General features: G+C 75.2%; 91 protein-coding genes (2 of these 91 running past the window's edge). 50 read left to right on the plus strand and 41 right to left on the minus strand.

Features of this window, described 5'->3' with window-relative positions; genetic code table 11:
- From AC2TEW_RS17130 to AC2TEW_RS17140, 3 genes are all read right to left on the minus strand, one after another.
- A protein-coding gene (locus AC2TEW_RS17130; protein ID WP_484624213.1) for an ABC transporter substrate-binding protein crosses the window boundary here: on the minus strand, positions 1-1,304 show its 5' portion. The gene continues 247 nt to the left of window position 1, outside the view; the window shows 1,304 of its 1,551 coding nt (coding positions 1-1,304); its start codon is at positions 1,302-1,304; its stop codon lies beyond the left edge, outside the window.
- Between the two features lie 506 nt (positions 1,305-1,810).
- Positions 1,811-2,710, minus strand: coding sequence for a DsbA family protein (locus AC2TEW_RS17135; RefSeq protein WP_484624214.1), 900 nt, complete (start codon positions 2,708-2,710; stop codon positions 1,811-1,813).
- The gene (locus AC2TEW_RS17140) at positions 2,707-3,138 is read right to left on the minus strand and encodes an RrF2 family transcriptional regulator (protein ID WP_484624215.1); all 432 of its coding nucleotides are present in this window, start codon (positions 3,136-3,138) and stop codon (positions 2,707-2,709) included. The genes AC2TEW_RS17135 and AC2TEW_RS17140 overlap by 4 nt, the downstream gene beginning before the upstream one ends.
- A 232-nt stretch (positions 3,139-3,370) precedes the next feature.
- Here AC2TEW_RS17140 and AC2TEW_RS17145 point away from each other — a divergent pair, with 232 nt between their 5' ends.
- A complete protein-coding gene (locus AC2TEW_RS17145; protein ID WP_484624216.1) occupies positions 3,371-3,934 on the plus strand; it encodes a cupin domain-containing protein in 564 nt (187 codons plus the stop codon).
- Between the two features lie 138 nt (positions 3,935-4,072).
- Here the strand turns inward: AC2TEW_RS17145 and AC2TEW_RS17150 are convergent, their stop codons facing one another.
- Positions 4,073-5,191, minus strand: coding sequence for a baeRF3 domain-containing protein (locus AC2TEW_RS17150; RefSeq protein ID WP_484624217.1), 1,119 nt, complete (start codon positions 5,189-5,191; stop codon positions 4,073-4,075).
- A gap of 289 nt (positions 5,192-5,480) precedes the next feature.
- Between AC2TEW_RS17150 and nhaA the strand changes: the two genes are divergently transcribed.
- From nhaA to AC2TEW_RS17185, 7 genes are all read left to right on the plus strand, one after another.
- Positions 5,481-7,337, plus strand: coding sequence for a Na+/H+ antiporter NhaA (gene nhaA, locus AC2TEW_RS17155; protein ID WP_484624298.1), 1,857 nt, complete (start codon positions 5,481-5,483; stop codon positions 7,335-7,337).
- Positions 7,338-7,469: 132 nt separating this feature from the next.
- Positions 7,470-9,101, plus strand: a complete 1,632-nt coding sequence (locus tag AC2TEW_RS17160) for an FAD-binding oxidoreductase (protein WP_484624218.1) — start codon at positions 7,470-7,472, stop codon at positions 9,099-9,101.
- A 110-nt stretch (positions 9,102-9,211) separates the two neighbouring features.
- Positions 9,212-10,990 (plus strand): hypothetical protein, encoded by a 1,779-nt coding sequence (locus AC2TEW_RS17165; RefSeq protein ID WP_484624219.1) that lies wholly within the window; start codon positions 9,212-9,214, stop codon positions 10,988-10,990.
- 47 nt (positions 10,991-11,037) lie between these two features.
- Positions 11,038-11,397: a hypothetical protein gene (locus AC2TEW_RS17170; RefSeq protein ID WP_484624220.1), complete on the plus strand. Its 360-nt coding sequence runs from the start codon at positions 11,038-11,040 to the stop codon at positions 11,395-11,397.
- Between the two features lie 28 nt (positions 11,398-11,425).
- Positions 11,426-11,848, plus strand: a complete 423-nt coding sequence (locus AC2TEW_RS17175) for a GNAT family N-acetyltransferase (RefSeq protein ID WP_484624221.1) — start codon at positions 11,426-11,428, stop codon at positions 11,846-11,848.
- Positions 11,849-12,029: 181 nt separating this feature from the next.
- The gene (locus tag AC2TEW_RS17180; protein WP_484624222.1) at positions 12,030-12,725 is read left to right on the plus strand and encodes an NADPH-dependent F420 reductase; all 696 of its coding nucleotides are present in this window, start codon (positions 12,030-12,032) and stop codon (positions 12,723-12,725) included.
- A gap of 180 nt (positions 12,726-12,905) precedes the next feature.
- On the plus strand, positions 12,906-13,187 hold the full coding sequence (locus AC2TEW_RS17185; protein WP_484624223.1) for a hypothetical protein: 282 nt from the start codon (positions 12,906-12,908) through the stop codon (positions 13,185-13,187).
- A gap of 893 nt (positions 13,188-14,080) precedes the next feature.
- Here the strand turns inward: AC2TEW_RS17185 and AC2TEW_RS17190 are convergent.
- Entirely contained in the window at positions 14,081-14,989 is a 909-nt protein-coding gene (locus tag AC2TEW_RS17190; RefSeq protein ID WP_484624224.1) for a LysR family transcriptional regulator, read from the minus strand.
- 80 nt (positions 14,990-15,069) lie between these two features.
- On the opposite strand from AC2TEW_RS17190, the gene AC2TEW_RS17195 reads away from it, so the two are divergent.
- Entirely contained in the window at positions 15,070-15,996 is a 927-nt protein-coding gene (locus tag AC2TEW_RS17195; protein ID WP_484624225.1) for a DMT family transporter, read from the plus strand.
- A gap of 494 nt (positions 15,997-16,490) precedes the next feature.
- On the opposite strand, the gene AC2TEW_RS17200 is transcribed toward AC2TEW_RS17195, so the two are convergent.
- On the minus strand, positions 16,491-17,378 hold the full coding sequence (locus tag AC2TEW_RS17200) for an alpha/beta hydrolase family protein (protein ID WP_484624226.1): 888 nt from the start codon (positions 17,376-17,378) through the stop codon (positions 16,491-16,493).
- A gap of 271 nt (positions 17,379-17,649) precedes the next feature.
- Here AC2TEW_RS17200 and AC2TEW_RS17205 point away from each other — a divergent pair, with 271 nt between their 5' ends.
- From AC2TEW_RS17205 to AC2TEW_RS17230, 6 genes are all read left to right on the plus strand, one after another.
- On the plus strand, positions 17,650-24,912 hold the full coding sequence (locus AC2TEW_RS17205; RefSeq protein WP_484624227.1) for an SDR family oxidoreductase: 7,263 nt from the start codon (positions 17,650-17,652) through the stop codon (positions 24,910-24,912).
- A gap of 92 nt (positions 24,913-25,004) precedes the next feature.
- Complete coding sequence (locus AC2TEW_RS17210) at positions 25,005-29,723, plus strand: type I polyketide synthase (protein ID WP_484624299.1); 4,719 nt, start codon at positions 25,005-25,007, stop codon at positions 29,721-29,723.
- Between the two features lie 80 nt (positions 29,724-29,803).
- The gene (locus tag AC2TEW_RS17215) at positions 29,804-30,079 is read left to right on the plus strand and encodes an acyl carrier protein (protein WP_484624300.1); all 276 of its coding nucleotides are present in this window, start codon (positions 29,804-29,806) and stop codon (positions 30,077-30,079) included.
- A gap of 2 nt (positions 30,080-30,081) precedes the next feature.
- On the plus strand, positions 30,082-30,963 hold the full coding sequence (locus AC2TEW_RS17220; RefSeq protein WP_484624228.1) for an alpha/beta fold hydrolase: 882 nt from the start codon (positions 30,082-30,084) through the stop codon (positions 30,961-30,963).
- Positions 30,960-32,147, plus strand: coding sequence for a glycosyltransferase (locus tag AC2TEW_RS17225; RefSeq protein WP_484624229.1), 1,188 nt, complete (start codon positions 30,960-30,962; stop codon positions 32,145-32,147). The genes AC2TEW_RS17220 and AC2TEW_RS17225 overlap by 4 nt, the downstream gene beginning before the upstream one ends.
- A complete protein-coding gene (locus AC2TEW_RS17230; RefSeq protein WP_484624230.1) occupies positions 32,144-33,247 on the plus strand; it encodes a class I SAM-dependent methyltransferase in 1,104 nt (367 codons plus the stop codon). The genes AC2TEW_RS17225 and AC2TEW_RS17230 overlap by 4 nt, the downstream gene beginning before the upstream one ends.
- A gap of 58 nt (positions 33,248-33,305) precedes the next feature.
- On the opposite strand, the gene melC2 is transcribed toward AC2TEW_RS17230, so the two are convergent.
- Positions 33,306-34,133 carry a tyrosinase MelC2 gene (melC2, locus tag AC2TEW_RS17235; protein ID WP_484624231.1) on the minus strand — a complete coding sequence of 276 codons (828 nt, stop codon included), beginning with the start codon at positions 34,131-34,133 and terminating at the stop codon, positions 33,306-33,308.
- A 39-nt stretch (positions 34,134-34,172) separates the two neighbouring features.
- Positions 34,173-34,583 carry an apotyrosinase chaperone MelC1 gene (gene melC1, locus AC2TEW_RS17240; protein ID WP_484624232.1) on the minus strand — a complete coding sequence of 137 codons (411 nt, stop codon included), beginning with the start codon at positions 34,581-34,583 and terminating at the stop codon, positions 34,173-34,175.
- 416 nt (positions 34,584-34,999) lie between these two features.
- Here melC1 and AC2TEW_RS17245 point away from each other — a divergent pair, with 416 nt between their 5' ends.
- From AC2TEW_RS17245 to AC2TEW_RS17255, 3 genes are all read left to right on the plus strand, one after another.
- Positions 35,000-36,664 carry a phospholipase D-like domain-containing protein gene (locus AC2TEW_RS17245; protein ID WP_484624233.1) on the plus strand — a complete coding sequence of 555 codons (1,665 nt, stop codon included), beginning with the start codon at positions 35,000-35,002 and terminating at the stop codon, positions 36,662-36,664.
- Positions 36,665-36,791: 127 nt separating this feature from the next.
- Positions 36,792-37,205, plus strand: coding sequence for a cupin domain-containing protein (locus AC2TEW_RS17250; RefSeq protein WP_484624234.1), 414 nt, complete (start codon positions 36,792-36,794; stop codon positions 37,203-37,205).
- Between the two features lie 119 nt (positions 37,206-37,324).
- Positions 37,325-37,513 carry a hypothetical protein gene (locus AC2TEW_RS17255; RefSeq protein WP_149038469.1) on the plus strand — a complete coding sequence of 63 codons (189 nt, stop codon included), beginning with the start codon at positions 37,325-37,327 and terminating at the stop codon, positions 37,511-37,513.
- A gap of 62 nt (positions 37,514-37,575) precedes the next feature.
- Here AC2TEW_RS17255 and AC2TEW_RS17260 read toward each other — a convergent pair whose 3' ends face one another.
- On the minus strand, positions 37,576-38,205 hold the full coding sequence (locus tag AC2TEW_RS17260; protein ID WP_484624235.1) for a MarC family protein: 630 nt from the start codon (positions 38,203-38,205) through the stop codon (positions 37,576-37,578).
- A gap of 77 nt (positions 38,206-38,282) precedes the next feature.
- Between AC2TEW_RS17260 and AC2TEW_RS17265 the strand changes: the two genes are divergently transcribed.
- Together AC2TEW_RS17265 and AC2TEW_RS17270 are read left to right on the plus strand one after the other, a co-directional pair.
- Complete coding sequence (locus AC2TEW_RS17265) at positions 38,283-38,924, plus strand: LysE family translocator (RefSeq protein WP_484624236.1); 642 nt, start codon at positions 38,283-38,285, stop codon at positions 38,922-38,924.
- A gap of 46 nt (positions 38,925-38,970) precedes the next feature.
- Positions 38,971-39,423 (plus strand): YchJ family protein, encoded by a 453-nt coding sequence (locus tag AC2TEW_RS17270; RefSeq protein WP_484624237.1) that lies wholly within the window; start codon positions 38,971-38,973, stop codon positions 39,421-39,423.
- Between the two features lie 19 nt (positions 39,424-39,442).
- On the opposite strand, the gene AC2TEW_RS17275 is transcribed toward AC2TEW_RS17270, so the two are convergent.
- Positions 39,443-42,280, minus strand: a complete 2,838-nt coding sequence (locus tag AC2TEW_RS17275; RefSeq protein WP_484624238.1) for an AfsR/SARP family transcriptional regulator — start codon at positions 42,278-42,280, stop codon at positions 39,443-39,445.
- Between the two features lie 236 nt (positions 42,281-42,516).
- Here AC2TEW_RS17275 and AC2TEW_RS17280 point away from each other — a divergent pair, with 236 nt between their 5' ends.
- Positions 42,517-42,741 carry a hypothetical protein gene (locus AC2TEW_RS17280; RefSeq protein WP_484624239.1) on the plus strand — a complete coding sequence of 75 codons (225 nt, stop codon included), beginning with the start codon at positions 42,517-42,519 and terminating at the stop codon, positions 42,739-42,741.
- Between the two features lie 770 nt (positions 42,742-43,511).
- Here AC2TEW_RS17280 and AC2TEW_RS17285 read toward each other — a convergent pair.
- Positions 43,512-44,246 carry an SDR family NAD(P)-dependent oxidoreductase gene (locus AC2TEW_RS17285; RefSeq protein WP_484624240.1) on the minus strand — a complete coding sequence of 245 codons (735 nt, stop codon included), beginning with the start codon at positions 44,244-44,246 and terminating at the stop codon, positions 43,512-43,514.
- Positions 44,247-44,319: 73 nt separating this feature from the next.
- Between AC2TEW_RS17285 and AC2TEW_RS17290 the strand changes: the two genes are divergently transcribed.
- Positions 44,320-45,282, plus strand: coding sequence for a helix-turn-helix transcriptional regulator (locus AC2TEW_RS17290; RefSeq protein ID WP_484624241.1), 963 nt, complete (start codon positions 44,320-44,322; stop codon positions 45,280-45,282).
- Between the two features lie 79 nt (positions 45,283-45,361).
- Here AC2TEW_RS17290 and AC2TEW_RS17295 read toward each other — a convergent pair whose 3' ends face one another.
- Entirely contained in the window at positions 45,362-46,276 is a 915-nt protein-coding gene (locus AC2TEW_RS17295) for an ABC transporter substrate-binding protein (RefSeq protein WP_484624242.1), read from the minus strand.
- A 571-nt stretch (positions 46,277-46,847) separates the two neighbouring features.
- On the opposite strand from AC2TEW_RS17295, the gene AC2TEW_RS17300 reads away from it, so the two are divergent.
- On the plus strand, positions 46,848-47,168 hold the full coding sequence (locus tag AC2TEW_RS17300; protein ID WP_484624243.1) for a GYD domain-containing protein: 321 nt from the start codon (positions 46,848-46,850) through the stop codon (positions 47,166-47,168).
- A gap of 126 nt (positions 47,169-47,294) precedes the next feature.
- Here the strand turns inward: AC2TEW_RS17300 and AC2TEW_RS17305 are convergent, their stop codons facing one another.
- Entirely contained in the window at positions 47,295-47,933 is a 639-nt protein-coding gene (locus AC2TEW_RS17305; protein ID WP_484624244.1) for a hypothetical protein, read from the minus strand.
- Positions 47,934-47,937: 4 nt separating this feature from the next.
- Positions 47,938-48,123, minus strand: a complete 186-nt coding sequence (locus AC2TEW_RS17310; RefSeq protein WP_484624245.1) for a hypothetical protein — start codon at positions 48,121-48,123, stop codon at positions 47,938-47,940.
- 242 nt (positions 48,124-48,365) lie between these two features.
- On the opposite strand from AC2TEW_RS17310, the gene AC2TEW_RS17315 reads away from it, so the two are divergent.
- Complete coding sequence (locus AC2TEW_RS17315; RefSeq protein WP_484624246.1) at positions 48,366-50,003, plus strand: M4 family metallopeptidase; 1,638 nt, start codon at positions 48,366-48,368, stop codon at positions 50,001-50,003.
- Positions 50,004-50,169: 166 nt separating this feature from the next.
- On the plus strand, positions 50,170-51,405 hold the full coding sequence (locus AC2TEW_RS17320) for a VWA domain-containing protein (protein ID WP_484624247.1): 1,236 nt from the start codon (positions 50,170-50,172) through the stop codon (positions 51,403-51,405).
- 79 nt (positions 51,406-51,484) lie between these two features.
- Here the strand turns inward: AC2TEW_RS17320 and AC2TEW_RS17325 are convergent, their stop codons facing one another.
- The gene (locus AC2TEW_RS17325) at positions 51,485-51,886 is read right to left on the minus strand and encodes a PPOX class F420-dependent oxidoreductase (protein ID WP_484624248.1); all 402 of its coding nucleotides are present in this window, start codon (positions 51,884-51,886) and stop codon (positions 51,485-51,487) included.
- Between the two features lie 142 nt (positions 51,887-52,028).
- Between AC2TEW_RS17325 and AC2TEW_RS17330 the strand changes: the two genes are divergently transcribed.
- The 3 genes from AC2TEW_RS17330 to AC2TEW_RS17340 all read left to right on the plus strand — a co-directional run bounded on the left by AC2TEW_RS17330 (position 52,029) and on the right by AC2TEW_RS17340 (position 55,095).
- Complete coding sequence (locus tag AC2TEW_RS17330) at positions 52,029-53,456, plus strand: DUF2252 domain-containing protein (protein WP_484624249.1); 1,428 nt, start codon at positions 52,029-52,031, stop codon at positions 53,454-53,456.
- Positions 53,457-53,608: 152 nt separating this feature from the next.
- A complete protein-coding gene (locus AC2TEW_RS17335; RefSeq protein WP_484624250.1) occupies positions 53,609-54,811 on the plus strand; it encodes a cytochrome P450 in 1,203 nt (400 codons plus the stop codon).
- Positions 54,808-55,095 (plus strand): ferredoxin, encoded by a 288-nt coding sequence (locus tag AC2TEW_RS17340; protein ID WP_484624251.1) that lies wholly within the window; start codon positions 54,808-54,810, stop codon positions 55,093-55,095. The genes AC2TEW_RS17335 and AC2TEW_RS17340 overlap by 4 nt, the downstream gene beginning before the upstream one ends.
- Positions 55,096-55,119: 24 nt before the next feature.
- Here AC2TEW_RS17340 and AC2TEW_RS17345 read toward each other — a convergent pair whose 3' ends face one another.
- The gene (locus AC2TEW_RS17345; RefSeq protein WP_051812443.1) at positions 55,120-55,701 is read right to left on the minus strand and encodes a helix-turn-helix domain-containing protein; all 582 of its coding nucleotides are present in this window, start codon (positions 55,699-55,701) and stop codon (positions 55,120-55,122) included.
- Positions 55,702-55,766: 65 nt separating this feature from the next.
- Here AC2TEW_RS17345 and AC2TEW_RS17350 point away from each other — a divergent pair, with 65 nt between their 5' ends.
- The 3 genes from AC2TEW_RS17350 to AC2TEW_RS17360 all read left to right on the plus strand — a co-directional run bounded on the left by AC2TEW_RS17350 (position 55,767) and on the right by AC2TEW_RS17360 (position 57,396).
- Positions 55,767-56,519, plus strand: coding sequence for an AzlC family ABC transporter permease (locus AC2TEW_RS17350; protein WP_484624252.1), 753 nt, complete (start codon positions 55,767-55,769; stop codon positions 56,517-56,519).
- Positions 56,519-56,827 (plus strand): AzlD domain-containing protein, encoded by a 309-nt coding sequence (locus tag AC2TEW_RS17355; RefSeq protein WP_484624253.1) that lies wholly within the window; start codon positions 56,519-56,521, stop codon positions 56,825-56,827. Before AC2TEW_RS17350 ends, AC2TEW_RS17355 begins: the two co-directional genes overlap by 1 nt.
- A gap of 134 nt (positions 56,828-56,961) precedes the next feature.
- Positions 56,962-57,396, plus strand: a complete 435-nt coding sequence (locus tag AC2TEW_RS17360) for a CBS domain-containing protein (RefSeq protein WP_033820525.1) — start codon at positions 56,962-56,964, stop codon at positions 57,394-57,396.
- A gap of 92 nt (positions 57,397-57,488) precedes the next feature.
- Here AC2TEW_RS17360 and AC2TEW_RS17365 read toward each other — a convergent pair whose 3' ends face one another.
- The 7 genes from AC2TEW_RS17365 to AC2TEW_RS17395 all read right to left on the minus strand — a co-directional run bounded on the left by AC2TEW_RS17365 (position 57,489) and on the right by AC2TEW_RS17395 (position 68,396).
- The gene (locus AC2TEW_RS17365) at positions 57,489-58,691 is read right to left on the minus strand and encodes an MFS transporter (RefSeq protein WP_484624254.1); all 1,203 of its coding nucleotides are present in this window, start codon (positions 58,689-58,691) and stop codon (positions 57,489-57,491) included.
- Between the two features lie 214 nt (positions 58,692-58,905).
- Positions 58,906-59,922 carry an FUSC family protein gene (locus tag AC2TEW_RS17370; protein WP_484624255.1) on the minus strand — a complete coding sequence of 339 codons (1,017 nt, stop codon included), beginning with the start codon at positions 59,920-59,922 and terminating at the stop codon, positions 58,906-58,908.
- Positions 59,923-61,552: 1,630 nt separating this feature from the next.
- Positions 61,553-63,046, minus strand: coding sequence for a glutamate synthase subunit beta (locus AC2TEW_RS17375; RefSeq protein ID WP_484624256.1), 1,494 nt, complete (start codon positions 63,044-63,046; stop codon positions 61,553-61,555).
- A gap of 296 nt (positions 63,047-63,342) precedes the next feature.
- Positions 63,343-65,298 (minus strand): glycoside hydrolase family 5 protein, encoded by a 1,956-nt coding sequence (locus AC2TEW_RS17380; RefSeq protein ID WP_484624257.1) that lies wholly within the window; start codon positions 65,296-65,298, stop codon positions 63,343-63,345.
- Positions 65,299-65,470: 172 nt separating this feature from the next.
- On the minus strand, positions 65,471-66,562 hold the full coding sequence (locus tag AC2TEW_RS17385) for a DUF2278 family protein (RefSeq protein ID WP_484624258.1): 1,092 nt from the start codon (positions 66,560-66,562) through the stop codon (positions 65,471-65,473).
- 125 nt (positions 66,563-66,687) lie between these two features.
- Positions 66,688-67,521, minus strand: a complete 834-nt coding sequence (locus AC2TEW_RS17390; RefSeq protein WP_484624259.1) for an ATP-grasp domain-containing protein — start codon at positions 67,519-67,521, stop codon at positions 66,688-66,690.
- A complete protein-coding gene (locus AC2TEW_RS17395) occupies positions 67,518-68,396 on the minus strand; it encodes an ATP-grasp domain-containing protein (RefSeq protein ID WP_484624260.1) in 879 nt (292 codons plus the stop codon). Before AC2TEW_RS17395 ends, AC2TEW_RS17390 begins: the two co-directional genes overlap by 4 nt.
- Positions 68,397-68,756: 360 nt before the next feature.
- On the opposite strand from AC2TEW_RS17395, the gene AC2TEW_RS17400 reads away from it, so the two are divergent.
- Positions 68,757-69,404, plus strand: a complete 648-nt coding sequence (locus tag AC2TEW_RS17400; RefSeq protein ID WP_484624261.1) for an AAA family ATPase — start codon at positions 68,757-68,759, stop codon at positions 69,402-69,404.
- A 7-nt stretch (positions 69,405-69,411) separates the two neighbouring features.
- Here AC2TEW_RS17400 and AC2TEW_RS17405 read toward each other — a convergent pair whose 3' ends face one another.
- Positions 69,412-71,250, minus strand: coding sequence for a flavin monoamine oxidase family protein (locus tag AC2TEW_RS17405; protein ID WP_484624262.1), 1,839 nt, complete (start codon positions 71,248-71,250; stop codon positions 69,412-69,414).
- Between the two features lie 194 nt (positions 71,251-71,444).
- Here AC2TEW_RS17405 and AC2TEW_RS17410 point away from each other — a divergent pair, with 194 nt between their 5' ends.
- Positions 71,445-72,206 (plus strand): hypothetical protein, encoded by a 762-nt coding sequence (locus AC2TEW_RS17410; protein ID WP_484624263.1) that lies wholly within the window; start codon positions 71,445-71,447, stop codon positions 72,204-72,206.
- A gap of 52 nt (positions 72,207-72,258) precedes the next feature.
- On the opposite strand, the gene AC2TEW_RS17415 is transcribed toward AC2TEW_RS17410, so the two are convergent.
- The 3 genes from AC2TEW_RS17415 to AC2TEW_RS17425 form a co-directional block, all read right to left on the minus strand.
- A complete protein-coding gene (locus AC2TEW_RS17415; RefSeq protein ID WP_359887567.1) occupies positions 72,259-72,906 on the minus strand; it encodes a response regulator in 648 nt (215 codons plus the stop codon).
- Between the two features lie 54 nt (positions 72,907-72,960).
- Positions 72,961-74,595, minus strand: a complete 1,635-nt coding sequence (locus tag AC2TEW_RS17420; protein ID WP_484624264.1) for a sensor histidine kinase — start codon at positions 74,593-74,595, stop codon at positions 72,961-72,963.
- A gap of 84 nt (positions 74,596-74,679) precedes the next feature.
- Entirely contained in the window at positions 74,680-77,148 is a 2,469-nt protein-coding gene (locus AC2TEW_RS17425; RefSeq protein WP_484624265.1) for a SpoIIE family protein phosphatase, read from the minus strand.
- 209 nt (positions 77,149-77,357) lie between these two features.
- On the opposite strand from AC2TEW_RS17425, the gene AC2TEW_RS17430 reads away from it, so the two are divergent.
- From AC2TEW_RS17430 to AC2TEW_RS17450, 5 genes are all read left to right on the plus strand, one after another.
- Complete coding sequence (locus tag AC2TEW_RS17430) at positions 77,358-78,305, plus strand: polysaccharide deacetylase family protein (RefSeq protein WP_484624266.1); 948 nt, start codon at positions 77,358-77,360, stop codon at positions 78,303-78,305.
- Between the two features lie 86 nt (positions 78,306-78,391).
- Entirely contained in the window at positions 78,392-78,775 is a 384-nt protein-coding gene (locus tag AC2TEW_RS17435; RefSeq protein WP_484624267.1) for an avidin-fold protein, read from the plus strand.
- A gap of 158 nt (positions 78,776-78,933) precedes the next feature.
- On the plus strand, positions 78,934-81,042 hold the full coding sequence (locus AC2TEW_RS17440) for a xanthine dehydrogenase family protein molybdopterin-binding subunit (RefSeq protein WP_484624268.1): 2,109 nt from the start codon (positions 78,934-78,936) through the stop codon (positions 81,040-81,042).
- A 97-nt stretch (positions 81,043-81,139) separates the two neighbouring features.
- Positions 81,140-81,598, plus strand: coding sequence for a (2Fe-2S)-binding protein (locus AC2TEW_RS17445; protein WP_033821522.1), 459 nt, complete (start codon positions 81,140-81,142; stop codon positions 81,596-81,598).
- A gap of 83 nt (positions 81,599-81,681) precedes the next feature.
- On the plus strand, positions 81,682-82,266 hold the full coding sequence (locus AC2TEW_RS17450) for an RBBP9/YdeN family alpha/beta hydrolase (RefSeq protein WP_484624269.1): 585 nt from the start codon (positions 81,682-81,684) through the stop codon (positions 82,264-82,266).
- Positions 82,267-82,316: 50 nt separating this feature from the next.
- On the opposite strand, the gene AC2TEW_RS17455 is transcribed toward AC2TEW_RS17450, so the two are convergent.
- Together AC2TEW_RS17455 and AC2TEW_RS17460 are read right to left on the minus strand one after the other, a co-directional pair.
- Positions 82,317-82,976, minus strand: a complete 660-nt coding sequence (locus AC2TEW_RS17455; RefSeq protein WP_484624270.1) for a class I SAM-dependent methyltransferase — start codon at positions 82,974-82,976, stop codon at positions 82,317-82,319.
- 119 nt (positions 82,977-83,095) lie between these two features.
- The gene (locus AC2TEW_RS17460) at positions 83,096-83,728 is read right to left on the minus strand and encodes a lysine transporter LysE (RefSeq protein ID WP_484624271.1); all 633 of its coding nucleotides are present in this window, start codon (positions 83,726-83,728) and stop codon (positions 83,096-83,098) included.
- Positions 83,729-83,937: 209 nt separating this feature from the next.
- Between AC2TEW_RS17460 and AC2TEW_RS17465 the strand changes: the two genes are divergently transcribed.
- The gene (locus AC2TEW_RS17465; RefSeq protein ID WP_484624272.1) at positions 83,938-85,629 is read left to right on the plus strand and encodes a sigma-70 family RNA polymerase sigma factor; all 1,692 of its coding nucleotides are present in this window, start codon (positions 83,938-83,940) and stop codon (positions 85,627-85,629) included.
- A 67-nt stretch (positions 85,630-85,696) separates the two neighbouring features.
- Here the strand turns inward: AC2TEW_RS17465 and AC2TEW_RS17470 are convergent, their stop codons facing one another.
- The 8 genes from AC2TEW_RS17470 to AC2TEW_RS17505 all read right to left on the minus strand — a co-directional run bounded on the left by AC2TEW_RS17470 (position 85,697) and on the right by AC2TEW_RS17505 (position 95,221).
- A complete protein-coding gene (locus AC2TEW_RS17470; RefSeq protein ID WP_484624273.1) occupies positions 85,697-87,046 on the minus strand; it encodes a cytochrome P450 in 1,350 nt (449 codons plus the stop codon).
- Positions 87,047-87,119: 73 nt separating this feature from the next.
- Entirely contained in the window at positions 87,120-88,256 is a 1,137-nt protein-coding gene (locus AC2TEW_RS17475) for a selina-4(15),7(11)-diene synthase (RefSeq protein WP_484624301.1), read from the minus strand.
- Between the two features lie 211 nt (positions 88,257-88,467).
- Positions 88,468-89,943, minus strand: coding sequence for a cytochrome P450 (locus AC2TEW_RS17480; protein ID WP_484624274.1), 1,476 nt, complete (start codon positions 89,941-89,943; stop codon positions 88,468-88,470).
- Positions 89,940-90,575 carry a GTP-binding protein gene (locus tag AC2TEW_RS17485; protein WP_033821526.1) on the minus strand — a complete coding sequence of 212 codons (636 nt, stop codon included), beginning with the start codon at positions 90,573-90,575 and terminating at the stop codon, positions 89,940-89,942. Before AC2TEW_RS17485 ends, AC2TEW_RS17480 begins: the two co-directional genes overlap by 4 nt.
- A complete protein-coding gene (locus AC2TEW_RS17490) occupies positions 90,556-90,915 on the minus strand; it encodes a DUF742 domain-containing protein (protein ID WP_033821527.1) in 360 nt (119 codons plus the stop codon). Before AC2TEW_RS17490 ends, AC2TEW_RS17485 begins: the two co-directional genes overlap by 20 nt.
- Complete coding sequence (locus AC2TEW_RS17495; protein ID WP_033821528.1) at positions 90,912-91,319, minus strand: roadblock/LC7 domain-containing protein; 408 nt, start codon at positions 91,317-91,319, stop codon at positions 90,912-90,914. The genes AC2TEW_RS17490 and AC2TEW_RS17495 overlap by 4 nt, the downstream gene beginning before the upstream one ends.
- A complete protein-coding gene (locus AC2TEW_RS17500) occupies positions 91,316-92,842 on the minus strand; it encodes a sensor histidine kinase (RefSeq protein WP_484624275.1) in 1,527 nt (508 codons plus the stop codon). The genes AC2TEW_RS17495 and AC2TEW_RS17500 overlap by 4 nt, the downstream gene beginning before the upstream one ends.
- 1,725 nt (positions 92,843-94,567) lie before the next feature.
- The gene (locus tag AC2TEW_RS17505) at positions 94,568-95,221 is read right to left on the minus strand and encodes a DUF6629 family protein (RefSeq protein ID WP_484624276.1); all 654 of its coding nucleotides are present in this window, start codon (positions 95,219-95,221) and stop codon (positions 94,568-94,570) included.
- 297 nt (positions 95,222-95,518) lie between these two features.
- On the opposite strand from AC2TEW_RS17505, the gene AC2TEW_RS17510 reads away from it, so the two are divergent.
- The 7 genes from AC2TEW_RS17510 (at position 95,519) to qhpG (ending at position 105,934) form a co-directional block, all read left to right on the plus strand.
- Positions 95,519-95,701 carry a hypothetical protein gene (locus tag AC2TEW_RS17510; protein ID WP_033821531.1) on the plus strand — a complete coding sequence of 61 codons (183 nt, stop codon included), beginning with the start codon at positions 95,519-95,521 and terminating at the stop codon, positions 95,699-95,701.
- A 391-nt stretch (positions 95,702-96,092) separates the two neighbouring features.
- On the plus strand, positions 96,093-98,234 hold the full coding sequence (locus AC2TEW_RS17515; RefSeq protein WP_484624277.1) for a SpoIIE family protein phosphatase: 2,142 nt from the start codon (positions 96,093-96,095) through the stop codon (positions 98,232-98,234).
- Positions 98,235-98,542: 308 nt separating this feature from the next.
- Positions 98,543-100,198, plus strand: coding sequence for a ferritin-like domain-containing protein (locus AC2TEW_RS17520; protein ID WP_484624278.1), 1,656 nt, complete (start codon positions 98,543-98,545; stop codon positions 100,196-100,198).
- A gap of 120 nt (positions 100,199-100,318) precedes the next feature.
- Positions 100,319-101,707, plus strand: a complete 1,389-nt coding sequence (locus AC2TEW_RS17525; RefSeq protein ID WP_484624279.1) for a hypothetical protein — start codon at positions 100,319-100,321, stop codon at positions 101,705-101,707.
- A gap of 107 nt (positions 101,708-101,814) precedes the next feature.
- Positions 101,815-102,696: a hypothetical protein gene (locus AC2TEW_RS17530; protein WP_484624280.1), complete on the plus strand. Its 882-nt coding sequence runs from the start codon at positions 101,815-101,817 to the stop codon at positions 102,694-102,696.
- 62 nt (positions 102,697-102,758) lie between these two features.
- Complete coding sequence (locus AC2TEW_RS17535) at positions 102,759-104,300, plus strand: radical SAM protein (RefSeq protein ID WP_484624281.1); 1,542 nt, start codon at positions 102,759-102,761, stop codon at positions 104,298-104,300.
- Complete coding sequence (gene qhpG / locus AC2TEW_RS17540) at positions 104,297-105,934, plus strand: flavin-dependent monooxygenase QhpG (protein ID WP_484624282.1); 1,638 nt, start codon at positions 104,297-104,299, stop codon at positions 105,932-105,934. Before AC2TEW_RS17535 ends, qhpG begins: the two co-directional genes overlap by 4 nt.
- A gap of 310 nt (positions 105,935-106,244) precedes the next feature.
- Here the strand turns inward: qhpG and AC2TEW_RS17545 are convergent, their stop codons facing one another.
- Positions 106,245-106,565 carry a hypothetical protein gene (locus AC2TEW_RS17545; protein ID WP_484624283.1) on the minus strand — a complete coding sequence of 107 codons (321 nt, stop codon included), beginning with the start codon at positions 106,563-106,565 and terminating at the stop codon, positions 106,245-106,247.
- Between the two features lie 361 nt (positions 106,566-106,926).
- Between AC2TEW_RS17545 and AC2TEW_RS17550 the strand changes: the two genes are divergently transcribed.
- The 4 genes from AC2TEW_RS17550 (at position 106,927) to AC2TEW_RS17565 (ending at position 113,430) form a co-directional block, all read left to right on the plus strand.
- Positions 106,927-109,683, plus strand: a complete 2,757-nt coding sequence (locus AC2TEW_RS17550) for a SpoIIE family protein phosphatase (protein ID WP_484624284.1) — start codon at positions 106,927-106,929, stop codon at positions 109,681-109,683.
- 118 nt (positions 109,684-109,801) lie between these two features.
- Positions 109,802-110,311 (plus strand): mycothiol transferase, encoded by a 510-nt coding sequence (locus AC2TEW_RS17555; protein ID WP_484624285.1) that lies wholly within the window; start codon positions 109,802-109,804, stop codon positions 110,309-110,311.
- Positions 110,312-110,381: 70 nt separating this feature from the next.
- Positions 110,382-111,314, plus strand: a complete 933-nt coding sequence (locus tag AC2TEW_RS17560; protein ID WP_484624286.1) for an amidohydrolase family protein — start codon at positions 110,382-110,384, stop codon at positions 111,312-111,314.
- A 277-nt stretch (positions 111,315-111,591) separates the two neighbouring features.
- Positions 111,592-113,430 carry a M1 family metallopeptidase gene (locus AC2TEW_RS17565; protein WP_484624287.1) on the plus strand — a complete coding sequence of 613 codons (1,839 nt, stop codon included), beginning with the start codon at positions 111,592-111,594 and terminating at the stop codon, positions 113,428-113,430.
- A gap of 155 nt (positions 113,431-113,585) precedes the next feature.
- On the opposite strand, the gene AC2TEW_RS17570 is transcribed toward AC2TEW_RS17565, so the two are convergent.
- The 3 genes from AC2TEW_RS17570 to AC2TEW_RS17580 all read right to left on the minus strand — a co-directional run.
- Positions 113,586-114,419, minus strand: a complete 834-nt coding sequence (locus AC2TEW_RS17570; RefSeq protein WP_484624288.1) for a PaaX family transcriptional regulator — start codon at positions 114,417-114,419, stop codon at positions 113,586-113,588.
- 101 nt (positions 114,420-114,520) lie between these two features.
- Positions 114,521-115,027: an acyl-CoA thioesterase gene (locus tag AC2TEW_RS17575; RefSeq protein WP_484624289.1), complete on the minus strand. Its 507-nt coding sequence runs from the start codon at positions 115,025-115,027 to the stop codon at positions 114,521-114,523.
- A gap of 18 nt (positions 115,028-115,045) precedes the next feature.
- Positions 115,046-115,343, minus strand: part of the annotated coding region (locus AC2TEW_RS17580) for an AMP-binding enzyme (protein WP_484624290.1) (this coding region is incomplete at its 5' end). 332 nt of the annotated region lie beyond the right edge of the window; 298 of its 630 annotated nt are in view.

The following is a 115,343-nucleotide window of genomic DNA, read 5'->3' on the forward strand; positions in this document are numbered from 1 at the left end:
TGGTCGCCGAACAGCACCTGGAACGCCTGGGCGGCGGAGTCCCGGCCCGCGAACTGGTCGGTGAACAGCGCCTTGGCGTGCTGGACGTAGACGATCTGGGTGGCCTGGGCGGCCGGGATCACCTCGATGGTGGCGCGGATGCCGACCTGCTTGAGCTGGGCCTGGAGCTGTTCGGGCAGGCCCTGGGCGGCCGTGGTGGTGATCGCCAGGTCGACGCCGTCGGGGTGGCCGGCCTTGGCGAGCAGGGCGCGGGCCCGGTCCGGGTCGTAGCGGTACAGGTCGTCCGAGCCGGGGTCGTGCCCCACGTAACCCTTGGGGAAGGGCTGGTGGTTGACCTCGCCGAAGCCGAACAGCTGGGTCTTCAGCAGGGCTTCGCGGTCGATCGCGAACTTCAGCGCCTCGACCACGTCGGGGTTGTCGAACGGGGCCTTGGTGGTGTTGACGTCGAGCACGGCGACCACCAGCGAGGGGATCACCTGGACCTCCAGGCCGGCCGCCTTGGCGGCGGCGACCTGGCTGCCGGGGATCTGTGCGACGTCGAACTGGCCGGACTGCAGGCCGGCCACCACGGTGGTGGCGTCGGGCAGCGGGTACAGCTCGAAGTTCTCCAGCTTGATCGAGGCGGCGTCCCAGTAGCCGGGGTTGCGGCGCAGCACGGCCTTGGTGTTGAGGGTGTACGAGGTCAGGGTGAAGGGCCCGGCGCCGGCCGGCGCGGTGGCGAGGGCGGCGGCGTCGGCCTCGAAGGCCTTCGGGTTGACGATCATTCCGGTCTTGCCGGCCAGCAGGTTGGGCAGTTGGTAGTCCGGCTGGGTGAGGTGCAGGACGACGGTTCCGGGGTCGGTGGCGGTGACCTCCGCGACGTGCACCAGCTGCGGGGCGACCAGCGACTTGGGGTCGGTGCGGCCGCGGTCCAGGCTCTTCTTGACGGCGGCGGCGTCCAGCGGGGTGCCGTCCCCGAAGGTCAGGCCGGGGCGCAGCCGGAAGGTGACGGAGGTGCCGTCGGGGGCGTAGGTCCAGTCGGTGGCCAGGGCGGGGACGGCCGTGCCGTGCTCGTCGAGTTTGGTGAGGCCGGCGTAGACCAGGGACAGCACATGGACGTCCCAGCCGGCCGAGGAGAACACCGGGTCCCATGAAGTCGGCAGTGCCCAACCCCACTTGAGGGTTCCGGAGCTGCCCGGCGCACCGGTCCCGGCGGTGCCGGCGTCGCCGCAGGCGGCGAGCAGGAGCGAGGCGCCGGCCCCGAGGCCGAGGCCGAGGAAGGAGCGTCTGGCGAGCTGCGGACGGCCGTCAGCGAGTGCGTTCATGTGCGTGGGTCACCTTTCGGGTGCACGCCTGGCCCGCCCGGGGACGGCTGGGTCCGTGGGCGGCGCGGGGCGCGGCGTCGGCGTGCACCGACGGTTCAGGGCGTGGGAGGGGACGGGCGGCCGGGCCCGGGTCCGAGCGGAGGGCGTGGCCGCGCCGGGCAGGGCGGTGCGCAGGAGACGGCCGCGGCAGGGGCGGCGGTGTCGGGACCCGTCAGGGAGCGGTCAGGGCAACGGCCGGAGCGGTCCTGCGGTCGGGGCAGGGCGCGGGCGGCGGCGGACCGGTCGGTACGGGGGCCGGGCGGGCGGGCCGCCGGGCGGGCGCGCTCAGCGACAGAGGTCGCTGCTGGTGCGCCGGAGATCCACGTAGCGGCACACCACGTTGGGGTGCGTGGAGAGCATGCGCACATCCTGGCGACTGCGGGACCCGGCTGTCAATGGATACAAAAAGGTGTCTCATTGGGCGACACGGGACCGTCAACGCACCGCCCACGCACCGTCCTTGCTGTTCAGGGGCGGTGCGTGGGGCCCGACCCGGAGAACAGCGGCGAACCCGCGCGCTCGTCCGGGTGCAGCAGCAGCGGGCCGTTGCCGGTGGGCAGTACCAGGGCGCCGGGCGGCCGGCCGCCCGAGGCGGGGTCCAACTCCGGTACGGTCAGGGAGCGGTAGCGTTCCAGCTGGTCGGCCGCCGCCAGCCGGCCGGGCCGGGCCTCCAGCCCGGGGCTGACCGCCCGCGCCGCCGCCAGGTACTCCGCGCCGGTCCGCCAGCCGGGCACCGCACGCCGGCCCGCCGGGCCGGTGAACAACAGGGTGGGCAGGGCGTACCGGTACCCGTCCTCGGTCTCCTTGGCGGCGCCCGGGTGCGGTCCCTCGCCGCGCAGGCCGACCACCTCGGGTACCGGCCGCCGGGCCTCGGCGCGGTCCCGGGAGATCCGGTCGAGCACCGCGGCCGATCCCAGGTCGCCGCGCAGCCGCGCCCGGTCCAGCCCGGGGACGCCGTCCAGCGCCGCCAGCACCCGGGCGGGCGTGTCGGCCGGTTCGCCGAGCACGAACGCGGTCTCCCGCAGGCGCCGCAGCACCCGCTCGGCCACCTCCGCGCCCTGCGCCTCGGCGGCGGCCGCGGCCAGCGAGGCCGGCCGGCTGCTGGCGGCCACCCGGTGCAGCCGCACCGCGCGCGGCGCACCCGTGTGGGCGGTGATCCCCTCGACGTAGCGGGCGTACCAGGCGGTCTCGGCGTCCGGGTCGGGCGCCGGGTCGTCCTCGTCCTCGAAGAGCAGCCCGAACACCCGGCGGAACTCCGCGAGGCCGTCCAACTGTCTGCGCAGCAGCCGAAGTTTGGGCTCCGACCCCCAGGCCCACGGACAGAGCGGGTCGGTGTACTCGACCACCTCGAGCCGGTACCCGCTCACGCCGTCGCCGCCACCGCGGCCGGGCGCGCGGCGGCCGGCAGCAGCCCCGCGACGGTGGTGGCGGACAGCAGGTCGGTGGCCCGCTGCTCGACCTCGCGCCAGACGGCGGGCAGCGCGTCGGCGGGGCCCGGGTAGGCCAGGGCGGCCAGCGGTTCGCCGCGCAGCGTGATCACCTCACCGTCGACCGCCCGCACCACGTCCAGCAGGGTGATCTGTCCGGCGGCGCGGCCGAGCCAGTAGCCGCCCTCGCAGCCGCGCTGACTGCGGACCAGCCCGGCCCGGCGCAGATCGCCGACGACCGACTTGAGGAAGCGGAACGGGATCCCCTGCGAGGAGGCGATGGCCTCACAGGTGAGCGGACGCGCGGTGTCGCAGGCGAGTTCGACCAGCGCCCGCACGGCGTAGTCCGCCTTCGCGGAAATATGCATGAGCATGAGTATCCCCGGGGCGCCGCCCGGTTCAAGTCCCCTGGTACGACGCGCCGGAAGAAAGGACACCTCTTGACATCCTTTCCGGGCCGGGCCTAGCGTCCTGTCCGATCCGCGGGCCGCGGCACCGTCCACGCACCGCCCGCCCAAGGACCGCCCGCCCCTGCACCACCCGTCCACGTACCACCGGTTCACGCACACCCGTTCGAGCACCGCGCATCCGGGAGCCGCCATGTCCGACGCCCACCGCCACACCCCTCCGGCCGACGGCGGGCCCGGCGCCGCGTGCACCGAGGCCGGCACCGGCTTCCACCCGCACCTGCCCGACCACGGCGCCCCCGAGGCGGACCCGGCGCCGCTGCGCGCCCGGCTGCACCACATCCGGGCGGGCGAACTGGACGGCGGCACCGCGCAGACCGGCGGCATGCGGCGGTTCGCGGCGATCAGCGGCCGCACCGTCGGCTCGGAGAAGCTGTGGATGGGCCAGACCCACGTCGCCCCCGCCACCTCCTCCTCCGACCACCACCACGGCGAGTCCGAGACCGCCATCCACGTGGTCAGCGGCCACCCCGAGTTCGTCTTCGTGGACGACTCCTCCGGGCAGCCGCAGGAGGTCCGGCTGAAGACCGGCCCGGGCGACTACATCTTCGTGCCGCCGTTCGTGCCGCACCGCGAGGAGAACCCGGACCCGGACGAGGAGGCCGTGGTGGTGATCGCCCGCTCCACCCAGGAGGCCATCGTGGTCAACCTCCCCGGCCTGTACCCGCTCGACGGCCCGGCCCTCGCCGGGGACTGACCCGCCGCCGCGGGTGCGGCCGGGTCCCGCCCGTCCCCGGGCCCCTGGGTCCCTGGGACCGGCAGGAGCGGCAACTCCCCCTCGTAGCAGCCGGGTCGGTGCGGCGGCCGGTCCCGCCCGGGCGGGACCGGCCCCGGCTCAGTACCGCAGTACGGCGGCGATCCGGTCGTGCTCGGCCAGGCTGTCGGCGGGCCGGAAGACCACCTCGGCGCGGCTGTCCAGCGCGGCCTCGACCAGCTCGTCCACGATGTCCTCCCGCACCCCCTGCTCCCAGGCGCCCGGCCCCGGCTCGCCCTCGACCGCCGCCAGGTGCCCGTCCGTCAGCCGGACCGTGGCCTGGAACTGCTCCTCCACCACCAGCAGTTCGACCCGGCCCTCGCGGACCGCCTCCCACACCTCGTCCAGCCCGGCCGCGAAGACCTTGCGCCCGCGCGCCTCGTCGAGCAGCTTGCCGACCCGCCGGCCGTCCTCCGCCGCCAGCGCCTCGGCGGCGGGCGCCAGCTCCTGCAGCAGCACCCGGCCGGGACCGTCCACCAGCCCGCCCTTGCGGACCGAGCCCGCCGCGCCCCGGGCCGCCGTACCGACCTCCTCCAGCAGGCTGACCGCCTGCGCCAGCCCCACCACGTGGAACGGCCGGGGCTCGGCCGCCAGCAGTGCGGCCAGCGCGGCGTCCACCGTCCGCAGGAAACGCCTGGTCTCCTCGTCGCTGAAGGTGCTGGGCTGGTCGCCGATCCGCTCCTCGCGCTGCGCGTCGAACTGCAGCGGGTCCGGCTCCAGCGGGAAGCCGTGCCGGCGGTCCTCGGCCAGCGTCTCCCCGACCCCGCTCCACAGGGTCGCCCGGTCGGCGGCCACCGCCAGCACCCAGTACGGGCGGGCCTGGGCCCGGGCCGCCACCAGGTTGCGGGTCAGGTAGGTGTCGGCGAACACCACCCGCTCGGGCACCGGCCGGGCCAGCGACCAGATCTGGTGCTCACCGGCGGTCGCGAGGATCACCAGGCCGTCGAGGGAGTGCCGCAGGTCCACCTCGGCGGCGGCCCGGTCCAGCTGCGCCTTGAGGGCGATCCGGTCCTGCCGCGACACCTGCGGGTCCTCGTCGATCCGGCGCGCCGCCTCGGCCAGCACGTTGCGCAGCCGGACCGCGTCCTGGGCGTTGTCCGGTTCGCGGCGGTGGGTGGGCATGGTGAGGGACACCGCCGGATAGGGCCGGGGCGCCCGGAGATCACGGAGGACGGCTGCGGTCAGTGCGTCGGTTTCCATGGGGCCTTCCTGGTCGGTCGCCTGGGCTGCCGGCGGACGCCGCCACCGGCCGCCCTGCTGCCAGGCCGCCCGCCGGCCGGTCCGCCTACCCGGCCGAGCCTCGCACAGCGGCCGGACCGAGCCCTTCGGCCGCGCCGCACGGCGCGCCGCGGATCTCCCCGGACGGCGCCCGGCCCGGCCCCGTCCGGCCCGATCTTTCCCCGGTCAGGCGTGGCGGTGGCGGGCCTTCCCCCGCCACCGGCGGCAGAATCGACAGGTGAGCGCGGAACAGGAGTCACCCCGGTCCTCGATGACCCAGACCCAGTGCGGCGGCTCGGCCCGTACGCCGCTGCGGCACTTCCTGCGGACCGAGACCGGCAGCGCGGTCTTCCTGCTGGCCGCCACCGTCGCCGCCCTGGTCTGGGCGAACGCCGGCCCGGGGACGTACGAGCAGTTCTGGGGCACCCACCTGTCGGTCCGGCTCGGCTCCGGCGAGGTGTCGCTGGACCTGCGGGAGTGGGTGAACAGCGGGCTGATGACGCTGTTCTTCTTCGTGGTGGGCCTGGAGGCCCGGCGCGAGTTCGACATGGGCGAGCTGCGCGAGCGACGGCGGGTGACGCTGCCGCTGGTGGCGGGCCTGAGCGGGATGGTCGTGCCGGTCGTGATCTACCTCGCCGTCAACGCCGGGCACGGCACCGGCCACGGCTGGGGCACCGCGATGTCCACGGACACCGCGTTCGCGCTGGGCATGCTGGCCGTGTTCGGCCGCCGGCTGCCCACCGCGCTGCGGATCTTCGTGCTCACCGTCGCCGTGGTGGACGACTTCCTCGCGCTGGTCGTCATCGCCGTCGCCTACAGCACCGACCTGGAGCTGCCCGCGCTGCTCACCGCGCTCGGCATCTTCGCCGTGATGCTGCTGATCAAGACCACCGGCCTGCGCGCCGGACCGGTGTACGCCGTCCTGGCCGTCGCCGCCTGGGTGGCGATGCTGAAATCCGGCGTGGACCCGGTCGTCACCGGCCTCGCACTGGGGCTGCTCACCTACGCCCGCCCGGCCGCCCGGGACGACCTGGAACGGGCCAGCGGCCTGTTCCGGCTGTTCCGCGAGCAGCCCACCCCCGAGCTGGAGCGGTCGGTCCGCCGCGGCCTGGCCTCCGCGCTGTCACCCAACGAACGCCTCCAGCGGATGTACCACCCCTGGACCAGCTACGTGATCGTGCCGCTGTTCGCCCTCGCCAACGCCGGCATCACCGTCAGCGGCCCGGAACTCGCCCGGGCCTTCGGCACCCCCGTCACCCTGGGCATCCTGCTCGGGTACGTGGCCGGCAAGCCGATCGGCATCATCGGCTCCTCGGTGCTCGCCACCAGGCTCGGCCGCGGACGGCTGCGCCCGCCGGTCGGCTGGGGCGCTCTGACCGCCGGCGGCACCATCGCCGGGGTCGGCTTCACCGTCTCCCTGCTGATCGCCACGCTCGCCTTCGACGGCGAGCAGCTCCAGCAGGCGAAGATCGGCATCCTCTCCGCGGTGGTCGGCGCGTTCGCCCTGACCGCGCTGGTCACCTGGCTGATCGGGCTGCTCCCCGCGCGCCGGCGGACCCGGGCGCTGCTCGGCACCGCCACCCCGATCGTCGACCTCAACGAACCGGTCGATCCCGAGCGGGACCACGTCCGCGGCCCGATGGACGCCCCGGTGACGGTCGTCGAGTACGGCGACTTCGAGTGCCCGTACTGCGGGCGCGCCGAGAACGTGGTGCGCCGGCTGCTCGCCGACCACGGCGACGTCCGCTACGTCTGGCGGCACCTGCCGCTCACCGACGTCCACCCCTTCGCCCAGCTCGCCGCGGAGGCCGCCGAGGCCGCGGCCCGCCAGGGCAGCTTCTGGGAGATGCACGACCTGCTGTTCCGGCACCAGGACCGGCTGCGCACCCCCGACCTGCTCCGCTACGCCGAGCAGCTCGGCCTCGACACCGACCGCTTCCGCCACGACCTGCGGGCGCACACCGGAGCCGCGCTGGTCGCCGAGCACATGGAGTCCGCCGACCTCAGCGGTGTGGCGGGCACCCCGACCTTCTTCGTCAACGGCCGCCGCCACCACGGCGCGTACGACATCACCACGCTCTCCGCGGCCGTCCGGGCGGCCCGCGACCGGGCGACGCTCACCTCGTAGCGGGCGCACGGCCGGGCCGCCGGTGCGGCAACCGGGGTCAACGCGGTGGCCGGACCGATCAATGACCGGGCGCCGCAGGGCCGCTAGCGTCGGCGGGACACCGGGCCGAGTCCGCCGACGACGGGAGCACCCATGTCCGATCCGCAGTCCCCCGCAGGGCCCGAGGCGGGGACCGGGCCGCGCCGCCGCAAGTTCTGGGGCTGGGGCTACGAGGACGAACAGCCCTCCCGCACCGACGTGCTGGCCATCGCCGCGCAGGCCAGGGCCACCCTCGGGTTCGGCGGCGAGCGGGTCCTCGACCCGCCCTCGGTCGCGGACCTGCGGCTGCCGGATCCCCGGCTGGCCCCGCCGGCCTCGCTCGCCCCGCTGTTCACCGCCGCCCCCTACGAGCGGGCCGCCCACGCGTACGGGAAGTCGTACCGGGACGTGGTGCGCGCCTTCCACGGCGAGTTCCCGCACCCGCCGGACCTGGTGGCGCTGCCCCGGGACGAGGAGGGGATCGCCGCCGTGCTGGAGTGGTGCGCGCAGGTCGGCGCGGCGGTCGTCCCGTACGGCGGCGGGACCAGCGTGGTCGGCGGGGTGGAGCCGCCGTCCGGTGGCCGGTTCGCGGGGACGGTCTCGCTCGACCTGCGCGGGCTCGACCGGGTGCGGGAGGTCGACACCGCCTCCTCGGCCGCGCTGATCCAGGCGGGCGCCCTACTGCCCGAGGCCGACCGGCAGCTGCGCGAGCACGGGCTGACGCTGCGCCACTACCCGCAGTCGTACCGGTTCGCGACCGTCGGCGGCTCGATCGTCACCCGGGCGGGCGGACACTACGCCACCGGCCGCACCCACCTCGACGACTTCGTCCAGTCCGTCCGGGCGGTCACCCCGGCGGGGCTCTGGGAGAGCCGGCGGCTGCCCGCCTCCGGCGCCGGGCCGAGCCCCGACCGGCTGATGATCGGCTCGGAGGGGGTCCTCGGGGTGGTGACCGAGGCCTGGCTGCGGGTCCAGGACCGGCCGCGGTTCAAGGTGTCCGCCACCTTCGCCTTCCCGGACTTCACCGCCGGGGCGCGGGCCGCCCGGGCGATCGTCCGCTCCGGCCTCCAGCCCGCCAACTGCCGGCTGCTCGACCCGGACGAGGCCCGGCTCAACCAGGCCGGGAACGGGAAGGAGGCCGTGCTGATCGTGGGCTTCGAGTCCGCGCACCACCCGCAGGACGGCCTGCTGGACCAGGCCGCCGGCCTCGCCCTGGCCCACGGCGGCCGCCGCCACGACGGATCCGGCGACCCGGCCGGCCCGGCCGCGGCGGCCGAGAAGCAGTGGCGGGACGGCTTCCAGGCGGCACCGTACCTGCGGGACGCGCTGGTCGCGGCGGGCATCCTGGTGGAGACCTTCGAGACCGCCGTCACCTGGGACCGGTTCGAGGAGCTGGACGCCGAACTCCACCGCACCGCCACCCGGGCGGCCACCTCGGTCTGCGGCGCCGCCGCCGTCCACCGCAGGCTCACGCACGTCTACCCGGACGGCGCCGCGCTGTACTTCACCGTGCTCGGCCCGGCCCGCCGCGGCTCCGAGCTCCACCAGTGGGACGACATCAAGACCGCCGTCGGCGAGGCCCTGCTGGCCGGCGGCGCCACCATCACCCACCACCACGCCGTCGGCCGCGACCACCGCCCGTGGTACGACCGGCAGCGGCCGGACCTGTTCGCCCGCGCCCTCGGCGCCGTCAAGGCGGAACTCGACCCCCGGGGGATCCTCAACCCCGGTGTCCTGCTGGGCTGACCGCCCCGGTGACCGGCCCGGGCCGCCGACTCCCCGGGCCGCCGACTCCTCGGGCCCCGGGCTCGCCGAACCCGCCACCGGCCGGGCCCGGCTGCGCCAGGATGGAGGCCATGAGTCGCACGCCCGTTCCCGCCACCTCGTCCGTACCGCACCGGCTCGGCCGCCTCACCGCGACCGAGCGCCGGATCTGGCAGGCCTTCCCGCACGGGGACCCGGTCGATCTGCGGACCGGCGACCCGGACGCCGACCGGCCGGACGCCGCGGAGCACTGGGCGCCCGAACGGTCGGTCCGCGGCGAGGTGCTCGCGGCGCTGCTGCTCGGGGCGTGCCCGCAGGCGGCCGGATCGGTGGCGGCGCTCCGCCTCACCGGGGCGCGGATCACCGGGCCGCTGCGGCTCGACCACGGCCAGGTCTCCTGCGCGCTGCAGTTGCGCGGGTGCCGGTTCGACGGGCCGATCGGCCTGGACGGCGCCGCCACCGGGTCGGTCGACCTGGGCGGCTCCCGGCTGACCACGCTCAGCGCGTACGGCGCCCAGGTCCGCGGCACGCTCGACCTGCGCGACACCGTGGTGACCGGCGGCACGGCGCCGGACGGCGGAACGGCCGCCGGCGAGGACGCCGCGGCGGAGGGCGGCGCGGCCCGCGCCGTGCACGCCGACGCGATCGTGGTCGACGGCAGTCTGCACGCCAACCGGGCCAGGATCGCCGGCCCGTTCAACCTGATCAACGCCCGGATCGGCGGCCGGCTCACCCTGATCGACTCCGAGCTGGTCAACCCCGCCCCGGGCGGCTCCGCCCTGAACGGCGGCGGGATGCAGATCGGTCGCAGCCTGTTCGCCCAACGGATCTCGGTGGTGGGCGAGTTCCGGATACCGGGGGCCCAGGTCGGCAGCTCACTGCTGCTCACCGGAGCCCGGCTCGACGGCCGCGGCGGCACCGCCCTGCACGGCGACTCGCTGCGGGTGGCGAGCGACACCTCGCTGCGGCCCGCCCAATTGCCCGGACAGCGGGAGCAGCGCCCGTTCACGGCGATCGGCACGGTACGGCTGCCCGGGGCGCGGTTCGCCGGCGAGCTGGACCTGGGTGCGGCCGACCTGACCGCCACCCCCGGCGAACCGGCCCTGCACGCCAGCCGGTTGACCGTCGAAGGCAGTCTGCGGCTCGACCACGGCCTGCGGACCGACGGCGAGATCCGGCTGACCGGCGCCCGGATCGGCGGCCACCTCGACCTGGCCGGGATGGCCAGCCCGAACGCCCGGCTGACGCTGTACGCGGCGCACGCCGCCGGCGGCGTCCGGGACGACCCGGACAGCTGGCCCGGCCGGCTCAACCTGGACGGCTTCACCTACGGCCCGTTCAGCGACTACGTCCCGGCGGCCGGCCGGCTCCGGCTGCTGGCCCGGCAGACCGGCCGCGGGGACCGCGACCGCACCGGCGCGTTCCGCGCCCAGCCGTACGAGCAACTGGCCTCCTACTACCGCTCCCTGGGCAACGACGGCGAGGCCAGGACCGTCCTGCTGGCCAGGCAGCGGGCGCTGCGGGCGACCTTCCCGTGGTGGCGGCGGATCCCGGGCCGGCTGCTGGACCTGCTGGTCGGCTACGGCTACCGGCCGGCCCGGGCGTTCGGCTGGGCGGCCGGCCTGCTGGTGGCGAGCAGCGTCTACTTCGGCCGGGTCCGGCCGGAGCACGTGGCCTCCGACGACACCTCGGAGTTCAACCCGGTGCTGTACGCGGCCGACCACCTGATCCCGGTGGTCCGCTTCGGCCAGACCGAGGCCTGGCAGTACCACGGCCTCCCGGCCGTCGTGACGGTGGTCCTGACGCTCCTCGGCTGGACCCTCGGCATCGCCATCGCGGCGGCCGCCACCCGCACCTTCAACCGCAACTAGGCCTGTCCGCCGGCGCCGCTGTCGGTGCGGGATGGCAGGCTGCGCCCATGAGTTACGACCTTGCCGTCTGGGAGGGCGAGCGGCCGGCGGACGACGCTGCCGCGAGCCGGTGCTTCGACGATCTGTACGACCGGTACATCGCCGCGGGCGGGCCGGACGTCCCGGCGACCGACCGGATCGCGGCGTACGTCGCCGCGCTCCTGGCGCGGTGGCCCGATCTCACCGAGGACGGGGGCGACCGCTCGCCGTGGTCGACGGGCCCGCTCATCCGCGAGGCGAGCGGGCCCCTGGTCTACTTCCCGATGCGCTGGAGCATGGCGGACGAGGCGTCCGCCCACGCCGCGGAGGTGGCCGCGTCGCTTGGTCTGGTCTGCTACGACCCGCAGGCCCGGTGTCTGCGGCCCTGAGCCGGACCTCAGGTAAGATACCCATACTATGAATGACCCTTACACGCTGGAGGCGGGCGTGCCGCCCGTCGAGGTCTACCGCCGGCTGCGGACCGACGCGGGACTGTCCGACAAGGCTCCCGCGGCCGCCGCCCTCGGTCTGGCCGGCACCTGGTTCGGCGTGGTCCTGCACCACGAGGGGCGGCCCATCGGCATGGGGCGGATCATCGGCGACGGCGGCACGGCGTTCCAGGTCGTCGACATCTGCGTGCACCCCGCCCACCAGGGCCGGGGCCTCGGACGGCGCATCATGGCGGCGCTGACCGAGGAGCTGGAGCGCCGGGCCCCGGCCACCGCGTACGTCTCCCTGATCGCGGACGGACCCGCCCGCTTCCTGTACGAGAAGTTCGGCTTCGCCGACACGGCCGCCCACGGCTCGATCGGCATGTACCGCATGATGCGCGGGAACTGACGGCCCGGCGGTGTGGTCTGTCCGAAGGTACGCGGCGGGTCCGGAGGCGAGTGGCCGGGCCTGACGCGTCGTCGGTTCTGACGCGCCGCGGGCGTGGTCCTGCCGTCGGCTGCCGCGGGTGCCTGGTTGCATGGTGCCGACCTCCGGTCCATCTCCGCCCCCGACCCCAGGAGCAGTACCCGTGAAGATCGCGATCATCGGCGCCGGCAACATCGGCGGCACCCTGACCCGGCGGCTGTCCGCCCTCGGCCACGAGGTGTCCGTCGCCAACTCCCGTGGCCCGCAGACGCTCTCCGCTCTCGCCGCCGAGACCGGTGCGACGGCGCGGCCGGTCGAGGAGGTCGCCCGGGGGGCGGAGCTGGCCGTGGTGACGATCCCGCAGGGCAAGGTCCCCGAGCTGCCGGCCGGCCTGTTCGACGGCGCCGCCGACGGGCTGGTCGTGGTCGACACCGGCAACTACTACCCCCGGCAGCGCGACGGCCGGATCGCGGGGATCGAGATCGGCAGCACCGAGAGCCGCTGGGTGGAGCAGCAGCTCGGACGTCCGGTGGTCAAGGCGTTCAACAACATCTACGCCCACCACCTGGCCGATCTCGGGCGCCCGGCGGGTGCGCCGGACCGGATCGCGCTGCCGGTCGCCGGTGACGACGAGCGGGCCAAGGCGGTCGTCCTCGGCCTGGTGGAGGCCCTCGGTTTCGACGCCGTCGACGCGGGTTCGCTGGAGGACTCGTGGCGCCAGCAGCCCGGTACGCCGGTGTACACCACCGACCTGGACGCGGGCGGCGTACGCCGGGCCCTGGCCGAGGCCGACCCGGAGCGCTCCCCCGACTGGCGCGCGACCCCGGACAGCCCCGGCAGCTTCGAGCACCCCGCCTGAGCCCGGCGCACGGGCGCGCCCGGCCCGCGCACCGGAGCGCGCGGGGCGGACAGCGGTGGCCGCACGCTCCGCCGTCCGGGTTGATCGGTCGCGGGCCCCTTGCCGCGGCGGTGGTCCGAACGGGTACATGGAGCTGGCCGTACGTAGCCGAATCGAGGCCCGTCCACCCCGGGGAGCGACATGCCCTCCTTCACCATCACCGACCGCGGCGGCGTGAGCTTCCCTCCGGGCGACCACACCGCCGTCGCGTTCTTCTGCGACAACACGCTCGACGGCGCCCCGCAGGCCGCGCTGCGGGTGGTGGTCTGGTCCCCCGGCCACCCGGACGTCCACCGGGTCGCCGTCGGCAACGACGGCGGCCGCCAGGTCGTGATCACGTTCGCCGAACCGGCCGCGACCCACACCGTCACGGTGACCCGCACGGACGGCCTGTCGTTCCCGGTCTACGCCGCGGTGACCTGAGATGGCCGCCGAGGAGCCGGACTTCGTCGTCACGCACCAGGGTGGGGTGACCTTCGCCGAGGGCCAGTACACCGGTGTGCGGTTCTTCTGCGACCACACCCTCGACGGCTCGCCGCGGGCCGCGCTGCGGGTGGTCGTCTGGTCCGGTTCGGCCGACGTGCGGTACGTCGCCGTCGGCAACGACGGCGGCTCCGCGGTGACGGTCCGCTTCGCCCGCCCGCTGCTCACCCACACCGTCACGGTGACCCGGACGGACGGCCTGTCCTTCCCGGTCCACGCCGTGCTGGACCGCGAGCCTGCCTCCGGGTCCGACGGCACACCCACCACACCCACCACGCCCGGGCCGATCGCCACCTCGGAGATCGACTTCTCCGGCGCCGGGTCGTGGTCCAGCGGTTCGGCGGCCTGCATCGGCTACATCGACGAGGCGCTGGACGCGATGGGGATCACCGACCCGGGCGCCCGCCGGTCCTGGGAGCTCGGCATGGACACCATCGCGTCCAGGGAGTCCGCCTACAACTCGCCCAGGTGGCAGATCAACACCTCCGACGCCAACGTGGTCGGCCCGCCCGTACCGGAGGACTCCGCGCATCCCGGGGCGCCGTTCCAGTGCTCGCGCGGGGTGGCCCAGTGCATCCCGCAGACCTTCGCCGGCCACCACCAGGCCGGGACGTCGGTGCGGATCTACGACCCGGTCGCCAACTTCGCCGCCGCGATGAACTACGTGATGGACGCCTACGGCGTGGCGCGGGACGGCCACGACCTGGCCGCCAAGGTGCAGCAGGCCGACCCGGACCGGCCGCCCGCGGGGCACTGGGACCGCGGGGCACTGGGACGGCGGGGTACTGAGACCGCGGGGTACCGAAACCGCGGGGACAACGGTGCGCGCGGCGCTACCCGTCCGCCCCGCGCTGGACGGCGGCGGCCGCCCGGTGCAGTTCGGCGAGCACCGTGCGGACCGCCCGGCGGGCCAGGCGCTCCGGGCGGTGCAGGACGTCGACGTGGCGGCGGGCGGGCACGCCGGTGAGCGGTCGCAGGACCAGGGCGGGATGCCGGGGCGTGGTCCAGCGGGGCATCAGGGCGATGCCGCCGCCGGCGGCGACGGTCTCCGCGACCACCGCGAACTCGTTGATGCGGTGGACGATGTCGAGCGGGCGGTTGGCCGCGGCGGCGATGGCGTGGACGGTGGCCATCAGCGGGAAGCCGTCGTGCACGGTGATCCACGGCTCCCCCGCCACGTCGCGGGGGGTGAGCCGGGCCTTGGCGGCCAGCGGGTGCACGGCGGGCAGCGCGACGTCCAGCGGTTCGAGCAGCAGCGTGGAGACGGTGACGGCGGCGGGCCACGGCGGCGCGTGGTCCAGGTGGTGGGCGATCACCAGGTCGTAGTCCCGGGTCAGCTTCGGGAAGTGGTCGCGGGCGACGTCCTCGTCGGCGAGCGAGAGGCGGGGGCTCCCGGAGCCGGGGCGGTCCCGCAGCAGGATCGGGAAGAACGTGGAGGCCGCGCTGTGGAACGCGGCGACCGACACGCCCGCGTCGGGCCGGTCGACGTACTCGTCGACCACGCGGCGTGCCCTGGCGAGCGCCGTCTCCACCTCCACGGCCGCGGCGGCGAGCGCCTGCCCGGCCTCGGTGAGCACCAGGCGGCGGCCCTCGCGTTCGGTGAGCGGGACCGGGATCGGGCGTTGCAGCAGGTGGAGCTGTTGCGAGACCGCCGAGGGGGTCATCGCCAGCGCCTCGGCGGCCGCGGTGACGCTGCCCAGTTCGCCGAGCTCGCGGAGGATGCGCAGCTGCCGTTCGTTCATCCCGACAGTGTAGGGAAACTGAATGGTCCATGAAGAAGGTCGCTCTTGGCTTCAAGATCCTGGTGCGGCAGCGTAGGGGCGTGATCCAAGCCCGCCGCACGGATGCGGTCCTCCTGCTCGTCGCCCTGGTCTGGGGTTCCAGCTATCTGGCCGCGAAGACCGCCACCGCCGCCCTGCCGGTGCTGGTGGTGCTGTTCGCGCGCTATCTGCTCTCGGCCGTCGCCTGCCTCGCCCTCGCCGCGCCGGGCCGCCGACGCGGGCCCTGGACCCGGGCGGAGGTCCGGGTCGGGGCGGTGCTCGGTGTCACCCAGGCGGCCGTCCTGGTCCTGGAGACGTACGGGGTCGCGCACACCAGCGCCGCCAACGCCGGGCTGATCATCAGTCTGACCATCGTGCTCACCCCGCTGCTGGACCGCTCGGGCGGCGCCGGCCCGCTGCCGCCGCGCTTCTTCGCGGCGACGGCCGTGTGCCTGCTGGCCGTCGGACTGCTGATGTCCGGCCAGGGCTTCCACCGGCCGGGCGCCGGCGACCTGCTGATGCTCCTCGCAGCGGTGGTCCGGGCGGCCCACGTCGCGCTGGTGGGCCGGCTGACGGCCCGGCACCCCGTCCGGCCGATGCAGCTGACGGCGGTCCAGACGGTGGTCGGGACGGCGCTGTTCGCGCTGCCGGCCGCGGGCGGGGTGCCGGCGCTGGCCCAGGCGCCCGCCGCGGTCTGGGCGCAGCTCGGGTACCTCGCGCTGTTCTGCAGCGTGTTCGCGTTCGTGGCCCAGACCTGGGCGGTGCAGCGGACCTCGGCCGGCCGGGCCAGCCTGCTGCTGGGCACCGAGCCGGTCTGGGCCGTGGCGGTCGGCGTCTGCCTGGGCGGGGAGAGGTTCGGCCTTCCGGCCGCGCTCGGCGCGGTGCTGATGGTCACGGGAACGTACTGGGGCCAGGCCGTCGAACGGGCCCACCGCACGACCGGTCCCGCGCGGCAGCCGGACCGGGCCGCGGCTCCCGCCGGGGCCTGAGCCACCGGCACGGACGCCCCGGCGGCTCGCCGATGCGGCGTGAGGCAGGCCTTCGCCGTGGACGAGCAGACCGAGCCGGGCCCGAACGCGCACACGCGGAAGGCCCGGACCCCGACCGGACGGGCGTCGGGACCACCCCCGGATCGGCCTGCGGGCCACGGACGGGCCACCCCGGCAGCTACGCCCGCTGCGCGTACCTTCGGCCGAATACAGCTGCGCTCGCGTCGCCGCCGACGGATCCGTCTCCGGGCCGGCGGCGGGCCACTGCAGCCGGTACGTCCCTGTGCGACCGCCTTCCGGACGTAGGCGGGTGCCCGCGCGCCGCCACCGGATCTGTCCCCAAGCCACCCACACGCGGGTGCCGAGGCCGGTGGCCGTCCACTTCGGCGGGTACGGCCCCGCGCGGGAACCTTCCGCCCTCGCCGGGTGCGGTCAACTCCCGGCTCGCGCAGGGTGATTCCTCGAGTCCGACGCGGAGGCCGCCGAGCGCCGCGCTACCCGGGCCGGCCGGTGGTGTCCGCGCGGGCGGCCCGGGTCCAGGCGACCAGGTCGCGGGCGAGCGGGGCGGCGTGGCGGGCCCAGCGGAAGTGGTCGAGGGGGCCGCCGGCCGCGTCCCCGGCGGTGTAGCCGCGGCGGTCGACCGGCGCGTTCGGCACCTTGCCGCACAGGTGGTCGACGGCGCCCGGCGGCGCGAGGCGGTCGCCCTCCACGTCCACCGCGAGCACCGGCACCCGCAGGCCGCGCAGGGTGTCCTCCATGTCGGCGCCAGCCAGCCGGTAGCGGCCGGTCCGGGCCTGGTGGGCCCAGTCGATGATGACGCCGGCCGGCTGGCGGCCGCCGAAGCCGAGCCGGTGGCCCGGCCAGTGGCCGAGCGCGGCGGCGGTGAGGGCCATCAGCCGGCTCGCGGCGAGCAGCCCGGGGGCCCGCAGGCCGTACGCGCGGTGGTAGACGGATCCGGCCGCGACCAGGGCGACGGCGTCGGGCGCCGGGGTGCCGCGTTCGGCGGCCTCGGCGGCCTGGACGAGGGCGAGTTGTCCGCCGAGGCTGTGCCCGCAGACGGTGAGGGCGGCCTGTGGCAGGTGGGTGCGGACGGCGGCGACGGCCGCACCGAGGTCGTCGGTGAGCTGGCGGTAGCCGGTGGTGCGGGGCACCTGCCCGCGCGCGCCGCTCCCCCGGTGGTCCAGCACCAGCGCGGTGGCGCCGGCGGCGTGCAGGTGCTCGGCGAACCGCCGGTAGAACCCGACCGGTGTCCCCATGGCCGGGGAGACCAGCACCACCGGCGCCCCCGGATCGTCCTGGGCGAGCCCGTGCAGCGGGAAGGCGGCACCGTCGGGTGCCTCGACCTCGAGGTGGCGGGGCAGTTCCGCCCGTGTCTGCGGCATCCGACGGAGTATGGCACACGGGTACGACACGGGGCCGCCCACCGGGAGGGCCGGGAAGCGTCAACGGCCTTACCCCGCCGGGCCATTGACATGGACCTGCAACCAGGACTTAACCTGGCGTGCGCTACCGATCGGTAGCTTCGGTTCTGAACCGGACCGGGTCAAGTCGCACGGCACCTCCGAACACCCCGCGGAGGAGCAGCCCCCGTGCGCCCCGGCCCGGGAGTCGCACATGCCCCCAACCGCGTCGTGACTCACCCTCGGAGAGCCCATGAGGCCCACTTTTCCGCCGGCCGACCTCGTCATCGGGATCACCCCCTTCCTCGAACCCGACGCCGGCCTCGCGGAGGCCCTCTGCCGCGCCGGAGCGCTCGGCGTACTGGACCTCGGCACCGGCGACCGGCACGCCCGCGAGCAGCTCGCCGCACTGCGCGAACGCGCCCCGGGCCGCTTCGGCCTCCGGGTGCAACCCGGCTGCCGGCTCTCGCCCGCCGACCTCGACGCCCCCGGTACGGCCGCACCGCACACCCTCGTCCTGCCCGCGGACCTGCCCGGCTGGGAGCTCGGACCGCTCGGCGCCCGCTACCGGCTGCTGGCCGAGGTGACCGACCTGGCCCAGGCCCGCGCCGCCGTCGGCGCCGGGGCCCACGGCCTGATCGCCCGCGGGGCCGAGAGCGGCGGCCGGGTCGGCGAGTTGAGCACCTTCGTGCTGCTCCAGCAGTTACTGGGCGCCCCGGAGATCGGGGTACCGGTGTGGGCGTGCGGCGGCATCGGGCCGCGCACCGCGGCGGCGGCGGTCGCCGGCGGCGCCGCGGGGGTGGTGCTGGACAGCCAGCTCGCCCTGCTCGCCGAGTCCTCGGCGGCGCAGCACGTCGCGGCGGCCGTCCGCGGCATGGACGGCTCCGAGACCGTGGTCCTCGACGGGAGACGGGTGCTGCGCCGCGGCACCCCGGCCGCCCCGGCCCCTGCACGTCCCGCACGCCCCGCCACCGCACCACGAGGCAGCGAAGCGCCCCCCACCGAAGCGTCCGCCTCCGAGCCGTCCACCACCGAGCCACGAGGCACCGAACCGACCGCCACCGAACCAACCGCCACCGAACCGTCCACCGCCGAGTTGGCGGTCGGTCAGGACGGCTCCCTGGCCACGGCCTTCGCCGACCGGTGGGGCACCGTCCCCCGGACCGTCCGGGCGGTACGGGAGGCCGTCCTGGACGGACTGCGGACGGCGGCCGCGGCCCGGACCGAACTCGGCGAGCAGTCGGCGCTGAGCCGGGCCCTCGGCACCCGGCTGCCGGTGGCCCAGGGTCCGATGACCAGGGTCAGCGACCAGCCCGGCTTCGCGGCGGCGGTCGCCGGGGCGGGCGCCCTGCCGTTCGTGGCCCTGGCCCTGGCCGGTCCGGAGCAGTCCCGCGACCTGCTCGCCCGGACCCGGACCGCGCTGGACGGGCGGCCCTGGGGCGTCGGCGTCCTCGGCTTCGCGCCCGAGGAGCTGCGCGCGGCCCAGCTGGCCGAGGTGCTCGCCGCCCGCCCCACCCACGCCGTGATCGCCGGCGGACGCCCGGCCCAGGCGCGGGTGCTGGAGGAGGCCGGGATCCGCACCTACCTGCACGTGCCCTCCCCCGGGCTGCTGCGGCAGTTCCTGGAGGACGGGGCCCGCAGGTTCGTCTTCGAGGGCGCGGAGTGCGGCGGCCATGTCGGGCCCCGGCACAGCTTCCCGCTCTGGGAGGCGCAGTCGGCGGTGCTGGAGGAGTTCCTCGACGCGGCGGCGCCGGGCGGGCCGCCGGTGGAGGTGCTGTTCGCGGGCGGCGTCCACGACGAACGCTCGGCGGCCATGGTGGCGGTGCTGGCGGGACCGCTGGCCGCCCGTGGTGTCGCGGCCGGGGTGCTGATGGGCACCGCCTACCTGTTCACCGAGGAGGCGGTCGCGCACGGGGCCGTCCAGCCGCTGTTCCAGCGTCAGGTGGTCGCGGCGCAGGCCACCGAGCTGCTGGTGACGGCTCCGGGCCATGCGACCCGGTGCGTGCCGAGCCCGTTCACCGCCGAGTTCCGGGCGCTGCACGGGCGGCTGCGCGCCGACGGGGTGCCGGACCGGGAGGTCTGGGAGCGGCTGGAGCGGCTGAACGTCGGCCGGTTGCGGATCGCCGGCAAGGGCGTCGACCGGGTGGCGGGCGAGCTGACCGCCGTCGACGAGGCGGGCCAGCTGGAGCAGGGGATGTTCATGGCCGGGCAGGTCGCCGTGGTGCGGTCGGCCACCACGACCGTGGCCGCCCTGCACACCGCGGTCAGCGCGGGCGCGGCGGACTTCCTGACGGCGCGGGCCGAGGAGCTGGCGCAGCCGCTCGGCCTGTCCCCGGCCGCCGCGCCCGAGCCCGAGCCGGAACCGCTGCGGATCGCGGTGATCGGCATGGCGGGCATGTTCCCGAACGCCCCCGATCTGCCCGCGTTCTGGGCGAACGTGCTGGCCGGCGTGGACGCCGTCACCGAGGTCCCCGCCGACCGCTGGGACCCGGAGCTCTACCACTCGCCGGACGGCGGACCCGGCACCACGCCCTCCAAGTGGGGCGGTTTCCTGCCGCCGGTCCCGTTCGACGCGCTGTCCTACGGCATCCCGCCGGCCGCGCTGGCCAGCATCGAGCCGGTCCAGCTGCTGGCCCTGGAGGCGGCCCGCCGGGCGCTGACGGACGCCGGGTACGACGGCGGCGGCCCGGACGGCGGCCGGGCCTTCGACCGCTCGCGCACCAGCGTGGTGTTCGGGGCGGAGGCGGGCAGCGACCTGTCCAACGCGGGCGTGCTGGGGGCGGTGCTGCCCGCCTATCTGGGCTCGGTGCCGCCGGCCGTCGCCGAGCAGTTGCCGAAGCTCACCGAGGACTCGTTCCCGGGCATGCTCGCCAACGTGATCTCCGGGCGGATCGCGAACCGCCTCGACCTGGGCGGCGCCAACTTCACCGTGGACGCGGCCTGCGCCTCCTCGCTGGCCGCGCTCGACGTGGCCTGCAAGGAGCTGGCGACGGGCTCCGCCGACCTGGCCCTGTGCGGCGGCGCCGACCTGCACAACGGCATCAACGACTACCTGCTCTTCGCCTCGGTGCACGCGCTGTCGCCGACCGGCCGCTCCCGCCCGTTCGACGCGTCGGCGGACGGCATCGCGCTGGGCGAGGGCGTGGGCTGCCTGGTCCTGAAGCGGCTGGCCGACGCCGAACGGGACGGCGACCGGGTGTACGCCGTCGTCCAGGGCGTCGGCAGCGCCAGCGACGGCCGCTCGCTCGGCCTCACCGCCCCGCGGCCCGAGGGGCAACGGGCCGCCCTGGAACGGGCGTACCGCGGCGCCGGGATCACCCCCGCCGCCGTCGGCCTGGTGGAGGCGCACGGCACCGGCACGGTGGTCGGCGACCGCACCGAACTGGCCACGCTGACCGACGTGTTCACGGCGGCCGGCGCGGCGCCGGGGAGCTGCGCGCTGGGATCGGTGAAGTCGCAGATCGGGCACACCAAGTGCGCGGCGGGACTGGCGGGCCTGATCAAGGCGTCGCTGGCGCTGCACACCGGGGTGAAGCCGCCGACCCTGCACCTGACCCGCCCGAATCCGGCCTGGGAGGCCGGGAGCAGCCCGTTCGCGTTCCACACCGAGGCCAGGCCGTGGGCCGAGCCGGCCGCCGAACGGGTGGCCGGGGTCAGCGCGTTCGGCTTCGGCGGCACCAACTTCCATGCCGTTCTGACCGGTTACGACGGCCCGTCACCGCTGCACGGGTCGCAGCAGTGGCCCGCCGAGCTGTTCGTCTTCCGCGGCGGCGACCGGGAACGGGCGCTGCGCGGGGTGGCCGAACTGCTGCGGCTGGCCGAGGCGGAGGGCTCGCCGTGGCGGCTTCGCGACCTCGCGCTGGCGGCCTGCACCCGGGCGGAGTCCGGCCACGGTCCGGTCCACGTCGCGGTGGTGGCCTCCGACGTCGCCGAGCTGGCCGTACTGCTGCGCCGCGCGCTGGACGGGGAGCACGATCCGGCGGCCGGGGTGCACCTGGCCGAGGGCGGGCCGGTCGGCGGTGCGGTGGCGTTCCTCTTCCCCGGGCAGGGCAGCCAGCGTCCCGGGATGCTGGCGGAGCTGTTCACGGCGTTCCCGGCGGTGCAGCGGCACCTGCTGCTGGGCCGGGCGTACGCGGACGTGCTGTACCCGCCGACGGCGTTCACCCCCGAGGTGCGGGAGGCGCAGCGCGCGGCGGTGACCGACACCAGGGTGGCCCAGCCGGTGCTGGGCATCACGGAACTGGCCGCCCACGAGCTGCTGGGGCTGGCCGGGATCCGCCCGCAGTTGGCGGCCGGGCACAGCTACGGCGAGCTGGTCGCGCTCTGCGCGGCCGGGGCGCTGGCGGCGCGGGACCTGCCGGCGATCAGTGCCCGGCGGGCGCAGGCCATCCTGGACGCGGTCGGCGAGGGCGAGGACCCGGGGTCGATGGCGGCGGTGGCGGCCGGGGCGGAGCAGGTCGACGAGGTGCTGGGCGCCGCCGGACTGGCCGGCCGGGTGGTGGCGGCCAACCACAACGCGCCGCGGCAGACCGTGATCTCGGGTGCCACGCCGGAGGTCGCCGCCGCGACGGAGCGGCTGCGCGAGGCCGGGTACGGGGTGAAGGCGCTGCGGGTCGCCTGTGCGTTCCACAGTCCGCTGGTCGCGGGCGCGGGTGAGCGGTTCGCCGACGCGCTGGCCGGCTGGCAGGTGCGGGCACCGGAGTTCCCGGTGTACTCCAACCGGACGGCGGCCGCGTACCCCGCCGACCCGGCGGCGGTCCGGGCCGGGCTGGCGGCGCAGATCGGCGCCCCGGTGCGGTTCGTGGCCCAGATCGAGGCGATGTACGAGGCGGGTGCCCGGGTGTTCGTGGAGGCCGGGCCGGGGTCGGTGCTGACCGGTCTGGTTCCGGCCGTGCTCGGGGACCGGCCGCACCGTGCGGTGCCGCTGGAGGGGCGGCGCCGGGGCCTGCCCGGGTACCTGGACGCGCTGGCCGAACTGGCCGTCGCGGGCGTGCCGGTGACCACCGCACGGCTGCTGCACGGCCGCGGCGCGGTGGACGCCGGCCGGGCGCGGGCCGGGCGGCGGCCCGGCTGGACGGTGGACGGACAGCTGGTCCGCACCGCCGCCGGAGAACTGCTGCCCGGTGCGCTCGCGCCGGCCCGACCCGTACCGGAGGCACTGGTGGCCGCACAGGACGCGCACCCGCACCCGCACGCCGACCCGAGCAGGAGCGGGGACGCCCTGGTGGCGGACTTCCTGAGCAGCAGCCGGGAGTTGATCGCGGCGCAGCGCGACGTGCTGCTGACGTACTTCGGCGCGGCGGGCGTCGCGGTGCCGGCGGTGGTTGCGGCGCCCGCGGTCCCGGTGCCGGCGGTCGCGGCGGCGCGGCCCGAGCCGGTGGCCACGCCCGCGGCGGACGCACCACCCGCGCCCGGCGATCTGCTGACCACCGTCATCGGCCTGATCAGCGAACGCACCGGCTACCCCACCGACATGATCGAACCCGACCTCGACCTCGAAGCCGACCTCAGCATCGACTCCATCAAACGCACCGAGATCATCGGCCAACTCGCCCGCCACCTCAGCACCGACACCACCACCGACCTCACCACCCTCGACGACCACCAAATCGAAGAACTCACCCACGCCCGCACCGCCGCCGCCATCACCCACTGGCTCACCACCCACACCACCACCCCCACCCCCACCGCCGACGTACCCGCACCCGGTGACCTGCTCACCACCGTCATCGGCCTGATCAGCGAACGCACCGGCTACCCCACCGACATGATCGAACCCGACCTCGACCTCGAAGCCGACCTCAGCATCGACTCCATCAAACGCACCGAAATCATCGGCCAACTCGCCCGCCACCTCAGCACCGACACCACCACCGACCTCACCACCCTCGACGACCACCAAATCGAAGAACTCACCCACGCCCGCACCGCCGCCGCCATCACCCACTGGCTCACCACCCACACCACCACCCCCACCCCCACCGCCGACGCACCCACGGCCACGCCCGCCCCCGGCGCCGACGCATCTCCGGAGCCCACGGTGGTGGGGCACGAGCCGGTACGTCTGCAGCTGCTGCCGGTGCCGCTCGCGGCGCCCGGGGGGTCGCCGCAGCTGCTGGCCGGCCGGCGCTTCGCGCTGCTCGGCTCGGACGGCCGCGGCGCGGCCGAGGCCGTGGCGGCGCTGCTCTCCGGGCACGGCGCACAGGTGCTGTCGCTGGACGCCGAACACCTGCTGTCCGACGGCGACGGGCCGGTGGACGGGGTGCTGCTGCTCGATCCGCTGGCCGCGCACGGCGCGCCGGTGCTGCCGGGGTGCGTGGGTGTGCTGCAGGCCGCGCTGGCCGGCGGGCCGCGGTGGCTGTTCGCCGTCCGCGCGGCGGCCCCGGACGGCACCGGCCGGACGGACGGGCTGCGCGGGCTGCTGCGCAGCCTGGCCCGCGAGTACCCCGGAACCTCGGCCCGGCTGGTGGAGTTCGAGCCTTCGACGGCACCGGCCGGGCTGGCCGAGGCGCTGGTCGGCGAGCTGCTCGCGGAGGACCGCGAACCGGTGGTGCTGCACGGCCCGGCCGGACGCCGGGGCCTGGCCCTGGTGGAGTCCGGTCTCGGGCTGCTGGCCAGCACCGGTGCGGGACCGGCCGGTGACGGGGCGGCGGAGGCCGCCGCCCTGGGGCTCGACCGGGACTCGGTGGTGCTGCTGGTCGGTGGGGCGCGCGGGATCACGGCGCGGTTCGCGGCGGCGCTCGCGGCGGCCTCGCGCTGCCGGTTGGAGCTGCTGGGCCGGACCGCGCCGCCGGAGGGCCCCGAGGACCCGGTGACGGCCGGCGCCCGGGACCGGTCGGCGCTGCGGGCGGTGCTCGCCCGGCAGGGGGTTCCGCTGCCGGAGGTGGACCGTGCGGCGTCCCGGCTGCTCGCCGGCCGGGAGGTGGCGGCGACCTTGGCGGAGCTGACCGCGCTGGGCTCGGCCGTCCGCTACCAGGCGGTGGACGCGGCCGACCCGGCGGCCGTGCGGCAGGCGGTCAAGGAGGTGTACGCGGCGCACGGCCGCCTGGACGGAGTGGTGTACGCGGCCGGTGTGATCGAGGACCGGGTGTTCGCGGACAAGGACCCGGAGTCCTTCCGGCGGGTCTTCGCCACCAAGGCGGACGGTGCCCGGGCGGTGCTCGACGCGCTGGCGGAGGTGGCGGCCGGGCCGCGGTTCACGGTGCTGTTCGGCAGCATCGCGGCCGCTCTGGGCAACCGCGGCCAGGCGGACTACGCGGCGGCCAACGACGCCTTGGAGGCGCTCGGTGCCCGCTGGGCGGCGGGGACCGGCCGCCGGGCGCTGACCGTGCACTGGGGTCCGTGGGCGCCCTCCGGTCCGCACGGCGGCATGGTCTCGCCGGAGCTGGCGCTGGACTACGCCCGCCGGGGCGTCAGGCTGATCGACCCGGGTGCGGGCACGCTGGCGCTGCTGCGCGAGCTGGCCTGGGGCGAGGAGTCGGTGCGGTCCGTGGTCTACACGGCGTCGGGCTGGTGACGGCCGTGGCGAGCCCGCAGGCGTCCCCGGCGTCCCCGACCGCCTCCCCGGCGTCCGCCGGTGGCCCGCAGGTGCCGGTCGCGGTGGTGGGCATGGCGGTGCTGCTGCCGGGCGCACCGGACCTGGCGACGTACTGGCGCAACCTGCTCGGCGGCGTCGACGCGATCACCGAGGTGCCCGGAGGCCGCTGGGACGCGGGGTTCTACGACCCGTCGGCGGCCTCCGGGCCCGCCGCCCCGGACCGGCTGTACTGCCGGCGCGGCGGGTTCGTGGACGCGCTGGCCGAGGTGCAGCCCACCCGGTTCGGCATCATGCCGAACTCGGTGTCCGGGACCGAGCCGGACCAGCTGATCGCGCTGCAGGTCGCGGCCGCGGCCATCGCGGACGCCGGCGGTCCGGACCGGCTGCCCGACCGCGACCGGATCGGGGTGGTGCTGGGCCGGGGCGGGTACCTGACGCCGGGCCTGGTCCGGCTCGACCAGCGGGTCCGCACCGCGCACCAGCTGGTGCACACCCTCGGCGAGCTGCTGCCCGACCTCACCGCCGGGCAGCTCGCGCGGGTGCGGGAGGCGTTCACCGAGCGGCTCGGCCCGGACCGGCCCGAGTCGGCGATCGGGCTGGTGCCCAACCTGGCCGCGTCCCGGATCGCCAACCGGCTGGACCTGCGCGGACCCGCGTACACGGTGGACGCCGCCTGTGCGTCGTCCCTGGTCGCCGTCGACCAGGCGGTCGGCGAACTGGCCGGCGGACGCTGCGACCTGATGCTGGCCGGCGGGGTGCACCACTGCCACGACGTCACCCTGTGGAGCGTGTTCGCCCAGCTGCGGGCGCTCTCGCCGAGCGAACGGATCCGGCCGTTCCACCGGGGCGCCGACGGTCTGCTGATCGGCGAGGGCACCGGGGTGGTGGTGCTCAAGCGGCTCGCCGACGCCGAGCGCGACGGCGACCGGGTGTACGCGGTGGTCCGTGGCACCGGCGTGGCCGGCGACGGGCGCACCGCCGCGCTGGCCAGCCCCGACCCGGGCGGGCAGAGCCGGGCGGTACGGGCGGCCTGGCGGGCGGCCGGGCTGGACCCGGCGGCGCCCGGCGCGCTGGGGCTGCTGGAGGCCCACGGCACCGCCACCCCCGCCGGGGACGCCGCCGAACTGACCACGCTGGCGCAGGTGTTCGGCCCGGCGGTGGACGGCGAGCGGCGGGCCGTGCTCGGCTCGGTGAAGTCGATGATCGGCCATCTGATGCCGGCCGCGGGCATCGCCGGGCTGGTCAAGGCGGCCCTCGCCGTCCACCACGGGGTTCTGCTCCCCACCCTGCACTGCGACGACCCGCACCCGGCCCTGGCCGCCACCCGCTTCCGCACCGTCCCGGCCGGTGAGCCCTGGGAGGGCGACGGGCCGCGCCGGGCCGCCGTGAACGCGTTCGGCTTCGGCGGCATCAACGCCCACGTGGTACTGGAACAGGCCCCGGCCGGGGCCGGGACCGGCTCCGTACCGGCCGTCGTGACCGAGCCCGAGCGGGTGCTGCGGCTGGCCGCCGACAGCCCCGAGCAGCTGGCGCGGCTGCTGGCGGGCGACGACCGCGCGGTGCTGGCCGCCGGTCTGGCGGAACAGGGTCCGCCCGTGCCGGGCTGCCGGCTGGCGGTCGTCGACCCGACGGCGAAGCAGTTGGCGCTCGCCCGGCGCGCGGTCTCCCGGGGGCGGGCCTGGCGCGGGCGCGGCGACGTGTGGTTCGCCCCGCGGCCGCTGCTCGGTGCGGGCGGGGCGGACGCCGGCCGGCTGGCGTTCGTCTTCCCCGGCCTGGAGGGCGAGTTCGTCCCCCGCGTGGACGACGTGGCGGACCACTTCGGTCTGGTGCGCCCGGACGCGGCCGGCGGCCGGGGGCCCGCCGCCCGGGTGGGCGACATCGGCCGGCACGGGGCCGGCGTGGTCGCGGTGGGCCGGCTGCTGGACACGGCGCTGCGCCGGATGGGCGTCCGCCCGGACGCGGTGGCCGGGCACAGCGTCGGCGAGTGGACCGCGATGATCAGCGCCGGGCTGTACTCCGGCGCCTCCGTGGACGCCTTCCTGGAGTCCTTCGATCCGGACGCCGTGCACGTCCCCGGCCTCTCGTTCGCCGCGCTGGGCGCCTCCGCCGACCAGGTGGGCGAGGTCCTGCGCAGCTCCCGGGACCTGGCGCAGGTGGTGCTCTCGCACGACAACGCTCCGCAGCAGTCGATCGTCTGCGGTCCCGAGGGGCCGGTCGCGGAGCTGGTCCGCCGGTTCCGCGCGCGCGGGGTGCTGGGACAGGTGATGCCCTTCCGGTCCGGCTTCCACACGCCCATGCTCGGGCCCTACCTCGGCCCGATCCGGCAGGCGGCCGACCGGTTCGAACTGCACCGGCCGTCCGTACCGGTCTGGTCCGGGACGACGGCCTCGCCGTTCCCGGCGGCCGAGGCCGAGGTCCGCGCGCTGTTCGTCCGTCACCTGCTGGAGCCGGTCCGGTTCCGGCCGCTGATCGAGGCCATGTACGCAGCCGGGTTTCGGGCGTTCGTCCAGGTGGGTACCGGGCAGGTGGGCTCCCTGGTCGGCGACACGCTGGGCGGCCGGGAGCACCTGGTGGTGGCGGCGAACTCCCCGCACCGCAACGGGCTGGCGCAGTTGCGGCGGGTGGCCGCCGCGCTCTGGGCGGACGGCGCCGAGCCGGACCGGGCCGCGCTGAACCCGGCCCGCCCGACCCGCTCGACCCACTCGACCCGGTCGGTCAACTCGGACCGCTCGGACCGCTCGGCGGAACCGGCCGGGCGGCACCCGGCCGTACGGCTGGACCTCGGCGGCCCGCTGGTGTCGCTGGATCCCGCCGTGCTGGGCCCGCTGCGGGCCGAATTGGCGCCGTCGCGGGCCGCCGGGCCGGTGCCGGGCGCGCGGAGTACTCCCGCCCCCGTCCTCGGCCCCGGCGAGGTCCCCGCCCCCGGCTCCGCACTGGCGTCGCTGGCCGCCCGCCATCCGCTGGCCGCCGAACTCGACGCCCTGCTGCGCGAGACCGAGCACACCGCGGCCGAGCTGATCCGGGCCCGCGGCGCCACGGCGGGCAGCGTCACGGCGGGCGGCGTCACGGCGGGAGCCGGCGAGCGGGCGCCCGACCTGGCCGGACGCGGCGCGCCACCCCGGCCGGCCACGGTGAGCCCTGCGCCCGCCGTGGGCCCTGCGCCCACACTGAGCCCTGCGCCCGCCGTGGCGGCTCCGCCGGCCGTCGTGCACAGCAGCCGCCTGCGGGTGTCGACCGGGACCATGCCGTACCTGCTCGACCACTGCTTCTTCCGGCAGCGTCCGGGCTGGCCCGATCTGACCGACCGCTGGCCGGTGGTGCCGGCCACCACGATCGTGCAGCACCTGATGGACGCCGCGGAGCGGGCCCGGCCCGGCCGGATCGCCATCGGTGCGCACGGGCTGCGGTTCGGCCGGTGGGTGCCGGCCGCCGAGCCGCTGGACGTGGAACTCACACTCAGGGACGCCGGCCCCGGCCGGCTCGCCGCGGACTTCGGCGGATTCGCCGGGGGCACGGTCGAACTGGCGGACCGTCATCCGGTGCCGCCGGTCCCGTGGCGCCCCGATCCGGCCGCCGAGCGGACCCCGGAGCTGACGGCGGCCGGCCTCTACGAGGAGCGCTGGATGTTCCACGGTCCGGCGTTCCGGGGTCTGGACGAACTGACCGCGCTGGGCCCGTCCCACGTCCGCGGGGTGATCACCGCACCGGCCGCGCCCGGTGCGCTGCTGGACAACGTCGGCCAGCTGCTCGGCTACTGGATCATGGCGACCCGGACCGAGCGGACCGTCGTCTTCCCGGTCGGTCTGCGCCGCCTCACCCTGTACGGCCCGGCCCCTCGGCCGGGCACCCGGCTGGACACCCACATCCGCATCACCGCGCTGACCGACACCGCGCTGGAGGCCGACGTGCAGGTGGTCTCCGGCGGCACCGTCTGGGCGGAGGTGCAGGGCTGGCAGGACCGCCGCTTCGACAACCACCCCGACACCCGGCCGGTGGAACGGTTCGCCGACCGGCACACCCTCTCGCGGCCGCAGCCCGGCGGCTGGGTCCTGCTGCACGAACGCTGGCCGGACCTCGCCTCCCGCGACCTGATCATGCGCAACCACCTGGGCGCCGAGGAGCGCGTCCGCTACGGGGAGCAGCCGCCGCGCGCGCGGCGGGCCTGGCTGCTCGGCCGGATCGCGGTGAAGGACGCGGTACGGCGGTGGCTCTGGGAGCAGGGCGAGGGCCCGGTCTTCCCCGCCGAGATCGCCGTCTCCAACGAGGAGTCCGGCCGCCCCCGGGTGTCCGGTCTGCACGGCCGGGCCCTTCCGGACCTGGACGTCTCGCTCGCGCACCGGGCCGAGGCCGCGGTGGCCCTGGTCCGGCCCCGCCGGGCGGGCGGCGGGCACGGCGTGGGCATCGACCTGGAGGTGGTGGCGGAGCATCCGCCGGAGACGGCCGAGGTGGCGCTCGGCCCGGCGGAACGGGAGCTGCTGACGGCCTGCCGGGCCTCCCACGGCGGCTCCCCGGCGCTGTGGTTCACCCGGTTCTGGGCCGCCAAGGAGGCCGCGGCCAAGGCCGAGGGCACCGGACTACTGGGCCGGCCGCGGGACTTCGCCGTGGTGTCGGCCGACCCGTCCGCCCTGCTGGTCACCCGCCTCGGCCCCGGCGGGTCCCGTACCCACCGGGTCCGGTGCACCGACCTGACCGCCCCGCCCGGGCTGCCGGAGCGCAGCTACGTCGTGGCCTGGACCCCGCCCACCGACGACCCCGAGACCCCGAACGACGAAGGGACGGCCACCACGTGAACGGCAGCACGGAGACCGGCGGCGCACCCGCCACCGACCAGGCCCCGCTCGGCGACCAGGCCCCGCCGACCGAGCAGCAGATCCTCGCGGAGATCGCCGGCCTGCTCGCGGTCGTGCTCGACGAGTACGGCCTCGACGAGGGAGAGGTCACCATGGACGCCCGGTTCGCCGAGGACCTCGGCCTGGAGAGCATCGACCTGGTGACCCTCGCCGGGCAGCTCCAGGAGCGCTGGGGCGGGCGGATCAACTTCGCCGAGTGGCTGGCGGGCATGGAGCTGGACGAGATCATCGGCCTGACGGTCGGCCGCCTGGTCACCCATGTCGCGGACCGGCTGCAGACCGCCGGGCGGAGCTGACCGTGGCCTTCGTCGACCTCGGCGCACTGCGCTTCCACGTCCAGCGGCTGGGCCCCGCCGACGGCGGCCCGCCCGCCGTCACCGCCGTCCTGCTGCACGGCCTGCTGACCGACAGCCTGGCCAGCTACTACTTCACCCTGGCGCCCGCGCTGGCCGCCGCCGGGGTCGAGGTGCTGATGTACGACCAGCGCGGGCACGGCCGCAGCGGGCGCCCGCCGGGCGGCTACCGGCTGGAGCGGTTCGTCGACGACGCGGAGGAGCTGCTGGAGCGGCTGGCCCCGGACCGGCCGGTCCACCTGGTGGGCAACTCCTTCGGCGGCACGGTGGCGTTCGCGCTGGCCGCCCGGCGGCCGGAGCGGATCACCGGCATCCTCGCCATCGAGTCCGAACCGGCCTCCCCCGCCTGGGCCGTCAAACTGGACGGCATCCTGCGGCAGGCCGAGACCGGCCTGGCCGATGAGCCGACGCTCGCCTGGGTGGCCGCGCGGCGCGGCGCGCACACCGCCCGGCTGGCCCGCTCGGCGGGCCGGCTGCTGGCCGGCACCACGCTGGCCCGCGACATCCCGGCCAGCCGGCTGCCCACCGAGGCGCAGCTGCGCCGGATCGCCTGCCCGGTGCTGGCGGTCTACGGCACCGAGTCCGACCTGGCCGCCCAGGCGGCCTGGCTGGAGTCGCTGCTGCCGGACTGCCGCAGCACCTTCGTCCCCGGCCAGGAGCACTCGGTGCTGATCGAGGCGCCGGACACCGTCCTCGCGCTCACCCTGGCCTGGCTGCGCGAGCACGGCGCCGAACTGCGCGGCCCGGCCGCCGGCGGGGACCTGGCGCACGGGGACCTGGCCCGCGCGGACCTGGCCCACGGGGACCTGGAGAGGAGCCTGCGGTGACCCGGTTCCTGTTCGTCGTACCGCCGCTGGTCGGCCATGTGAACCCGCTGGTGGGGGTGGCGGCCGAACTCCGGACCCGCGGGCACACGACCGCCTGGGCAGGCCTGCCGGAGCTGGTCAGGCCACTCGCGGGCCCGGATGCCCGGGTCTTCCGGTGCGCCGTCGCCGCCGGGGACGCGGCCGCGCCGCGGCCGCCGGAGCTGCGCGGTCCGGCGGCGTTGAAGTTCCTCTGGGCGGACTTCCTGGTCCCGCTCGCCGAGGCGATGGCGCCGGGGGTGGCGCGGGCGGTCGACCGCTTCGGACCGGACGTCCTGGTGGTGGACCAGCAGGCGCTGGCCGGTGCGCTGGTGGCCGAGCGGCTCGGCCTGCCCTGGGTCACCTCGGCGTCCACCTCCGCCGAGTTCACCGGTGCCCTCGACGGGATGCCGCTGGTGGCCGCCTGGATCGAGGGGCTGCTGGCCGAGCTGCGCGGGCGCCTGGCGGGTCCGGACCGGACGGCCGACCCGCGGTTCTCCCCGTACCTGACGCTCGCCTTCACCACCCCGGAACTGGCCGGTCCGCTCGCCGCTCCGGCGGGCCCGGTGCGTTTCGTCGGTCCGTCGGTCACGGCCCGGCCGGCGGCCGGCGCCTTCCCCTGGGAGTGGCTCGACCCGGACCGCGCCACCGTGCTGGTCAGCCTGGGGACCGCCAACACCGACGCCGGTGCGCCGTTCCTGACGGCCTGCCGGGAGGCGCTGCGGGAGCGCGCCGGACGGCTCCAGGCGGTGATCGCCGACCCGGGCGGGGTGCTCGGACCGCCCGCCGCCGACGCCGACGTGCTGGTGCTGCCGTCGGTGCCGCAGCTGGACCTGTTGCCGCGTACCGCCGCGGTGGTCTGCCACGCCGGTCACAACACCGTCTGCGAGGCGCTGTGGCACGGTGTGCCGCTGGTGGTCGCGCCGATCCGGGACGACCAGCCGGTGGTGGCCGGCCAGGTGGTGGCGGCGGGCGCCGGGGTGCGGGTGCGGTTCGGGCGGACCGGCGCCGACCGGCTCGGCCCGGCCGTGGACGCCGTGCTGGACGAGCCGGGGCACCGGGCCGCGGCCCGCCGGATCGGCGGTTCCTTCCGGGCGGCGGGCGGCGCGGCCGCCGCCGCGACCTGTCTCGAACAGCTGCGCACCGCGGCCGTCAGGAGGGCACGTTGACCACCGAGACCCGCCCCACCACCGGCCCGGCGGCCCGCGGCCGGCAGGTCGCCGCGCTGCGTCCGGGCTACCGGGCCGACCTGGCCGAGGGGACCGACCGGTTCTTCGAGCCGCGCCGCCCCGACTGCCCCTGGTGCGGCTCCACCGCGCTGCGGCGGCGGCTGCGCACCACCGACCTGCTCCAGCACAAGCCGGGCCGGTTCGGCCTGGACGCGTGCGGCGACTGCGGGCACGTGTTCCAGAACCCCCGGCTGAACGGCGCCGGGCTGGAGTTCTACTACCGGGACTTCTACGACGGTCTGGGCGAGCAGCGGCTGGCCGGTCTGTTCGCCACCCGCGCCGCCGTCTACCGCGGCCGCGCCCGGGCGGCGGCCCCGTACGCGGGCGCGGCCGGCCGCTGGCTGGACGTCGGCACCGGGCACGGACACTTCTGCGAGAGCGCCCGGACGGTCTTCCCGGACACCGTCTTCGACGGGCTGGACCTCAGCGAGGGTGTCGAACTGGCCGAGCGCAGCGGCCGGTTGGCGCGCGGCTTCCGGGGTTCCTTCCCGGAGCTGGCCGCCGGGCCGTCGTCCGAACTGGCCGGCCGGTACGACGTGGTGAGCATGTTCCACTACCTGGAGCACAGCACGGACCCGGGCCGCGAACTGGCGGCGGCCCGGGAGGCGCTGCGTCCCGGCGGGCTGCTGGTGATCGAGGTCCCCGACCCGCGGTGCCGTTACGCCCGGCTGCTGGGCCGGTGGTGGCTGCCGTGGTTGCAGCCCCAGCACCTCAACCTGGTGCCCGCCGCCAACCTGCGCGAGCGGCTCGGCGGGCTCGGCTTCACGGTGCTGACGGAGCAGCACCGTGAGCCGCACGACCCGGTCGACCTGCTGGCGGCCTGCTGGCTGCTGCTGGACGCGGTGGCGCCGCGCGAGGACGCGCCGTGGCTGCCCGGAGAGCCGCCGGGGCGGCTGCGGCGGGCGCTGCGCGGTGCGTGTTTCCTGGCGGGCTCGCCGGTCCTGCTGCTGGCCGCCCTGCTCGACCGGCTGGTCGCGCCGGTGGCCGGACGCGCCCGGCTGTCCAACGCCTACCGCCTGGTCGCCCGCCGAGGCGCGTAGCAGGCCGGGGCCCGGCCGCGGGCTGCGGCCGGGCCCGGCCCGGTCCGGTCCGGTCCGGCTAGAAGGTGCTGTCGTAGGTGTAGTGGCGGGTGTGGTCGAGCATGTCGGCCGGGGTGGTGTCGTTCCACGGCTTCATGGTGTCGTTGAGGTCGATCACGTCCGGGGTGTTGCCGGCGGGCAGGTAGCTCTGGGTGGGGTGGCGGCGCTGCCACTCGGCCCACAGCTTGTCGATGAAGCAGTGGTGCAGCCAGAACACCGGGTCGTTGGGCGACATGCCGGTGCTCATCATGCCGCCGACCCAGACGTGCACCCGGTTGTGCAGGTTGACGCCGCGCCAGCCCTCGAGCTGGTTGCGGAAGCCGTCCGAGGAGCTGTTCCAGGGGGCGGCGTCGTAGGTGGCGACGGCGAGCACCGACTCCACGTCGGCGCGGGTGGGGAGTTGGGCGACGCCGGTGCCCAGCGAGCGGCGCAGGTAGTCGCGGGTGTCGGGGCGCACGCCGAGCGTCCAGCGGCCGGTGCCGCCGGCGAACGGGCCGGTGGTGACCTGGCCGTCGCGGGCGCGGCCGTTGCCGCCCATCAGGTCGTTGCCCCACAGGCTCGCCGTGGTGGTGCGGTCGGCGGTCCAGTCCCAGTAGGGCAGGGTGACGGCCGGGTTGACGCTCTGCAGGTCCTGCTCGAACTGGAGCAGGAAGCGCCGGTGCCAGGGCAGGAAGGACGGCGAGCGGTGGCCGGTGCGCTCGCCCCGGTCGGTGTCGGAGATGATGAACTGGTTGTGGGTGCTGACGTAGGCGTCGTAGCGGCCGAGCCGCTTGAGCTCCAGCACCGCGTCGACGAAGGCGCGCTTCTCGGCGGCGGTCAGGGTCGACTGGTTCTTGCGTACTGCCATGGTGGTCCTCCGGTCGGGCCAGGGTGGTGGGGTCCGAGGTCAGACCAGGGCGAGCGGGGCGAGTTCGGCGCCCTGCAGGTCGTCGACGGCGGCGCGGGCGAGGGCCCGCGGGGTCGGGTGGGTCTGGTAGTGGTTGATGACGCTGATCCAGGTGCCGTCGGCGTTGCGCATCATGTGCAGTTCGCGGCCGTCGATCTGGACGGCGTAGCCGGTGTCGTGGTGGTGGCCGGCGCCGGCCGCGCCGGCGGTCGGGGCGCCGGTGATGCGACGGCCCCGGTAGTGCTCGTCGAAGCGGTCGCCCGCGCCGGGGTCGGCGGCAGCGGCCGGGCTGTCGGCCGGGCCGGTGGCGCCGAGGACGATGGCGCCGACGGCCGCGGTGAGCGCGACGCCGGCGCCCTGGAGCATCCGCCGGCGGGTCAGTTCGGTGGCGGCGTGGCCGTTTTCGGGCATGCCGGATTCCCCCTCTGGGTGGTGGGTGGGTGGTCGGCGGGCGAGCGGCCACCGGTCGGGTGGCGTTCGAGCCCTGCCTGCCCACCCATGCTTGCAAGATCGCCCGGGGCGCCGGAACGGCCGATCGGCGGGGGTCGGTCGGAGGACGGGCTTTCCGGACATCCCACCGCAGATGTTGCATCTTGTATCAGTCCAGGAATCGCGGATTCTGCGGCGATCCATGCGGAGAATATGAATATCCTCCTTCGGATGATCACCTCAGCAGCAAGATCTTTTGCCCGATCGGGATCCTGTGGCCTGGTTCACCTGCGCAAGGTTGGCGCATAGCGGTGGCCTGATCGGACGTCATATTACTTTCCGGTAATCTCAGGCCGTCCCCCGGGTAAACCGCCCGCCATCTTTTGAAGGATCCGTACGTGCTCCGTCACCGGCCCCGCCGTCCCGGCCGCCTCGCCCGCTCCGCCACGGCCGCCACCGCCGCCTCCCTGCTCCTGTCCGGCCTGTCCGCCGCGCCCGCGCTCGCCGCCGCACCCACCGCCCCCGCGGCCGCCCCCGGAGCCTCCGCGACCCCGCACCTGGACGCCGTCGAGCAGACCCTGCGTCAGGTCTCCCCCGGGCTCGAGGACTCGGTCTGGCAGCGCACCGCGGGCAACAGCTTCACCACCCCGGCCGGCGACCCGGCCGGCTGGCTGCTGCAGACCCCCGGCTGCTGGGGCGACGCCACCTGTACGGACCGGGCCGGGACCCGCAAGCTGCTCGACCGGATGACCTCGGACATCTCCGCGGCCACCCGCACCGTCGACATCTCCACCCTCGCGCCGTTCCCCAACGGCGGCTTCGAGGACGCCCTGGTCGCCGGGCTGAAGGCCTCGGTCGCGGCGGGCAACCACCTCCAGGTCCGGATCCTGGTCGGCGCCGCGCCGCTCTACAACGTCAACGTGCTTCCCTCGGGCTACCGCGACGAGCTGGTCTCCCGGCTCGGCGACGCGGCCGGTTCGGTCACCCTCACCCTGGCGTCGATGACCACCTCCCGCACGGCGTTCTCCTGGAACCACTCCAAGCTGGTCGTGGTGGACGGACGCACCGTCATCACCGGCGGCATCAACGGGTGGAAGGACGACTACCTCGACACCGCCCACCCCGTCACCGACGTCGACCTCGCCCTGACCGGCCCGGCCGCCGGCTCGGCCGGCCGCTACCTGGACACCCTCTGGGGCTGGGCCTGCCAGCACACCGGCGTGTTCTCCAACGCCTGGTTCGCCTCCACCGGCGGCGCCGCCTGCCGGCCCTCCCTGGAGCGGGACCTCAACCCGGCGCCCGCCCCCGCCACCGGCGGCGTGCCGGTGATAGCCGTCGGCGGCCTGGGCGTCGGCATCAAGGACAAGGACCCGTCCTCCGCGTACCGCCCCACCTCGGCCACCGCCGCCGACACCAGGTGCGGCCCGGTCAACCTGCACGACAACACCAACGCCGACCGTGACTACGAGACCGTCAACCCGGAGGAGAACGCGCTGCGCGCGCTGATCGCCGGCGCCGGCAGCCACCTCGAGATCTCCCAGCAGGACGTCAACGGCACCTGCCCGCCGCTGCCGCGCTACGACGTGCGCCTGTACGACCTGCTGGCGGGACGCCTCGCCGCCGGGGTGAAGGTCCGGATCGTGGTCAGCGACCCGGCCAACCGGGGCGCCGTCGGCAGCGGCGGCTACTCGCAGATCAAGTCGCTGGCCGAGGTGAGCGACACCCTGCAGGCCCGGCTCACCGTGCTCAACGGCGGCGACGCGCCCAAGGCCAAGGCCGTGATGTGCCAGAACCTCCAGCTGGCCTCGTTCCGCGCCGCCCCGAGCGCCACCTGGGCGGACGGCCACCCGTACGCGCTGCACCACAAGCTGGTCTCGGTGGACGGCTCGGCGTTCTACATCGGCTCGAAGAACCTCTACCCGGCCTGGCTGCAGGATTTCGGCTACATCGTCGAGGACCCCACCGCCGCCGCCCAGCTGGACCGCGACCTGCTCGCCCCGGAGTGGCAGTACTCGCAGGCCGCGGCGACGGTCGACTGGAGCAAGGGCCTCTGCCCGTCCTGACGCCGCCCCCGACCGGCACCATGCACGACCGGCACCGTCCCTGAGTGGCACCATCCCTGAGTGACCCCTGTCCGGTCCGGCCCGCGGGCCGGACCGGACAGGGCCGATCCCCCGAGGAGTGATCCGCTTGCCGCACGAGCCCTACCGCACCGTCGCCGCCGCCGAGGTCCCGCCGATTTCCGCCCCGGACGGCGCCACCGTCCTCCCGCTGCTGGCCCTCGACGGGCTGGGCAGCTTCGCCCGGTTCGACCTGCCCCCGGGTGCGGTCACCCGGGCCGTCTCGCACGCCACCGTCCAGGAGCTCTGGTACGTCACCGAGGGCGCCGGCCGGCTGTGGCGGAGCCAGGACGGCACTCAGAGCATCGTGGAGCTGCGGCCGGGCACGGCGGTCTCGATCCCGCTGGGGACCGCGTTCCAGTTCCGCGCGGAGCCCACCGCCGCGGGCCCGCTGCGGATCGTCGCCGTCACCATGCCGCCGTGGCCGCAGGACACCCCCGAGGCCCGCCCGGAGCAGGGGCCGTGGACGCCCACCTTCGGCTGATCCGCCGCCCGGCAGGGAGCCCGCGGTAGCCCGTCCGCCGTACCCCGGATACACCCGGACGGCGGAGTATCCGGCCTGGGACCAGCACAGTTCGAGCCTGCGGCGGCAGCATGGGTTTCATGACACCTGACACCGGCCCCAGCGAGATCAAGACGTATACACACGGTCAGCACCTCCGGGTGAGCGACCGGACCGGCTCCCCCGACGGCCCCGTGGACGAGGTCCTCGGCGCCGCGGCGGGCGATGCGGACACCGGCCTGCTCGACGACGGGGCGTACGACGATGTGATCACCCGCTCGGTGAACTGACCCGCCGGCCCGGTGGCCCGCCGTCCTCCGACGGGCCACCCCGAACCAGCCGGACCACGGGGTCAGTGCGATCCGCTGGTCGGAACCCCGAGCCCCGCCAGTCCGGACAGGAACAGCTCCACCCCCACGGCGGCCAGCAGCAGCCCGAGCAGCCGCGAGAGCACCTCCAGCGAGGTCTGGTGGGTGCGGCGGAGCACCGGCGCCAGGGCGACGACGGCCAGCAGGTCGATCGCGACCACCGCCGTGTAGGCGACCGCGATGGTGGTGTTCCAGCCGAGGCTGTCCTCGCCCCGGGTCTCGACCAGGACGGCCGTCATCGCCAGCGGGCTCGCCACGAACGGCAGCAGCAGCTCCCGCACCCCCTCGGCCAACGGGTTGACCAGGGTGCCCTCGTCGAGGTCACTGCCGAGGTGGATGCCGAGCACCAGGGCGATCGCGTAGACGGTGAAGATCAGGCCGCCCGCCAGCTTGAGCGACTCGTCGCCGATGTGGAAGAAGTCGGTGAGGAAGTCCGACAGGTAGGCCATCGCGATACCGAGCACCGCGGCGATCGCCGAGCTGACGGTCGCGACCCGGATCAGTTCCTGACCGGTGCGGTTACGGGCCACGTGGGCGAAGGCCAGCAGCACCTTCGGCGGGCCGACCACCGCGAAGAAGGTGATGAACGCGGAGCTCAGGTTGAAGGGGGACACCGGCCCATCCTCGCCCGGGAGCCCGCCGCCCGCCGCGCTGCGACACGGCCGGGCCGACGGCGCTAGGCTTGCGGCCCATGGAACTCGGCACGGCACTGTGGTCCTTCGCACTGGTCGTCGGACTCCTCACCCTCACCCCCGGTCTGGACACCGCGCTGATCCTGCGGACCTCGGCACTCGGCCGCCGCCGGCGGGCCTGGGGCGTGGTGCTCGGCATCCAGACCGGCACCCTGCTCTGGGGCACCCTCACCTCACTCGGCGTCACCGCCCTGCTGACCGCCTCCCACCTCGCGTACGAGGCGCTGCGCTGGGCCGGTGCCGGGTACCTGCTGTGGATGGGGGCGCGGATGCTGCTGGAGACCTGGCGGCGTGGCCCGCTGGGCGCACCGGCCACCGAGGCGGAGCTGTCGGCCGGCCGCGACAGCGTCGGCGGCGGCTGGCGGCAGGGCACCCTGACCAACCTGCTCAACCCGAAGGTGGGCGTGTTCTACGTCGCCGTCCTGCCGCAGTTCATCCCGGCGGGCGCACCGCACTTCACCACCGGCGTGCTGCTCACCTGCGTCCACATCCTGCTCGGGCTGGTCTGGTCGGCGGTGCTGGTCGGCTGCGCCCGGGCGCTGAGCGGCTGGCTCAGGCGGCCGTCGGCGCGCCGGCTGCTCGACCGGGTCACCGGCACCGTGATCGCCGCGTTCGGCCTGCGGCTCGCCCTGGAGGGCTGACCCCGCCCGCGACGGGCGGCCCGCCGCGTCCGCGACAATGGTGGGCATGAGTCGACGTCCCGCCAAGCGCCCGCAGTCCGCCCGTCCCGCCCGCCCCGCCCGGGGGCCCGTGACCGATGTCTCGCCGTGCCCGTGCGGGCTTCCGGCCGCGTACGGGGAGTGCTGCGGGCGGCTGCACGCGGGCCGGGCCGAGGCGGTGACGGCGGAGCAGCTGATGCGCTCGCGGTTCAGCGCCTTCGCGGTCCGCGACGAGGCGTACCTGCTGCGCAGCTGGGACCCGCGGACCCGCCCGCCGGCCGTCGACTTCGAGCCGCGGATGAAGTGGGTGCGGCTGGAGGTCCTCGGGAGCACCGACGGCGGGGCGTTCCACAGCGAGGGCACGGTGGCGTTCCGGGCGCACTTCACCGACGGCGGCCGGGCGGGCGCGATGGAGGAGAACAGCCGGTTCCGGCGCCATGAGGGCCGCTGGGTGTACCTGGACGCGCTGCCGGAGGACTGAGCGAGCGGCCCGGTGGTGGTCAGTCCGCCGCCAGCCGGGCCCGCAGCCGTTCGGCCGGGCGGCCCTGCTCGGTCGCGAGCTCCAGCGCCCGGCGCCAGTGCGCGGTCGCCGGTTCGCGCTGCCCGCGCTCGTCCAGCACCGTCCCCATGAACTCGGCGAAGTCGAACTCGACGTGGGCGCTGCCCTGTTCGCGTCCGAGGGCGCGGAGCTGGTGGATCCGGTCGATCGCCTCGTCGTAGCGGCCGAGCCGGTGCAGCACCTGCGCGTAGGTCTTGGTGGAGACCACCAGGTAGGGGTCCGAGCTACGGCCGGCCAGCAGGCCCATCGACTCCTCGACGTACGGCAGGGCGGTGGCCGGCTCGCCGGACTTGGCCCAGGCGTTGGCCAGGTTGTTCAGCGCCTGCGCCAGCAGCCGCGGGTCGCCGCCCTCGCGGGCGGCCGCCACGATCGCCTCGGAGTCCGGGATCGCCTCGGCCGGGCGCCCGGCGCGGACCAGGACGCTGGAGCGCAGCGCCCGGAAGCGGTGGAGCAGCATCGCCCGGTCGGCGGGTTCGGCCAGTTCGCTGGCCCGTTCGGACCGGCCGAGCGCCTCGTCGAACCGGCCCAGCCAGGCCAGTGCGAGGCTGTGGTTGGAGTGCAGGTGCGGCCAGCGCTCGGCGTCGCCCGCCGCTTCGGCGGCGGCCAGGGCCCGGCGGGCGACCTCCTCCCAGGGGCGGAACAGCCCGACGTCGTTGTAGAGGAAGCCCGCGTTCTCCACCAGCCGGCAGGCCCGCTCGTACTGCTCCCCGTGCTCCCCGGCGGCCGTCACCAGCTGCCGGATGGCGGGTTCCTCCCGGCGGAACCAGGCGTGCACCGCGGCCGGGCCGTCGAACGACGGTACGGCGGCCGGGACGGCCGGGTGGTGCAGCCGGTGCCAGGCCCGGATCCGGCCGACCGCGGCCGCGGTCGCGGCGAGGTAGTGGTCCAGCAGCCGGACGGTGGCGCGGGCGCGGTCGTCCGCGCCGACCTCCTCCGCGAGCAGCCGGCGGCAGTACAGGCGGACCAGGTCGTGGGCCCGGTAGCGGCCCGGCCCGGCCTCGTCCACCAGGTGCAGGCCGGCCAGCGCCGCCAGGGCGCCGCGGGCGGCGCCCGGGGTGCCGTCGAGCAGGGCGGCGGCGGCGTAGGCGTCGACCTCCGCGCCGGGGTGCAGGGCGAGCAGCGGCAGCAGCCGGGAGGCGGGTGCGGGCAGGTGACGCCGGCTCAGCCCGAGCTCCCGTTCGACGCCGAGCCGGCCCGGTCCGCCCAGCGCGGCCAGCCGGACCTGTTCGTCCTCCAGCTCGCCGACCAGGTCCGCGACCGACCAGGCGGGCCTGGCCACCAGCCGGGCGAGCGCGATGGCGAGGGCCAGCGGCAGGTGGTCGCAGAGCTCGGCCAGCCGGCGGGCGGCCCGGGTGTCCTCCAGGGCCCGGCGGTCGCCGAGGCGCAGCCGGAGCAGTTCGTGCGCGGTCGTGGTGGTGAACACCCCGACGGGGTGGAAGGCGGCCTCCCGGGTGACGACCAGTTCGTGCAGCGCGTCGCGGCTGCAAACGACCGTCATGGTGGCGCCGGAGTCCGGCAGGAACGGTTCGGCGTCGGCCGGCCGGGCCACGTTGTCGAGCACCACCAGCAGCCGCCGCTCGCGCAGCTGGTCCCGGAAGAGTGCGGCGCGGGCGGCGGTGTCGGCGGGTACCAGGGTGTCCGGGACGCCGAGCGCGCGCAGGAAGGCGTGCAGGACGTCGCCGGGTTCGGCCGGTCCCTGCGGGGCGAATCCCTGGAGGTCGCCGTAGAGCTGCCCGTCCGGGAAGCGGTCGGCGGCCGCGTGCGCCCAGCGGACCACCAGGGTGGTCTTGCCGCTGCCGGCCGGGCCCGCGACCACCGCGAGGCCGGGGGTGCCGCGCTCGGCGAGCCCGTCAAGCCGGGCCCACTCCTGGCGGCGTTCGACGAAGCCCTCCAGCGGTCGCGGCAGGGTCCGGGGTGGGGCGGGCCGCTCGGGCGGGGCGGTGGGGTCGGCGGGTCCGGCCGGGGCGGCGGGAGCCGGGGTCGCCGGGGCCGGGGAGGACGGACCGGCGAGCGAGGGGTCGGCCCGCAGGATCCGCTCGTACAGCCGGCCGAGGGCGGGTCCGGGTGCGATGCCCAGCTCCCGGTCCAGCTGCCGCCGGACGTCGTGGAAGACGGCGAGCGCCTCGGCCTGCCGGCCGGACCGGTAGAGGGCCAGCATCAGCAGCTCCCGAAGCCGCTCGCGCAGCGGGTGCTCGGCGGTGAGTTCGGCCAGCGCGGCGACCAGTTCCGCGGGCCGTCCGAGCTCCAGGCCGAGTTCGGCCCGCTGCTGCTCGGCGTCGACGATCCGGTCGGTCAGCCGCTCCCGCTGGCGCTCGGCGTAGCGGCCCGGCAGCCCGGCCAGCGGGACCCCGGCGGGCAGCGCCAGCGCCTCGGCCAGCAGCGCCTCGGCCCGCTCCGGCCGGCCCGCGGCCCGGGCCTGCGCGGCCTCCCGCACCAGCCCCTCGAACCGGACGCAGTCCACGTTCCGCGGCGGGACACGCAGCAGGTAGCCGCCACCGGACCAGACCAGCGGGCCCGCGGTGCCGCCGGGGGTGCCGAGGGAGCGGCGGAGCTTGGAGACGTAGCCGCGCAGGGTGGCCACGGCCGCCTGGGGCAGGTCCTCGCCCCAGACCGCGTGCAGCAGCGCGTCGAGGCCGACCGGACGGCCGGGATCGAGCAGCAGCGCCGCGAGGACGACCTGCTGCTGCGGCCGGCCGGCCGGCAGTGGTTCGCGCGCGTGCCAGGCCCGTACCGGGCCGAGGACCGCGAACCGCAGGTCGTCGTCCGCCGGATCCGGCATCGGCCACCCACCCGCCATGGTCGAAGGACAGTTCCCGGTGATTATCCCAGCCGGGCGGGCGGGCCCCGGACGCTCCCCGGGACGGGTTCCGCGGGGTCCGGCCGGCGGGGCAACCGGACGCCCATCGGACGGCAATCGTGCGGGGTGACAATGCGTCCGCCGTCCGCGCCGAGCAGCCGGACCGCACCCGCCCGGCCGGTTCCCCGCACCCGGCCGCCTGCAGAGAGGAACTCGCCATGAACCCCGTGACCCCCGCCGCCGTCCCGCCGTCGGCCGGCCGTCCCGCGGCCCGGGCCGTCCGGGCGGTCGGTGCGGTGCTGCTGATCGCCCTCGCGGGTACGGCCGGCGCGGCCGTGGCGGAGCCCGCCGGGGCCGGCCACGCAGCCGTCCGGGCGGACGGCGAAGCCCCGCCGGTCCCGGGCAACACCCACGTGTCGACCTGGAACAAGGGCCTCAACTAGGGCCTTCCCGGCGGACATTGCCGGATCGACGTGCGCCGTCGGCGCCCGTCCGGGGCGTGTGCCAGGGCCGGGCCCGGACCGGACGCGCTCGGGTGATCCGGGCGTGCGTCCGGACGGGGTGATCCGTCGTAGGACGCCCGCAAGGTCCGCCGGACAGGCCCTCGGCCGCGTCGGGCAGCCTTTGCCGCCCGTCGAGGCGCGGCGTCCGGTGGTCCCGGCGTGCCGGGCGGAAGTCCTCGTAGTGGACGTACTGGGGCCTGCGGCCGGTGCGGCGGGAGTGCGTGCCGGGCGTCGTGACGGGGCGAAGGCTGCCCGAAACGGCGCCGGGGCCTGCCCGGCGGACCTTGCCGGGAGGCGGCCCCCGGTCGTCCTCCCCCGGCCGGACACACCGCCGGATCGCCCAGGTACATCCGGTCCGGGCCCGGCTCGGGCGCCTGTCCGGGCGGGCGCCCGGCGCCGCACGCCGATCCGGCGCCGTCCACCGGACGGGCCGTGGCACCGCATCGGGCGGCCTTGGACATCGCCGTCGACGTCGACGGACCGAAGGTCGTCCGACGCGGCACCGGGAGCGGTCCGGCCGGGCGGCCCGGGTGCCGTCGCGGCCGGCCGCCCGGGCCCGGGCGGGACCGGACCGCCGCCACGCGGCCGCCGTGGTCGCGGTGCTGTGCCTTCACGGTTCCGTCGTGCGCGGCCTGCGGCGACCGGGGACCGGGACACCGGCGGCCGACGCCGCGGTGCTGCGCCGGGCCGGGCCGGGAGCCCGGCCGGGTTCAGCCGTTGCGCAGGATGCGGCGTCCGAGGCCCGGGGCGACCCGGAGCAGGGCGAGCAGCGGGCGGGTGGCGCCGACCGGGACGACCGGGCGGCCGCGCCGGATGCCCGCCAGGATCGCGTCGGCGGCCTGTTCGGGGGTGAGCTTGCGGGCCGGGCCCTCACGGCCTGCGGTCATCGCGGTGTCGACCAGCGGCAGCACCACCTCCTGCACCTGGACCCCCGGGGTCGCGGCGGCGGCCTGGTGGCGCAGCGCCTCGACCAGGATCCGCAGGCCGGCCTTGGTGGCGCAGTAGACCGGTGCGCTGCGCTTGGGCGCGTACCCGAGGCCGGAGCCGATCGCCACGAAGGCGGTTCGCTCGCCGGCGGCCAGGTGCGGCCAGCTGGCGGCGGCCAGTTCGGCCACCGAGGCGAGGTTGACCTCGATCTCCTCGCGGACCCGGGCCAGCAGTTCGGGCTGGGGTCCGCCGGTGAGCGGACTCGGGTACTGGACGCCCGCGTTGGCGATGACCAGGTCGAGCCCGCCGAGCCGGGCGGCGGCCTGCTCGACCACCCGGGCGGCCTCGCCGGGGCGGGCGAGGTCCGCCCGCAGTTCGACCACGTCGGTGCGGGCGGGGTCGGCGCGGCGGCCGCAGACGGCGACCTTCGCGCCGTGTGCCGTCAGGGCGGTGGCGAGGGCCCGGCCGACTCCGCTGGTGCCGCCGGTGATCAGGGTGCGCTGTGCGTCGAGTTTCACGGCCCCCATGCTGGCGGGCCGGTCACCGGTCGGCTTGTACGATCGCGCCATGTCGCGCCCGTACCATCGCGTCATGCCGAGAGACCCCGCCGACCAGGCCCGCAGTGTCCACCCCGCGATGGCCGAGGCCGTGCTGCGGGTGCTGGAGCGCCGCGGTGGGCGTGCCGCGTTCTGTGCCACGACGGCCGGTCTGCTGGAGCGCGGGGCGCCGGTGCCGGAGCGGCTGCACGCCCGGCAGGTGGCGGCGCTGTACGGCTTCGGCCCGGCGGCGCTGACCGAGGCGGCGGACCTGCTGCTGGCCGACCCGCCGGCCCCGCTGGCCGCGCTAACGGCCACCACCGATGTGCACCGGCTGGCGGGCTGGTCGGCCCTGGTGGAGCCGTGGTTCCACGTCGGGCACCGCACCCGGGTGGTGGCCGACGGCGGCGGGCTGACGTTCCGGCACCAGGAGCGGCTGGGCCGCCCGCCGCAGCCCGCCGAGTCGCTGTTCGTCGGCGCGCTCTACGCCGCGGGCACGGCGGCGCTGGTCGGCCGGGCGCCGCAGCTCCGGCTGGTGGCCGCCGACGGTTCGCTGCTGCCGCCGTCGGCGGCCTGGGGGCGGTCGCCGGTCCGGCCGGGTGGCTGGCGGCTCTCCTGGGGCGGTGGCCCGGCCGGTACGCCGCTGCCGCCGCTGACGGCGGTCCGCGGGTGGATCGCCCGGGACCCGGCCGCGCCCTGGCGGCTGTCCGGGGCAGCCGAGCGGCTGGGGTGCTCGCCGCGCACCCTGCAGCGCGAACTGGCCGCCGAGGGGACGGCGTTCCAGGCCGAGCTGCTGTCGGTGCGGCTGGCGGTGGCCGCTCAGCTGATCTCCCGTACCGCCCTTCCGCTGGCGGAGGTCGCGGCGGCGGCCGGGTTCACCGACCATGCCCATCTGACGCGCCGGTTCCGGCGGGAGTACGGCTGCTCGCCGTCCGGTTTCCGGGCGGGCGGCGGGTCGGCGGCGCCCGCCGCGGCTGCCGGGCGCGGTCCCGGGCCCGGCGGTCCGGGACGGTCCTGAGCCGGGGGCGCGGACGGGGCGCCCCGGGTGACCCGCGGTCCTGCCGCGCGGTTGCCGGGGCGCCCGTCCGGGTCGGCGGCTACAGGCCGCCGTTGACGACGGCGCTGGTGACGGCGCCGGACTGGACGTTCCACTTGGCGAGCAGCTTGTCGTAGTCGCCGTTGCGGATCAGCTGGTCCAGTGCCTTGGCGAGGGCGTACTGCAGCCCGGTGCTCTCCTTGTTGAGCGTGATGCCGTACGGGCCGGGCTGGAGGTAGCCGCCGGCCAGCTGGAACTTGCCGCCGCGGTCGGGGGACTTGGTGTTGTACTCGGCGACCGGGTAGTCGTTGAGGTCGGCGGCGGCGGTCCCGGCGGCGACCTCGGCGAGCGCCTTGTCGTCGGTGTCGAGGGCGTGGATCTGCAGCGGCTTGGCGAGCTTGGCGCAGGCGGCGGTCTGCCGCTGGGCGAGTTCGTCCTGGATGGTGCCGCGCTGGACGGCGACGGTGCGGCCGCACAGGCTGTCGAGGTTGACGATGTTCAGCGGGTTGCCGGCCTTCACCAGGATCGAGGTGCCGGTCATGAAGTAGTCGATGAAGTCGACGCCGGGGTTGGTCTGGCGGCCGTACTCGTCGGTGCCGTTCTGCCGCTGGCGGGTGTCGATGACGGCCGACATCGCCAGGTCGGCCTCCTTGGCCTGGACCGCGGGGATCACCTTGTCGAACGGCATGTCGACGAACTGGACCCGCAGGCCGAGGTACTTGCCGAGCGCGGTGGCGAGTTCGGGGTCGAGTCCGGCAGGGCTGCCGTCGGTGCCCTTGAAGTCGACCGGTGCGTAGTTGAGGTCGGAGGCGATCCGCAGGACCCCGGCCTTTCTGAGCTGTTCGGGCAGCCGGGCCCGCAGGCCGTTCGGGCTGGTGTCGGGGCCGGTGTCGGCGGAGGCGCAGCCGGTCAGCAGCAGGCCGCCGGCGCCGAGGGCGGCGAGCAGGCGTGACGGGGTACGGGAGACGTCGAGCATGGTGGTGCCGCTTCCTGAGGGAGGGAAGAAGGTGGGGGTGGTCTCGCCGCCGGGGCTGCTGGGATGGGCAGCGCGGGCCTCGTCCGCTGCCCGGGGGGCCGCTGCGGGGATGGGCAGTCGGCCGGTCGGCGGAGGTCCGTCATCGGCGGGGACGGAGCCCTGATCCTCGCACTGGGTCCGGGCGGGCCCACCGGCGGGGTGGGCGAACCGTCCGGAACCGGGGCAAGTCGCTCGGCCTGCGGTCCGTCGGGCCCACTGTGGGTGATGGCACCCGGTGGCGGGAACTGTCGGGACCCACAAGCCGCCGGGCGCGCGCGGCCGGGCGGTGGGTGGGATGCCACGGACCGGCGTGCGCCGTGGTCCGCCGGTGCCCGCCCGCGTGGCGGTCCTCGTGCCGGTCCTCGTGCCGGTCCTCGTGCCGGTCCTCGTGCCGGTCCTCGTGCCGGTCCTCGTCCCGGTCCGCGTGCCGGTCTGCGCCGTTCGGGGGGCTTGCGGTGGGCGGTGCGGCGCGCGCTGCCGGATCGTGGAGAGGTCGCCGCGCCCGCGGCGCTTCGCAGGACGGGAGACCGAGATGCCGAAGTACCTGGTCCGGGCCGGCTACACCGCACAGGGCGCCGAGGGGCTGCTCTCCGACGGCGGCACCGGCCGGGTGGAGGCGGTGCGCAGGGTGGTCGCCTCGTGCGGCGGCACGCTGGAGTGGCTGGCCTTCTCCTTCGGCGAGACGGACCTGTACTGCGTGATCGAGCTGCCGGACGAGGAGTCGATGGCGGCCATTTCGATGACGGTCCGGGCGAGCGGCGCGCTGCAGTCCAGCGTGGTGCAGTTGCTCACCCCGGAGCAGATCGACGCCGCCGCCCGGCTGACCGTCGACTTCCGGGCGCCGGGCGCCTGACGGTCCGGGCGCGCCCGACGGCCGCCGCATCGGACGGCTCGGGCGCAGCGGGCCCAGCGGGCGACTGACGGGCTGGGTGCCGGGCCAGGTGCAGAGCCGGGTGCCGCACCGGGTGCCGGCGTACCGTCAGAGCGCTTCCAGCTCCGCCGCGCGGCGCAGGTCCTTGGGGCGGCCGATCGCCCGGCGCATCCGGATCAGGTCCTCCCGGCGCAGGTAGTGGACCTCGGTTCCGTCGGGGGCGGTGGCGGTCACCGCGCGGGCCAGGAACTCCTCCACCGGCAGGCCGCCCCAGGGGAGCGCGGGGGTACAGCAGTCGCCGCCGGCGGTGGGGGCGGCGAAGTCGAGTTTCCGCTCGGCGAAGGCGGCCGGGCCGGGTTCGAGCGGTGTGCCGTCCTCTCCGGTCAGCCGGGCGCCGACGGCGGCGAACGCCGCGGCCAGGGCGGGCGCCTGGGTGGGGGTGCCGTCCCAGAGCAGGTCGAGGTCGCCGGTCAGTTCGGCCGAGCCGTGCAGGATGCCGGCCACCTGGCCGATCACCACGGCCCGGGCACCGGCCCGGTGCAGCGCGGTGAGCAGCGGGAGGGGGTCGAAACCGAGGGCGCCGTCGGTGGCGAAGGTCCCGGCGGTGTCGTCGGCGTCGTCGTGGGTGAGGCCGGTGGCGGCGCGGCCGGCGGTGAGTTCCCGGGTGCGGCGGACGGCGGCGTGCAGGCGGTCGAGCGCCTGCCGGCCATCGGGGGCGTGGGGGCCTTCGGGGGCGTCGTCGGTCATCCGCTCATCCAACACCGCTGCCGTGCGGGGGCGCACCCGAATTCGGCCCGGGGCCGTGGCCGACGGTCACGGCGTCGACGGACTCGGCGAGGTCCTGCTGCGGCCGGTCCTCGCCGTCCGGCGCCCGGTGCGCCGGGAGGGCGGCGGCGATCTCGGCGAGGGTGGCGGGTCGGGGGCGGTTCTTCGGCACGGCGTGATCCTGGCACGTCGGGCGGGGTGGTGACCGGCGGGCGGGGCGAAAGCTGAATGCACCCTGGACGGATCCTGTCCTGGACATGTAAAAAATTTGTCCAACACCTCGTCAAGCGTTCGGTCGCCGCCCGCCGGAGCCGTTCCGGCGCTGCGCGCCCCAGGTCCAGCGCCACGCCCTCCGGGGCCGGAGCGCCCAGCCGCTCCCGCACCCGGACTCCCCCACGCACCCGAGGAGCCCCGATGCGCACCAGGATCCGCACCACCGCCCTCGCCACCGCCGTCGCCCTCGCCGCGGGCACCCTGCTCGCCGCCACCGCCCAGGCCGCGCCCGCCGATGGTCCGGCCGGGCGGCCGGACCGGGGCACCGCCGTCGCCCGCGCCGAGGCGGCCCTGAGCACCCACGCGGCCGAACTCGGCGTCACGGACCGGCAGTCGCACAGCGTCCGGGACGTCCTGATCGACCCGGACGGCAGCCAGCACGTCCGCTACGACCGCACCTTCGCCGGCCTGCCGGTGCTCGGCGGCGACCTGGTCGTCCACCTCGCGCCGGGCGGCGCGTACCGGGGCGCCGACCGGGCCACCGCCGCGCCGCTCGCGGTGCGCAGCACCACCCCGGCGGTCGGCGCCGACGCCGCCGCCGCGCAGGCCGGCCGGGCGCTGCTGGCGGCCGACGGCCGGACCACCCTCCAGCCGGGAGCCGCACCGCAGTTGGTGGTCGACGCCGGGCACGGCGCGCCCCGGCTCGCCTGGCAGACCACCGTCGCGGGGCAGGACTACCTCGGCAACCCGGTCGCCCGTACGGTCCTCACCGACGCCACCACCGGCCGGCTGATCGCCGACTGGGACGGCCTGGAGACGGCGGCCGGCGACGGCGCCTCCCTCTACGGCGGCACGGTGCCGCTGGAGACCACCCCGTCCGGCGGCAGCTACCAGCTGAAGGACCCCTCCCGGGGCAACACCTACACCGGTGACGCGGCCAACAAGACCGATCTGTGCATCGGTTCGATCTGCATCGTGCGCGCCCCGGCCACCCTGTTCACCGACGCCGACAACCACTGGGGCACCGGCACCACCGCCGACCGGGCCAGCGCGGCGGTGGACGCCCAGTACGGCACCAACACCACCTGGGACTACTACAAGAACGTGCACGGCCGCACCGGGATCGGCGGTGACGGCAAGGGCTCGTACAACCGGGTGCACTACGGCAGCAACTACAACAACGCCTTCTGGCAGGACAGTTGCTTCTGCATGACGTACGGCGACGGTGACGGGTCGGTGTTCGGCCCGCTGGTGGCGCTGGACGTGGCCGGGCACGAGATGTCGCACGGCGTCACCTCGCGGACCGCCAAGCTCAACTACTCCGGTGAGTCCGGCGGCCTCAACGAGGCCACCTCCGACATCATGGGCACCCTGGTCGAGTGGTACGCGGCCAACCCCGCCGACCCGGGCGACTACCTGATCGGCGAGGAGATCGTGAAGCCCGGCTTCGGCAAGCCCGCGCTGCGGTTCATGGACCAGCCGTCCAAGGACACCAAGTCCGCGGACTGCTGGAGTTCGAGCGTCGGCGGGCTGGACGTGCACTACTCCTCGGGCGTGGCCAACCACTTCGCCTACCTGCTGGCCGAGGGCAGCGGCGCCAAGGTCATCGGCGGCGTCGGCTACAACAGCCCGACCTGCAACGGTGCCGCCGTCACCGGCATCGGCCGGGACAAGCTCGGCAAGATCTGGTACCGGGCGCTGACCACCTACATGACCTCCACCACCAACTACGCGGGCGCCCGGACCGCCACCCTCAAGGCGGCCACCGACCTGTACGGCGCGGGCAGCGCCGAGTACACGGCCGTGGCGGGCGCCTGGTCCGCGGTGGCGGTCAACTGAGCGACGGTGGAGCCCTGTCCGGGTCCGGCCGGCAGCCGGACCCGGGGAGGGCGACCCCGGTCGGGCCGGTGGCCCGCGCGGACGGATGATCCGGCAATCGCACCCCGCGGGCCCTGAGGGTGAGGACAATGCTGTGCCTCAGCAGTCCCCTCCCAGGAGGTGCCGGATGACCGTCGTCCTCGCCAAGGGCGCCAACGCCCCGCTGCCCGCCACCCACTGCCGGGTGACCCTCACCGCCGGGCGGGACCCGGAGGTGTTCGTGGTCCTGCTGGGCGCCGACGGCCGGGTCCGCGGCGACCACGACCTGGTGTTCCACCGCCACCCGGCCCAGGACGGCGTGGCGGTGGCCGGCCGGGTGGTGACCGCGGACCTCGCGCTGCTGCCGGCCGCCGTGGTGCGGATCGTGGTCGCGGTCGCCGGCTTCGCCCCGGGTGCGGCGCTCGCCGCGGTGGTGGAGAGCGGTACGGGCCGGGTGGAGTTCCCGCTGCCCGCACTGACCGACGGGGAGACCTGCGTCGTCCTGGTCGAGCTGTACCGGCGCGGCGACGGCTGGAAGGTCCGGGCGGTCGGCCAGGGCTGGAGCTCGGGGCCGCGGGGCCTGGCGGACGCCTTCGGCATCGAGGTCGACGACTCCCCCGCCCCGGCGGCGGTCCCGGCCGCGGTACCGGCCGCGGTACCGGCGGCCGCCACCCCGGCAGCCGTGCCGGCGATCAGCCTGGAGAAGGTCGAGCGGACCGCGCCCGGCCTGGTCGGCCTGTACAAGGAGGCCGGTGTCTCGCTCGCCAAGGCCGGGCTCGGGCCGCTGCGGGCGGCCGTGTACCTGGTGCTCGACCACTCCGCGAGCATGGGGTGGCACTACGACAACGGCAGCATGCAGCACCTCGCCGAGCAGGCGCTCGGTCTGTCCGCCAACCTGGACGACGACGGCACCGTCCCCGTGGTGTTCTTCGCCGACGACGTCCTGCTGGTCGCCGACCTCTCGCTCGACGACCACCGGGGTCGGATCGGCCTGCTGCACGAGCGGCTGCAGTGGGGCGGGACCCGGTTCGCCCCGGCGATGCGGGCGGTGATCGACCACTACCTGCACAGCGGCGCGAGCGACCCCGCCTTCGTCATCTTCCAGACCGACGGAGAGCCGTTCGACCGCCGGCAGACCCGTGAAGTGCTGCGCGGCGCCAGCTCGTTGCCGATCTTCTGGCAGTTCGTCGGCTTCGGCCACAGCCGGCAGCTGCGCTTCCTGCGGAGCCTGGACACGCTCGGCGGGCGGGTGGTCGACAACACGGGCTTCTTCTGCGTCGGCCGGCAGCCGCGGCTGCACTCCGGCCCGCAGGTGTTCGACGGATTGGTGCAGGAGTTCCCGGGCTGGCTCCGCGCCGCCCGTGCGGCCGGCATCGTGCGCTGACGCCGGCACCGTGCGCTGACGCCGGCACCGTGCGCTGTTGCCGGCACCGTGCGCTGACGCCGGCGCCCGCGCGGAGGGGTCAGACCCGGCCCAGCGCCCGGTCCACGGTGATCTCGATCACCACGCGGTCCGGGTTGACCCGCGGTTCCCGGTACCGCTCGGCGTAGCGCCGTACGCCCTCCGCCACCGCGTCCGGGTCCTCGCGGACCACCGCGACGCCTTCCAGGGTGGCCCAGCGCGCCCAGTCCACCTGGCACAGCGCCACCCGCAGGCCGCCCTCGCCCGCCGCCCGGACGTGGGCGGCCTTGCGGCTGGCCCGGTTGGTGATCACCCGGGCGATCCCGGTGGCCGGGTCGAAGGTGGCGCCGACCGGGACCACGTGCGGCGTGCCGTCGGGGCGCAGCGTGGTCAGGGTGCACAGCAGCCGTTCGCGCCAGAAGGCGAGGTAGTCCTCGCCGAGGGCGCCGATGTCGTGAGCCATACGTGGCATGCTGCCACACCGGCGGGCGGGCCCGGTGGGAGCGGGGGCCGGGCGGACGGTACGGTTCGTCGCTGCAGGAACCGGCGGGCCTGCGGGAACGTCAGCTCAGGGCATGGAAGCGGAACGGAGTCCGGTGGTGGGGATGGATCAGGACAGAACGGGCGGCGGGCCGTCGGCGGCGGGGGCGGAGCAGGGTCGCGGGGCCGGGTTCGCGCAGTGGCCGCCGCAGGGCAGCGCCAAGGAGCGCGGGCGGTCGCTGCGGGACAAGACGCCGCGGGAGTCGCACGCCGCGTTCCGGCTGCCGGCGGACCGGCCGAGCGTGGTGGCGGCGGTGGAGCAGGCAAATGTGGGCCGGCTGTCCGAGCTGGTGCCGATAAGGATCGGCCGGATGGCGGCCTCGCCGTTCGCGTTCCTGCGCGGTTCCGCCGGGCTGATGGCGCACGACCTGGCGGCCACCCCGGCGTCCGGGGTGGTGGCCCAGCTGTGCGGCGACGCGCACGCGGCCAACTTCGGCGTGTACGGCGATGCCCGGGGCCACCTGGTGATGGACATCAACGACTTCGACGAGACCGCGCCCGGCCCCTGGGAGTGGGACCTCAAGCGGCTGGCGGCCAGCCTGGTGCTGGCGGGCCGGCAGGCCGGCGCGGGCGAGCAGGTGTGCCGGCAGGCCGCCGCCGACGCCGCCTCCTCCTACCGGCGGACCATGCGGCGGCTGGCCAAGATGCCCGCGGTGGACGCCTGGAACGCCGTCCCCGACGAGCAGTTGGTGACCTTCACCGACGCCCACGAGCTGCGCGAGGTGCTGGACGGGGTGTCCGCGAAGGCGCTGCGCAACACCAGCGCGCGGTTCGCCGCGAAGTCCACCGTCCGCGGTGAGGACGGCCGCTGGCGGTTCACCGCCGCCCCGCCGGTGCTCAGCGAGGTGAGCCGGGCGCAGGCGGCCTCGGTCGCGGGCGCGCTGGACGGCTACCTGGCGACCGTGCCGGAGGAGCTGCACCCGCTGCTGGCCCGCTACAGCGTGCAGGACGTGGCGTTCCGGATCGTGGGCACCGGCAGCGTCGGGACCCGCTCGTACGTGGTGCTGCTGACCGACCGGCGCGAGGAGCCGCTGGTGCTGCAGGTCAAGGAGGCCAGGGCCTCGGTGCTGCTGGCGCCGCTGGCCCGGGCCGGGTTCGCGGTGCCCGGACCGGCCGGGCACGAGGGCCGGCGGGTGGTGCTCGGCCAGAAGCGGATGCAGGTGGTCAGCGACGTCCTGATGGGCTGGACCACGGTCGACGGACTGCCGTACCAGGTGCGGCAGTTCCGCAACCGCAAGGGCAGTGTCGACCCGGCCGCGCTGCAGCCGGCGCTGCTGGACGACTACGGCCGGCTGACCGGCGCGCTGCTGGCCCGCGCGCACGCGCACACCGCCGAGGCCGCGGTCATCGCCGGGTACGCGGGCAAGGGCGACGAGCTGGAGCAGGCGGTCGCCGCCTTCGCGGTCGCCTACGCCGACCGCAGCGAGGCCGACCACGCGGAGCTGGTGGCGGCGATCCGGGCGGGCCGGCTGCGGGCCGAGTTCGACGTCTGACGGATGGTCAATCTGCCGTCGGGAGGCCTTGGTTCGCGCCAGTACGGCCTCCCGATGGCCGGTTCTCGTGCTGTCCGCCCGGGCCCGGCGCCCGTACGGTCGAGACGCGGGCTGCCCCCGCAGCCCGGCACGGCCGACCGCCAGGAGGACGGATGACCACCGAGCAACGCCCGGCACCCGACGCGCCGCTCGTTCCGCTGCACTGCCTGCGCCACGCCGAACCGGGTCCGCCCCGGCTGGCCGTCCTGCCCACCGGCACCCCGGTGTGGGTGTGCACCCGGCACGCCGACGTCCGCCAGGTGCTCACCGATCCGCGGATCGGCCGCGCGCCGCTGTACGCGCCGGACGCGCCGCCGATCACCCTGATCCCGAACATCCTCGACGACCCGGACTCGATGCTGAACAGCGACGGCCCCGAGCACCAGCGGGTGCGCCGGACCGTCCAGCGGGCCTTCACCCCGCGCGCCATCGCCCGCTGGCGGCCCTGGGTCGCCTCGGTGGTCGAGGAGCTGATCGACCGGCTGGAGGACGCCGGCTCCCCCGCCGAGATCATCGGCTCGTACAGCCGGCCGCTGCCGGTCGCCGTGATCAGCCGGCTGATGGACCTGGACGGCCTCGACCCCGAGCGGCTCGGCCGGTGGAGCGACCATGCGCTGTCCGCCACCGCGTACACCGCCGAGCAGATCGGCACCGCGATGCGGGAGTTCGGGCACTTCGGCTTCCAGCTGGTGACCGCCCGCCGCAAGGAGCCCGGCGACGACCTGGTCTCCAGCCTGGTGCAGGCCGCCGACCAGACCGGCGGGGTGACCGAGGAGCAGCTGACCTCGCTGGTCTGCGGGCTGGTGGTGGCCGGGCACGAGACCACCATGACCACGCTCGGCAACGCGCTGGTCTACCTGCTCGGCGAGGACCGGGCGGCCTGGGCGCGGATCGGCGCCGACCCGCAGGCCGCCACCGCCGCGACCGAGCAGCTGCTGCGGACCGTTCCGCTCGGCGACTCCACCACCTTCCCCGGGATGCTGCGCCGCACCCTGGCGGAGGTGGAGATCGGCGGGGTGACCATCCCGGCCGGCGCGGTGGTGGCGGCCGACTCGGCCGCGGCCAACCACGACCCGGCCGTCTACCCGGCGGGACCCGTCGACCTGTTCGCCCCGGTCGGCACGCCGAGCCTGACCTTCGGCGCCGGCCCGCACCACTGCCTGGGCGCCTGGCTGGCCAGGATGGAGCTGGAGCTCGCCCTGCACTCGCTGGCCCGCCGGCTGCCCGGGCTGCGGCTGACCGCGCCGGCCGAGGCGATCGACTGGCGCCAGGGCCTGCTGACCCGCAGCCCGCAGACCCTGGAGGTCGCCTGGTGAACGCGGCGGACGCCACCGGCGGCCCGGGCGGGGAGCTGCCGGACGGGGACCTGGTGGACGGGGACCTGGTGGTGAGGGTCGACCGGCACCGGTGCGTCGGCACCGGGCTGTGCGCCGCCACCGCCCCGGACGACCTCACCCTCGGCGCCGACGGGCGGGCGCTGGCCCGGCGGCCGTCGACCGCGCTCTCCGAGGAGCTGGCCGAGGCCGCCGAGATGTGCCCGGTGGAGGCGATCGCCGTGCTGCGCCCGGCCACCGGGGAGCAGGTCGCCCCGGCGTACTGACCACCCGGCCCGGCGGGCCGCCGGTCATACGTGTTCCATCACGATCAGCGCGGTGGTGCCGGGCTCGAGGGCCTCGAAGACGTGCACCGCGTCGCCCGGGTAGGCGATGTAGTCGCCCGGGCCGAGCTCGACCGGCTCCTGCACGGGTCCGACCAGCGCCCGGCCGGTGCCGACCACCAGGTGTTCGACGGTGCCGGGCATGTGCGGGTCGGAGACCCGGGAGCCGCCGGGCTGGGCCTCGATCCGGTAGAGGTCGCGCCGGGCGTTCGGCGGGCAGGACGCCAGCAGGGTGGCGGCGTAGTCGGCCCGCTCGGAGTAGGTGACCGGCCCTTCGCCGACCCGGATCACCCGGACGGCCGGACGCGGCGGGTCGACCAGCCGGCTGAACGGGACGCCGAGCGCGACACCGAGCGCCCACAGGGTCTCCACGCTGGGGTTCCCGGCGCCGGACTCCAGCTGGGAGAGCGTGGACTTGGCGATGCCGGCCCGCTTGGCCAGTTCGGTGAGGGAGAGGCCGGCCCGGCCGCGCTCGCGGCGGATCGCGGCCGCGATCAGCGCGATCAGGTCGAGGCGCGGCTCGGTCCCGTCCGGCGGGGCAGTCTCCATGTTCGCTCCAGAAGTCCACTTGTTCGGCTTGACGAACGCCCGGCGAGGCGTTCACTGTAGTGGACATGAGTTCATCATGGCGAACGCTCGACCGTGGCACACTCCACGACATCGCCCTCGTCTGCCTCGCCGACGCCGTGGTCGGCGCCTCGTTCGGCGCGATCAGCGTCTCCGGCGGCCTGCCCGCGTGGGTACCGGTCGCGATGTCGGTCCTGGTGTTCGCCGGCGGCGCCCAGTTCGCCGCGGTCGGTGTCCTGCTGGCCGGCGGCGGGCCGCTGGCCGCCGTCGTCACCGGTCTGGTGCTCAACACCCGTCTGCTGCCGCTCGGCTTCGCCGTCGGCGACGTCCTGCAGGGCGGCCGGTGGCGCAGGCTGTTCGGCGCCCAGCTGCTGACCGACGAGTCCGCCGCCTTCGCCCTGCGCCACCAGGACCCCCGGCACCGCCGGGCCGCGTTCTGGCTCTGCGGCCTCGCCCTGTTCGTCTGCTGGAACCTGTCCGTGGTGCTCGGCGCGCTGGCCGGCGGGGCGATCGGCGACACCGCCGCGCTCGGCCTGGACGCCGCCTTCCCCGCCGTCCTGCTCGCCCTGCTGGTGCCGGCCCTCGGCGACCGCCGCACCCGGGACGCCGCGCTGCTGGGCGCCGCCGCGGCGCTGGCCGCCACACCGTTCCTGCCCGCCGGGGTGCCCGTCCTGCTGGCGCTGGCCGGCCTGCTCCCGGCGGCCGTCCGCGCCGCCACCCGGGACACGGCCGCCCGGAACGCGGCCGCCCCCGCCGTGGACCCCGCCCCCGCGGCCCACCCCGTCAAGGAGGCGCACTGATGCTCCCGTACGCCGTCCTCGCCCTCGCCGCCGGCACCTACGCGCTGCGGCTGGCCGGGCCCGTCCTCCACCACCGGCTGCGCCTGCCCGAACACCTGCGGGACCTGCTGGGCCTCGCCGCGCCCGTCCTGCTGGTCGCCCTGCTGGCCACGGCCGCACTCACCGAGGGCCACGGCTTCGCGGGCTGGGCCCGGCCGGCCGGGGTCGCCGTCGCGGCGGTGCTGGCGGTCCGCCGGCTGCCGTTCCCCGTGGTGGTGGTCGCCGCTGCCGCGACCACCGCGCTGCTGCGGCTGTCCGGGGTCGCCTGACCGGCCGCGCCACCGGCGCCGACGGCCTCGGGAGGGGGCGGTGCGGCCAGCCCGAGCGATCAACCGGACGGGCACATATGGTGATCGCATCATGACCCTCCGCACTCCGGTGCGGCCCGAGGAGAGGACCTCCCGTGATCACAGCCCGTGACATCATGCACCGCGGCGCCCAGTGCATCGACGCCGACCAGACCCTGATGGACGCGGCCAAGATGATGCGCGACATGGGCGTCGGTGCCCTGCCCATCTGCGGCCCGGACAAGATGCTCAAAGGCATCATCACCGACCGCGACATCGTGGTCCGATGTCTCGCCGAGGGCAAGGACCCGATGATGATGAAGGCCATGGACCTGGCCGGGCACCTGCACTGCGTACGGGCCGAGGACGACATCGAGGCCGTGCTGAAGAAGATGGAGCAGCACCAGATCCGCCGCATCCCGGTGATCGACGACGGCAAGCTGATCGGCATGATCAGCGAGTCCGACCTGGCCAGCGGCCACCGTGACGGCAACCTGCTGACCGACCGGCAGATCATCGAGTTCATGGACAGCATCTACCTGAGCCACTGACCGTGGACCGCTGACCGCACCTCACCGGCGGTACCGGACGGCGTGGGAGCACCGGCTCCCACGCCGTCCGCGTGCGTGCGCCCGGGGCCGGGTCAGACCCCGGCCGGTACCGGAGCGGGCGTGTTCGACTCGGCCGGGCCGGCCGGCCGCGGGCCGCGGCGGTCCACGGCCCAGGAGGCCAGCGCGATGACGCAGCCGAGCGCGGCCAGGGCGGCGCCGACCAGGGTGGGCGAGGTCCAGCCGAGGCCGGCGCCGAGCGCGACCCCGCCGAGGTAGGCGCCCTGGGCGTTGGCCAGGTTGAAGGCGCCCTGCACGGTGGCGGAGGCCAGCGTCGGCGCCCGGCGGGCCTTGAGCAGCACCAGGGTCTGCACCGTGGGCACGGTCGCGAAGCCGAACATCCCGATCAGGACCACCGTCACCGCCGCCGACCAGCGGGCGTGCGCGGTGACGGCGAACAGCGCGAGCGAGGCGGCCATCAGCAGGAAGGCCGCGCAGATGCTCGGCCGCAGCGCCCGGTCCGCGGCGTACCCGCCGACCGCGTTGCCCAGGGTCATGCCGACGCCGAACAGGGCGAGCACCAGGGTCACCGAGCCCTCGCCGAAGCCGGCCACCTCGGTCAGGGTCGGCGTGATGTAGGTGTAGCAGGCGAACAGCCCGGCGCAGCCGAACACCACGGTGGCCAGGGCCGCCCACAGCTGGCCGCTGCGGAACGTCGACAGTTCGGCACGCAGCCCGGCCTGCGGGTGGGCGGGCAGCTGCGGGACCAACCGGGCGGTGGCCGCGACGCCGAGCGCACCGATCGCGACGACCACCAGCATCGCCGCCCGCCAGCCCAGGTGCTGGCCGAGCAGGGTGGCGGCCGGGACGCCGAGGATGTTGGCGACGGTGAGGCCGGAGAACATCACCGAGACGGCGCGGGCGCGCAGGTGCGGCGCGGCCAGCTCGGCGGCGGCGACCGCGCCGGCGCCGAAGAACGCGCCGTGCGGCAGGCCGGTGACCAGCCGGGCGGCGGCCAGCAGCGGGAAGCTCGGCGCGAGGGCGCAGAGCAGGTTCCCGGCCGTGAACAGCCCGGCCAGGCCGGTCAGTACGGCCTTGCGGGGCAGCCGGGCGCAGGCCGCGGTGAGCAGCGGCGCCCCGATCACCACCCCGACCGCGTACAGCGAGATCAGCCAGCCGGCCTGCGGGATGCTCACCCGCAGGTCGTCGGCGACCTGCGGCAGCAGGCCCATGGCCGCGAACTCGGTCGTGCCGATGGCGAAGGCGGTGATGGCGAGGGCGACGAGCGCCAGAGGCATGAGGGGGCTCCGAGTGGTCGCCCGGTGGGCGGTGCGAGGTGACGGGCGATCGTCGGTGACCACCGATGGGGGCGTACGGCCGGTCTGAGGGGTGGTCGGCCGGTGCGACGCCGCCGGGCAGTCTACCCGGCGGGCGGCGGGCGGTCGGTGAACGGAGCGAGTGGGGAGGGCATGAGGAAGGCGTGGGGAGGGCGTACGGCCGGGGGCGGGGTGGTCAGGCCGCGGTGGCGAGGGTCCGGATGCGGTGGAGTTCGGTGAGGATGTCGTCCAGGGTGCGGCAGTCGGGTCCGGTGGGGGACGGGCCGGGGACGGTGTCGGGGGCGATGTCGGGGGTGGTGTCGGGGGTGGTGTGTCGGGCGCCGTGCTCCAGGGCGTCGGCCAGCGCGTCGAGGGCCGCGGTGACCTGACGGGCCGCCGGGCCGGCCGGCCGCGGGGAGCCGTGTTCGATCCGGACGGCGCAGGCGGTCGCGGCGTCGGCGATCCGCTCGGCGCCCTCGGTGACCTTCAGCCAGTCGAGGGCGGGCCCGGCGGTGAGCTCCGCGGCGGCGCCCTCGGCGGCGGTCCTGGCCTCGGCGAGCGAGTGGTAGGCGGAGCGGCGCAGCTCGGTGCGGGTCTGCGGGCCGGGGGCGCCGGTCAGGACGTGGTCGAGGTAGCGGCGGGTGCGGCGCAGCGCCTGCGCCGAGCGGTGGCCGACCCGGGCCCGGGTGTCGGTGAGCCTCGGCAGGTGGCCGGCGAGCAGGACGATGGCGCAGGCCAGTGCCGTGTCGGCGAGCCGGGAGACGGCGGCCTGGCGGTCGCCGGCGGCGGAGACGAAAGCCAGCACGGTGACGGTGACCGCAGCGGTCTGCAGGGCGAAGTGCCGGGCGGCGAGCGGCAGCAGGGCGCCGGCCAGGGCGACGGTCGCCACCGGCAGCCAGGGCCGGGCGGTGGCGGCGGTCAGTGCGGCGAACAGCAGCACCCCGAGGGCGGTGCCGGCGAAGCGGTTGACGACCCGCGAGAACAGCGGCCCGAAGTCGGGTTTGACCAGGAACGCGGCGGTGGCGGGCAGCCAGAACCAGTGCTCGGTGTGCAGCAGCAGGGCGGCGGCCGTGCTGGCGGTGACGCAGACGGCCACCCGGGCGCCGTACTCGCGGCCCGCCGGGCCCGCCGGGTGGATGCCGCGTGGTCCCCTGCGCGGGGTCGGGCGGTCGGGGGCGGGCGCGCCGGCGAAGACCAGGCCGGCCTGCAGCACGGCCCGGTCGAAGGCGGTCCGGGCCGGGGTGTCGGAGTTCGGGGCCGGCAGGACGCCGGGGGCCGGTGGAGATCCGCTGCGGCAGCCGCTCGCCCTCCCAGAGCAGGGCGACGCTCGCCTCGCACAGGGCGGCCGCCGCGGCCAGCCGGGCGGCCAGCGCGGCCACCTCGGTCCGGGTGGCGGCCCGGGCGGGCAGCGGGAGCACGCGGCGCAGCCGCAGGGCCTGGTCGGCCCGGTCGAGGGCGGCCGTCAGGCGGCGGCGGGCGGGTTCGGCGGCGGGGGTGCCGACGGCGTCCAGCGCGTCGGCGAGGGCGTCGAAGACGGCCGCCACCGCGAGGCGTTCGCCGGCCGCCGGGCGTCCGGGGCGCACGGTGGCGAGCAGGCGCAGCAGCATCAGCCAGCCGGCGCCCGCGAGGAACCAGGCCGCTCTGGTCCAGCCCGGCAGCGCGATCGACATGCCGCTGCCGACCGCGGTGAGGACCAGCAGCTGCAGGGCGGCCGCCGAGCAGACCGGTCCGGCGACGCTGACGGCGCCGCAGAGCAGTCCGACCGTCAGCAGCAGGGGCAGCGCCCACCAGCCGGTCGCGAAGCCGAGCAGCAGGCCGAGCGCTCCGCCGAGGGCGGGTACGCCGGCCTGGACGGCGGCCGCGCGGCGGGTACCTGGCCGGTCGTTGATCCCGGCGAAGAGCGCACCGAGTCCGGCGAGCAGTCCCACCTCGGGACGGCCGGCGGCCAGTCCGGCACCCAGCAGCGGTCCCATGCCGAGGGCGCCGCGGGCCATCGCGCTCCACGGGACGGGGCCGCGCTGCCAGCGCAGCGGGTGGGCCAGCCAGTCGGGGGTGCGGCGACGCTCTGCTCGGGGCACGGTCCTCCTCGCGTCCGGATGCTGCCGCTCGAGCCTAACCGGGCCGGTTGTCCCCGCTGATGCGGGCCGGTTACGCGCACATGACGGACCGGACGGGGCCACGCGGGACCGCACGGACGGGTCCGCACGGGCGGGATTGCACAAGAGGGACCGCACAGAAGGGACCGGACGGACGGGACCGCACGGGCGGGACCGCACGGACCGATCACGGCGGGCGTCGGCGGGCGGTCCGGGTGGCACCGCCGCCGGGGCGGACCGGGCGAGGCTCGTACCGGACCCGCACGCCACCCGCTCCCGGCGGGGCCGGTCACCGCGCGAGCACCCGGGCGGGGCCACGCGGGACCACACGGGCGGGACCGCACGGACCGCTCACGGCGGGCGTCGGCGGGCGGTCCGGGTGGCGGCGCCGCCGCCGGGGCGGACCGGGCGCCCGCCGGGCCATGGCCCGGGCGAGGCTCGTACCGGACCCGTACCCGACCCGCTCCCGGCGGGGCTGGTCACCACGCGAGCACCCGGACGACGGCACCCGGGCAGCCCGGCACCGGTGGGGCCCCGGGCGCCCGCCGAACACGGGCACCGCGGGCGTCAGCCGTCGGGCGGCCGGGGTGGCGGCGATGGCGAGCGGGCACCCCGCCGACCCCGGCCCCGTACCCGACCCGCTCCCGGCGGGGCCGGTCACCACGCGAGTGCCCAGACAGCGGCACCCGGGCGGGCCCGGCACCGGCCGGGGCCCCGGGCGCCCGCCGGACACGGGCGCCGCGGGTGTCAGCCGTCCGGCGGGGAGTCGGTGGTGGCGATCGGGCGGTCGGTGGCGGCCACCGGGTCAGGGAGGGCGGTGGAGCCGGTGAGGTAGCGGTCGACGGCGGCGGCGACCGAGCGGCCCTCGGCGATGGCCCAGACGATCAGCGACTGGCCGCGGCCCGCGTCGCCGGCCACGAAGACGCCGTCCGGCCCGGCGGCGTAGCCGCGGTCCCTGGCCAGCCGGCCGTCCGCGTCGAGGGTGAGGCCGAGCTGGCCGATCAGCGGACTGTCCGGCTGCGGGCCGCGGAAGCCCAGGGCGAGCAGCACCAGCTCGGCCGGGACGGTCCGGCCGGTGCCGGGGCGGGGGCTGCGGTCGGCCGGTTCGGCCTCGGCCAGCCGCAGGGCGCGGACCCGGCCGAGCCGGTCGCTCTCGAAGCTGACGGTGACGGCGGAGTAGACGCGCGGGTCACCGGACAGCGCCACCGCCTCCTCGTGCGAGGCGGTCAGCCGGTGGACCTTGGGGTGGACCGGCCAGGGCTGGGCGGTGGAGCGGACGTCGCCGGGCTGCGGATTGATGTCGAGCTGGGTGACCCGGGCGGCGTGCTGGCGCAGCGCGGTGCCGAGGCAGTCGGCGGCGGTGTCGCCGCCGCCGACGATCACCACCTGCCGGCCGGCCGCGGACAGCGGTGAGTCGGCGAGGTCGCCCTCGACCACCCGGTTGGCCAGCGGCAGGTACTCCATCGCCTGGTGGACACCCGCCAGTTCCCGGCCCGGGACCGGCAGCTCGCGCCAGGCGGTCGCGCCGACCGCGACAACCACCGCGTCGTGGCGGGCCCGCAGGTCGGCGGCGGTCAGGTCGGTGCCGATCTCGACGCCGGTGCGGAACAGGGTGCCCTCGGCGCGCAGCTGGTCGATCCGCCGGTCCAGGTGGTGCTTCTCCAGCCGGAAGGAGGGGATGCCGTAGCGCAGCAGGCCGCCGAGCCGGTCGGCCCGCTCGTACACGGTGGTCTGGTGGCCGGCCCGGGTGAGCTGCTGGGCGGCGGCCAGGCCGGCCGGGCCGGAGCCGATCACGGCGACGGTGCGTCCGGAGAGGTACTCGGGCGGGCGGGGGGCGGCCAGGCCGAGGGCCCAGGCCTGGTCGGCGATGGCGGCCTCGACGTTCTTGATGGTGACCGCGTCGCCGCCGGCGACGGCGAGCACGCAGGCGCTCTCGCAGGGGGCGGGGCAGAGCCGGCCGGTGAACTCGGGGAAGTTGTTGGTGGCGTGCAGGCGGTTGGCGGCGCTCTCCCAGTCCGCGTGCGAGACCAGGACGTTCCAGTCCGGGATGAGGTTGCCGAGCGGGCAGGCCCGGTGGCAGAACGGGAGGCCGCAGTCCATACAGCGGTCGGCCTGCCCGCCGACGATCGGCAGCAGTCCGCGTTCGGCGTTCACCTCGGCCCAGTCCCGGACCCGCTCCTGCGGTGCGCGGCGTTCGCGCAGGACCCGCGGGGTGGTGAGGAATGCCTTCGGATCGGCCATCGGCCGCCTCCGTCGTCCGCGCTGATCCCGTGTCCTGCGCCGTCGCCCGGACGGGGGCTGCGCCCCGCCCGGACGGGGTCGGCGCCGTGGCCGGACGGGATGAGGCGCGTCAGGCCGGTCCCAAGCTGCGCCGGGCAGACGGTCGGGTCGTACGCGGCGTGTCCAGCCACCATACGTCCGTTCGGGTGGCTCTTCGAGGGCTCGGCCCCCGGCCCCGCGCGGGGCCGGCGGCCGGGTCGGTGACCGGCCGGTGCGGTGCGGGGCGCGGCCGGCGGCCGGGTCGGTGCGGGGTGCGGTCAGCGGCTGCGGGGGGCGGCGGCGAGCGGGCGGCAGAGCAGGGCGTCCGGGACGCCGCCGTGGAGCCAGCGCCAGGTGTAGGCGACGCCGGCCAGGTACTCGTCGTCGGCGCACTGGCCCTTGTAGTAGCCGGGTGCCCAGTCGCTGCCGGTGGAGCCGCCGGTGGCGGGCCGGTTGTCGCCGTGGTCGAACCAGAGGAGCCGGCCGCCGGTGGGCAGCGCGGCCGCGGCGGTGGCGCACAGCAGCGAGCCCATCGCGTTGCCGCGCACGCTGTACCCGGTCGCGAAGGTCCCGTCGGGGCACTGCAGCTTGTTGTAGCCGGGCGCCCAGTCACCGCCGGTCACGTACCGCTCGTCGGAGACCACCTGGTACGCCGCGCCGGTGCGGGCAGGGCCGCCGGCGTCGGTGCACAGGCCGCGGCCGTCGCTGCGGCCGAGGCCGGTCAGCCGCTGGGTGTCGGGGCAGCTGCCCTTGCGGGCGCCGCGGTCCCAGTCGGGGAGGGCCAGCATCCGGGCGGAGGTGTCCTGGTCGGCGTGGTCGAGGGAGAGCATGTTCCAGCGCGGGGTGGGCGCCACCGGTCCGCTGCGGCCCGGGGTGCCGACCAGCCGGTGCCAGTCGGCGGCCCGCCAGTCCCCGGGGTCGTCGATGCCGAGCCGGACGCCGTTCGGGTCGTACGAGAGCAGCGCCCAGCTGTCCAGCGGTGCGCCGTCCCGGGTCCAGCCGACCAGCGGCCAGATCGCGAAGTCGGCGTCGGCGGCCAGCAGGATGTCGGTGAAGGTGTGGAACCAGGCCTGCTCCTTGGGGTCGGTGGCCCCGCGGCCGCCCGCGCCGAACTCGCTGATCCACACGGGGGCGGTGAAGTGCTGCCCGGTGCGGGTGACGAACAGCGCCTCCTGGTCGACCACCTGGGCGAGCTGGGCGGGGGTGAGGTCCTGGTAGCGCGGGTCGTGGGTCTCGCCGAGGCCGGTGGCGCCGCTGTGGTTGGGGCCGGTGTAGGCGTAGAAGTGCGCCGCGTAGACCAGCTTGTCGGAGCGGATCAGGGTGTTGGAGAGGTTCTGCACCGGGGTGAGCATCGGCCGGCCGTGCGGCAGGCCGTCGAGCGGGATGCCCTGCCAGTTGATGCCCTCCATCACGATCAGCAGGTCGGGGTCGCTCTGCAGGATCCGGTTTCCGGCGGCTTCGAAGGCGGCGTACTCGTCGTGGGCGTCGCCCCAGCCCCAGTTGGGGTCGTCCCAGGTGTCGCGGCGGACCTCGTTGCGCAGGTCGGCGCCGACCACCCGCTTGTCGGCGCGGTAGCGCTCGGCCATGAACACCCAGTCGGCGATCCACTGTTCGGTGGACTGGCCGCTGTTCCAGCGTTCGTTGCCGTCCAGGCCGCAGCACCAGCGGGCGGTGGTGGTGTGGTCGTTGAGGATGACCGCGAAGCCGTCCGCGGTGAGTGCCGCGACGACCGCGTCGAAGACCTGCAGCGGGGTCTTGCCGCGAAGCTGCGGGTTGGCGGCGACGGCCTGGTCGGGCACCGGCGTGCTGTCGTGGATCAGGGCGTTGGAGAACGGCAGCCGGATGCTGTTGATCCCCAGCGCGTGGAAGTCGGCGAGGATCCGGGCGATCGGCGCGCGGTCCAGGCCCAGCGGCATGCTGGACGACGGCTCGCCGTGCTCGTGCGAGGCCGGGTCGGCGATGTCCCCGCTGCCGGTCCAACTGCCCTGCGCTCCCTCCCAGTTGCCGGAGCGGAGCTTGAAACGGCTGCCCGTCGCGTCGACGACGTACCGGCCGCTGGTGCTGAGCGGGCCGGTCCAGGAGGCCGCCAGGGCGGCGCCGGTGAGCGGCACGGGCCGGTCGGCGGCCGTCGCCCCGCCCTCCGGCCCGGCGGCACCCACGGCGCCGCCGGGGAGGGCGAACAGGGTGGCGAGCGCCGCGAGGACGGCGAGCGTTCGGGTGAGGAGCTTCAGCATGGCCGACCCCGGGGTGGTGGGTGACGATGGAATGTGATGATATCCGTTGGGCTACCCGCAGGTAACGCGACGATTATCCACACACTGGCACGCCGCGCCTAGGGTGTTGACGTAACGTCAGCACGGCGCGCGCTCCAACGGCCCGGGGCCGGGCGTGGGATCAGTCGTGGGCTCAGGCCCGGAAAGTGATCGCGGTGCCCTCCCGGGCCGCCTGCCGGGCGGTGTAGGTGACGTCGTGGACGGTGTGTCCGGCCGGGTCGAGCAGGGTGATCCGGCCGCCCTTGTTGCCGAGCTGCAGGCCGTCACCGGTGGGGACGGTGAGGGTGGCACCCGGTTCGAGGCGCTGGGCCGGCAGGCCGACCCGGCGGTGCTGGGCGTCGGCGAGCTGCCAGTGCGCCAGATCGACGGCGGCCGGAGACTCGTTGACCACGGTGACCGTCTCCGCCCGGCCGTCCGGGCCCGCCGGGTTGACCAGCGCGGCCAGGATGCGCAGCGACTGCCCGGGCACGGCCGGTCCGGGGTCGACAGGGCCGGGGTCGGTGGGGTCGGGGTCGGTGGGGTCGGGGTCGGCCGGTCCGGGGTCGGTGGGGCCCGGGTCGGGTACGCCCGGCAGGGCGTGGCCGGTGGTGTCGTCGGTGTGCCAGGACTGGGACTGGAAGGCGAGGAAGACCGCGACCCAGCGCGACTCCGCCGGGATGTGCAGCAGCAGCGCGCCGTCCTGGCGGACGCCGTCGTCCCGGCGGTGGCTCGGGTCGTTGCCCTGGTTCATGTGGACGTCGTGCACGCCGTTGCCCGGCAGGAAGCCGAAGACCTTGTCCGGCAGGTGCGCCTCGGTGGGCCAGCGCTGCCCGAAGACGTACACCGTGGCGGCCGTGTCGGCGAGCGCCCGCAGCACGTGGCGGTCGAGCAGGTCGGCGAGGTCGTTGTCGTCGCCGGGCAGCTCCGGCGGCAGGACCCGCAGCGCGGCGCGCTCGAACAGGCCGCCGCGGACGAAGTCCAGGCCTCCGCCGCCGTCCTGCGCGGACAGCTCGCGCCAGCCGGAGGCCGGCGCCGGGAGCTGTTCCAGCAGCGGGTGCCGGAAGTCCTCGTCGACCACGAAGAGCAGCTCGGACGGGGCCTGGTCGGAGAGCACGTTGACGGCGGCCCGGTAGTCGGTGCCGCCGGCGTCGCGCAGGTGCAGCTGGTAGTGGGGGGTGTCGGTGGCGCCTTCGCGGCGTCTCGCGACGAGGGTGGCTGCCAGGACACCGTAGTGCTGCAGGGGCATCTGTCGTCCTCGGTCCGGGGGCGTCCGGGCGCTGCGCCCGGCGGGTCGTCAGGAGCCCTTCCCCGCTGCGCGCGCCCGGCACCTTGCCGAGGCTCAACGTTCGGGTGAACCTTCCGCGCCCCGGTTCACGCCCCCGGTTGACGCCCGGCCGGGACCCGCGGCCCGGGCGCCGGCTGCCGGCGCCCGGCGGCGACCTCGGTGGCCAGCGCGGCCAGCGCCGCCGGGGCGCCCAGCTGCCCGCGGATCCCGGGGAAGGCGTTGACGTCGACGATCAGCGGTCGGCCCGCCACGTCCAGCACGTCCACGCCGTAGACGTCGAGCCCGAAGGTCCGGCCGGCCGCGAACGCCAGGTCGGCGTACCCGGCGGGCAGCCGCTCCACCCGGCGGTGCGGCAGCGGGCCGCCGTCGGCCAGCTCGGAGCGGCGGAGCTCGGCGAAGAGCTCGCCGTCGACCACCCAGAGCTTGTGGTCCCAGCCGTCGCCGGGTGCCAGGTCCTGGACCACCACCGGTTCCCGCGGCCACCGCTCGGCCAGCCGGGCGGCCTCGGCGCCGGTGGTGACCCGGGCGACCAGGTCGCCGCGGCGGCTGTGGCGGCTCTTGACCACCAGCGGCCCGCCGTGGGCGGGCCAGTCGGCGGCGAGGGCTGCGAGGGTGGCGGTGCGGGTCGGCGCGAACGGCAGTCCGGCCCGGCCGGCCCGGTCGGCCATCGCCAGCCGGTCCTGGCAGAAGGCGGTGGCGGCCGAGGAGTTGAGGACGGGGACGCCCTGCTGTTCCAGCGCCGCCGCGAGGGCCAGTGCGGCCGGGGTGCGGGCCTTGAGCAGGTAGACGTCGGCCGGGTCGGCGGGGCGGTCGGCGTCGGGCGCCGACACCTCCACCGTGTGGCCGGCCGCCTGCAGCAGGGCGGTGGTGGCGGTGAGCAGCGGGTGGTCGGGCGCCGGGGTGATCAGGCCGATCCTCACCGGCCGCCGCCGAGCGCGGCGGAGGAGGGCACCAGCCGGGCGCCGGGCACGGAGGGCCAGGCGGAGCCGCTGCGGGCCAGCCGCACCACCGCGCCGGCAACCGTGTCGACGGCGTCCGGCACCTGCCGGAAGCTCGGGAAGTCGTTGACATCGACCACCACCGGTCCGTCGGGGCCGAGCAGCACGTCGACGCCGTACAGGTCGAGGCCGAACACCTCGCCGACCTGCGCGGCCACCGCGGCGACCTCGGCGCTGAGCGCCACCGGCCGCTCCCGGTGCGGGTGGTGCGGGTGCAGCGGGGAGGTCCGTTCGGTGGCGAACAGCTCGCCGCCGGCGCAGTAGACCTTGAGGTCGAGGCCGGGGTTGGCGATGTACGGCTGCGCGATCAGCAGCCCCTCCCCCGCCAGGTCGGCGGCGAGTGCGGGCAGTTGGTCGGGGCGTTCGACCAGGTGGACGGCGCGCCCGGAGCTGCCGTCGGCGGGCTTGACCACCAGCGGGTAGTGCTGCTGCGGTATCAGCGAGAACTCGGCGGGGTCGGCGGCCGCCCAGGTCTGCGGTACGGGCAGGCCGTGGTGGGCGGCGATCACGGCGGCCTGGGCCTTGTCCCGGACCGGGCGGATCGCGCGGGCGTCGTTGACGGTGGTCAGGCCGAGCCCGGCGGCGGCCTCCAGCAGGCCGAGCCCGGGGCCGCCGGAGACCGTCTTGAGCACCCAGGCGTCGTGCTGTCCGGACCGCACCAGGGCGCCGAGGTCGAGCAGCGAGCCGCCCGGCCGCAGGACGTCGACCCGGTGGCCCCACTCGGTCAGCCGGCGCACCACGTCGAGCGGCATGCCGTCGTTCCGGTAGTGCTCCTCGACCAGGAAGCAGAACCTCATCCCGTACAACTCCTGTCCCCCCGCGATTCCGCGGCTCCGGTGTAGCGCCTCAGGATGCCACGGATCGGTCCGGCAAGATCGCCCGGTACGTCCCGGAACGGCCACAGCCGGGTCACAGCGCGGCGGCTCCGGCGCGCGCGGCCGGTCCGCCCGCGCCCCCCGGGTCGCGGGCCCGGGGGCGGGGTGCTGCGTGCACGAAGGCGGCCCGGCGGCCGCGGCGGCCGGTCACGGAACCGTCCGGAAACCGTCGGCGCAGGCCACAGCCCTGTCACGGGCCGCAATGCCGCGGCCCCGGGCCATTACCCTCTCTTGGGAAAGCCTTTCCCGCGGGGAGGGGACCCGGGTACCGAAGGAGGGGCGGTGCGCGAATCCGTCAGGCCCGCTCCGGCTCCCGGCCGCACCGGCGGCCGGCCGGGTCCGCGTGGGGCGCTGCGCCCGCGCGGGCTGCACGACCTGCGCGGGGGGCCGGTGCCGGTGGCCCTGCACTACCCGCCGGACGACCTGGTGGTGGTCTCCGGCCTGCCCGGCAGCGGCAAGAGCACGCTGCTGCGGCGCTGTGCGCGCGGGCCGGTGATCGACTCCCAGCACGTCCGCGAGCGGTACCGGGCGCGGCTGCCCCGGGCGGTGCCGTACGCGCTGTACCGGCCGCTGGTCCGGGTCAGCCACTACCTGCGGCTGCGCCGGGCGCTGCGCGCGGGCGGCCCGCTGCTGGTTCACGACTGCGGGACGCTGCCGTGGGTCCGCGGCTGGCTGGCCCGCAGCGCCACCCGGCAGGGGCGCCAGGTGCACCTGGTGCTGCTGGACGCCAGCCCCGCCGAGGCGGCCGCCGGTCAGCGCGAGCGCGGCCGCGGGGTGTCGGCGTACGCCTTCGCCCGGCACCGCCACGCCACCGGCCGGCTGCGGGAGCGGCTGGCCGGGGCGGGCGGGCCGCCGGCGGGCTGCGCCTCGGCGGTGGTGCTGGACCGGGCCGGGGCGCTGGACCTCCAGGACATCGACTTCGCGGGCTGAGCCCCGGTCAGCGGCCGTGCACCTCGAGGAAGGTGCGCACGGCGGACTCCAGCGCCCCCTCGATCCAGGCCGGCTTCAGGCTGGTGTGCTCGCCCGCGAAGTGCACCCGGCCCTCGGGGGTGCGGGCCGCCGGGTGCAGTTCGTGCAGCTGGCCGGGGGTGAACATGACCGCCTCGCCGAGCGCGTAGCGGGCCCGGGCCCAGGACTGGGTGACACCGACGCCGGTGAACTCGCTGCGTACCTTGGGTCCGAACAGCCGCTCGAGGTCGTCGAGGGCGAAGGCGTAGCGTTCGCCGGGGGTCAGCGAGTCCCAGCGCATCGCGTCGTCGGACCAGGTGTACGAGGCGAGCACCACCCCGCCCGCGGAGCCCTCGGGGGCGTGCGAGGGGAAGTAGCTGAAGCGGCTGGCGCTGTCGGAGACGCAGCCCCCGCCGGTGAAGCCGGTCGGCCCCTCCTCCCAGAACCGGGTCCTGAACTCCAGCAGCACCTTGGTGGCCGAGTCGTAGTGCAGTTCACCGACCGCCCGCCGCTTCGGGTACGACATCAGCGGCTCGACGGTGCAGAACCGCAGTGCGCTGAACGGGATGGTGACGATGGCGTAGTCGCCCTCGAACACCTCGGTCGGGGCGGTCGGCGCGCCGTCGCAGGACTCCTCGTCGCCGGTCTCGGCGCAGGTCTCGATCCGCACCCCGGTGTCGCTCTGCACCAGCCGGGTCATCCGGCGGCCCATCCGCAGGTCGTTGCGGAGCGGGGCGGCGAGCGCCTCGGTGAGGACGTCGGTGCCGCCCTCCAGCTCCCAGTAGCGGTTGTCGGGCCTGATCACGGCGTGGTCGATCAGGGTCGGGACGATCGAGTAGTGCAGCCGGGAGGTGAGGTTCTCCAGGGTGCCGGCGGCCTGGATCCGGTTCTGGTCCCAGCCGGCCTCCTCGACCAGGTAGCGGTGGGTGGAGTAGCCGTCGTAGCGGCGGAAGATCTCGGTCCAGGCGGCCAGCTTCTCCTGGATGGAGGCGTCGGCGGGCACGGAGAGCTTGGCGAAGGCGCGGTCGACGGCGGCCGCGGCGGTGGTGTCCAGCTCGGTGCTGAACGAGCGGTTCACCGCGCCGGGGCTGCGGGCGTAGTCGGCCCGGGTGGAGCGCTCGCCGTTGACCGCGATCCTGGTCCGGAAGGTGGCGGCCGGTGCCTTGAAGCCGTCGTCGGCGGGGCCGTTGGTCCAGGTCTCGCCGGTGAACGAGCGGTGCACCACCGCGGGCGTGCGGCCGGCCGGCTGCTCGCCCGGGGTGATGTCGGCGTTGTAGAACAGCCGGCGGCGGAGCCCGAGCTTGTCGGCGAGGGCCAGCACCAGCGGGTGGAAGTCCGGCAGGCGCATCGCGCCGGCCTCGGCGTGCAGCTTCCGGTCCGTGAACATGCCGCGGAAGGTCTTCACCCGGCCGCCGACCCGGCTTCCGTTGGCCTCGATCACCACCACCTGGTGCCCGGCCTGCCTGAGCAGGGTCGCCGCGGTCAGCCCCGCGATGCCGGCGCCCACCACCAGGACCTTCTTCTGCGGTGCGCGGGCCGGCAGCCTGCCGTCGATCAGGATCTTCAGGTACTCGAGAGTCAGGTCGGTCTTCTCGTCGTCACCGACCATCAGCATCTTGCGGGCGAGGTCGCGGGCGGTCTCCGGGTCGGCCCCGCCGCCGGCGGCGGGCGTGCGCGGCGGTTCGAGGGCGGTGCGGCCGGCGAAACCGGCGGCGCCGGCCACCGCCGCGGCGGCCGCGGCGGAGCCGATGACCGCGCGGCGGCCGAGCCGGGGGCCGGTGCGGCCGGGCGGGGTCCCGTCGGGCAGCTGGGTGGTGGACTGTTCCATGGATACTCCGTCGGTCATGTGGTCCGGCAACACCTGGGCCAACTGGAGCAGTCCGTTCCGGGCACGCCCGGCCGGCGGTTTTCACCCGCCCGGTGGGTGATCACCGCGCCCGTCACCCGCCCGGGCGCGGCGGACAGGGTGAGCCGGCCGCGCGCCGCCCGGCGGGCCCGCCGCCGCTCGCTACTGTGTCGCCCATGCCCACCCCCCACCCCCTGCGCGGGCCGCGCGCGCGTCGGCTCGCCGACCGTCTGACCGCGCAGTACCGCATCCCGATCGAGCCGCAGTACGACCCGGGCAGCCGCCGCTGGACGCTGCGCTGGTACGACGGGCCGCCGCTGGCCGCGGTCCGGGCCGCCCTCGGCCGGCACGGGCCGGAGGCCGAGCAGCTGCTGGTCCGCCGTGACCTGACCACCCGGGCGCTGGCCCTGGCCGCGATCCGGGAGACCAGGGCCGGCGCGATGCACCGCTGGGTCGGCAGCTGGGGCCAGCGCTACCACCTGGAGCAGGTGCTGGCCGACCGGCCGTTCCCGGACCGGGCGGACGGCCCGCGGGAGGCCGCGATGCTGGAGCGGCTGCTGCAGGCCGCCACCGCCGAGCACGGACGCTGGAGCCACCCGGACGAGAACAAGGCGTTCGAGCTGGTCGCCCGGGACGGCGTCGCCTGGCTGCTCCCGGACGACCGGCTGGCCGGCCCGCAGGACCGCGACGGGCTGGCGCTCGGCCCGCTGGAGTACCTGACGGCCCGCTACGCCACCGGCGTGCACCGCACGGCCTGGGAGACCGCGCTGGCCACCATGCCACTGCGGGCCGCGGTGACCGCCGCCCGCGACGACAGCGCGCCGACCCCGGACGCGGCCCGCGCCGCGCTCGCGCTGCTGCCCGCACTGCGCTCCGAGCTGACGGCCGACCTGGACCGCACCCAGGACCGGCTGAACCGCGCCGCGGCCCCGGCCTGACGCCCGGGCCGGCCACCGGGGCGGCGCCCGGCCGCCGTGGGCCGGGCCGCCGTCACAGGCCCGCGTCCCGGGCCAGCAGGGCGGCCTGGACCCGGTTGTCGCAGCCGAGTTTGGCGAGGATCCGGCTGACGTAGGTCTTCACGGTGGCCTCGCTCATGTGCAGCCGGGCGCCGGCGTCCGCGTTGGACAGGCCCTCGCCGAGCAGGTCGACCACCTGGCGCTCGCGCTCGGTGAGGACCGCGAGCCGGCTGCGGGCCGCCTCGCCGCGGGCGCCGGCCGAGCCGGCCGCGAGGCTGTCGACGATGTGCCGGGTGGCGGCGGGTGACAGGAAGGCGTGGCCGGTGGCGGCGGCCCGGACCGCCTGGATCAGTTCGGCGGGGGCGGTGTCCTTGAGCAGGAACCCGGCGCCGCCGCCGCTGATCGCGCGCAGCACGTTGTCGCGCTCGCCGAAGGTGGTGAGGATCAGCGCCCGGGCGCCGGGCGCGGCCCTGGGCAGTTCGGCGAGCGCGCTCAGTCCGTCGAGCACCGGCATCTGGATGTCCAGCAGCACCACGTCGACCGCGTGGGTGCGGGCGAGTTCGAGCGCCTGGCGGCCGTCGGCGGCCTCCGCCACCACCTCGATGTCCTCGGCCGAGCCGAGGATGAGCCGGATGCCGGCCCGGATGAGCGGCTCGTCGTCGGCCACGAGGACCCTGATCACGGCGGTCTCCTGTGCTACCCGGGGGCTGACGGGGTGCGGACGGGGTGCGGACCCCTACACCTTCGCACGGTAGTGCTGTTTGTCGATCAGCAGGCCGTCCCGGAAGCAGAACCGCACCACGTCCTGGGTGTCGAGGTCGGTGTTGCCGTCGTCGGTGCCGAACCACCGGCAGTCGGCGTCCGGCGGCACCGGCGGGCCGCTGTCCCGGTAGCCGCCGGTCAGCCACTCGGCGCCGGGCGGCAGCTGCTCCAGCACCTCGTCCTCGGGGGTCTGCGGCTGGATCGAGTCGTACAGCGCGACCGGGACGGTGGAGTCCTGCACCGAGTCGGCGAACTTGACGCCGGCCCAGCCGACCACGGCCACCGAGACCAGCAGCACCACGGCGGCGGTGACCGCGCAGCCCACCACCGGTCCGCGGCCGGTGGCGGGCAGCGGCTCGGCGGGCGGCAGCCAGGGATCGCCCTCGTCCGCGGGCGCCCGGCCGCCGCTGTCGTACGGGAGCAGCCCGGCCAGCCGGTAGCCGCCGTCGGGGGCCGGGCCCGCGTGGACGATCCCGCCGAGCAGCCGGGCCCGCTCGCGCAGGCCGGTCAGGCCCTGGCCGCCGCTGACGGCGCCCGAGGGGGCGGCGGCCGGGCCGTTGGCCACCTCGACGACCAGGGTGTCGGGCTCGTACCGCAGGGTCACCGTGATCGGCGCGCCGGGCGCGTGCTTGTGAGCGTTGGTCAGGCCCTCCTGGACGATCCGGTAGGCGCCGTGGCCGGTGGCGGCGGCCAGCGGGCGCGGCTCGCCGTCGCGGCGCAGCGTGACGGCGGCGCCGGCCGCGCGGGAGGCGTCGGTGAGCCGTTCGACGGTGTCGATGCCGCCGGCCTCGGGCAGTGAGTCGTCGCGCAGCAGGCCGACCACCTCGCGCAGTTCCCGCATGGCGCCGGTGGCGGCCTGCCGGAGCACCCCGACGGCCTCGCGCTGGCCGCCGGTGAGGGTGCGGTCGACCTCCAGGGCGCCGGTGTGCACGGCTATCAGGGCGAGCTGGTGGCCGAGGCTGTCGTGCATGTCCTGGGCGATCCGGTGGCGTTCGCGCAGCCGGGCCTGGTGGGCCACCATGTGGCGCTCGCGCAGCAGTTGCTGGTTGCGTTCCTGGAGTGCGCCGAGCAGGGTGCGGCGCTGCGCCAGGTAGCGGCTGATCACGGCGGGCAGGACCGCCAGCATCATGAAGCTGACCACCACGAGGGCCAGTTCGGCCAGGGCCGGCAGCCCGGCGGGGTCCAGCCGGTACGACAGGCCGCCCAGGATCAGCAGTGCCGCGGTGAAGAACGCGGTCAGCGGCGCGGGGCGCAGGATCCGCCGTCCGGCCGACCAGCCGGCGAACACCAGGGCGGGCACGAAGCCGGCCGGTCCGGTGACCGCGGCCGACGCCAGGACCAGCACCGTCCCGGGCAGGCCCCGGCGCAGCAGGTAGAGCGCGGCGGTGCCGAGTCCGACGGCGGCCATGTGCAGCGGCCGGGTGCCGTCCAGGTTCTCCAGCCCGCCGGCGAGGACGGCGAGCGCGGCCGCGGCGACCCCTTCGCGGACCAGCACCCGGCGGGTCCACGGGCCGGGCAGGGCGCGCTCCCGCAGGGCGCGCGGCGTCGGCGGGCCGGGGAGCGCGCGCAGGCGTGCCAGGGCCGGACGGGTGATCGGTCTCGGGGTCACGGGGACCGAGGGTAGCGGGGTCGGCCCCGGGGGCGCTGTCGCGGTTGGTCGCGGTCGGCCCGCGACGAAAGTCGCTGCTGCGGGTCAGTCCCGGCGGGCGAGCAGCAGGGCGACGTCGTCGGCGCGGTGGGAGGCGTGGCGGGCGTCGCCGACCAGCCGGTCGGCGAGGGATTCCAGGGTGCGGCCGCGGGTGTGGCCGAGCGCGGTGCGCAGCCGGTCGATGCCCTGTTCGATCGGGGCGCCGGGCTCCTCGACCAGGCCGTCGGTGTAGAGCGCGAGGACGGCGCCGGGCGGCAGCAGGAACTCGGTGACCGGGAAGTGCACCGAGCGGTCGATGCCGAGCAGGGGGCCGCCCTCGAGGTCCAGCACCTCGGCGGGTCCGTCGGGGTGGCGCAGCAGCGGGGGCAGGTGTCCGGCGCGGACGCCCTGGGTGCGTCCGTCGGCCGGGTCGAGCCGCAGCAGGCAGCAGCTGGCGAGCAGCCCGGCGTCGAGGTCGAGGAGCAGCTGGTTGGTGCGGGTGAGGACCTCGTCCGGGGCGCTGCCGCTGCTGACGAAGGCGCGCACCGCGCTGCGCAGCTGTCCCATGGTGGCGGCGGCTCCGACGTTGTGGCCCTCGACGTCGCCGATCACCAGGCACAGGCCTTCCGGGGTGGTCACGGCGTCGTACCAGTCGCCGCCGATCTCCATGCCCTGGGTGCCGGGCAGGTAGCGGGCCGCGGTGGTCAGGCCGGGGACGGTGGGCAGCCGGTGCGGCAGCAGGGCCTGCTGGAGGCCGCGGGCGAGGGCGAACTCGGCGTCGTAGAGGCGGGCCCGTTCCAGGGCCTGGGCGATCAGGCCGCCGAGCGCGGTGAGCACGGAGCGCTCCTCGGCGGTGAACACCCGCTGGTGGTCGAAGCCGATGATGCAGCTGCCGACGGGGTGGCCGGAGGCGATCAGCGGGAGGAAGGCCCAGGCCCGCATCTCGTCCCGGGGGATGCCCGGGTAGGCGGCGACCAGTTCGTCGGGCGAGGAGAAGAAGATCGGGGCGCCGCTGCTGAACACCTCGGTGCCGGGCAGCCTGGAGCGGATCGGTATGCCTTCGAAGGAGTCCAGGAATCCGGTCGGGTAGCCGCTCTGGGCGACCAGGTGCATCCGGCCGCTGCGGGCCAGGTAGAGGGCGAGTTCCTGGCCGCCGAAGCCGGGCAGGATCTGGTCGATCACGGAGGCCGCGACCTCGCGCACGGTGACGGCCTCGGTGAGTGCGCTGGCCAGCTGGAGCAGGTGGTAGAAGGCGCCGGGCCGGGGCGGGGTGGCGGGCGGGGCCTCGGGCAGTTCGTCGAGGTGCTGGCCGCTGGGGGCCGCCGGGACGACCCGGCCGGTGACGCCGTACGCGTCGGGGTAGAGCGAGAACGCCAGCCAGTGGTCGGGCGGGCGGCGGGCGAGGAAGGCGGTGGGCTGCTGGGAGACCATGGCGGCGCGGTAGCGGTCCTCGTAGACCGGGTCGGTCAGCCACGGCAGGGACTCCCAGGGGAGGCGGCCGATCAGCTGGACCCGGGGGGCGCCGAGGTGCATCTCGGCGCTGCGGTTGACGTAGGCGACCCGGCCGTCGGGGTGGAGGGCGAAGACGCCGTCGCGCAGCCGTTCGACGGCCGCGGCGGCGGCCGAGCCGGCGGTGCTGTCGAGCACGGTGACCACCAGGTGGGCGGAGCCCTCGGGGACCCGGCCGCGCAGCTCCAGGGTGCGGTAGCCGCCGCTGTGGTCGCGGACCTGGACCTGGCGGCTGAACGGTCCGGCGCCGCGGACGGCGGCCCGGGCGGCGGTGCGCAGCGGCCGGACGTCCTCCGGGGCGAGCCGGGCGACCAGGGTGGCCCAGCGGCCGTCGAACTCGGCCGGGCCGAGTCCCAGGATCCGGGTCAGTTCGCCGTCGGCGCGCAGCCGGCCGGTGGCCGGTTCCCAGTCCAGGCTGCCGATCAGGGTCGCGCTGTCGGTGGGCGCCGGCGGGCGCAGGACCTTGGGTTCGCGGCCGGCCGCCAGTTCGTCGCCGTGGGCGGCGAGGCCGGCGGCGAGGCGGTTGGCGGCGGTGCGCAGCGGGCGTCTGGTGCCGGGCGGGGGTCCGCCGGCCGAGCCGGGCCACAGCAGGGCGAGCGCGCCGAAGCTCTGGCCGTCCGCGGCGAGCGGCACCCAGGCGCTGGCGTAGGAGTAGGGCAGGCCGACGGCCAGCCGGGGGAACCTGCGCATGGTCTCGTCGGCGTCGCCGAGCAGGATGGTGCGGCCGGTGCGGTAGGCCTCGGCGGGGGGCAGCGGGGCGGCGACCGGGATCCGGCGCAGGACGTCCAGCAGGTGCAGCGGGACGCCGACCACCGTGTTGATCATCAGCGAGCGGCGGTCGGGTGAGCGGAGGTAGACCAGTCCGCCGTAGGCGGAGGTGCTGCGGACGGCGCGCAGCAGGGAGTCGGCGAGCAGCCGGTCGACGGCGTCCCGCCAGCGCGGCCGGGCGCCGGACACCCGGCTCGCCCCGGTCCGGTCGGTGGAAGGCGGCGGGCCGTGCTGGTCCGCCGGCACACCCTGTCGCATGTTCTTCTCTGTACGCCGCGCGGCCGGGGGGTGTCAAACCGGGGTAAGCGGGACAGGCCGCGCCGGACCGCGCCGCGGACGGACGGCCGTCACCCTCCGCCACCGGAGCCGCGACCGGCCCCGGGCGCCGGACCCCGGCCTCGGCCATCCGGGCCACAGCGGAGCGGCGCCCGGTTCACCGGGGATTCACCCGGGGATCATCCGCCGGTATGACGGTCAGATCATCCGCTCGTCGCCGCGCGCTGTTCGGCTGCGCCGCCCTGCTGCTCGCCTCCACCGCCTGCGCCGCACTGCCCGACGGCGGCGACCGCACCACCGCCGCGCCCGAGCGCCGGCACTCCGGCGACCCGCTGCCGCCGGCCGCCCGGCCCGTCGTCGTCCTCCCCGGCCGGGCGTTCCAGGAGGAGGACAGCGCCCAGGCCGCCGAGGCCCGGCAGGCGTCGGCCCGCGGCGAGGCGCTCGCCACCGCGCAGCGCTGGGGACTGGCCGCGCCGCCACTGGCCGCCCCGCCGCCCCCGCCCGCCAAGCCCGAGCTGACCGCCGGGCCCCACGTCAAGGTGCAGGACGGCGCACCGCCGGTGGTCTACCGGGTCCCCACCGACCTGCCCGTGGTCTTCCTGACCATCGACGACGGCGCCGAGAAGGACCCCGAACTGCTGCGGATGCTGGCCGACCTGCGGGTCCCGGTCAGCGTCTTCCTCTCCGACTACCTGGCCCGCGCGGACTACGGCTACTTCCGCCGGCTGCACGCCCAGGGGGTCACCATCAACAACCACACCATCGACCACCCCGACCTGCGCACCCTGGCGGCCGACCGGCAGCAGCAGGAGATCTGCGGGCAGCAGGACCGGCTGGAGGAGGAGATCGGCTCCCGCCCCACCCTGTTCCGGCCGCCGTACGGCGAGTACACCGACGTCAGCCTGCGGACCGCGGCCGGCTGCGGGATCACCGCCGTCCCGCTGTGGAACGAGGAGGCCTTCCCCGACCACATGGACTACCGCTACGACGACCGGCGGCTGCACGCGGGCGACATCATCCTGACCCACTTCCGCGGCCCCTCGCTGTGGAACGGCGACATGACCCAGATGCTCCGCCGGGTGATCGACACCGCCACCGCGCAGGGCTTCGCGCTGGCCCGCCTGGACGACTACCTGTAGCCGCTCGCGTCCAGCATCCGGAACCACCCGCCCCGCGGCCGCCCGACGTGATCGACTGGTGCCTCTTCCCCCGGAAGGAGGCACCCGTGCTGCCCTCTGTCGACGGACTGGTGTTCGCCCCGGTCGGCCGCGCCGAGCACGGCGAGGTGGACGGCTCCACCCGCTTCGCCTACCGCGAGCAGGACGGTGTCGTCTGGGCCTCGTACGCGGGCGGTGAGATCGTGCACGGGCGGCTGGTCGGCACCCGGGCCGGGGACACCCTGGAGTTCCGGTACGTGCAGCTCAACCGCGGGGGCGAGACCGCGGGCGGACACTGCGTCAGCCTGCTGAGCCGGCTGCCCGACGGGCGGCTGCGGCTGGACGAGACCTGGCGCTGGGAGTCCCGCGAGGGCAGCGGCACCAGCGCCGTCGAAGAGGTGCTGCCGGACCCCCGGAAGAGCGCCCCCGACGCGATGTTGACCGGCCGGTAACTCCTCCCTATGCTCGGCGCACGCCGGCCGCCGCCCACCTCGGGCCGGCCGCCGGGACACCGTCGTCCCCCGGCCCGCCGGGCTCCTGGAAGGATCCCCGGATCAGCGCTCCGACCGCCCCACGGACCGTCAGCCGCCGCCGTCTGCTGACCTATCTGGTGGCCGCCCCCGCACTCGCCGTCGGCGCCCGCCTCGCCGACCCCGAACAGGCCGCGGCACTGCCCGGCGTCCCGGACGTCCTGGAGCTCGGCGAGGCACTGATCCTGGCCGGGCTGCCCACCGCGCACCTGCTGGTGCTGGAGGTCACCGAAGCCGGCCGGGTGGTCCTGGAACTCCCGCGCGCCGAGGTCGGCCAGGGCCTGACCACCGCGATCGCGATGCTGGTCGCCGACGAGCTGGACGCCCGGCTCGCCGACGTCGACGTCCCGCTCTCCAAGGCCCGCCCCGAGCTGCTGTTCAACCAGCTGACCGGCGCCTCCAACTCGGTGCGCTCGCTGTACGACCCGGTCCGCGCCGCCGCCGCGGCCGCCCGCGCCCGGCTGGTCACCGCCGCCGCCCGGCGCTGGGGCGTGCCCGCCGCCACCCTGCGCACCCAGGACGGCGCCGTCCTCGCCCCGGACGGACGCAGCGCCTCGTACGGCTCGCTGACCGTCGCGGCCGCCGGGGTCGTGGTACCGGAGGTGCCCACCACCCCGAAGCCCGCCGAGCGGCGGACCCTGGTCGGCCGGCCGACCGGACGGATCGACGCCCGCGACCTGGTCACCGGCAAGGCCCGGTACGCCGGCGACCTCCAGGTACCCGGCGCGGTGCCGACCGTGATCGCCCGGCCGCCGACCATCGGCGGAACGGTCCGCTCCTACGACGCCACCGCGGCCCTGGCGATGCCCGGGGTGCTGGCCGCGGTCCAGGTGCCGAGCGGCATCGCGGTGCTCGCCGAGACCTTCGACCAGGCGCTGAAGGCCAAGGCCGCGCTGACCGTCGACTGGCGGCCCGGACCGGTGGCCGCACTGTCCGACCGGGACATCCGGGCCAAGCTGAAGGCCGCCCAACCGCCCTTCCTGGTACCGCCGTTGCTCACCCTGACGGTCGACGCCGAGTTCGACTTCGCCTTCGTGAGCCACGCACCGATGGAGGTGCTGACGGCGGTCGCCGACGTCCGCCCCGACCGGGCCGAACTCTGGTGCGCCGTACAGGCGCCGATCGTCGCCCAGCAGACCATCGCCGCCGAACTCGGCCTCCCCCAGGACGCCGTGACGGTCAACGTGGTCCGGGCCGGCGGCTCGTTCGGGCGCCGGCTGTTCTTCGACTGCGCGCTGGAGGCCGCCCAGGTCTCCCGGGCCGCCGGCCGGCCCGTCAAGCTGATGTGGACCCGCAACGACGACACCCGGCACGGCCGGATGCGCCCCGCCAGCCACCACCGGATCCGCGCCACCCACGCCCTCGGCCAGGTCCTCACCTACGAGCACCGGGTCGCCACCGTGCAGACCGACTTCCGGCACGGCCTCGGCGAGGCGCTCACCGCGGCCGGCTTCGGGGTGCAGCTCGGCGGCCTCAGCCTGTCCCAGGCGTTCTTCCTGCTCACCGAGAAACTCCCCTACGACCTGGGGGTCTCCACCCAGTTGCTGGCCGAGGTGCCGCTCGAGATGCACACCGGCAGCTGGCGCTCGGTCTACTCCGGGCTGGTCCGGGTCGCCGACGAGATCATGGTCGACGAGGTGGCCCGCACCCTCGGCCAGGACCCGGTCGCCTTCCGGCGGGCCCGACTCGGCAGCGCCCGCGGGCGGGCCGTCCTCGACCGGGCCGCCGCGGCCGGGCAGTGGGGCCGCGCGATGCCGCCCGGACACGCCCAGGGCCTCGCCTTCCACGACGAACACGGCTCCGCCGCCGCCTGCCTGGTCGAACTCGACGCCACCGACCGGGCCGACCCGCGGGTCACCAAGGCCGTGATGGTCGCCGACGTCGGACTGCCCGTCAACCCGCGCGGCCTGGAGGCCCAGCTGATGGGCGCCGTCATGGACGGCATCTCGGTGACCCTGCAGGCCGGGCTGCACATCGACGCCGGCGCCGTCCGCGAGGGCAGCTTCGCCGACTTCCACTACGCCCGCCAGCGGCACAGCCCCACCGACCTGCAGATCCACCTGATGCCGCCGAACGGCGAACCGGGCGGCGCCGGTGAACTCGGCGTCCCCGCGGCGGCCGCCGCCGTCGCCAACGCCTGGGCCCGGGCCACCGGGACCTCGCCGCGCAGCTTCCCGATCAACTTCTGAGGGTTCCCGGTCCACTCCCGTGGGCCCCCGATCAACTTCCGTGGATTCCCGACCGACTTCCGTGGATTCCCGACCGACTTCCGAGGGGTCACCGCCCGTGCCCAGCCACACCTTCGTCCTGAACGGCGCGCCCGTCACCGTCGAGGCACCCGCCGACATGCCCCTGCTCTGGGTGCTGCGCGACAAGCTCGGCGTCACCGGACCGAAGTACGGCTGCGGGGTCGGCGTCTGCCGCGCCTGCACCAGCCACCTGGACGGCGCCGAGATCCAGCCATGCGTGGTCCCGGTCGCCGACTGCGCGGGCCGCGAGGTCACCACCATCGAGGGCCTGGCGGACGGCGACACCCTGCACCCCGTCCAGCAGGCCTGGCTGGACTGCGACGTCGCACAGTGCGGCTTCTGCCAGCCCGGCCAGATCATGACCGCCGTCGCACTGCTGCGCCGCACCGCCCACCCCACCGACGCGGACATCGACCGGATCGAGAACGTCTGCCGCTGCGGCACCTACGTCCGGATCCGCGAGGCCATCAAGAAAGCCGCCGCCAACGGCGCCTGACCGAGCGCCCCAAGCCGAGCACCGCGGCGGTCGCGGCGGATAGGATCCGCGGCGACGTCCCCGACCGCAGAAGGGCCGGCGCCATGGCCGCGACCACCCCGCTCCACCTCGTCCTTCCCGGCTACCAGGGCTCCGGACCCGGGCACTGGCAGACCCGGTGGGAACGGGAGCAGCCGGACCGCTTCCACCGGGTCGAACAGGCCGACTGGGACCATCCGCTGGTCGGCGACTGGGTCGCCGCCCTCGACGCGGCGGTCGCCGCCGCCGGACGCCCGGTGGTGCTGGTCGCCCACAGCCTCGGCTGCGTCACGGTGGCGCACTGGGCGGCCGGCTCGCCCGCCTCGGCGGCCTCGGTGACGGGCGCCCTGCTGGTCGCGCCCGCCGACATCGACACCGCCGAGGTACCGGAGCTGGCCGGTTTCCGCCCTGTCCCGCAGCGTCCGCTGCCCTTCCCGAGCACGGTGGTCTCCGGCAGCGACGACCCCTGGTGCACGCCGGACCGGGCCCGCACGTTCGCCGACGCCTGGGGCGCGCGCTTCGTCGACCTCGGCCCGTACGGCCACATCAACGCCGAGTCCGGACTCGGGTCCTGGCCCGCAGGGCGCACCTTGCTGGCGGAGCTCGGACGGCCGGGCCGGTCGGATCAGCCGCAGTCGGACCAGGCGTAATCGGATCAGGTGCAGTCGGACCAGGCGCCCTCGGACCGGGCGTCGTCGGATCAGGCGTAGTAGGAGGCCACGCCCGGCTGACCGGTGAAGTTCGGCCCGGCCGCCGGGTCCGCCCCCAGGTACGCGAACGCGAAGCCGACCTCCCGGTGGCCGTCCAGCGTCAGCAGGTGCCGGCGCGGGCGGTACCCGAAGCCGGCGGCACGCAGCGCGGCCAGCACCGGACGGGCGGCACTGCGGCCGTCGGCCCGGCGCACCGAGGCCGGGTCGAACTGGGCGGCGAACAGCCCGTCGGGCTTCAACCAGCCGGCCGCGCGGGCCAGCAACCCCAGCTTGTCGCCGAGGTAGTGCAGGCCGTGCACACAGGTGATCAGGTCGTAGCGGCGGGCCGGCGTCCAGTCGGCGAGGCTCGCGGTCACCAGGTCGACGGTGGGCGACACCGGGACCGGACCGAGCCTGCCGACCAGGTCCACGCCGGTCAGCACGGCGTCCTCGGGCAGCCGGCCGGCCGCCGCGAACAGCGCCCGCGCCTCGCCGCTGCACAGGTCCAGCCAGCTCACCGGGCCGGACCTGGCGAGCAGCCAGGCGGCCGGGTCGAAGCCCAGTTCGCGGGCGTAGCTGTTGACGCCGGTGAGGGTCCGCTCGCGGTTCATGGTCCGGTTGGCGACCACCGGGGAGCATTCGAGGTCCGCGTCGGGGTGCAGGATGGCCATGGTGATCACCATAGAACCCGCCCGACCGGGCCGTGACCACCGGGTCGAGCCCCTTCATCGAGCAGCCGGCGGGCCGGGCGGAAGGGGCGGGAGGGGCGGACGGGGGCGGGAGGGGCGGCTCAGCCGGACCAGGCGAGGCGGACCGCGAGGAAGGCCACCAGGCCGTAGCCCAGCGCGTAGGTGGCCTGCCGGGCCCGTCCGCCCAGGCGGGCCACGCCGAACGCCCCCGCCGCCGCGACCAGCTGCTGCCACAGCAGCGAGGCGGCGAACACCCCCGCGACGAAGACCGCACCCGTCGCACCGCCCCGCAGGCTGCTCCCCCGGGCGGCCGTGAGCGCGGTGAAGTACAGCGCGGTGGCCGGGTTGACCGCGGTGAGCAGCCCGAACCGCAGGAAGCTGCGCGCCGCCGAGCCGTCCCCCGACACCTGCGCGCCCCCGTCGGCGGCGGCCGCTCCCGCGCCGCGCAGCGACAGCAGCCCACGGACCGCGATCACCGCGAGCAGGGCGGCCGACACCAGCCGCACCCAGCCGCCGGCACCCGCCAGCAGCCGGGCCACCTGCGGCCCGAGCAGCACCGCGACCGCCGCGTAGAGCGCGTCCACCAACGCCACCGCGAGCGCGCCGCCCGCCGCCGGCCGCCAGCCGCGGCCGCCCTCCTGGAGCAGCAGCACGCCGATCGCACCGACCGGTACCGCCACGCCCAGGCCGGCCACCGCACCGTCGGCGGCCGTCGTCATCAAGGATCCGAACATCGCGCCAGGGTGACGCACACCCCGGGCCCGGTGCACCTGCTTTTCCCGCGGACCTGCCCCGCCGGGGGGCCGGTCGGCTAGGGTCCCTCTCCAGGCCGCGTCCGGCGGCGCGGACCGGTTCCGAAAGATTCGGAGCGATTTCTGTTATCGGCGGGCGGCCGCCGGATCTCCCAGTACGTGAGGGAAACACCGGGAAGGCTGGCACAGAGGTGAACCGAGCAGTGGAGACCGACCGCAACCTGGACGGCGGCCGCACGGCGGCGCTGGTCGGCCGGGCGAGGAGCGGCGACCGGCAGGCGACCGCCGAGCTGCTCGCCGCGCACCTCCCGCTGGTCTACAACATCGTCGGGCGGGCGCTGGCCGGGCACCCCGACACCGACGACGTGGTGCAGGAGACCATGCTGCGGGCCGTGGACGGCCTGCCCGGTCTGCGGGACCCGGCCGGGTTCCGCTCCTGGCTGGTGGCCATCGCCATGAACCAGATCCGCCGCCGCTACCGCGACGCCGTCCCGGCCGGGGCGGACGGTCTGTACGAGGCGTACGAGGTGCCGGACCCGGCCGCCGACTTCGTCGGGCTGACCATCGTCCGGCTGGGCCTGTCCGAGCAGCGCCGCGAGGTCGCCGAGGCCACCCGCTGGCTGGACGAGCAGGAGCGGGAACTGCTGGCGTTGTGGTGGCTGGAGGCCGCGGGCGAGCTGAGCCGCGCCGAGCTGGCCGCCGCCGCGGAACTCTCCCCCCAGCACGCCGCCGTGCGGGTGCAGCGGGTGAAGGAGCAGTTGGAGACCGCCCGGGTGGTGGTCCGTGCGCTGGCCGCGCCGCAGCCGTGCTGGCAGCTGGCCGAGCTGACGGTGCACTGGGACGGCATACCGAGCGCGCTGTGGCGCAAGCGGTTCGCCCGGCACGCCCGCGAGTGCGGGTACTGCTCGCAGGCCCGGCACGGTCTGGTCCCGGCCGAGGGGCTGCTGGCCGGTCTCGCCATGGTGCCGCTGCCGGCCGGGTACGCCGACCAGCTCGGCCTCGGGCCGCTGGTCGACCTCGGGCACGGGGCCGGCCACGGCCCGTACGACGGCGGCCAAGGTCCGTACGACGGCGGCCACGGGTCGGGCGGCTCCGGCGGGTCCGGTTCGGCCGGCGGGCGGGGTGCCCACCGGCGGGCCGGGAGCCGGCGCCGGGCCAAGCCGAAGAGCGGCGCGCCGATGAAGGTGCTCGGCGCGGCCGTCCTGACGGCGGCGGTGGCCGGACTGACCGCGAGCATGATGCCGGGTTCGTCGCCCACCACCGACGCCGCCCAGGAGCCCACCGCCGCGACCCGGCTCGACACGGCTGGCGAGGCCACCCCGAGCCAGCAGCCGTCGGCGAGCCAGTCGGCCTCGCCGTCCGCGTCGGCGCCGGCCAGTGCCTCCCCGAGCCCCTCGGCCGCGCCGAGCAGCGCGGCGCCGTCGCCCGCGCCGGTGAAGACCACCCCCGCGCCGAAGCCGAGCGTGACCGCCGCGGTGCCGCCCGCCTCCTCGCCGAGCGCGGACACCGTCCAGCAGGTGATCGACCTGGTGAACGCGGAGCGCGCGAAGGCGGGCTGCGGTCCCGTCAAGGCCAGCACCAAGCTGCAGGAGGCGGCCCAGAAGCACTCGGACGACATGGCCGCCCGCGGGTTCTTCGACCACACCAACCCGGACGGCGCGGGACCGCAGCAGCGGATCGACGCGACCGGGTACAAGTGGAACACCTGGGGCGAGAACATCGCCCGCGGCCAGCGCGACGCCGCGGCCGTGATGGACGCCTGGATGCACAGCGAGGGGCACCGGGCGAACATCCTCAACTGCGCGTTCACCGAGCTCGGTGTCGGGGTGCACACCGGCACCGGCGGGCCGTGGTGGACCCAGGACTTCGGCAAGCCCGCCTGATCGGCGGTGCGGTCCGCCCCGGTGGCGGCCCGGCCCTTGGGGCCGGTCCGCCGCCGGGGCCGGGCGCTCAGGCCGCCCGGGCGACCAGTGTCATCGGCAGGTGGTCCGGGTGCGGCATCGCCGCCATCGCCTCGCCCGTGACGTGGCCGGGCACCGGCCGGAGCCGCCAGCGGCTCAGCACGGTGGCCAGGGTGATGGTCATCTCGGCCTTCGCGAACGCGTCGCCGATGCACTGCCGGGAGCCCGCGCCGAACGGGATGAACGCCTCCCGCGGCAGGCCGGCGCGCCGCTCCGGCAGCCAGCGGTCCGGGTCGAAGCGGTCCGGGTCTGCGTAGACGGCCGGGTCCCGGTGCACCGCGTACAGGCTGAACGCGACCTCGGTGCCCGCGGGGACGGTCACCTCGCCGAGCCGGACCGGCGCGAGCGCCCGCCGCATCAGCAGGGTGACCCCGTGCAGCCGGACCGCCTCGTCCAGCACCTGGCGGGTGTAGGTGAGTTTGGCGACGTCCTCGAAGGTGACCGGCCGGTCACCGACCACGGTGTCGATCTCCTCCAGCAGCCGGGCCTCGGCCTCGGGGTGGTGGGCGAGCTCGTGGAACGCCCAGGCGAGGGTGGAGCCGACGGTCTCGGTGCCGGCGAACAGGATGGTGACCAGTTCGTCGCGGACCTCGACGTCGTTCAGTGCGGCGCCGGTGTCGGCGTCCCGGGCGGCCAGCAGGGTCGACAGCAGGTCGGCCCGGCTCTCGTGGTCGCCGCCGGACCTGCGGGTGGCCGCGACCACCTCGTCGATGACCGAGCGCAGCCGGGCCGCGGCGGCGTCGAACCGGCGGTTCGGTGCGATCGGCAGGCGGTCCAGGAACTGCGGGGAGACGGCCCGCAGCAGCATGTTCTTCAGGATGACCGGCACGTCGCGGCGGACCGCCTCGATGGCGGGCCGGCCGATGTCGGCGGAGAACATGGTCGCCGCCAGGGTGGCCACCGAGAACTCGCCCATCACCTGTTCGACCGCGATCCGCCGGTTCGGCTCCCAGCCCGCCACCAGTTCCTGCGCCTGGCGGCTGATGGTCTCGCAGTAGCCGGCGATCCGCCGGTGGTGGAACGAGGGCTGCATCAGCCGCCGGTGCGGCAGGTGGACCTTGTTGGTCGCCGTCGCCAGGCCGTCGCCGACCATCGGGCGCATCCGGTCGAACAGCCGGCCCTTCTCGAAGCTGTTGCCGTGCGTGACCATCACGGCGTGCGCCAGTCGGGCGCTGGTGACGAAGACGACGGGCAGGGTGCCCAGGTCGACCCGGACCACCTCGCCCTCGCCGGTCAGCGATTTCACGAACCCCAGCGGGTCGCGCCACAGCGGCCAGACATGGCCGAGCAGCGGAAGCCCTCCGGGCGCGCGCGGGATCGACTGCAGTTCGGCTGCCACCCCGGCACTCCTTTCCGGATGATGTCTGTGGGGGATCTCCCGGGACGCCGGCGGCGTCCCGGGCGGCGCCGGGTCAGGCGGTACGGCGGGCCGTGGTGGGGCGCAGCTCGTAGACCGGCGAACGGCGGACCGGGGCCGCCGCCGCCTGGGCGTCCTCGCGGGGCAGCAGGTCCCACCACCAGGCGACGGCGGGGATGTCCAGCGGCTCCGGGCTGCTGTCGGTGGGGGTGTCGCGGAAGACCGCCGGCAGGTCGGCCGGATCGTCGGGGGTGGTGTACCGGCGGGAGCTGATGCCCCAGTCCTGGGCACCGCGGATGAACGCCTCCAGGCTGGCGAGGTAGCGGCGCAGCTGCGGGCTGCCGGTGCGGCGCAGGTCGGCGCAGAGGCGGACGAACAGGCACAGCACCCGGTCCCGTTGGGCGATGGCGCGCTCGACGGCCTCCTCGGTGGAGATGCCGTGGGCGTGCTCGAGCACCCGGATGGCGTTCAGGTAGTAGCCGCCGGTGCGGCTCTCCTTGTGGTGCGAGAACAGGTCGTTGTCCCAGCAGATGACGAAGTAGGCCATCTCGGCGGCGGCCCGGACGCTGGTGCGGTCGCGTTCGTGGGGCTGGAGTTCGTAGCCGTGGCCCATCTCCAGCAGCGGCAGGACCACCGAGGTGGCGCCGTCGTAGATCCGCATCAGGGTGTAGTCGTTGAGGTCGGGGACGGTGCCCTGGCTGCGGTGCTCGGCCTCCCAGACCACGGAGAGGAAGTACTCGCGCAGTGCGTCCACCCAGCGGGCCACCTGTCCGGCGGTGCCGTGCTCGGATATTCGGGCCCGCAGGTCCCGCAGGCCGCAGGCGAGCGCGTCGTCCAGCAGCATGGGTGCTTCGGGGTTCTGAGCCACTCTCAGCAGTCTGGACAGCGCGCCGAGGAGTTCGCCCGGGCGTCTGCTGAGGTCGCCCTCCTCGCAGTAGCCGTCGTCGACGCCGAACAGCCAGATCACGAAGTCGGCGAGGATCTCGACGACCTCCTCGCGCCCTTCGGGGAGAATCCGTGCGGCGAATGTGCCAATATTGTGGTCCACCAGGTGGCTGCGCAGTTCGGGCGAGCCGATCGCGAACTTGCCTGCCCAGCCTGCGGTGTGCCGGTCCACGGCCTCGTGCCGGGGGTGGATGGCTGCTCGGTACGGGGAGTAGATCGGCGGTACCGCCGTCAGCCCGCGCGTCATCGAAATCTCGGTCAACTTATGGCTCTCCCAGTCCGCTCGGGTGCCGGGCACGCCCCCGTACGGCCGGCCGAAATGGATCACGTAAGAACACCGGCACATGGCATCCCGCGTCAAGGGCTGCGACCCGCCAATTGACCAGAACCTGCCAACGGGTTGGCTGGATCACGACCCCCGTACCCGCTGCTACCAGCAGGTACGGGGGCCGGTCCGGTCAGCGGCCCCGCAGCCTGGCGGTGAGCACGCTCCACCAGTGCCGGCGCGGCTCCTGAGGAGCCGTCGCCCGACCGTCGGTCATGGACTGTGCCTCGAACGGCGCCCCGAACTGCCCCCCGGACTGCCACTGGCCCATCGGCGCGCCCGGCGCCGGGACGGCGGGCTCCACGGTGGCCGGCTCCACGGGGGGCGCGGCCGGAGCGGCCTTCGGCCGGCGGGCGGAGAACTCGACCGGCAGGTCGGCCAGGTGGCGCGACAACCAGGCCGAGTTCCACCGCAGTTCGTCCTCGGCCACGGCCAGCCGCAGGTCCGGCAGCCGGGCCAGCAGAGTATCGATCCCGGCCTCGGCGATGGCCCGGCCGACGTCCTGGCCCGGGCACTCGTGCGGACCACTGCTGAACGCCAGGTGCGAGCGGTTGCCGTACAGCGGCTCGTCGAGATCCGGACGGATCTGCGGGTCCACGTTGCCCGCCGCCAGGCCCAGCAGCAGCATGTCGCCGGCCCGGATCCGGCGGCCGCCCAGCTCGGTGTCTCCGGTGGCCCAGCGGCCGGGGACGGCCGACAGCGGCGGCGAGTCCCACAGCACCTGGTCCAGTGCGTCCGGCAGGGTCATGTGACCGCCCGACAGATTGGCTCGGAACCGACGGTCGGTGAGCACCATCCGCAGGGTGTCCGCGATCAGGTTGACCGTGGTCTCGTTCGCGGCCACCAGGATCAGCCGCAGGTGCTCCATCACCTCCTCGTCGTCCAGTCCGGCCTCGTGGTGCAGCAGCCAGGACGGCAGGTCGGCGCCGGGCGCGGTGTGCTTGCGCTGGACCAGCTGACGCAGCGTCGCCACCACGTACTCGTTGCTGGCGACCGCGGTCTCGGTGCCCTTCATGAGGTCCCGGGCCGCCTCCACCAGGCGCGGACCGTACTCCTCGGGCATCCCGAGCAGCTGGGTCATCACCAGCATCGGCAGGTGCTCGGCGAACTGGCTGACCAGGTCCGCCGACCCGGCCGCCGCGAAGCCGTCGATCAGCTGGCCGGCGAAACGGGTGACATGGCGCCGGACCCCGCGCCGGTCGAACATCTCCAGGCTGTCGGTGACCGCGCCGCGCAGCCGCTTGTGCTCGGCACCGTCCGCGAAGACGCACAGCGGCTGCCAGCCGACCATCGGCAGCAGCGGGGAGTCCGGCGCCACCTGGTTGTGCTGGAACGCCGTCCAGCGGCGGGAGTCCCGGGAGAACCGGGACGGCGTACGCGCCACATCCAGGTTCTCCCGGTGCCCCAGCACCAGCCACGCGGGCAGGTCACCGTGGAGCAGGACGGGAGCGACCGGGCCGTGCTCGGCCCGCAGCTTCTCGTACAGGCCGGACGGGTCGGCCTCGGCCTCGGGGCCGTACAGCCTGCGTATGCCGTCGGGGCCGAGGCCGTGCGCCGGGCACCCGGGGGGCGGGGTGAGGGCGTGGTCGGCAGGGACTGGGGAGGTCACGGTCTCTCCGGATTGGTGAGCGAGTAGAGGTAGCGCATCAGTGACATCAGGACGTCGCGTCCGGACTCACGTCTGCGGGCGTCGCAACCGACTATCGGCACCTCGGCCGGCAGGTCCAGTGCGGCGCGGAGCTCCTCGACGGGGTAGGAGGGCGACTCCGGGAAGGTGTTGACGGCCACCACGAACGGCACGCCGCGCTCCTCCAGGCGCCCGATCACGTCGAAGCTGACCTCGAGGCGACGGGTGTCGACCAGCACGACGGCGCCGAGCGCACCCTCGAACAGGCCGTTCCACAGGAACCAGAAGCGCTGCTGGCCAGGGGTACCGAAGAGGTACAGCACCAGCTCGTCGTTGATGCTGATCCGGCCGAAGTCCATCGCGACCGTGGTCGCGGTCTTCCGCTCGACACCCGCGTTGTCGTCGACGTCGGCACCGGCCTGCGTCATCGTCTCCTCGGTGGTCAGCGGACGGATCTCGCTGACGGCACCGACCAGGGTCGTCTTGCCGACCCCGAACCCGCCCACGATGACCACCTTGACGGCGGTGGCGGCCGAGGCGGGGAGTATGTCCTCGCTCCGCGGCCCCGCGAACGGGCCCGGGGCGACGACCGTGTCAGAGCTTTTGAAGTCCATGCATCACCGCCTCAATCAGGGCACGGTCGGGAAGAAGGGCCTTGGGAACGGGGGCGCGTGCCTCCACCCGCTTGTCCGCCAGCAGGTCGGCGATCAGCACGGTGGTCGCGCTCATCGGCAGCCTCAGGTACGCGGAGACCTCCGCGACGGACAGCGGGTAGTGGCACATCCGCAGGATCGCCGCGTGCTCGGGCTGCATGGACGGATGCGGCTCGGCACGCGCGACGATCAGGGTGACCAGGTCGAGCGCCGCCCGCTGGGATAAGCCTCCGCGGCCCCTGGTGATGACGTACAGCCGCTCGGGGTCACCCTCGTCCCACTCCTGGTCCGGGTCACTCATGCGTCCTGCTCGCCGTTGCGCGGCGGGGTGCTCAGATGGCCGCCGATCCGGGCCACCAGGTCGCGCATCCGCTGACCCATCAGGCCCGCGTCGACCCCCTCGTCGGCCAGCACCGCGAGGTACGCCCGGGCGCCCGCCGCCATCAGGTAGAAGAAGCCGCCGCCCATCTCGATCACCACCAGCCGCATCCGGCCGTCCCCGTGCGGGAACTCGGTGGCGACCGCGCCCGCCAGGCTCTGCAGCCCGGCGCAGGCCGCCGCCAGACGGTCGGCGGTGTCGGTGTCGGTGCCGTACTGCGCCATCCGCAGGCCGTCCGAGGAGAGCACCACCACGTGCCGCGTCTGCGGGACGCTGTCCGCCAGATCCTTGAGCATCCAGTCCATGTTGGCCCGCTGCTGAATCACTGCTCACCCTTACCTGACGACTGGTCACTTTCTCGGCCCACCGGCACGGTGTCCGGCCCCTGGCCGTTCACCCCGCTCTGGAAGGCGGCCAACCACATACCGGGCTGCGTCGCACCGGCATCCGGCTCGGCGGCCCGCGGGGCGACGACGGCCACCGGGGCGGGGCCGGCCACGACGGCACCGGGGGCGCTGCGGCGGCGGCGCTGCGGCAGCCCGTTGGCGGTCCGCTCGCTCACCTCGAACGTCTCCTCCTCGCCCGACAGTGCGGGAACGGCGGCGTGGCGGGGACCGGCCACCCTGGCAGGCGCCGGGGCGGCGGCCGCCACGGCCGGACGGGGGCCGGAAGCGGCACCGATACCGTGCGCCCGCCCGGTCGCCGGCGCGGTGGTGATCAGTTCCTGCGGCACGATCAGCACCGCCCGCACACCGCCGTAGGCCGACGGCCGCAGCGAGACCTGGAAGCCGTACGCCTGGGCGAGCCGGCCGACCACCGCGAGACCCAGCCGGGGCGTCTCACCGAGGTCGTTCAGGTCGATGCCGGCCTGCGCCTCCTTGAGCATCCGCTCGGCGCGGGCCCTGCCCTCCTCGCTCAGGCTCAGGCCGCCGTCCTCGATCTCGACGGCGATGCCGGTCTGCACCTCGACCGCGGTCAGGTGCACCCGGGTCTGCGGCGGCGAGTAGCGGGTCGCGTTGTCGAGCAGCTCGGCCAGCGCGTGGATCAGCGGCTCGACGGCCGGGCCCACCACGGCGACCTCGGACACCGGGTGCAGGTCGACCCGCTGGTAGTCGAGGATCCGCGAGACGGCGCCGCGCAGCACGCTGTAGAGCGGCACCGGACGGCTCCACTGACGGCCCGGACGAGCACCGCCGAGCACCGCGATGGAGTCCGCCAGGCGGCCCACCAGCGCGTTGCCGTGGTCGAGTTGGAGCAGGTCCTCGAAGACCGCCGGGTCGTTGCCGTGCCGGTCCTCCATCTCGCGCAGGTCCTGCGCCTGACGGTGCACGATGGCCTGCACCCGGCGGGCGATGTTCACGAACGCCCGCTGGGCGGACTCGCGCAGGCCCTCCTCGGCGTCGACCGCCTCGAGCACCGAGCGCAGCACCGCCTGCCGGGCGGCCTGGAACTCCGGGGTGACCGAGCCGTCGTACAGCTCGGCGCCCCTGAGCACGTCCTCGACGAACTCGCCCTGCTGGAGCCGCGCCACCGCCTGCGGCAGCAGCGAGGCTGCCAACTGGGCGGTCTGCGCCTCCTGCTGGGCCAGCCGCTGACGCAGCTCGGTCTCCTGGCGGCGGCCGGTGTCGCGCAGCGCGGCCAGTGCACGGCCGCGCCGGGCGGCCTCGGCCGCCACCAGCGCCACCGCCAGCGTGGCCACCGCGCCGCACAGGGCGACGGCGGTCCGTGCCGCAGGGTCGACCACCGACGTCGCGACGGCCGCGGCCGCCACCACTACCGCCGTGGGAAGGAGCCAACCGAGAACCGGAGCTGGGCGCCGGTCTCCGGGTGACGATCCAGCACGAAGCATCAGCGTCCTCAAACGATCGAAAGGTTATGGAACGACGAGCGAAACGGGCCGTCAGCAGCTCGGCCGACGGAGGTGTCGCCCGACCCGGGTCCCGGGTGCGACCGTGCCGAGCAGGTGCCATTGGTGCAGCACGCTGGGCCGGGAGCAGCATAGCCGGTTCTTCGGATCATCCTGACACTGCCTCAACAAGGCCTGGAATTATCCGTCTTGTCATGCCGAGGACTCACCTGCGGAGATGCGGCGGGTCGTAGGCAGAGCATCGCCTGTCATGGACCCGTCGAGCGCCGCAAACCATTATGTCCTACCGGCGTTCCACCATGCCCTCCTTTCAGCTTTCGTGGGGAACCTTCACACGGCCTTGGCACGGCATTAGCGGGACCTTTCCGCCCGGCGCCCGCAGACGGGCCCGATGATGACGATCGGTCAGAGGTCGGCCGGGACTCGGTCAGACCACGGAGCATCCGCACGGGAGAACGCCACCGGGGCAGCCGCCGGCCGGGCAGACCTCCGCTCCACCCGCCCGGTCCGGGCCGGTTCTGACCGATCCGGGCCGATCACCGGCCGAACGGACCGGGACCTGCCCGGGATGCGCGGGGGGCGGGTTGTGCGCGGCAACCGGCGGGGGCCGAGGGCCGCACGCCCCCGACGACCCGGGCCCGCTGGGCGGGCAGCCGCCTCCCCTCCTCGGTGCGCGTCGACTTCGTACGGGCGGTCGTGCGGCGTACCTGCATCCGCATTCGTGACCGTGTCCGCGTCCGCGTCCGTGACCATGCCCGTTTCTATGTCCGTGCCCAGGTCCGTGCCCGTGCACGTGCTCGTGTCCGTGTCCGTGCCCACGTCCGTGCCCGTGCACGTGGTCGTGTCCGTGCCCGCCCAGGTGGCAGGCGCTCGGCTGGCAGGCGCTCGGCGCGGGGGGCACGACCTGTCCTCCTCCACGGGGCGGCTCGCCGGTCAGCCACGGGTGACTGCCAGTTGCCGCACCGGATGCCCGGCCTTCGGGTCGCGGGCCGGCGGACATGAGTGTCCGAAGTCGCGCTCCGACATGGCGGGGTGACGCCTGATCGGGACCGTTCAGTGCGGCGACCCCTGGGGCCGGCGTGGTCGGGCATCCCGTCGCGGTGGCGTGGCCAGGGCCCGGTTCGTCCAGCGTGATCATCGATCGTCCTCCGCCTTCTCCCGGCGCGGGGAGCACCGGATCGTCTGCGTACCGTCGCAATCCCTACCGTCGTTTCCGGGGTCTCACACACCGGTTCGGTCCCAGGTGAAGCCTCGTCTCGGCCATGCGCCGGGGGCGCACAACTGACGTGCGCCCCTTGCTCGAGAAGCCCCGCACCACTCGATCCGGTGGCTCGTACGTCCCGCCGGAACGGCTTGCGCCGAGGGGGCTCCGGCAAGCGGCCCCTGGCCGACGAGCGTCGCGGCGGCGGGTGCCGCCGCGGTTCTGTCGCGGATGTGTTGACGGCACCGGCGGTGACCACTTGACGGTCCATCCGCTTCCAGGATGGGCCGCTCGCGTTTGAAGCGGGCGCGCGTCCCGGGCCGACTGGCCGGTCAACCGGGACCGGTGGGAGCGGCCCACGGCGGCCATGCCGCCCGGTCACGCGGCCGCTCGACCACACCGAGGCCGCAGGCGAGCACCCACCAGTCCGGGGCCACCCCCTGGCCTCGGGCCTCCGGGGCCGTCCTGGCCACGGACCGGCCTCGTTCAGAGCTGGCCGGACCCGCTCAGAGCCGTTCGCGGGCCGGCAACGCACCCGGCCGCACGTCGCGGACCCAGCGCAGCAGCACCAGCGCGGCCACCGCGGCCAACGCACACCAGGTCGAGACGAACGCCAGCCGCCACACCAGCGCGCACACCACGGCCCCGAACCCGACCAGCACCCCCAGCAGGCGCAGCAGCCGGTCGCCGGAGGCCAGCAGCGCTCCCACCGTGGCCGCCAGGTAGCCCACCAGCAGCAGGCCCGCGCCGGGCACCCCGAGCGCGTAGGCGAGCACATGCCCGTCGACCCGTACCGTGACCGGACGGGTGGCCAGTGCAATCGCCGATGCCACCGAGACGGCGCATCCGACGCCGACCAGAAAGAGCTGGAGTGCGGTCCGCGGGCGGGCCGCACACCAGACGCCGGCGGACACCAGGACCGGCAGCAGCGGTAGTGCGATCACCATCCAGGCGACGCGGGCCGCGGCTGCGGCGGACGGCCCGATCCGGCCGTCGGCGCCCAGCCAGACCGCCGCCTCGATCAGCTGGTGGAGGCCGAGCAGCAGCGGCAGCACCGCCAGCGGGACCTGACGAGGGTCGCGGACCCTGGCGAGGCAGGCGACCCCGAGCGCCGCGACCACGGTGCCGGCGACGGCGTCGGCCTCAGCGCTCCAGCACACTCGGCACATCCGGGAGTCCGCGACTCGCCACCCGCACCACCTCCAGGTCGATCCGGCTCCCCGCCAGGGTAGGCCGCCCGAACCCGGGGCGGCCGTAGCCCTGGGCGGCTCGGGCGCGGCGACTCCGAGGCCTTCTCCGCCATCCCTTCGCTCGGTGGTCCGGCGGCAGGCGGAGGGGCGCGGCCCGGTCCCGACCAGAGGACCCCGGCCAGACTTCGACATGTACACGGTCAGCTACAGTAGGTAGTGTCAGCCTCTGCCAGTCAGAGGACTCCACCCATAGGGACGGGATCATCCGTGGACGAACAGCGAGCGAGGCCGCAGCGGATCGCCACCAGCACCACCTATGTGACCGACCCCGAGGAGGATCCCGGCGCGGCGGACGCCCCCGACTGCCACCGGGCCTGCTGCCAGGACGCGGGCCCCACCGACCCGCCGCCCCACTCCCCCGGTTACTGGGGCTGGCGCCCGACCGGCTGAGCCATCGGTCGGCCGGACGGCTCACCCCGGCATTCACCCCGGCGGCCGCGCCGGACTCCCCGCCCGGCCGACCCGTCCGGCGGGGGCGTCCTGCGGCTCTGGGGCCCTGCCGCCCTGGGGCCCTCCGGAAGCACGCCACGCCGCAGGCACGCGGCCGCCACCGCCCGTACCCACCCGTCACCGCACATCCAGCGCCCGACCGGGCCGATCCGGCGCCGCGCGCACAGCACCGGACAGCCATGCGGCGACCACGCCCGATGGATAGACTGGCCGGGATTTTTCCCGGCGATCAGGACCGGCCTCGTACAAGGGCCGTGCGGCGGTGGGCCCGGCCCCATCCGCCACGACCCGCGGAACGGTCCCCGCACCACCACTCCCCCGGGGAGCCGCCATGGCGGAACCTGCCGCGTCCTCCAGGGACGGCTACGACCCCCGCGTCTCGCACCCGTCACCCGCCACCGCCGTGACCTCCACCGCAGAGGGAGCCCCCACCGCGGCGACGGACCGGCTCGCCCTCAACGGCATGGGCAGCTTCGACTGGGACCTCGACACCGGCGTGTACCACCTCGACGAGATCGGCCTGCGGCTGTTCGACCTGACCCCGCAGGAGTTCGACGGCAAGCCCGCCTCGCTCGTCGCCCGGGTGCCGGCCGAGGACGGTGCCCGGCTGGACGAGGCCGTCTCCCGCGCGCTGCGCCAGGGCGACCTCACCTTCGCCACCTACTTCCGGTTGCTCCGCCGGGACGGCACTCCGGGCTGGGCGCACACCCAGGGCCGGATCCTGCGCGACGAGCAGGGTCACGCCTACCGCATCGTCGGAATCGTCCGCGACGCCGAGGAGGAGCTGGCGCACGCCGCGGCGATGCGCACCCTCGCGGCGGACCGCCGCCGCCAGACCGACTCGGTGCGCAACACCACCGAGGCGCTCGCCCGGGCGCTGACCGTCCGGGACGTCACCAGCGTGCTCACCGACAGCGAGGGCCTGCGGCGGTTCGGCGCCGACGGCCTGGCCCTGGGCCTGCTCGACGGCGATGTGCTACGGCTGGTCGCGGTCACCAAGCAGCCCTCCCCCGAGCTCAGGGCGCTCGACGACCTCTCCGTGACGCGGGTGGAGGACAGGCTCGGGCTGGCGGAGGCCGTCCGTAGCCGGCGGCCGGTGTTCATCGGTTCGGAGCAGGAGCTGGTCGACCGGTACCCGCGGCTGCTGCCGTACGTCGAACAGATGGGCATCCGCGCCGCCGCCTTCCTCCCGCTCGCCGCCCAGGCCAGGTCGATCGGCGCGCTCGGGCTGTACTACGGGGACCGGCGCCGCTTCAGCACCGAGGACCGCAACATCTGCATCGCCCTGGGCAGCGCCGTGGCCCAGTCCCTGCAGCGGGCCATGCTGTTCGACCAGGAGCGCGAGTTCGCCACCACACTGCAGAACACCATGCTGCCGCGCCGCCTGCCGAAGATCGGCGGCGGGTCGGTCTCCGCCCGCTACCGGGCCGGGCGGACCGGGCGCGAGGTCGGCGGCGACTGGTACGACCTGGTGCCGCTGCCCCGCCGCCGGGTCGCGGTGGTGGTCGGTGACGTCGAGGGCCACGACAGCCACGCCGCCGCGATCATGGGCCAGCTGCGGATCGCGCTGCGCGCCTACGCCGCCGAGGGTCACGCCCCCGCGACGGTGATCTCGCGGGTCTCCCGCTTCCTCGCGGATCTCGACACCGAGCGGTCCGCCACCTGCATCTACGCCGAGGCCGACCTCGAGACCGGTACCCTGCGGCTGGTCCGCGCCGGTCACCTCGAACCCCTGATCCGGCATGCCAGCGGCCGGACCAGCTGGCCGGCGGTCCGCGGCGGGCTGCCACTCGGGGTGGCCACGGTGCTCGGCCATGACGAGTACCCCGAGACCCGCCTCGACCTCAACCCCTCGGACACCCTGCTGATGTGCACCGACGGCCTGGTCGAGCACCGCGGCCAGGACATCTCCGAGGGCCTTCAGGCGCTCGCCGCCGCGGTCCACTCCGGGCCGCCCGACCTGGAGAAACTCGCCGACCACCTCTGCACCGAACTGCTCGCCCGGACCGGCCAGGACGACGACATGGCGCTGCTGCTGCTCTGCCGGGCCGCCGTTCCGGGGGCGCACGCCGAGCGGCAGATGATCCAGCACGTCCACCAGGCCGACCCGGAGGGACTGGCGGAGACCCGGACCATGCTCCGGCAGGCGCTCGCCGCCTGGGGCGCAGCCGGGCTGGGCCCCGACATCGAACTCGCCGCCGGTGAACTGCTCACCAACGCCCTGGTGCACACGGACGGCGGCGCGATCCTCACCGTCGAACTGCTCACCCGGCCCGCCCGCCGGATCCGCCTGGAGATCCAGGACCGTTCCAGCGAGCTGCCCCACCGGCGGGCCCCCGGCGAGACGGCCACCTCCGGCCGCGGACTGATGCTGGTCGAGGCGCTGGCGGCGACCTGGGGAGTCGAACCGCGCGGAACCGGCAAGAGCGTGTGGTGCGAGTTCCACCTTCCTCGGGACACCCACAAGTCCTGACGATCCGCCCGCTCTCCTGCCCTCCTGCGCCCAGCTCCTTCCTCCTTCCGCCTGCCCCCCTTCGTTCTGTGTCCTGCCTCCTATGTCCTGCCTCCTAACCTCCGGGCGTCCAATGGCACAGCTGAGCCGGTTGCGAACTGGGGCGCGAACGAACAGGGGCGCGAACGGGCACACTTCGCACTCCCCCGCCGGGATTCGCGCACCCCGCCGAACAGGTGGCGCGACTAGACAGTGAACGAACCGCCCGGTCAGGGTTGCTCCGCGAGGTCACCACGCGTGACGGTCCGTCGGACAGCCGGAGGGTTCCCATGCGGTCGAGGATCACCAGACACCTGGGCTCCGTGCTCCCGGAGCTGCTCGCCGTCCCGCCTTCGGCGCCGGGAGGAATCGTCGGAGGGGCGCCCGCGCCGGACACCCTGACCCCGCTCCCGACCGCCCCCGCCTCTGTCCCCGCCCCCGCCTCTGTCCCCGACCCCGCCGCCGCCACCGCGGAAGTCCGTACGGCGGAGGCCGGGACCACCGGCGCGGCCGACCGGATCCCGCTACTGCCGCCGGAGTTCAACTGGCGGGACTACACCGTGATGCTCCTGCACATCGCCGCAGAGATCGAGCACTCTCTGATGGTGCAGTACCTCTTCGCCGCGTACTCGCTGGGCGGCCCGGACGTTCCCGACCGGCTGCGCGCGCAGGTCCGGCGCTGGCAGGAGATCATCCTCGGCATCGCCAAAGAGGAGATGGGCCACTTCCTGACGGTGCAGAACCTGCTCACGGCGCTCGGCGCGCCGATCAACCTGGACCGCGAGGACTACCCCTGGGGGACGGAGTTCTACCCGTTCCCGTTCACCCTTCGCCGCCTCACCCCGGCCTCGCTCGCCACGTACATCTGCGCCGAGAGCCCGCCGGGATGGGCGGGCGACGAAGCCGATGAGATCAAGCGGCTGGCGGGGGTCGAGGCCGGGCAGGAGGTCAACCAGGTCGGTGCGCTGTACCGTCGGCTGGTGGCCGTGCTCGGCGACCGCGCGCTCATCCCGGACTCCGACTTCCAGGCCGCCACCCTGCCGTTCCAGGCGGACTGGGACGAGTGGGGGCGCGGCTACACCCGGGGCGAGCGCGGGCGGGACTCGGGGAACGTGCCCGAGCTCGAGGCGCCCGAACTCCTCATCCTCGGCGTGCATTCGCGAGACTCCGCCCTCTCGGCCCTGCGGCAGATCGGCGAGCAGGGCGAGGCGCTGGACGACCTCAAGGACGACGGCCAGGACGAGACCTCGCACTTCCGCCGCTTCCTGACGATCTACCAGGAGATGGCCGCCGAACCCGAGGAGGACCGGGAGAGGATCTCGCGGAGGCTGGCGGACAATCCACGGACCTCGCACCGGCTCAAGGACGACGCCGCCCGGTTCGCGGCGCCGACCGCCGCCGGGACGGACCGCGCCGAGGCCGATCCCGCCGCACACCGGAAGCACATCAGCCGCGAGATCACCGACCCGGTCGCCCTGCGCTGGGGCCACCTGTTCAACCTGCGCTACCGCATGCTGCTGGTCTCCATCGCGCATGCATTCCGCCTGTCCGGCCCGCTCGACCACGCCGGAGCACTGACCGCCCGCGGCATCCTGATCCACCGCGCCTTCGGGGAGATGTACAACCTCCGCGCCATCGCCGGGGCCCTGGTCCGCCTCCCGGTGGCCGATCACGGCCCATCGGGTCAGGGCCGATCGGGGAGCCTGCGCGCCGGGCCGCCGTTCGAGATGCCGTACACCCTCGACCTTCCGGAGCCCGACCGCAACCGGTGGCTGCTCCAACGCGATCTCGTCCAGGCGTCGCAGCTCGCCGTCCGCGACCTGCGGGACGCACTCCCCGCCGCCGACAGCGGGGTCCCCTACCTGGTGGCCGTCGCGGACGGCGACCGGCGGGCGTTGGAGCTGATCGAGCGAGTGCTGGCCGGGAGAGGGCCCTGCCATGCGTGAGACCGATACGCCGTCCTCGCCGTCGACACCGTCCTCGCCGTCGCCGCCGATCTCGGCCATCCGGCCGACCGGCCGCAGCGGGCACCCGCGACCCCGGCGGACCAGCGACCTGGAGCGAGCATGACCATCCTGGAACTGCGGATCCTCCCGCCGCTCGCGGTCGGCCGGCTCGGCGCCGCCGCCGAACCGATGGACAACTACGAGGTGACGGTGGACCCCGAGCAGCCACTCGCGGCCCGCCGGATCCAACCGGCCAGGACCTTCGTCGTGGACCCGGACACCGGCGGGATCAGCTCGGACGCCGTGCCGGCGACAGTACGTTTCACCGTCGACGGCCAGGTCCGGCCGGTCGCCCCCTTCCTGGAGGTCTGGGCGCTCACCGACACCGAGGGGATGCTGGAGCCGCTCACCACCGGTCTGCTCACCGAGCACGGCCTGACCCCTCGGGACGTCCGGTGGAGTGCCGAGGTGGCCAACCACAAGATCCACCGCCGTACCGGGGACGACCGCGACCGGATCGACGCGGTGGTGCCCGCCTTCTCCGACCACGGCGTCCACCGCCTCGAGGGCACCTGCCCCAACTTCTGGGCAGGTCGGACGCTCCCGCTCGGTGCCGTCCGCTACCTCAGGCCGACCGAGGCGTTCCCGGGGATCCGGCTGCGCTTCACCCCGGCCGCGGGTCTCGTCTACGGCTCCAGCGCCCAGGACCCGCAGCTGCCCCAGGAGGCGCCCGACCCGAACCTCGCGGGAATCCTCTACAACGCCAACCTGGGCAGCTGGCTGGGCCACTTCGACCGCGAGGGCGACCCGTCCCTGACCGTCCCCGCCAACATCTATTGGGGCTGGGACGACGACGGCAGATGGCGCAGCAGTGGCTACTTGGACGACGAGTGCGACGGCCTGGTCCACGTCGAGCTCCACCTCCCCGGCAGGGCCGACCCGCTGCGTGCCTACGCGCGGATCGGCGCCGGCCCCCCGTCGTACGCGCCGGACAGCTTCCCCGTCCGCACTGTCGCGGACGAGCTGGACCAGGCGATGTTCGGGCCGGAGGCCACGGACATCGAGGCGGGGCTGGAGGGCCGGGCGCAGGCCGAGGAGATCATCCGCCGGGCCCTGGAGTCGGTCCGGCTGATGAACACGGCAGTCATGAACGGCAACACGGTGAACGGCCGGACCGACGTCGCGAGCACCATGGTCCGGCAGGACACCGCCGACACCGGGCGGCGGTTCGAGCCCGTCATGGCGCCTTCGCTGGTCGACAACGCCGCCCTGCTCCACCTCCACCGGGCGATCCTCACCGGGCTGCGAAGCGGTACCGCCCCCTGGTTCGCAGATGTCCTGCGCAACCACAACGAGATCGGCGATCTCTCCGCCAAGGGCCGGCGCAGGATGCCCGCCCTGATGCGCGGCGCGGACGGCAGGGCGCTCGCCCTGACCCGCCGCCAGGTGGACCTCATCCGCAAGGTCGCCAGACGGGACGTCTTCGCCTCCGAACCGTCCGGCCCCTGACCGGCGGCACGCGATCGGGACAGTCGCGCACACGGCGGCAGCGTTTCCGGCCCGGCAGGCCGAACCGGTCACGGACCGGACAGGAATGGAAAGGAGCACCGCGGACCATGAGGATCGACCCCACCAACCTGACCGCCCAGTTGCACTACCGGCCGGACGGCAACCCACCGAGTTCGCTCCCGGAGTCGGCGATCTCCAACGCCTTCCCCGGGCTGGAGTTCGACTTCCGCAACGTCTGGCGTCGGCTGTTCGAGGGCATCGAGCTCCATGAGGCGGACAACTACGTGGTGGCCGCCTCCGGCGAGCACGCCCGGCTGAAAGGCCGCCGACTGCTCCGGGTCGCCGGGGAACCGACGGTGGTACCCGTCCGCGGCCCCCAGCGGCCGCACGAGGACCCGCCCGGCCGACTCACGTCGGCCGGCAACCCGGACGGGGTCGTGACCATGGAGTGGTCCAACTCCCTTGCGGCGGTGCTGAAGGAGTACGCCGGCCGCGCGGTGAAGTGCGAGTTCACCACGGCTGAGGCACCGCTCCCGGTGGGTCTCCCCGCGAAGGACGACGAGGCCGACCGGTTGGAGGTGGTGGACCTGGTGGTCCGGCCGCTGTTCGCGTTCAGCACGGTGGCGGGCGGACCTCTCCCGGTGATCGACCGGGAGATGGTGCAGCCCGGGGAGCTGACCCGCGGCCTCTGCTCCCCCTGGCAGAACGACTACCGCGAATGCGCCTGCTACTACTGGGCCGCCAGCCGGCCCGACTTCGTCAACACCGAGGTGGACGCGGCCGGCACCACGGTGGGAAACAGCTGGCTCGCCGTCGACCGCGAGCCCAAGGAGTACGTCCTGGACGACCGGGAGGACTCCCGCCTGCTGTCGTACGAGGACCTCTTCCAGGACTGGCAGCGACATCTGCGCTTCATCGTGGACGGCCGGGACCACGATCCCGCCGACGGCCAGGACCACGGTCGCGACCACAACCACCGTCACGGCTGAGCATCCCGGCCCTGCCACACCCCCGCGTCATCCGTTCCCCGCCGAAGAGCAAGGGGTCCACCATGAACCAGCCGCTCACCGAGTGTGCCGCACCCGACCGGGCCCGGGAGTTGTTCGAGCTGTCTGCGCCGGTTCACCCGGACCTGCACCTGGTCCGTAGCGAGCATGGCCACGCGCTGCTGGCCGTCAACGGCAGCCGGGTGTACACCCTGGACGAGGCCGCCTACCAGGCGCTCGACCGAGCCCGGCACGGCGCGGACTCGGCCGACGCCACAGAGCTGCTCACCCAGCTCGGCCTAACCGTGCCCGAACTGGTGGAGGATGCCCCGCCAGCGCCGCCCCCGGTGCGGGCTCTGTCGCTCTCGGTCGCGCAGAAGTGCAATCTCGGCTGCACCTACTGCTATGCCCAGCAGGGTGGCTTCGGTGGCCCCGACACGAGCATGCCGTTGGAGACTGCGCTCTCCTCGGTGGATCTCCTGCTGCGCGACACCGTCCCTGGCGATCGGGTGAACCTCGCCTTCCTCGGCGGCGAGCCGCTGCTGAACCGCCCGGTGGTCAGAGCGGCCACCGAGCGAGCCGTCCGGCTGGCCCGGGAGCGAGGAGCCAGGATCACCTTCTCGCTGACCACCAACGGCACCGTGCTGGTCCCCGAGGACGGCGAGTTCTTCGAGGAGCACGGCTTCGCGGTGACGGTCAGTCTGGACGGCGGCCGCCGCGAACACGACCTGCTGCGCCCGTACCGCAGTGGCCGGGGCAGCTTCGACACGGTCCTGGCCAGGGTGACCCCGTTGCTCACCGCCCAGCGCCGGATGCAGGTCTCCGCCCGGGTGACGGTCACGCCGGGCAACCTCGAGCTGCGGCGGACCCTGGACTCGTTCGTCTCCCTGGGCTTCCACAGCGTCGGGTTCTCGCCACTGCTCAACTCGCCGACCGGCCTCGGCGAGATGGGCCACGCCGAACTGGAGGTGATGCTCGACGAGCTGACGGCTTGCGGGGCCGAGTTCGAGCGCCAGGTGGCTGCCGGCCATCGCTACCCGTTCGCCAACCTGGCCAACGCGCTGCGGGAAATCCACCGGGGCACTCACCGGCCGTATCCGTGCGGCGCGGGCGCCGGATACCTGGGGGTGTCGGCCGAAGGCGAGCTGGCGGCCTGTCACCGGTTCGTCGGCGATCCGGAGGGTGCGATGGGCGACCTGACACGGGGTATCGACCCGGCACGCCGATTGAGATGGCTGACGGACCGCCATGTCCACCGGCAGGAGCCCTGCCGCAGCTGCTGGGCCCGCTACCTGTGCGGGGGCGGCTGCCACCACGAGGTCATCCGACGGGGCCGGCCCGCCTGCGACTACATCCGCGGGTGGCTGCACTACTGCCTTGGCGCCTACCAGCGACTACTCACCCAGCGGCCCGACTACTTCGGCGCGGCCGACCCACCGCACGCCTCCAACCCACGCTCCGACACCCCGCACACCGGTACGCCGCACGTCGGCACCCCACGCCCCGACACCCCGCACACCGACAGCCCACACTCCGACAGCACACGCCCAGACAGCCCACGGTTCAGCGCATCCCGCCCCTCCCCCACCCCCCGGGCGCAGCCGTGAATCCGCGGGCCACGGTCGAGACGGAGATCTGCGTGATCGGCGCGGGTCCGGCCGGGGCGGTCTGTGCCAAGCGGCTCGCCGAGCTCGGGCACCAGGTCCTCGTGGTCGAGCGCTATCGGTTCCCGCGCCCGCACATCGGCGAGGCGCTGACCCCGGCCTGCTGGCCGCTCCTCGAGGTGCTCGGGGTGCGCCACGCCGTACAGGCCGCCGGGTTCCGCCCGGCCACCGAATCCCTCGTTCGGTGGCGCGACGAGCGGGCGGAGGTGGTCCGGCTGCCACCAGGGGTGGCCGGTCTCACCGTGGACCGGGGCCGCTTCGACCGGATTCTGCTCGACGCGGCGATGTCAGCGGGGGCGCGGGTACTGCAACCCGCCACCGCCCGTCGAGCCCGCCGTACGTCGGCGGGCTGGGAGGTGCCGCTGCGCGCGGCGGGCGGGGACGCCACGGTGCGGGCCCGCTTCCTGGTGGACGCGAGCGGGCGCGGCTTCGCCCTCGGCGGACGGAAGGAACCCACCGCGCCCCGCACCCTCGCGCTGCACGGCCTCTGGCACGGCGCCCGGCGGCCGGGTCCCCCGACGCGGGTCCTGGCCGAACGGGATGCCTGGTTCTGGGGCACCCTGCGGCCGGACGGGTCCTTCCGGGCGGTCGTGTTCATGGATCCGCGGATACTGCGCCGCTTCGGGGTCGGCCGGGCGGGCCTCGATGGCTGCTACCGCGGGTTGCTGCACGGTTCCGCTCTGCTGGACGGCTTGGCGGGCGCCAGACAGGCCGGGCCGGTCTCGGTCTGCGACGCGACCGCGTTCGCCGATCCGGACCCCGTCGACGAGGACAGCATCAAGATCGGGGAGGCGGCCTTCGCGCTCGACCCACTCTCCTCCTCGGGTGTGGACAAGGCGATGCAGACCGCGATGGCCGCGAGCGTGACCGTTCACACGCTGCTCACGGCCGGGCATGACCGGCAGGGGGCCGTGGACTTCTACCGGGACGGCCTGCGCCGCTCGGTGCAGCAACACGCACAGTGGACGGCCGGCCACTACGCCGAACACCGGACCCACCGGGACCGGCCGTTCTGGCTGCTCCGCGGCGCACCGCGGCGGGAATCCACACCGGCGACCGGTGGGACGTCGGCCTCGGAGCGGGCGGCCGACGCCCCGGTGCCCCGCGGCCCAGCGGTCCCTGAGAGCTGGGTCCGGCTCGCCCCCGCGGCCGCACTGGTCGACACCCCGTGTGCCATCGGTGACCGGGTGGAGCCCCGTCGGGCACTGAGCCATCCCGACCTGCCACGCCCGGTGGCCTTCGTCGACGGTGTGGAACTCGCCCCACTACTGGACGCGATCGGCGGCAATGGTCGGCGGCTCGACGACCTGCTCGCGTCCTGGGGCGAGGAACTGTCGGCGAGGCGGGCCTCGGAGCTAGCCGGTTGGCTTCACCGCCAGGGCGCCCTCACCATCGACCACCCACCAGACGACCGCCCACCTGACAGCCATCCACCCGACAGTCACCCATCCGAGAGCCGACCGCCCGACGGCCAGCCTGCCCGGGACGGCCGGACCCCCGACCCGCCGCCCCCGAGGGGCCCAACGGCGAGCGAGCTCACCTCGGCCGACGTGCTGCCGGCCCACCGGCCGAGGTGATGCTCTGTCGACTCCCGTTCAACTCCCTGCGACGGACCCGGCCGCCCTACCGGCCTGCCGGCCTGCCGCCCAGTTGGCCGGCCGGCAGGCCGTCCGAGCAGCCGTCCGGCCGACAGCTCGACCTCCGTGCCGCAAACCGGGGCCCGCCGCAGCCCTCGCTGGCGAGCTGTCAGTGCCACTGCCCGGTGGCAGGACCGCCCCTCGGCCGCTCCGCCGAAACCTCGGTCCGGCTCTCAGTACGGCTCTCAGTACGGCTATCGCTGCGGTTGTCGCTGCAGCTGTCGGTGCGCTCCTCGGACCGGGCCACCCGTCAGTGGTCCTGGTGGAGGAACGACCTCACCATCCGGCAGGTGGCCGCGGACGGCCGGTGGATGTCCAGCCGGACGGCGAGCGAGCGGATCCGGCGGTTGGTGGCCTGCTGAGGGCCGTAGACACCGGAGTCGAGCAGGACGACCGCCAGGCGCATGGCCTTGAGGCGGCGGTTGTGCTCGATGTACCAGGCGCGAGGCAGGCCGGCCGGGAGCGGGCGGACCGCGGGCGGGCCGGAGCGTCGGGTGCGGCGGGACGGACGGGTGGTGGACTTCGGCGCGCGGTTCTTCGGGGCCTGCTGCGTGAGCGCGGCGACGGACATCGGCGACCTCCCGGTGCGTTGGTGGAGCACTCGCTGACAGTTCCTAATTTTAGTTGGGGGCACTGACAATCCGGCCGCCCCCCGGCCCCGCCCACCGCCCCGCGGCACGCCCCTCCCACGCCCCTCCCATGATCCTCCGATCCTCCCTCCACCCCTCCACCCCTCGACCCAAGTCCCCCAAGCCTCCTCCGCGTCCGCTTCGCGTCCACTCCCCGTCCCCGCCTCGTCCCCTCCGCCTCCTCCGCACCCCCTCAAGTCCCCCGCAAGCGGCCCGAAAGCCCGCCGTAAGCCCTCCGTAAGGCGGCCGACGCACGGCGCGAAGTCTTGGCCTCCGGGGACCAGGAGGGGTACACATGGGCATATGGCCCGAATTCCGGGTCGGTCCCGGGTTCCGTCCGCCCCCGAATCCACAGGCCGACGCCCGCAGGACCGGCGTGAGCGTCCCGAACCGGGGCGCCGACACGGCCGGCACGGGCAGCCGCGGCCGAGCCGGCGTCCGTGGTCCGCGCTGGGCACCCGCAGCGTCGCCGGTCAGGTGTTCGTGCTGCAGGTGGTGATCGTGCTGCTGCTGGTGCTCGCGGTGGGTGTCGAAACGGTCCTGCAGGCCCGCAACGACACCGCGACGGAGGCGCGCAACCGTTCGCTGGCGGTGGCCGAGACCTATGCCAGTTCCCCGGGCATCGTGGCGGCGCTGCGTTCACCGGACCCGACCGCCATCCTCCAGCCGAGCGCGGAGAAGGCCCGGATGAAGGCGGGGGTGGACTTCATCGTGGTGCTCAACACCGACAGCATCCGCTACACCCATCCGATGCCGGACCGGATCGGCAAGAAGTTCGTCGGGAACACCGCTCCCGCGCTCGCCGGCCAGTCCATCACCGAGGAGGTCGACGGGACCATCGGGCACCTGGTGCAGGCGGTGGTGCCGGTGACCGACACCGACGGCACGGTGGTCGGGATGGTCTCGGCCGGGATCAGGACCAGCCGGGTCAGCGACAGCGCGGAACGTCAGCTGCCGATCCTGATCGGCAGCGCCGCAGCCGCTCTGCTCCTGGCCACCGGCGGCGCCGCGCTGGTCAGCCGCCGGCTCAGACGGCAGACCCGCGGACTCGGCCCGTCCGCGATGACCAGGATGTACGAGCATCACGACGCGGTCCTGCACGCCGTCCGCGAGGGCGTTCTGATCATCGATGGGGACGGCCGGCTGCTGCTCGCCAACGACGAGGCGGGCCGGCTGCTGGGGCTGCCGCCCGACGCCGAGGGGCGGCAGGTCACCGATCTCGGCCTGGAGCGCCGGATGACCGAGTTGCTGGTCTCGGCCGAGCCCGTCACCGACGAGGTGATCGCCGCGGGCGACCTGCTGCTGGCCGTGAACGTCCGGCCGACCGACCGCAACGGCGGTCCGCCCGGCCTGGTCGCGACGCTGCGCGACTCGACCGAGCTGCGCGCGCTGTCCGGCAAGGCCGACGTGGCCCGGGGCCGGCTGCGGCTGCTGTACGAGGCGGGCATGACGATCGGGACCACGCTGGACGTCGCCCGCACCGCCCAGGAACTGGCCGACGCCACCGTTCCGGGCTTCGCCGACCACGTGACGGTCGATCTCGCCGAACCGGTGCTGCGCGGCGAGGAGCCCGGACCGCTGACCCGGATGTACCGCGCCGGGCTGGGCAGCATCCTCCCGGACGCGCCGTTCTACCCGGTGGGCGAGGACGTCCCGCTGGTGCCCGGGACCCCGCGGGCGCTCGCCCTGGACCGCGGTCAGCCAGTCACCGAGGACAACCTCGACGAGGCCCTGAACGCCTGGCTGGAGCACGACGCGGACCGGGTCGGCAAGGTACGCACCGAGGGCGTGCACGCGCTGCTCGCGGTACCGCTGCAGGCACGCGGGGTGGTCCTGGGGATCGCCACGTTCTGGCGTTCGCAGCGCCGGGAGCCGTTCCACGAGGACGACGTCTGGCTGGGCGAGGAGTTGGTGAACCGGGCGGCGGTCTCGATCGACAACGCCCGCCGGTTCACCCGCGAGCACACCATGGCGGTCACCCTGCAGCACAGCCTGCTGCCGGGCGGCCTGCCCGAGCAGAGCGCGCTGGACGTGGCGTACCGGTACCTGCCCGCGCAGGCCGGGGTCGGCGGCGACTGGTTCGACGTCATCCCGCTGCCCGGGGCCCGGGTGGCCCTGGTGGTCGGCGACGTGGTCGGTCACGGTGTGCACGCGGCCGCCACCATGGGCCGGCTGCGTACCGCGGTGCACAACTTCGCCTCGCTCGACCTCCCGCCGGACGAACTGCTCGGCCTGATGGACGACCTGGTCAACCGGATCGACCAGGAGCAGGGAGCCGGCGACGAGGCCCCGATCACCGGCGCCACCTGTCTGTACGCGATCTACGACCCGGTGTCACTGCGCTGCACGGTGGCCCGGGCCGGCCACCTCTCGCCGGCCGTGGTCCGGCCGGACGGCACGGTGGAGTTCCCCGAGGTCCCGGCCGGGCCGCCGCTCGGGCTGGTCGGGCTGCCGTTCGAGACGGCGGAGCTGGAACTCGCGGAGGGCAGCAAGCTGGTGCTCTACACCGACGGCCTGGTGGAGGACCGCAACCGGGACATCGACGTCGGCCTCGACCTGCTGCGGGGCACGCTTGCAGGCGCCGACCGCACCCCCGAGCAGACCTGTGCGGACGTCCTCGCCCAGCTGCTCCCCGCCAACCCCACCGACGACATCGCCCTGCTGGTGGCCCGGACCCTCGCCCTGCCCGAGGACCGGGTGGCCGAGTGGGACGTGCCCGCGGACCCGGCCGCCGTCCGCGAGATCCGCGCGGTGGTGGCGCGCAAGCTGAGCGACTGGGACCTGGACGACCTGGCCTTCACCACCGAGCTGATCCTCAGCGAGCTGATCACCAACGCGATCCGCTACGGCCTGCCGCCGATCCGGGTCCGGCTGATCCACGACCGCACGCTGATCTGCGAGGTCTCCGACGGCAGCAGCACCTCGCCGCACCTGAAGTACGCGGCCAGCACCGACGAGGGCGGGCGCGGGCTGTTCCTGGTCGCCCAGTTCGCCGAGCGCTGGGGCACCCGGTACACCGCCGAGGGCAAGGTGATCTGGGCCGAGCAGCAACTGCCCTGACCGAACGCCCCCGGCCCCGCCCCCGGCCTCCGCTGCCGTCCGCCCGCCCGGCGCGCACACTGGAACGGTGAGGCCCGCCGCGGTCGAGCAGGGCGGGTCCTGCGGTCGAGGAGGTGCCATGAGGAGCACGGATGTGCTGGCCGATGCGTTCGGCCGGATCCGGGAGACCGTGCACGGCGCGGTCGACGGCCTGAGCACCGAGGAGCTGGCCCGGCGGCTGGACCCGGACGCCAACTCGATCGCGTGGCTGGTCTGGCACCTGACCCGGATTCAGGACGACCACGTCGCGGACGTGGCCGGTACCGAACAGATCTGGGTCGCCGGGGGCTGGGCGGACCGGTTCGCGCTCCCCCTCGCCGTCGGCTCGACGGGTTACGGGCACGCCCGCGACCAGGTGGCCGCGGTCCGCGTCGACTCCCCCGACCTGCTGACCGGGTACCACGACGCGGTGGCCACATCCACGCTCGACTACCTGCGGGAGCTCACCGACGCGGACCTCGACCGGGTGGTGGACGAGCGGTGGGACCCACCGGTGACCCTGGGTGTCCGGCTGGTGAGCGTCGTCTCGGACGATCTCCAGCACGCCGGACAGGCCGCATTCGTCCGCGGCGTGGTCGAACGGCGGTGACGGACAGCGATCACGGGCAGCGGTGAGGAACGGCGACCGGCGGCGGTGAAGAACGGCGGGTGGAAGCGGCATGTACACGGATGTGCACGCTCATCTGTGGAGCGACGCCTACCTCGACCGGCTGGAGTCCTACGGCCGCACCGACACCGGCGGCCAGCGGGGGCTCGGGGCGGGTGACGGGGAACGGGAGCTGGCGGAGCGGTTCGCGCGCAACGACGCAGCGGGGATCGGGTGCCAGATCCTGTCCGTCGCGCCGCAGGTGCCGCATTTCACCGACCGCAACCACGCGGTGAGCGCCGCCCGGCACGCCAACAACCTGTACGCGACGGTGACCTCGCAGCACCCGGACCGCTTCGCGGCCTTCGCCGCCCTGCCCCTGCCGCACCTGGACGCCGCGCTGGAGGAGCTGACCCGGGCGCTGGACGGCCTGGACATGGCGGGTGTCGCGCTCACCACCGACGTGCTGGGGCGGGCGCTGACGGATCCCGGTTTCGTCCCGCTCTTCGAGGAGCTGGACCGGCGCGGCAGCGTGCTGTACCTGCACCCGTCGGGGCAGGCGGCCGGCTCGCCGCTGATCGCGGACGGACGGATGCGCTGGATGGTCGGCGCGCCGGTGGAGGACACCGTGGCGGCGATGGACCTGCTGCTGAACGGCTACCCGGCCCGCTTCCCCCGGCTGCGGATCGTGGTGTCGCACCTGGGCGGCGCGCTGCCGATGCTGCTGCCGCGGGCCGACGAGCACCTCCGCTGGGAGGCCCCGGAGGTCGCGGAACCGCCCACCTCGGCCGCCCGGCGACTGCTCTACGACACCGTGGCGCACGGCAACGTCCCGGCGATCCGGCTGGCGGCGCGCACCCTCGGCGCGGACCGGCTGCTGCTCGGCACCGACTTCCCGTACCAGAGCGGTGACCAGCTGGTCCGGGCGGTGGTCTCGGTCCGGACGGCGCTGCCCCCGGCGGAGGCCGAGGCGGCCCTGTCACGCGCGGCCACGCTGTTCGGCTGACCGCCCCGGTAACCGCTCGCGCCCTCCTCCCGCTCACTCCACCGTCTCTACCCGGTCCGGCCCGACCCGGCCACGACCACGATCACGGCCGCGGTCAAGGCCACGACCACGACCACGGCCACGGTCAAGGCCGGGCAAAGGCTGGCGGGATTGCCTGGCATGCCCCTATCAATAATGAGGGTTTGCTGCCACGCTTCCTGATGTTCCGTCCGGCCGACAGGTGACGGTCCATCATCCCTTCGGTCCGACGGGCGACCCCCACACCCGAGAGGATCCGATGAGAAGCAGGCTGATATCCCTCATCGCCGGCTCCGTGCTCGTCGCGGCAGCCGGCGCGGCCACGGTGGCGGCACCCCAAACCGCCGTCGCGGCCGACTGCACCGCCACCCAGACCGTTGCCAACAGCGGTTTCGAGGCGGGCACTTCGCCCTGGACCTCGTCGAGCGGCGTGATCACCTCCCGCAGCGGCCAGAGCGCCCACACCGGCACCGCCTTCGCCTGGCTGAACGGCTACGGCTCGACCCACACCTCGAACCTCTCGCAGACCGTCACCCTCCCGGCCGGCTGCACCAAGGCGACCCTGAGCTTCTGGCTGCACATCGACACGGCCGAGACCACCACCTCGACCGCTTACGACAAGCTGACCGCCAAGGTCGGCAGCACCACCGTGGCGACCTACTCCAACCTGGACGCCAAGGCCGGGTACGTGCAGAAGTCGATCGACGTGTCCGCGTTCGCGGGGCAGACGGTGGCCGTCGCCTTCACCGGCACCGAGGACAGCAGCCTGCAGACCAGCTTCGTGCTGGACGACGTGACCCTCGACGCCTCCGGCGGCGGCACCACCCCGCCCACCACCGACCCGACCCGCACCCCGGCGGCCCCGGCGTACACGGTGAACCTGACCAGCGACGCGAGCGGCGCCACCTGGACCGGGCACGAGAGCGTCAACTTCACCAACGCCTCCCCCACCGCGCTCACCGAGGTCTACCTGCGGCTGTGGGACAACTACCACGGCAGCTGCCCGAGCACCCCGATCACCGTGACCAACGTGACCGGCGGCACCGCCTCCGCGCTGTCCGTCAACTGCACCGCCCTGAAGGTGACGCTGCCCGCACCGCTGGCCCAGGGCCAGAGCGGCTCGGTCGGCTTCGACCTCGGCATCGCGGTGCCGAGCGGCGCCGACCGGTTCGGGCGGGACGGTGCGTTCGCCTTCATCGGCAACGCCCTGCCCGTCCTCGCGGTCCGGGACGGCTCCGGCTGGCACCTCGACCCGTACACCAACAACGGCGAGTCCTTCTACTCGCTGGCGTCGGACTTCAGCGTCACCCTCGACCACCCGACGGGTCTGCTCGTCCCGGCCACCGGCACCTCGGTGGACACCCCGGGAACCTCCGGACGCACCGTCACCAAGGCGACCGCGAGCAAGGTCCGTGACTTCGCCTGGGGTGCCGGGGCGTTCACCAAGGTCTCCGGCACCTCGCCGGCCGGCGTGAAGATCAACGTCTACGGTGTCAGCGGGATCAGCACCGCCGACGAGCAGTCCATGCTGTCCACCTCGATCTCGGCGATCGACGCGCACGCCCAGCGGTTCGGCGCGTACCCGTACGGCGAGGCGGACGTGGTGCTGGACAACAACTTCTGGTTCGGCGGCATGGAGTACCCCGGCTTCGTCCTCGACCTGGTCAGCACCACCGCGCTCACCCACGAGCTGGGCCACCAGTACTTCTACGGCATCGTCGGCGACGACGAGTACAACAGCCCGTGGCTGGACGAGGCGTTCACCGACTACGCCACCGACCTGGCGCTCGGCAAGACCGGGACCAACTGCTGGAGCAGCACGTCCTGGGCCTCCTCCGCCGAGAAGATCACCAACTCGATGGCGTACTGGGACGCGCACTCCTCCCGCTACTCCACCGTGGTCTACAACTACGGCAAGTGCGCCCTGCACGACCTGCGCCGGGTGCTCGGCGACACCGCGATGACCAAACTGCTCCACGACTACGCCCAGTCGCACTGGTACGGCGTCTCCACCACGGCCGAGTTCAAGGCCGCGGCGCAGGCCGCCACCACGACCGACCTGACGTCCTTCTGGACCCAGCACCGGATCGAAGGCTGACCGACGGCTGACCGACGGCTGGCCGAAGGCTGACCGCAGGCCGGGAGACGGCTGATCGACGGCCGGCACCCATCGGTACGACCGGCCGGTGTGACGAGCCGGTACGACGAGCCGGCACGACCGGTCGGCTGACGCCCCGGCACCCTACCGGGGCGTCAGCCGGCGGCCGGTTCCAGGCCGGTCACCTTGACGACGTGCCGCAGGCTCGGTTCGGCGAGCCTGCGGTGCAGGTCGGTGAAGACCCGGCGGGCCTCGACGGCGTTCCAGTCGGCGGGCAGCAGCTCGGTCGGCAGGCCGGGGTCGAGGTAGGGCAGGCGGCGCCAGTCGTTGAGCATCGGCACGTACTCGCGGAACGCCTCGACCTCGTCGATCCGCGGGTACTGTCCGAGTTCCTCGGCGACCGGCCGGTAGGCGACGGTGAAGGCCGCGTACTGGGCCTCGATGGCGGGGAAGTCCCACCAGGAGCTGACCGCCTGCTCCAGCTCGGCGAAGCCGGCGTAGTCGGAGGTGAAGAGGTGGACGTACTCGCTCAGCCCGAGGCGTTCGAGCATCCGCCGGGCGTCCGGCAGCAGACGGGCGGGGGCGAGCCAGACGCCCGGTGAGGCGTTGCCGAAGCCGAGCCAGGTGAGCCGGGAGCGCAGCTGGTGGCGGTGGGCGCGTTCGGACTCGGGGACCGAGAAGACGGCGAGCACCCAGCCGTCCGCCAGCCGGGCCGGTTCCAGGCAGCCGAAGATCCGCCGGTCGCCCTCGTCGAAGACCGGTGCCATCTCGGGGCCGAGCCGGTAGCCGGTGCCGTCCCGGCGTTCCTGGACCAGGGTGCCGGCCTTCTTCAGCCGGGAGATCGCGGAGCGTACCGAGGGGCCGTCGACGTCCAGTTCGGCCATCAGGCCGATCAGGTCGGCGATCGAGATCCAGCCGCCGAGCCGGCGGACGAACTCCCCGTAGACGGTGCTGATCAGGGCACTGGGCCGGGCCGTCGACTCCGACATGGGCACCCTTCCTCCGCTGATGGTCAGGTGATCATACCGAGCGGGGCCCGTCGCTCCCGGCAGCCCGGGGCCGGGTCCGGCCACCGGGCCCGGACCACATCTCACCGCAGCGTCTGCGGATGCTGCGGCCCGGCTCCGGTGAGCAGTCTCCTGGTCTCCTCCGGCCAGGGCGCGGCGCCCTTGGCGGTCGCCGCGGAGTGGACCACCGACATCCGCCCGGTCGCGGCGGGACCCTCCGGGCCGTGCACGTCGAAGGCGTAGTGCAGCGAGCTGGTGCCCACCCGGTCCACCCGCAGCTCGACCCGGACCACGTCGCCGAACCACAGCCGGGCCAGGTAGTCCGCCTCGAAGTGGACCCGGGGGATGCTCCCGAACAGCCCGTCGAGGCCGAGCCGGCGCAGCAGGGCGGCCTCCGCCGCCTCGGCCCACCGGAGCACGGCCGAGAAGTGGTGGTGACCGGCCGCATCGGTGTCGGACCATTCGACCCGGCGTTCGACGGTGATCGACGGAAGGGCCTCGGCGGCCACGGGGGCGGCGGCAGGCACGGCGGCGGGCACAGGGGCAGTGGCGGGCGCGACGGCAGGCGCGGGGGCGGCGGGGTGGTCCATGGTGGTGCCTTTCGTCGGTCAGCCGGTGGCGCCACGGGCGCGGCGGCGGAGTTCGGCGCGCTGGAGTTTGCCGCTGGAGTTGCGGGGCAGTTCGGTGACGAACTCGATGGCGCGGGGGTATTTGTAGGGGGCGATGGTCTGTTTGACGTGGTCCTGCAGCGCGGTGGCGGTGGCCGGGTCGGCGGCGGCGTCGGGGCGCAGCACGACGTAGGCCTTGGCGATGGTGCCGCGGCTCGGGTCGGGTGCGGCGACGACGGCGCAGTCGGCGACGTCGGGGTGGTTCATCAGGGTGTGTTCGACCTCGGGGCCGGCGATG

Source organism: Kitasatospora sp. NEAU-CNBT7 (assembly GCF_057220535.1).

What these genes read in the sequence shown, in the direction of transcription:
- AC2TEW_RS17575 (WP_484624289.1), bottom strand. Translation starts at nt 115,027, where the DNA reads ATGGACCACCCCGCCGCCCCCGCGCCTGCCGTCGCGCCCGCCACTGCC.
- AC2TEW_RS17545 (WP_484624283.1), bottom strand. Translation starts at nt 106,565, where the DNA reads ATGTCCGTCGCCGCGCTCACGCAGCAGGCCCCGAAGAACCGCGCGCCG.
- AC2TEW_RS17255 (WP_149038469.1), top strand. Translation starts at nt 37,325, where the DNA reads ATGACACCTGACACCGGCCCCAGCGAGATCAAGACGTATACACACGGT.
- AC2TEW_RS17295 (WP_484624242.1), bottom strand. Translation starts at nt 46,276, where the DNA reads ATGCTCGACGTCTCCCGTACCCCGTCACGCCTGCTCGCCGCCCTCGGC.
- AC2TEW_RS17300 (WP_484624243.1), top strand. Translation starts at nt 46,848, where the DNA reads ATGCCGAAGTACCTGGTCCGGGCCGGCTACACCGCACAGGGCGCCGAG.
- AC2TEW_RS17290 (WP_484624241.1), top strand. Translation starts at nt 44,320, where the DNA reads ATGCCGAGAGACCCCGCCGACCAGGCCCGCAGTGTCCACCCCGCGATG.
- AC2TEW_RS17550 (WP_484624284.1), top strand. Translation starts at nt 106,927, where the DNA reads ATGGCCCGAATTCCGGGTCGGTCCCGGGTTCCGTCCGCCCCCGAATCC.
- AC2TEW_RS17430 (WP_484624266.1), top strand. Translation starts at nt 77,358, where the DNA reads ATGACGGTCAGATCATCCGCTCGTCGCCGCGCGCTGTTCGGCTGCGCC.
- AC2TEW_RS17365 (WP_484624254.1), bottom strand. Translation starts at nt 58,691, where the DNA reads ATGCCTCTGGCGCTCGTCGCCCTCGCCATCACCGCCTTCGCCATCGGC.
- AC2TEW_RS17490 (WP_033821527.1), bottom strand. Translation starts at nt 90,915, where the DNA reads ATGAGTGACCCGGACCAGGAGTGGGACGAGGGTGACCCCGAGCGGCTG.
- AC2TEW_RS17570 (WP_484624288.1), bottom strand. Translation starts at nt 114,419, where the DNA reads ATGTCGGAGTCGACGGCCCGGCCCAGTGCCCTGATCAGCACCGTCTAC.
- AC2TEW_RS17265 (WP_484624236.1), top strand. Translation starts at nt 38,283, where the DNA reads ATGGAACTCGGCACGGCACTGTGGTCCTTCGCACTGGTCGTCGGACTC.
- AC2TEW_RS17210 (WP_484624299.1), top strand. Translation starts at nt 25,005, where the DNA reads ATGGCGGTGCTGCTGCCGGGCGCACCGGACCTGGCGACGTACTGGCGC.
- AC2TEW_RS17500 (WP_484624275.1), bottom strand. Translation starts at nt 92,842, where the DNA reads ATGCTTCGTGCTGGATCGTCACCCGGAGACCGGCGCCCAGCTCCGGTT.
- AC2TEW_RS17515 (WP_484624277.1), top strand. Translation starts at nt 96,093, where the DNA reads ATGGCGGAACCTGCCGCGTCCTCCAGGGACGGCTACGACCCCCGCGTC.
- AC2TEW_RS17475 (WP_484624301.1), bottom strand. Translation starts at nt 88,256, where the DNA reads ATGACGCGCGGGCTGACGGCGGTACCGCCGATCTACTCCCCGTACCGA.
- AC2TEW_RS17320 (WP_484624247.1), top strand. Translation starts at nt 50,170, where the DNA reads ATGACCGTCGTCCTCGCCAAGGGCGCCAACGCCCCGCTGCCCGCCACC.
- AC2TEW_RS17330 (WP_484624249.1), top strand. Translation starts at nt 52,029, where the DNA reads ATGGATCAGGACAGAACGGGCGGCGGGCCGTCGGCGGCGGGGGCGGAG.
- nhaA (WP_484624298.1), top strand. Translation starts at nt 5,481, where the DNA reads ATGACCCAGACCCAGTGCGGCGGCTCGGCCCGTACGCCGCTGCGGCAC.
- AC2TEW_RS17555 (WP_484624285.1), top strand. Translation starts at nt 109,802, where the DNA reads ATGAGGAGCACGGATGTGCTGGCCGATGCGTTCGGCCGGATCCGGGAG.
- AC2TEW_RS17205 (WP_484624227.1), top strand. Translation starts at nt 17,650, where the DNA reads ATGAGGCCCACTTTTCCGCCGGCCGACCTCGTCATCGGGATCACCCCC.
- AC2TEW_RS17520 (WP_484624278.1), top strand. Translation starts at nt 98,543, where the DNA reads ATGCGGTCGAGGATCACCAGACACCTGGGCTCCGTGCTCCCGGAGCTG.
- AC2TEW_RS17150 (WP_484624217.1), bottom strand. Translation starts at nt 5,191, where the DNA reads ATGGAAACCGACGCACTGACCGCAGCCGTCCTCCGTGATCTCCGGGCG.
- AC2TEW_RS17425 (WP_484624265.1), bottom strand. Translation starts at nt 77,148, where the DNA reads ATGCGACAGGGTGTGCCGGCGGACCAGCACGGCCCGCCGCCTTCCACC.
- AC2TEW_RS17375 (WP_484624256.1), bottom strand. Translation starts at nt 63,046, where the DNA reads ATGGCCGATCCGAAGGCATTCCTCACCACCCCGCGGGTCCTGCGCGAA.
- AC2TEW_RS17355 (WP_484624253.1), top strand. Translation starts at nt 56,519, where the DNA reads ATGCTCCCGTACGCCGTCCTCGCCCTCGCCGCCGGCACCTACGCGCTG.
- AC2TEW_RS17140 (WP_484624215.1), bottom strand. Translation starts at nt 3,138, where the DNA reads ATGCATATTTCCGCGAAGGCGGACTACGCCGTGCGGGCGCTGGTCGAA.
- AC2TEW_RS17325 (WP_484624248.1), bottom strand. Translation starts at nt 51,886, where the DNA reads ATGGCTCACGACATCGGCGCCCTCGGCGAGGACTACCTCGCCTTCTGG.
- AC2TEW_RS17380 (WP_484624257.1), bottom strand. Translation starts at nt 65,298, where the DNA reads ATGCTGAAGCTCCTCACCCGAACGCTCGCCGTCCTCGCGGCGCTCGCC.
- AC2TEW_RS17175 (WP_484624221.1), top strand. Translation starts at nt 11,426, where the DNA reads ATGAATGACCCTTACACGCTGGAGGCGGGCGTGCCGCCCGTCGAGGTC.
- AC2TEW_RS17185 (WP_484624223.1), top strand. Translation starts at nt 12,906, where the DNA reads ATGCCCTCCTTCACCATCACCGACCGCGGCGGCGTGAGCTTCCCTCCG.
- AC2TEW_RS17395 (WP_484624260.1), bottom strand. Translation starts at nt 68,396, where the DNA reads ATGAGGTTCTGCTTCCTGGTCGAGGAGCACTACCGGAACGACGGCATG.
- AC2TEW_RS17315 (WP_484624246.1), top strand. Translation starts at nt 48,366, where the DNA reads ATGCGCACCAGGATCCGCACCACCGCCCTCGCCACCGCCGTCGCCCTC.
- AC2TEW_RS17565 (WP_484624287.1), top strand. Translation starts at nt 111,592, where the DNA reads ATGAGAAGCAGGCTGATATCCCTCATCGCCGGCTCCGTGCTCGTCGCG.
- AC2TEW_RS17460 (WP_484624271.1), bottom strand. Translation starts at nt 83,728, where the DNA reads ATGTTCGGATCCTTGATGACGACGGCCGCCGACGGTGCGGTGGCCGGC.
- melC1 (WP_484624232.1), bottom strand. Translation starts at nt 34,583, where the DNA reads ATGCCCGAAAACGGCCACGCCGCCACCGAACTGACCCGCCGGCGGATG.
- AC2TEW_RS17200 (WP_484624226.1), bottom strand. Translation starts at nt 17,378, where the DNA reads ATGCCGCAGACACGGGCGGAACTGCCCCGCCACCTCGAGGTCGAGGCA.
- AC2TEW_RS17485 (WP_033821526.1), bottom strand. Translation starts at nt 90,575, where the DNA reads ATGGACTTCAAAAGCTCTGACACGGTCGTCGCCCCGGGCCCGTTCGCG.
- AC2TEW_RS17335 (WP_484624250.1), top strand. Translation starts at nt 53,609, where the DNA reads ATGACCACCGAGCAACGCCCGGCACCCGACGCGCCGCTCGTTCCGCTG.
- AC2TEW_RS17280 (WP_484624239.1), top strand. Translation starts at nt 42,517, where the DNA reads ATGAACCCCGTGACCCCCGCCGCCGTCCCGCCGTCGGCCGGCCGTCCC.
- AC2TEW_RS17160 (WP_484624218.1), top strand. Translation starts at nt 7,470, where the DNA reads ATGTCCGATCCGCAGTCCCCCGCAGGGCCCGAGGCGGGGACCGGGCCG.
- AC2TEW_RS17305 (WP_484624244.1), bottom strand. Translation starts at nt 47,933, where the DNA reads ATGACCGACGACGCCCCCGAAGGCCCCCACGCCCCCGATGGCCGGCAG.
- melC2 (WP_484624231.1), bottom strand. Translation starts at nt 34,133, where the DNA reads ATGGCAGTACGCAAGAACCAGTCGACCCTGACCGCCGCCGAGAAGCGC.
- AC2TEW_RS17530 (WP_484624280.1), top strand. Translation starts at nt 101,815, where the DNA reads ATGAGGATCGACCCCACCAACCTGACCGCCCAGTTGCACTACCGGCCG.
- AC2TEW_RS17275 (WP_484624238.1), bottom strand. Translation starts at nt 42,280, where the DNA reads ATGCCGGATCCGGCGGACGACGACCTGCGGTTCGCGGTCCTCGGCCCG.
- AC2TEW_RS17190 (WP_484624224.1), bottom strand. Translation starts at nt 14,989, where the DNA reads ATGAACGAACGGCAGCTGCGCATCCTCCGCGAGCTCGGCGAACTGGGC.
- AC2TEW_RS17405 (WP_484624262.1), bottom strand. Translation starts at nt 71,250, where the DNA reads ATGGAACAGTCCACCACCCAGCTGCCCGACGGGACCCCGCCCGGCCGC.
- AC2TEW_RS17145 (WP_484624216.1), top strand. Translation starts at nt 3,371, where the DNA reads ATGTCCGACGCCCACCGCCACACCCCTCCGGCCGACGGCGGGCCCGGC.
- AC2TEW_RS17350 (WP_484624252.1), top strand. Translation starts at nt 55,767, where the DNA reads ATGAGTTCATCATGGCGAACGCTCGACCGTGGCACACTCCACGACATC.
- AC2TEW_RS17535 (WP_484624281.1), top strand. Translation starts at nt 102,759, where the DNA reads ATGAACCAGCCGCTCACCGAGTGTGCCGCACCCGACCGGGCCCGGGAG.
- AC2TEW_RS17450 (WP_484624269.1), top strand. Translation starts at nt 81,682, where the DNA reads ATGGCCGCGACCACCCCGCTCCACCTCGTCCTTCCCGGCTACCAGGGC.
- AC2TEW_RS17455 (WP_484624270.1), bottom strand. Translation starts at nt 82,976, where the DNA reads ATGGCCATCCTGCACCCCGACGCGGACCTCGAATGCTCCCCGGTGGTC.
- AC2TEW_RS17345 (WP_051812443.1), bottom strand. Translation starts at nt 55,701, where the DNA reads ATGGAGACTGCCCCGCCGGACGGGACCGAGCCGCGCCTCGACCTGATC.
- AC2TEW_RS17560 (WP_484624286.1), top strand. Translation starts at nt 110,382, where the DNA reads ATGTACACGGATGTGCACGCTCATCTGTGGAGCGACGCCTACCTCGAC.
- AC2TEW_RS17170 (WP_484624220.1), top strand. Translation starts at nt 11,038, where the DNA reads ATGAGTTACGACCTTGCCGTCTGGGAGGGCGAGCGGCCGGCGGACGAC.
- AC2TEW_RS17385 (WP_484624258.1), bottom strand. Translation starts at nt 66,562, where the DNA reads ATGCCCCTGCAGCACTACGGTGTCCTGGCAGCCACCCTCGTCGCGAGA.
- AC2TEW_RS17410 (WP_484624263.1), top strand. Translation starts at nt 71,445, where the DNA reads ATGCCCACCCCCCACCCCCTGCGCGGGCCGCGCGCGCGTCGGCTCGCC.
- AC2TEW_RS17270 (WP_484624237.1), top strand. Translation starts at nt 38,971, where the DNA reads ATGAGTCGACGTCCCGCCAAGCGCCCGCAGTCCGCCCGTCCCGCCCGC.
- AC2TEW_RS17525 (WP_484624279.1), top strand. Translation starts at nt 100,319, where the DNA reads ATGACCATCCTGGAACTGCGGATCCTCCCGCCGCTCGCGGTCGGCCGG.
- AC2TEW_RS17165 (WP_484624219.1), top strand. Translation starts at nt 9,212, where the DNA reads ATGAGTCGCACGCCCGTTCCCGCCACCTCGTCCGTACCGCACCGGCTC.